The following is a 111,370-nucleotide window of genomic DNA, read 5'->3' as shown; positions in this document are numbered from 1 at the left end:
TGCTCGCGATGCGTCTGGACCTTCACGTCCACCCCGCCGATCCGGGTCTCGTCCTTCGCCCCGGCGTAGTCGTACACGTTGCTGTGCACCGCCCAGAGCCGGTCGACGAGCGCCTGCAACGGCACCGGCAGCTCGGCGTACGCCGTGACCGTGTTCGCCCAGCTGGTCGCACCGCCGTACGCCGGGAGGGTGACCGCTCGGAGCAGGCTGATCGCCGGTACGCGGTCCACGAAGGTCACGTCGGTGTGCCAGCTGTTCGCCTTGCCGTAGTCGGAGTCGATCGGCAGCACGTTCTCGTTGGACTCGAGCGCGTTCGAGGTCGGGTGAGCCAGTGTCGGCGTCCCCAGCAGCTTCGCGAAGGCGAGCTGGCCGGCGTCGTCCAGGTGGTCCTGGCCGCGGAAGAAGATCACCTTATGAGTCAGCAGCGCCTGCCGGATCGCGGCCACGGTCGCGGCGCTCAGCTCGCCGCCGAGCCGGACTCCGCCGACGACGGCGCCGAGCGCGCTGCCCACCTTGTCGACGGTGACGAGCTGCTGGTCTGCTTCCAGGGGTGCGGTCGTGGTCATGGTCTGCTCCTGAGGTCGAGAGGGCGAAGTAATATCTATATTCCTACTCAATTACTCGACTTAGACCGGTGTCCGTCATCCGAGATGCCTGACCAGGACTGGACGGTGGGATACCCGGAGGACCGGGTGGGCTCGAGGACGTAGGGTTGGGGACGTGTCAACCGCCGAGATTCAGCCCACCCCTGCCGCCACGCCAGGCGAGGCCGACGTGCCGGAATTGGTGGTCGGTTTCGATCTGGACATGACGCTGATCGACTCCCGGCCCGGGATCCAGGCCGTCTGGGACCTGCTGGCGGCCGAGACCGGCGTCCCGATCGACACCGACCTGGTGGTGAGCCGTCTCGGGCCGCCGCTGACCTGGGAGATGGCGAACTGGTTCCCCGAGGACCAGGTCGACGCGATGGTCGCGCGGTACCGCGAGCACTACCCGTCGTACGCGATCACCGGAAGCCTCCCGTTGCCGGGTGTGCCCGAGGCGCTGGCCGCAGTACGGGCCCTGCGTGGGCGCACGATGGTGGTCTCGGCGAAGTACACCCCGAGCGTGAAGCTGCACCTGGAGCACCTCGGGCTGGATGTCGACGAGCCCGTCGGCGACCTGCACGGCGCCGAGAAGGGCACCGCGCTGCGCGAGCACCAGGCCACGATCTACGTCGGCGACCACACCGCCGACATCGACGGAGCCCGGGCTGCCGGCGCCGTCGCGGTGAGCGTTGCCACCGGTCCGTTCTCGGCGGATGAGCTGCGCGCGTACGGCGCTGACGTCGTACTCAACGATCTGACCGAGTTTCCCGCCTGGCTGGACGCCTATGTGCTCGAGCAGCGGCTTGAAGCTCTGATGACGAGGCTGGCCAAGTACGAGAGCCTCGTGGTCGCCTTCTCCGGTGGGGCCGACTCGGCGTTCCTGTTGGCAGCAGCGGCTCGCGCGATCGGCCCGGCGAACGTGGTCGCGGCCACCGCCGTCTCGCCGAGTCTGCCGGTCGCGGAGCTCGAGCCGGCGGCCCACTTCGCCGACTCGCTCGGCGTACGGCACGTGACTCCGCACACGCACGAGATGGACCGCGAGGGCTATCAGGCCAACGCCGGCGACCGGTGCTACTTCTGCAAGGCCGAGCTGGTCGAGACGCTGCAGCCGATCGCCGACGAATTCGGCATCGAGGCGATCGCGACGGGGACCAACGCCGACGACGCGATCGCAGGCTTCCGGCCGGGGATCCGGGCGGCCTTCGAACGCGGCGCGATCACGCCGCTGCGCGATGCGCGGCTGACCAAGGCGCAGATCCGGGCGGCCTCGCGCAGCTGGGGTCTGGAGACGTCGGACAAGCCGGCCGCGGCCTGCCTGTCCAGCCGGATCGCCTATGGCATCCGGATCACTCCCAACCTGCTCGTCCGGGTCGATCGGGCCGAGCAGGCGGTCCGCGACCTGCTCACGCCGTACGGCGTGCAGAACGTGCGGGTTCGCGATCTGGGGGAGTCGGCGAGCATCGAGATCGACGCCGACCTGCTCGGCCGGGTGGACCACGCGGCGCTGATCGACGCGGTCCGCGCGGAAGGTTTTGCAGCGGCGGCCGTCGATCCGCGGGGGTTCCGCTCCGGCTCGATGAACGAGCGGTTGGCCAATCCGGAGCGCTATCGCTGACCCGCGACTGCCGTGGGGCATTTACGAGACCGGGTGGTGCGGAATCGTTGCCTCATCAGGTAGTTTCCCGGAGGCGCTGATGCCCGGGTTCACGTACGCTGGGTAACCGGCCCGGGCAGCCCGTCCCGGTCACCTTTCCGTCCTGTTCCGACGATTGACATCGAAGAGGTTCCCGTGCCTGTTGGCAAGGTCAAGTGGTATGACTCCGAGAAGGGGTTCGGCTTCCTCAGCAAGGAGGAAGGCGGGGATGTCTACGTCCGTGCCGAGGCGCTGCCGGCCGGAGTGACCAACCTCAAGCCGGGGCAGAAGGTCGAGTTCGGCGTCGTCGAGGGCCGCAAGGGTGAGCAGGCGCTGCAGGTGCGGTTGATCGACCCGCCGCCGTCGGTGGCGAAGGCGATGCGGCCGAAGCCGGAGGAGATGCAGTTGATGATCGAGGACCTGATCAAGCTCCTCGACAACATCGGCGAGGGCTACCGCCGCGGCCGCCACCCCGACGCCAAGGCCGCCCGCGGCGTCGCCACCGTCCTCCGCGGAGTAGCCGACAAACTCGACATCTGACCCGCCACCCGCCGACTCCGCACTCGTCCGGCGGCGCGCCGAACGCGCGTCGCCCCCCACGCCGTTCGGCGACGCTCTCTTGCGCGCGGCAGGGCGACGTGCTGCGGTTGCGCTGCTAGGTGTGGCTGGTGCGGTCGATCAGGGCTTGGATGCCGTCGAGTACTGCGGTCAGGCCGAACTTGAAGTCGTCGGGGTCGTCGCCGGAGTCGGCTCGTTCGATACCGGCGGCGACCGTGGCGGCGATCATCGGGAACCGGTCCGGCGTGGCCAGCATCATCAGCCGCCGTCCGTACAACTGGTCGTTCTCCTCTCTCGTCCGATCCGGCCGGGCGAACATCTCGGCGGTCAACTGGGCCGCCCCGCGCACATAGATGTTGACCAGCACCATCGACGACAGCTTTTCCCCCGCGCTGAGCGGCGTACCGTCGAGGACCCGCAAGCCCGTCTCCATCCACTCCAGCTGCTTGGGTGACAGCGGCGGCTCGAACAGCGGCACCTGCAGAATCCACGGATGCCGGTGGATCGCCTCCCGGACCAGCATCGCCCACCGGGTGATCCCGGCCCGCCAGTCCAGCTCCGGCGCGATCGGCTCCGGTACGCCGAACGCCTCGTCGATCATCACCGTGTACAGCTCGTCCTTGGAGTCGACGTACCGGTAGAGCGACATCGTGGTGAAGCCGACCTCGGCCGCCACCTTCGCCATCGAGACCGCCCCGAGCCCGGCGGCGTCGGCCAGCCTGACGCCGGCCGCGCCGATGTCGCTGATATGCAGCGTGGGCTTCGGCCCCGGCCGCGCGGGCCCTTCGATTCCCCACATCAGTTGCAGGGCTCGCGGCAGTTCCTCCGCGGTCTTGTCCATCGCGCGCTCCTCGAATCGGCATCGGCCCGAACTTCTGTCGATCTTATCTGTTTACAGCATAGACAGATGCTTGCTATGGTCTGCGTACGGCGCACACAGTGTGCGTCATACACAGATAGTGGAGGGGTCCTCATGAGCACACCGGAGCGAGCCGGACGCAAGGAATGGATCGCACTCGGCGTCCTCGCCCTGCCGTTGCTGCTGGTCTCGATGGACGTATCGGTCCTGTACTTCGCGGTCCCCTTCATCTCCGCGGACCTGGGCGTCTCGGCGACCCAGCAGCTGTGGATCTTCGACATCTACGGGTTCGTGCTGGCCGGCCTGCTGATCACGATGGGCTCGCTCGGCGACCGGATCGGCCGCCGCAAACTGCTGATCTTCGGCGCGATCGCGTTCGGCCTCGCCTCGGTCGCGGCGGCGTACTCGCAGAACCCGGAGCAGCTGATCGCGGCGCGCGCAGTACTGGGCATCGGGGGCGCGACGTTGATGCCGTCGACGCTGGCGCTGATCCGCAACATGTTCCACGACGCCGGTCAGCGGAGTAAGGCGATCGCCTTCTGGAGCGCGATCATGATGGGCGGGATCTCGCTCGGTCCGGTGCTCGGTGGCTTCCTGCTCGAGCACTTCTGGTGGGGCTCGGTCTTCCTGATCAACACCCCCGCGATGCTGCTGCTGCTCGTGCTGGCCCCCGTCTTGCTGCCGGAGTTCAAAGCGCCGGCCCGTGGACGGTTCGACCTGTTCAGCTCGGTGCTCTCGCTGGCGTTCGTGCTACCGGTGATCTGGGGGATCAAGGAACTTGCCGCGAACGGCATCGAGACCCTGCCGATCGTCAGCATCGTGGCCGGCCTCATCGTCGGCGTCGGCTTCATCCAGCGGCAACGTACTGCGGACCACCCGATGATCGAGCTCGCCATGTTCCGCAACCGGGCCTTCAGCGGAGCGCTCGCCGCGAACACCATCGGGACGCTGGCGCTGGTCGGCAACGCGGTCTTCATGACGCAGTACCTGCAGTTGGTGCTCGGGATGAGCCCGCTCAAGGCTGCTTTGTGGTCGCTGGTGCCGTCGGTCGCGGTCGGTGCGGCTGCCCCGGTCGGCAACGTGCTGGCGCAGAAGATCGACCGGGCCTATGTGCTGGGGATCGGGTTCGTCGTGGCGGCTGCCGGGTTCGTCGTACTGACCCAGATGCACGTCGACTCGTCGCTCGTGGTCCTGCTGGTCGGCGCCGGGCTGCTGGCGGCCGGACTGGTGATGGTGATGTCACTGGTCACCGAGGCGATCGTCGGCGCCGTCGCACCGGAGCGGGCCGGCTCGGCCTCCGCGCTGATGGAGACCTGCAGTGAATTCGGCGGCGCACTCGGCATCGCCGTACTGGGCAGCATCGGTACTGCGGCCTACCGCGGCGACCTCGACAAGCACCTCCCGTCGAGCCTCCCCGCCGGCATCGCCGAGGGTGCCCGCGAAGGTCTCCCCGCCGCGACCGGCATCGCAGCCCACCTGCCCACCCAGCTCGGCACCATCGTCCTCGACGTAGCCCGGCACTCCTTCAGCCACTCGATGAACGTCGTCGCGGTCGTCGGCGCGGTCCTGCTGGCCACCACAGCGGTCACGGTCACTCTGCTGCTGCGCGGCACCGCCCAGCCGGCCTCGCCCGCCGCACCTGCCGAGACGAACGTCGAAGACGGTGCGGCCGCAGTAGCCGAGAGCAACAACCGGGTGGTTCTCGCCTGAACCGGAGCGCCACCGAGCTGGTCCGTTCCCGGGTTACCGTCACGGTGACCCGGGAACGTTCATGTCTGCCGACAACCGATCCGATACCCGGTCATGCTCATCGACGGCGACCACAAGCATGGTGGCGGTGGACTGACCACTCCCCACGGCAAGACCCTGATCGCGACTGGCAAGATCGTCAAGGTGCCCGGCGGCGACTTCACCGGCTGGGACATCGACTACAAGTGGTGACCCCGCCCTGATCGCCCGTCGCACCTGATCAACCGCGGGTGGGCAGGATCGGGTGATCAGCGGGGTGGGCGGTGGCCTGGGCCGGTGTCGGGGCCTGAGCGACGGCGGCGGAAGGGCCCTGCCTTGCGTTCGAGGGTTGGCTCGGCCGCCCACGGCTGCTCCTCGACGACCGTCTCGTCATCGTCCGGCTGCCCACTCCACCACCGCCCCACCACCGGTCGCGCGTTGTTTGTGGACTTGTCTGCGCCGCCCGTCGTTTGACCTCCAGTGTTGCGATCGCTTTGCCCGCCGGCTTCACCGCTGGTACCACTCGCGCGCTGGACATCGTCGGCTGTTGTGCTGCCGGTTTGGAGGGCTTGGTTGGGGTCGAAGTGGAGTTCGACGGTGGGTTCGGGGTAGCGCGTGTCGGGGCGGGGGGTTCGGGTACGGCGTTCGGCGATGGACTCGGGGGCAGTGGTGAGGATGGTGCGGGTGGTTGCTGTCGATTGCGTGGACTCGGCAGGTGCGGTGTTGGCGCCGGGAGCGCCGCCGCGGGTGTGGGGGACCGGGCGGGTGTCGTGGTGGGGTGCTGGGTCTCTCGGGCCGGGGTGAGTGCCGGGGCGGTTGGGCGGTACCGAGGTCGGCTTCTGGCGGATGACGAGGAAGACGACGATCGCGAGAACCGCCGCCAGGAAGCCGAAACCGAGGCGGGGGATGAGCGGGAGCACGATGCCGCAGCCGCCGCCGAGCACCCAGGCGAGTTGCAGGACGGTCTCGGATCGCGCGAAGACCGACGTACGGACGGATTCGGGGACGTCGCGCTGGATCATCGCGTCCAGCGACAGCTTGCCCAGCGAACTGCAGACGCCGGCGACCAGGCCGAGCGCGATCAGCAGTGGCAGGCCGTAGAACACCGCCACGCAGATCGCGACGATCGCATCGGCGAACAGCACGACCAGCACCACTGCCTCGGGTTTACGGGCCTTGAGCAACGATCCGACCAGGGTGCCGAGGCTGTTGCCGATCCCCGCCGCCGCGATCACCGCACCGGCGGCGACGGCGCCGTTGATCCCGCTGATCGGCCGGTCGCGGAGCAGGAACGCCAAGTACATGGTCAGGAAGCCGGAGACGAAGCGCAGCCCGAGATTGCAGCGGATTCCGCGCGCGACAGCGGAAGTGATCGCTCGACGGCGGGCGTCGCGGCCCTCCGTACCGGTCATTTCCTCGCCGGCGGGTGAGTCCACCCGGGCGGGCAAGCGGATGGCGAGCACGAGACCGACCGTGTACACCAAGGCTGCCCAGCGCAGTGACCACTGCGGGCCGATCGCGGCGAAAGCACCCGCGATGCCTGCGCCGATCGTGGCGCCGGCCAGACCCGCGAGTGAGATGCGTGAGTTGGCCGTCACGAGCGTGACGTCCTTGGGCAGGAGTCGCGGTACTGCGGAAGCTCGGGTCACGCCGTACGCCTTGGAGGCGACCAGGCAGCCGAGTGCTGCGGGGTAGAGCCAGGCCGAGCTGCCCGAGATCGATGCGGCGAGACTCCAGACGAGGAATCCGCGCAGGCCGAGCGTCGCCCCGATTGCCCAGCGGCGGCCATGGCGGAACCGGTCCAGCACGGGGCCGATCAACGGCGCCATCAACGCGAACGGCGCCATCGTCAGCAGCAGGAAGAGCGCGACCCGGTCTCGCGCCTGCGAACTCGGTACTGCGAAGAACACGGTGCCGGCCAAGGAGACAGCGAAGGCGGTGTCGCCGGCGGCGTTGATCGCGCCGAGCTCGATCAACCGGGACAAACCCGACTCGCTCGCCCCCTGCGCGCCCGTCAACCCACGAATCCGCCGCCCGGTCGCTTTCCCTACCCGCCCGGTGAACCCGGCCGTCTTCTTGGAAGCCGCCGCAAATCCGACCGCCCCCACCTTCGAGGCATGCCCGAACTTCTTCCCAGCAGCCCCGATCTTCTTCCCCGCCCCGTCAAACCTCTCCCCAGCCCCCTTCTTCCCCCCACCCGAACCGCCCGGTCCCGGCCGCCCACCAGCAGAATCGCCTGACGCTCGGTCGCCCGCGGGCCCCCGCCCACCGTCCCCGCCCGACGCGCGCGCTCCGCCCTCACCCGCTGCTCGCCCGGCAGCGCCGCCACCGGGGCTAGCGGATGGGCGGCGGGCGTGTTCGGGGCGCCGGCCGGCCGCGGGGTCTGGGCTTTCCATACACCCATCCTGCCTTGTGGCGGGGACACAGCGCAGGTGCGGCGCGGAACTGTGTGGACAACGGTGGAACGGGGCTGTGGATCACCGTTCGGGTCAGTCCCGTGGGCGTGCGAGAATAACCGATTGTGACTCCCGTCAAGACTCCGGAACCGGTCCGCGCCAAGCCCGACGCCATCTCCGTCGCGGCTGTCGAACCTGCCCGTGAGGCGGCGATCGTCGAGGCGGGCGCCGCCCAGGTCGGCGAGTACCTCGGTCATCTCGTCGAAGGTGAGCGGCTCGTCACCCACTACTTCGCCTCCACCCACCCGGGCTACCGGGGCTGGCGCTGGGCGGTCACGGTGACCCGCGCATCCCGCGCGAAGACGGTCACCGTCAACGAGGTCGTGATGCTGCCGGGTGACGAGGCGATCGTCGCGCCGGAGTGGGTGCCGTGGTCGGAGCGCGTCCAGCCGGGCGACCTGCGCCCGGGCGACCTGTTCCCGACGCTGCCCGACGACCCGCGACTCGAGCCCGGCTTCACCGACACCGGTGCACCTGACGAAGTACTGGCCGTCGTCGAGGAGCTCGGCCTTGGCCGTGAGCGGGTCCTGTCGCAGGAAGGTCGCGAAGACGCTGCCGAGCGCTGGTACGCCGGGGACTTCGGTCCGAGCTCCCCGATCGCGCAAGCCGTGCCGTACAAGTGCTACTCCTGCGGGTACTGGATCCGGTTGCACGACAGCCTCGGCCAGGCATTCGGTGCCTGCGCCAACGAGATGGCGCCCGGTGAAGGCCGGATCGTGTCCTACGACTACGGCTGCGGGGCGCACTCCGACGTCGTCATCGAAGCACCGGACCACCCGTCGACGGAGCACGCCTTCGACACCACTGGCTACGACGACCTGGCGCTGGAGACCATCGCCGAGGCAGACGTAGTACAGGACGACGAGGCAGACGTCGTACAGGAAGCGACCGAAGAGGCCGACGCCGTTCAGGTCGAGGTCGAGGCCGCCGCCGAGCCGCCGTCGGACGACGAGGTCCAGGCGGACGACGAGGTCCAGGCGATCACTGCCGAGGACGAGTACGACGAGATCCCGATGCCGACCGCCGCGGAAATCGAAGCGGAAGCAACCGCGAACTACTGAGCAGGGCAGCGAGCCCGAAGCTCAGTCTTCCTGTTCCGGACGGTGGCCGGCCTGGATGGCGGCCCACCGGCGCCGGCAGTAGGCCAGACCGATCCAGCCGAGCCCGAAGCCGGCCACGGTGACCCACAGCCACCACTCGTCGCCGTCCTTCTTCAGCTCGGACCGGAAGATCAGCACGACGACGAACGCGACCGCCCAGGCGACGATGCCGACGATCACGGTCGGGATGCCGGACAGATCCAGTGGCTTCACGTCGGCGTGCATCAACTCGCCGCGGGCCAGCTGGCTGGTCGGGTCGGTCCGCTTCTTCGAGACCGATGCCTCGTTCTCCTCTGCCACGCCTCCACCTTAGCTCCAAAGCTTTTACCGAAGGTGCTCGCAACCGGCCGGGAGGAACTGGCACCATTCGGGGCATGAGTTCGCCAGAGGCTGCCACAGCCCGCTCCGGGTCAGCCAAATCTCCAGGACACCGGCTCGACTCCTTCTTCAAGATCAGTGAGCGTGGTTCGACGCTCGGCCGCGAACTTCGCGGCGGACTGGTCACGTTCTTCACGATGGCCTACATCGTCGTGCTGAACCCGTTGATCATCGGCACCGTCAAGGACGGCACCGGTCAGTACGTCGGTGGCGGCACCGACCCGGTCGCCGCGATCGCCAAGGTCGCGGTCGCCACCGCGCTGGTGGCGGGTGTCGTCACCATCCTGATGGGCGTGGTCGCGAACTTCCCGCTCGCGCTGGCGACCGGGCTGGGGCTGAACGCGTTCATCGCCTTCAGTGTCGCGACCAAGATGACCTGGGCCGACGCGATGGGCCTGGTGGTGATCGAGGGCATCATCATCTTGGTCCTGGTGCTGACCGGGTTCCGCCGAGCGGTCTTCGAGGCGGTGCCGTTGCAACTGAAGATCGCGATCAGTGTCGGCATCGGCCTGTTCATCGCGTTCATCGGTGTGATCGACGCAGGCTTCGTACGGCGCCCCGCGGCGGCCGGTGGTCCGCCGGTGGAGTTGGGTGTCGGCGGCAACCTTCGGGGCTGGCCGGTGCTGGTGTTCGTGGTCGGCCTGATCCTCGTCATCACCCTGTACGCGCGCAAGGTCAAGGGTGCGATCCTGATCGGCATCCTCGCGGCGACCGTGCTGGCGATCGTGGTGGAGGCGATCTTCGATGTCGGCGGCCGGACCAACGACAACCCCGGCGGCTGGGGCCTGAGCGTGCCGAAGTTGCCGGACAACTGGTTCACCAAACCGAACCTGGACACGATCGGCGAGTTCAACCTGTTCGGCTCGTTCGACAAGGTCGGCGTGGTCTCGGCGGTGCTGCTGATCTTCACGCTGATGCTCGCGGACTTCTTCGACACGATGGGCACGATGACCGCGATCGGCGCCGAGGCCGGGCTGCTCGACGAGGACGGTACGCCGCCGAACGCGCAGCGCATCCTGATCGTGGACAGCATCGCGGCGGCCGCCGGTGGAGCGGCATCTGTGTCCAGCAACACGTCGTACATCGAATCCGCCTCCGGGGTCGGTGAAGGAGCGCGGACCGGACTGGCCAGTGTCGTGACCGGGGTGTGCTTCCTGATCTCGATGGTGGTCGCGCCGCTGGTCACGCTGGTGCCGTACGAGGCGGCCACGCCGGCCCTGGTGCTGGTCGGCTTCCTGATGATGACGCAGGTGAAGGGGATCGACTTCGACGATCTCGAGGTGGCCATCCCGGCCTTCCTGACCATCATCCTGATGCCGTTCACGTACTCGATCTCGGCCGGTATCGGCGCCGGTTTCGTCTCCTACGTGCTGCTCAAGGTCGTCCGCGGCAAGGCACGCCAGATCCACCCGCTGATGTGGGTCGTCTCCGGCCTGTTCGTCATCTACTTCGCCATCGGCCCCCTGGGCGACTGGCTCACCTGACATCGGCCGGGCCCCGGGAGTCAGCGCTTCCCGGGGCCTGCCCATTTCCCACCGGCCGGCGGTTGCTAGAATGACTGCCGTCGGGTTCTCCGATCAGCCCACCTCCGCTCCGCTTCCGCAGCGTCGAGTGCCGGGCCTCTTCAAATCCCTGTAGTTTCAGCTGATAGGCAGCCCAGGATCTCGCTTATGGACATCAACGGAATCCCTGCCCAGTCGGCGCGAACAGCACGCTTCACCCTCGGACTGCCGACCTCCTTCTCCCTCTCACCGGACGGTCGCCGGGTCCTCTTCCTCCGCTCCCGCGGCCCCGAGGACCGGACCAGTTGCCTTTGGCTGCTCGACGACGACGGCGAGCACCTCCTGATCGCGCCCGACGAACTCGGTGCCGACGGCCCCATTCCGCCGGCGGAGCTGATCCGCCGTGAACGGACCCGGCAAAGCGGCTCCGGCATCGTCAGCTACAGCAGCGACAACGCGATGCGCACGGTCGTCTTCGCACTCAACGGTGAGCTCTGGACGCTGAACCTCGAAGACACCAAGCCGAAGCGAGTCCAGACCGCAGGACCCGTCGTGGATCCGCGACTCGACCCGTCCGGCCGCCGCGTCGCCTACGTGACAGAGCGTTCACTCCGCGTAGTAGAGCTTGCCGATGGCAACGATCAGCTGCTGGCCGTCGACGAGAGTCCGGAGGTCGGCTGGGGACTCGCGGAGCACGTCGCGTCGGAGTCGATGGGCCGCAGCCGTGGCCACTGGTGGTCGCCCGACGGTACTTCGTTGCTTGCGGCAAGAGTTGACCAGACGCCGGTGCACCGCTGGTGGATCGCCGACCCCGCCAACCCGTCCCGCCCACCCCGCGAGATCGCCTATCCAGCAGCCGGTACGCCGAACGCTTTCGTCTCGCTGCACGCCTTCGACCTGGCCGGCCGGTCGGTGGAGATCGAGTGGGACCGCGCGGCGTACGAGTATCTGGTCTCGGCCGACTGGGATGCGCACGGGCCGCTGCTCAGCGTGCAGTCCCGCGATCAACGGGTCCTTCACGTCCTGGCCGCCGATCCCGAGACAGGCCGGACGCAACTCCTGCACGAGCAGCGAGATCCCGCCTGGGTGGAGATCATCGGCGGTACGCCGGCGCGCACGGCCGCGGGCAAGCTCGTCCACACCGCCGATGAAGGCGAGACGCGACGACTGACGATCGACGGACAGCCGGTGACACCAGAAGGCCTGCAGGTACGCACTGTTCTGCAGGTCTCGGGCGAAGCGGTCCTGTTCGAAGCGAGCGACGAGCCGACCGAGTGCCATCTGTGGCTGTACGACGACACGGGCCTGCGGCGACTGAGCAACGGCCCCGGTTTCCACTCGGGTAGCCGGGCCGACGGCGCGCTGCTGCTCACCTCGAACACCGAGGCCGGACGATCCTTCGTCGTACGCCGAGAAGGCCGGCCCGATCAGGCGATCACCTCACTCGCCGCGCAACCAGCACTCACGCCGCGGATCACCTGGCTGAAGGCGGGCGAGCGAGAGATCCGTACGGCGCTGCTCCTGCCGTCCTGGTACCAGCCAGGGGAGCGTCCCCTCCCGGTCCTGATGGCGCCGTACGCCGGGCCCGCGATGGCGATCGTGTTGCGGGTCAGCGGTTGGTGGTTCGTCAGCGCGCAGTGGTACGCCGAGGCCGGGTTCGCGGTGGTGATCGCCGACGGTCGCGGTACGCCGGGGCGCGGTCCGGCCTGGGAGAAGACGGTCCACCACGACACGTTGACGGCACCGATCGAGGACCAGGTCACGGCGCTGCACGCGGCTGCCGAGCACTGCCCGGACCTCGACCTGACCAGGGTCGGCATCATGGGCTGGAGCTACGGAGGAACCCTCGCGGCAGCCGCCGTACTGCGGAGGCCGGATGTCTTTCACGCCGCGATCTCCGGAGCGGGTCCGAGCGATCAGCGGCTCTACGACACCCACTGGCGCGAGCGGTTCCTCGGGCATCCGGACGCGCACCCGGAGGACTACGACCGATCGTCGCCGATCACGGATGCGGCGAAGCTGTCCCGGCCGCTGCTGCTCGTGCACGGTCTCGCTGACGACAACGTGGTGCCTGCTCACACCCTGCGATTCTCGGCGGCTCTGCTGGCGGCGGGCCGCCCGCACCAGGTGCTGCCGCTGTCAGGTGCTGGTCACCGGCCGACCGACGAGGCGACGGTGGCAGGTCTCATGCACCACCAGTTGCAGTTCTTCAAGGATGCGCTGAAGTAGCTTCGTGGAGCTGGGCACGCAGCTCCAGGTACCGCGTGCGGTCGGTGAACAGGTCGCGGAGTTCGGCGGTGACGTTGTCGAGGAACTCGGTGCGGTAGGTGGCGTCGGTCATCAGCGAGATCGAGTAGTAGAGACCGGTGAAGATCGCGATGCCGGACGCGACCTTCACCAGGGTCGCGCTGAGCAGCAGCGGGTGGTTCGACAGGACGAGCTCGTGTGACCAGTTGCCCGGGCTGATACCCCACAGCTCGTACACGTGCCGGCTGATCGCGAGCAGGCCGAAGGCAACGAAGAAGAGGCCGACGCCGCTGCTGACCACCAGGACCTGCATCCACTGGCGGATCATCAAACTGATGGAGAGGTTCAGCCGCTGCAACCGGCGCAGCGGCGGGCCGGCGGCGGCGTCGTGCTCGATCCGGTCCAGCTCCTGAGGCAACCGCAGGACCAGGAAGAGGTTGCTGATCAGGGCGAAGGCGACGCCCATGAAGACGATGAAGGCCGTCGGCATGCCGGCGAACACCTGCCACATGTCGGCAGTCATGAACAGCACCAGCGAGAACACCAGCAGCAGCGGCAAGGCCCGGACCAGGCTCGCCACCGAACTCGCCAGCTCCGAGCCGAGCCGCTGCAGCCCCCACACCGTCGTACCGATCAGGCCGTAGCCGACGACGGCATACACCAGGCCGATCAGTAACAGGTTGCTGACCGCGACGCCGAGGAACTGGGTGAACTGGAACTCCGACAGCACCGGGAGGAGGGCCGGCAGGAGGACGAAGGTGGCCAGTTCCGGCGTACCGAAGCGGGATGGCAGGGACCACAGGGGGCGGCCGCGGAGGCGGTTGAGGACGGCGAAACCGCCGATGAGTACTGCGAGGCCGCCCAGGACGGCGAGCAGGTTGACCCAGAACGGCCACTTCAGCGAGGTCGCTCCGAGCATCTCCGCCAGGAAGACGAAGCCGAGTACCGGGGTCGCCCGGGTGAAGATGTCGTGCGTCGGCGAGAAGTCCTCGATGAACAACGGCAGCCCCGCCCGCCGGAACCGCTGCTCGTACCGAGCCAACTCAGCTGATGTCCCCATGACCGCAGACCCTAATGCGCCGCCCGGTTACCGCCGAGTCCGCATCCTGGTAACTTATTTTTGTTAGCAAAGGTAATGAGCTAAGCTAACGGTATGCCCGAAGTCGTAGCTCAGCAGGTGAAGAGTGACGTCGGCCTGGCGAGCGCGCTCAGGTCGTCCACGCTGCGGCTGTCGCGGCAGATCCGGCGGCAGCGGGTGGAGGGCGTGGACCTGACCGCCAACCAGCTCGGTGTGCTCGGTGCGCTGGGCAAACACGACGCGATGACGATCGGTGAGCTGGCCGCGCACGAGCAGGTCAAACCCCCGTCGATGACGCGGATCGTGTCGAACATGGAGGAGGCCGGCCTGGTGGCCCGCCGCCCGCACGACACCGACAAACGCCAGATCGTGGTCGAGCTGACCGAGTCCGCGCACGCCCTGCTGCACGCCAACCGGCGGCGGCGCGACGAGTGGCTGCAGACCAAACTGAAGAAACTGACCCCTGAGGAGCGCGACATCCTGCGCAAGGCAGCAGCTGTCCTAGAGCGGCTGGCGGCCACATGAGCCCGACCTTCCGCGCTTTCCACGTTCGCAACTTCCGGCTCTACGCCTCCGGCGCCATCGTCTCCAACATCGGTACCTGGATGCAGCGCGTCGCCCAGGACTGGCTGGTCCTGGAGCTGACCCACTCCGGCACGGCCCTGGGGATCGTCACCGGTCTCCAGTTCCTCCCTGCCCTGCTGATCTCGCCGTACGCCGGTCTGATCGCCGACCGCTTCCCCAAGCGCAAGGTGCTGACCCTCACCCAGGTGGCGATGGGCACGATCGCGCTGATCCTGGGCACGATGACGGTGACCGGCCTGGTCCAGACCTGGCACGTCTACGCGCTCGCCTTCCTGTTCGGGATCGGGACGGCGTTCGACGCGCCGACCCGGCAGGCGTTCGTCGTCGAGATGGTCGGCAAGGACGAGCTGTCCAACGCCGTCGGACTGAACTCGGCGTCCTTCAACGCGGCTCGCCTGATCGGCCCCGGCCTGGCCGGCCTGCTGATCCACTGGATCGGCACCGGCCCGGTGATCATCATCAACGGGCTCAGCTATGCGGCGGTCATCCTGTCGCTGCACCTGATGCGCTCCAACGAGCTGCACACCCCGAAGGTGGCGGCTCGCGAGAAGGGCATGATCCGGGACGGGATGCGCTACCTGTGGCGCCGCCCCGACCTGATGATGGTGCTGGTGGCGGTCTTCTTCGCCGGCACCTTCGGGCTGAACTTCCAGATGACGTCCGCGCTGATGGCTACGAGCGCCTTCCACAAGGGCGCGGGGGAGTACGGCATTCTCGGTTCGATCCTGGCGATCGGCTCGCTGGCCGGCGCCTTGCTGGCGGCCCGCCGGGTCCGGACCCGAGCACGCCTGGTGATCGGGGCAGCGCTCGCCTTCGGCGGCATGGTGATCATCAGCGGCCTGATGCCGACGTACCTGTCCTTCGCGGTGGTCCTGCCGCTGGTCGGGTTCACCGCGCTGACCATGCTGACCGCCGCCAACGCGACCATGCAGCTCGGGATCGAGCCGACCATGCGCGGCCGGGTGATGGCGCTCTACATGACGGTCCTGATGGGCGGTACGCCGATCGGCTCACCGTTCATCGGCTGGGTAGGCCAGGAGTTCGGCGCCCGCTGGTCCCTGATCGTCGGCGGCGGCCTGACCATCCTCGGTACGACGGCGTCGGTGCTCTACTTCTCCCGCCGCCGCGGCCTGGCGATCCGCCCGCACCTGCTGCCACGCCCCCGGCTGGAGATCCTCACCCCGACCACCGACCTCCTCGGCGAGAAGGCCACCCTGACCGACCCAGCGCGCAGCAAGCCCCGCGTCGCCTAGCCGCGGACCGCGGCCAGCAGTTTCGCGCCGAACAACAGCCCGGGCACTTGCTGCAAGGCGCCCAACTGGAGCGTCTCGGGATCCTTGTCGACCTCTGGGCGCTCCGCCGGCGTCGCGGCCGTGCTGATCCGCAACCGGCCCAGCTTCTTGTCCCTCAAGGGGAGCCATTCGACGCCGATGATGTCGGCCAGTGGCACGCGGTGTGGATCACCGGCGGCCTTCTTCTCCTTGGTGGCCGTCCAGCTCCAGTCGAACGTCAGCTCTGCGTCCTCGATCCGGGCCGTTCCATCGAAACCCTTCAGCTCGTTCGTCGCTTCGGGCGGCTCGATCAGGAAGCGCTCGGCCGGCCCGGTGCCGACCTGGTGCAGTGCGATCGACGTGCGGATCTCCTGCGCGTAATAGTCGGCCAGGAGCCACTGCTTGGCACCGAAAAATAACCGGTACGGGTCGAACAACCGGTCCAGCTCCTCGCCGGCCACCGCCATCAGCGGGTCGGCGCCGGCGCGCAGTACGAGCCGGATCATCGGCGGCTGGGTGGTGCCCGGCATGACCAGTTCGACGCCTGCCAGCGCCTCGACGGGGACGGTTCGGGTGCCCAGCCGTTTGAGCAGCTGATGAGTGACGGTGCTCGTCTGCTTCATCCAAGCGCCGTCATACCGGAGCTGGACCGTGCCGAGGCCGTCCCACACCAGCGTGCCGTTGCTGCCTTTCAGCTCGTCGCCGCTCAGGGCCTGCGTCATGGGTCACATGATGATGCCCGCTGGGTTCAGGTTGCCTGACACGCGCACAATGGGGTGTGACTCATTACGACTTGGTGGTCGTCGGTACCGGCTCGGGCAACACGATCGTGACGAAGCAGTTCGCCGATCGGAAGGTGGCGATCGTCGAGCGCGGCGTCTTCGGCGGCACCTGTCTGAACGTGGGCTGTATCCCGACCAAGATGTTCGTGCACACCGCCGATCTGGCCGCGGTACCGTCGCACAGCTCGCGGCTCGGGGTGGACGAGACGCTGACCGGCGTTCGCTGGCCGGACATCCGGGACCGGATCTTCGGCCGGATCGACCCGATCTCGGCCGGCGGCGCGGAGTACCGCGAGCATCACCCGAACAACGTCAACGTCACGCTGTACCACGGCACCGGCCGGTTCACCGCCAAGCGGGAGCTCACGGTGACGGCCAACGGGAGTCGCGAGACCGAGGTGCTGACGGCCGACCGCTTCGTGCTCGCCGCCGGCAGCCGGCCGATCGTGCCGTTCGTCCCGGGGCTGGAGGAGACCGGGTTCCACACCTCCGAGACGATCATGCGACTCGATGAACTTCCGCGCCGGCTCGGCATCATCGGCAGTGGTTTCGTCGCCGCCGAGTCGGCCCACATCTTCTCGTCGCTCGGCGTCGACGTCACGCTGATCGCGCGATCGGATCGGCTGCTGCGGCACGAGGACGGCGAGATCGCCCAGCGCTACACGGAGATCGCGCAGGAGCTGTACACGGTGAAGTTGCTGCACGAGACCGTCCACGTCTGGCGCCGGCACGACGGCATCGTGGTGAAGACATTGCATCCGGACGGCGCGGAGGAGTTCGTCTTCGACGGGCTGCTGGTCGCCGTCGGCCGTACGCCGAACTCGGACGTCCTCAACGTCGAGGCCACCGGGGTCAAGGTGGAGTCCGACGGGCGAGTGGTTGTCGACGAGTTCCAGGAGACGGCCGTCGAGGGGATCTACGCACTCGGCGACCTCTGTTCGCCGTACCAGCTCAAGCATGTCGCCAATCACGAGGCGCGTGTCGTCCAGCACAATCTGTTGCACCCCGACGACCGGATCGAGTCCGATCACCGGTTCGTGCCGCATGCCGTCTTCGGGTCGCCGCAGGTCGCATCGGTGGGGCTCACCGAGGAGCAGGCGATCGAGCAGGGCGTCCGGTACGTCGTGGGGCGCGAGGCGTACGCCGATATCGCGTACGGCTGGGCGATGGAGGACACCACCGGCTTCGCGAAGATCCTCGCCGATCCCGACACCGGCCAAATCCTCGGTTGTCATGTGATCGGTCCACAGGCGGCGACCGTGATCCAGCCGGTCATCCAGGCGATGAGCTTCGGCCTCGACGCCCACACGATGGCCCGCGGCCAGTACTGGATCCACCCCGCCATGCCCGAGCTGATCGAGAACGCCCTCCTCGCCCTCAAACTCAACTAGAACGCCCGGGTTCGACGAGAACGCTCGAGCTCGGCTAAACGTCCGGGCTCGGCTAGAACGCCGCGATCACCTCGGCGAGGGTGTCGATCGGGGTCAGGTCGTCGTCGAGGTCGGGCAGGCTGATCATCACCTCGGCCGCGCCGGCCTCGGCCAGGTGCCGGAAGCGATCGATGTGGTCGGCAACCGTTCCGGCGTTCACCGTGGCCGCATAGCGAGCCGGGTCCTGGTTGCGTGGTCTCAACCGCTCGACCAGTTCGCTGACGTGCTGATTGCCCTTGCCTACAAGGGCTGTCGAAAGATGGGTCAGCGTCGGCGGCTCGCGGTCGACCGAGTGCTTCTTCAGGTATTCGGCCCGCCGGCGCACCTGGCCCGCGTCGCCGAATACGTTTACCGCGTCGGCGTACCGGGCGGCCAGTCTCAGCGTGCGTTCGCCGCTGCCGCCGACGAGGATCGGCAGGTGCTCCTGCAACGGACGCGGATAGCAGGTGGTGTCCGGTACGTCGAGAACCTTGCCCTGGAACGGTTTGTTGCCCGGCCCCCACATCGCCGGCAGCAACTGCAACGCGTCCTCGAGCAACGCATAGCGCTCACCGACGGGCGGAAACGCCCAGCCGTACGCCTTGTGCTCGGCCTCGAACCACGCGAGGCCCACTCCGCAGACCGCCCGCCCGCCGCTCAGCACATCGAGCGTCGCCGCGATCTTCCCCAGATGGGCGACGTTGCGATAGGTGATGCCGGTGACCAGCGTCCCGAGTCGAACCCGCTCGGTGCATGCGGCCAGATAGGCGAGCGTCGTCCAGCTCTCCAGGAAGTCCTCCCACGCCCGCCCGACCTGCGGAATCTGCCGGAAATGATCCATCACATAGATGCCGTCGAACCCAGCAGCTTCCGCTCTGGTCGCGATCTCCCGGATCCACTCGCGAGTCGTCTTGCGCCCGGCCTTGTGCGTATAGCTGCTCAGCTGCAACCCGAACTTCAGCTTCGCCGGCGCCTCCTCCTGCCGCCGGGCAGCCTCGGTCGCCTCGACAAACGCAGCCGGTACTACGCGGATCGCGGCCGGCCGGAGGATCTCGTCGTACCCCTCTTCGGGCAGCTCCTTCTTCACCGCTGACCAGCTCTTCAACTGCGAGCTGAGTACGTCGGCCGGGATCCGCTTGGCCCGCTCCCGATTCCGTCGGCGGCACTCCTCAGCAGGAGTTTCGAACGCCACAACCACGCAAGGCATCCCGTGTTCGCGAGCCAGAGCGAGCCAGTTCCGGCGGCGCTCCCGATCGAGCCCGAGCGTGTCGATGACCGTGGTGAGCCCGCGCCCGACCCGCTGCCGGACGACTTCCTCCAGCAGTGCGAACGCATCGGTACTCGCGGCCAGATCGTCCTCACCCGCGCCAACGAGCGCCCGCAACCGGTCGCTCGACACGATCAGGTCGGCCGCGAACCGCTCCGCCGCCCAGGTGGACTTTCCCGCCGCACCCGGCCCGACCAGCACCACCACACACGGCGACGGCAACTTCCGCTCGTCCGCCTCGATCGACGCCATGCCCCAGTGTGACCTGTCATACCCCGCGTCATCCGCGAATGCCCGGTGTCACCCGTAATCCAGGCGCCGCAGGAGCAGCCGGACCTCTACGCTCGGTGAATGCGATTGTTTGTGGCGGTAGTGCCTTCGGTGGAGGTTGTGGAACATCTGAGTGAATTCGTGGAGCCGCGGCGGGCGTTCCCGGATGACGACATCCGGTGGGCGGCGGACGAGAACTGGCACATCACCCTGGCGTTCCTGGGCGACGTACCGGAGTACAAGACGGACGAGTTGGCGGAGCGACTGGAGTCGGCGGCGAAGCGGCAGAAGCCGTTCGACCTGCAACTCAAGGGAAGCGGGGCATTCCCGAGTGTGGCGGACGCGCGGGTGCTGTGGACCGGCGTACGGGACGAATCGGACGCGTTGCCGCACCTGGCGATGACGACGCGGGCGGCGGCGAACAAGGCCGGCGTGACCGTGGACGGACGGAAGTTCACCCCGCATCTGACGCTGGCCCGGTTGCGGCAGCCGATGGACGTGGCGCGCTGGGTCCGGATCTTCGACGGCTACGAAGGACCGGTGTGGACAGCGGACCGTATCGAGTTGATTTCATCGCGTCTCGGTGAGGGTCCGAGCCATGGTGCGGCGTACGACACAGTGGGCGAATGGGAGTTCTTAGGCTAGCCTTCGGAAGGTTAGCCGTACCTAATGCCCTGGAGTTCCGTCATGCTCGCCAACTTCCTGATCGGCCTGAGAGAAGGCCTCGAGGCCTCGGTGGTGGTCAGTATCCTGGCCACCTTCCTGGTCAAATCCGGGCATCGCGATCGGCTCAAGCTGCTCTGGGCCGGCGTCGGCGCGGCGATCGGGGTGGCGGCGCTCGGCTGGGCCCTGCTGCAGTTCATCACCGCGCTGACGGCCAAGTCGTTCACCACCCAGGAGACGATCGGCGGCTTGATGTCGATCGTCGCCGTGGGCTTCGTCACCTGGATGATCTTCTGGATGCGCAAGGCGTCCCGCACGATCGCCAAGGAGTTGCGCGAGCGGATGGGCGCGGCGCTCGAAGTGGGTTCGCGCGCCGTCGTCGTACTGGCGTTCCTCGCCGTCTTCCGCGAGGGCATCGAGACCGCGTTCATCGTCTACGCCTCGGCGGCCACGGCCAGTACGGCGACGCCGTTCATCGGCGTGCTGCTCGGGCTCGCGGTCGCGGTCGGCCTCGGCTTCGGCATCTACAAGGGTGCGGTCAAGATCAACCTCGGCACCTTCTTCAGCTACACCGGCGCCATCTTGATCCTGGTCGCGGCCGGCATCTTCGCCTACGGCTTCCACGACCTGCAGGAGGCCGGCATCCTGCCCGGCCTGCAGAACCTGGCCTTCGACATCTCGCACGTGATCCCCCCGGACAGCTGGTACGGCGTCGTCCTCAAGGGCATCTTCAACTTCAGCCCGGCCCCCACCGTGATCGAAGCGATCGCCTGGCTGGCCTATCTCGTCCCGGTGCTGGTGCTCTACCTGCGGCCGGTCAGGAGCAGTACGCCGCCGCCTGTCCGCGCGAAGGCAGCCGAAGCGGCCTGAACTGCCCTGTTCCACCCCTCACTTCGTCCAGGAGATCCCGAAATGTTCACCATCACGGCCCGCCGGGCCACCGCAGCCTGCGCAGTACTGCTGCTCGGTGCATCGACCGGCTGCGCCAAGGAGACCCCGGCGGCCCAGTCCGGTGACAGCACCGGCCCGGTAGCGGTCAAGGCGACCGACTCCGAGTGCTCGCTGAGCCGCAAAGACGTCAAGTCGGGCACCAACACGTTCTCGGTCGCCAACGGCGGCAGCAAGGTCACCGAGTTCTACGTGTACGCCGACGGCGACCGGGTGATGGGTGAGGTGGAGAACATCGGTCCGGGCCTCAAGCGCGACCTGATCGTCGAGTTGCCGACCGGCAAGTACCAGGCCGTCTGCAAGCCGGGCATGGTCGGCGACGGCATCCGCGGCGACCTGACCGTCACCGGTGCCGCCGCGGCCCAGGTGGACGAGGACACGGCCCTGAAGCAGGCCGTCGACAGCTACTCGCGGTACGTGAACTCGCAGGCGATCGCGCTGGAGCAGAAGACCACCGACTTCGTCGCCGCGGTCAAGGCCGGCGACGTCGCGAAGTCGAAGGCGCTGTTCCCGGTCTCGCGGACCTACTGGGAGCGGATCGAGCCGGTCGCGGAGTCGTTCGGCGATCTGGACCCGAAGATCGACGCGCGCGTCAACGACGTCGAGCCGGGCACCGAGTGGACCGGGTACCACCGGATCGAGCAGGCGTTGTGGGAGAAGAACACGACCGCCGGGATGGCGAAGTACGCCGACCAGCTGCTGACCGACGTGAAGACGGTGGTCGCCAAGGCCAAGGTCGTGAAGCTGACCCCGCTGCAGCTCGCCAACGGCGCGAAGGAACTGCTGGACGAGGTCGCCACCGGGAAGGTCACCGGTGAGGAGGACCGCTACTCGCACACCGACCTGTGGGACTTCCAGGCCAACGTCGAAGGCTCGCAGGCCGCGATCCAGGCGCTCCGCCCCGCGCTGCAGAAGCGGGACGCCGCCCTCGTCACGACCCTGGACACGAACTTCAAGGCCGTGTTCGCGGCGCTCGACAAGTACCGCACGGCCGACGGCTTCAAGCCCTACACGGCGAGCGAGGCCGAGAAGAAGCAGCTCGGCACCGTCGTCGACGCGCTGGCCGAGCCGGTCAGCAAGGTCGCCGGAGTGATTGCGAAGAAATGACTTCCGAATCCAGCAAGGGAATCTCGCGCCGCGGCCTGTTCGGCGCCGCCGGCGCGGCGGTGGCGACCGGTGTCGCCGGGTACGTCGTGCATTCGGCCGTGTCGGGCGAGGAATCGCAGGCCGCGGACAACACGGGTCCGGTCGAGTTCCACGGAACGCACCAGGCCGGCATCGTCACCCCGGCCCAGGACCGGTTGCACTTCGCGACCTTCGACGTCACCGCGACCAAGCGGGAAGCGGTCATCGCGCTTCTGAAGGAGTGGACGGCCGCGGCCGCGCTGATGACGGCCGGCCGCGACATCGGCCAGTACGGCGCGGTCAACGGCCCGGGTGAGGCGCCGCCCGAGGACACCGGCGAGGCGGTCGGTCTGCCGCCGGCGCGGCTGACCATCACCATCGGGTTCGGCCCCAGTTTCTTTGTCAATGCCCAGGGCAACGACCGGTTCGGGATCAAGGCGAAGCGGCCGGCCGCGCTGGTGGACCTGCCGCACTTCATCGGGGACGACCTCGATCCGGCCCGGAGCGGCGGCGACATCGCCGTACAGGCTTGTTCGGACGATCCGCAGGTCGCCGTCCACGCGATCCGCAACCTGGCCCGGATCGGGTTCGGCACGGTGGCCGTCAGGTACTCGCAGCTCGGCTTCGGCCGGACCTCGTCGACCAGCCGGGCGCAGAGCACGCCTCGCAACCTGTTCGGCTTCAAGGACGGTACGGCGAACCTCAAGCTCGAGGACACCGACAAGCTCGAGCAGCAGCTGTGGGTGCAGCCCGAGGACGGCCCGGACTGGATGGTCGGCGGTTCGTACCTGGTGTCGCGGCGGATCCGGATGACGATCGAGATCTGGGACCGGACCTCGCTCGGCGAGCAGGAGCAGATCATCGGCCGCGGCAAGGGCACCGGCGCTCCGCTCGGCAAGGCGGACGAGTTCGACGCGGTGGACTTCAACGCCAAGGCGTCCGACGGTTCGCTCAAGGTGCCGGCCAACTCGCACGTCCGGCTGGCGCATCCGCAGTTCAACAAGGGTGCCGAGTTGCTCCGCCGCGGTTACAACTTCGTGGACGGCTCCGACGGCCTCGGCCGGCTCGACGCGGGGCTGTTCTTCCTGGCCTACCAGCGGGATCCGCGCAAGCAGTTCGTCCCGATCCAGCAGCAGCTGGCCCGGGCGGACAAGCTGAACGAGTACATCCGGCACGTCGGTTCCGGCATCTTCGCCTGCCCGGGCGGGGTCACTCCCGGCTCCTACTGGGGCGAGAAACTCTTCACCTGACGTCCCCAGAGCCCCTGAACGGCGTAGATTGCCGCGAGTGGGGGATGACCGAGATGCCGGCACGAGGCAGCCGACTGCCGACGCCAAAACCAGCCAGAACGCCGCCACCGGCACCGCGAGCACCGGCACGGCGGGCGCCGGCGGCGGCGCTCCGCGGCGGACCCGCCCGCCCGTGCCGCCCAGGCCGACGCGGTCGGGGTTGTATCTGAGTGTGTTCGCGGGTGTTGTGGTTGCTGTAGTTCTGGTCTTCGTCATCCTGCGGTTCGAGGCCGGCCGTGACGATGCCTCCGGTTTCGCCGGGTCCCCGCAGCGGACCACGGCTCGCCCCACCGCCGGTACTACGCCAGGCCGCGGTGGGCCGGTGCCGTGCCAGTCCAGCAGCGGTGGGCTTTACTGCTTTCCGCGCGCGACCGTGACGAGCGTGGCCGACGCCCTCAAGGTTCAGGGCGCCACCTGTGGAAAGGACGGCAGCGACATCGCTTGCCGGACCGGCTCGGGCGCGGACGGCTCGCAGGTATCCGTCCAAGCGGCAGCCGCGGATCTCGACCAATTGGCCACCCTCAGCATGACCACGTTCAGCCGCGCGCCGGGAAACAACGACGCGGGTCGCGTGCGGGTCGTCGGTCAGTTGGTGCGCGCGGCGCCCACCTTGCTGGCGAATCTGCTGCCGGGCGAGACCAAGACCCAAGGGGCGATCCGGACCTGGCTGTCCGGGCACCTGAACAAGTGCCCGGACGGCCCGATCACGATCGGCGGCTACAAGGTCTGGTGCGATCCGCCGACCAGAGTCACAGCCTCGACTTCCGGTCAGCTCGTCAGCACGTGGACCGTCGGCCTCACGGTCGACAGCGCCACAGCCTTCCCGCCCCGCTGATCAGTACTACTTCACGCACCCGCGGTGACGCCGGCGAACTACTTCACGCCAGCCGCGATGACGCCGGCGAACTACTTCACGGCACCCGCCGTCACGCCGGCGACGAAGTGGCGCTGGGCGAGCAGGAAGCCGATGACCACCGGGACGCTGACGACCAGCGCGGCGGCCATGATCTGGTTCCAGTAGATGTTCGTCTGGGTGGAGTACTGGCGCAGGCCGACCGACAGCGTCCGGTTGGACTCGGTCGTCATCACCGACGCGAACAGCACTTCTCCCCAGGCCGTCATGAAGGAGTAGATCGCGACCGCGATCACACCGGGTCGCGCGGCCGGCAGCACGACCCGCGTGAGTGCACCCATCGGTCCGCAGCCGTCGACCAGCGCGGCCTCGTCCAGCTCGCGCGGGATGCTGTCGAAGTACCCGGCGAGCATCCAGATCGAGAACGGCAGGCTGAAGGTCAGGTAGGTGATGATCAGGCCGAGCCTGGTCCCGACCAGCTGCACGCCGAGCGAGTTGTTGATGTTCACGAAGATCAGGAACAACGGCAGCAGGAACAGTACGCCGGGGAACATCTGGGTCGACAGCACCGTGGTGGTGAACACACTGCGGCCGCGGAAGCGGAACCGCGACACCGCGAACGCCGCCAGGATCGCGATCGCCACCGAGGCGACGGTGGCGGCGACCGACACGATCGTGCTGTTCACGAAGTACCGGCCCAGCGGAACTGTCTTCCACATGTCCACGAACGGGTCGAGGGTGAGGTTCGACGGCCACCAGGTGAAGGCGCCCTGCACGTCGCCCAGCGGCTTCAGCGACGACGTCGCCATCACGTACAGCGGCAGCAGCACGAACAGCCCGAGGACTGTCAGTACGACGCCCCGGTAGATCTTGAATCCCCTGGTCTCACGCACGGCGGGACCTCCGTCCGGTGACGGCGAGATAGGCGCCGGTCACGATCATCAGGAAGATCAGCAGCAGCACGGACATCGCCGCACCCGAGCCGAAGTTCCAGGTCAGGAACGAGGCGTTGTAGATGTGGAAGGTGATCAGGTCGCCGGCCGGCGGCTGCGCCGTACCGAACAGCACGTACGGCGTGTTGAAGTCGCTGAACGTCCACAGGAAGAGGACCAGCACGAGCACCAGGTTGACCGGTCGCAGCGACGGCAGCGTGATGTTCCGCCACTGCCGGACCGTTCCCGCGCCGTCCACCGAGGCCGCCTCGTAGATGTCCTGCGGGATGCTCTGCAGACCGGCCATCAGAGTCAGGAACGCGAACGGCCACAGCCGCCACAGCGCCACCGTGATCAGCGACGTCAGCGCGTTGCCGCCGAGCAGCCAGAACGGACGGTCGGACAGGATCCCGAGGTTGTCGACCAGCACGTGGTTCACGGCGCCGGTGTCGCGCTGAAGCATGAAGTTCCAGGTCAGGATGCCGGCGTACGCGGGAAGCGCGTACGGCACCAGGAAGAGCGTCCGTACCGCGCTGCGCCCCTTGAACGGCGGCTGGAGCGCGACCGCCGCGGCCATCCCGAGACACCAAGCCAGCACCACCGTGACGGCGGAGAACACGACGGTGACGCCGAACGACTTCAGCAGACCTTCGCCGACGGAGTTGTGGACGTCGACCGCGATCCGGTAGTTGTTCAGGCCCGCCCATGGCGCCGCCGACCAGTTGGCGATGAAGAACTTCGTCAGCTTCACGAAGCTCATCCAGATGCCGACCAGCATGGGGATGATGTGGATCAGCAGTTCGAGCAGTACCGCGGGGGCGAGCAGCAGATAGGGCAGCTTCCGGCTCAGCCCGGGGCGATGGTCGGGCCCGCGCTTCCTGGCCGCCCGGACGCCGGGGGCAGCCTCGGCGGGGGCCTGTTCTGTGGCGACGGACATCCGGTCGCCTCCGTTCTGTGAATGGTCGGCGGCTGGTCACCTCAGTGGCCCGGGCGGCCGGCGAACCGCGCCACCCGGGCCACAGCGGCAACTCAGCTACCGGCGGCCACCTGGTCCTGGGCCGTCTTCAGCGCCGCCTTCACCTCGTCGGCGGTCACCGTCCCGCCCGTGGCGATCTTGGCGAACATGCTGTTCATCGCCTTGCCGACGGTGCTCTCGAACTGGTCCTCGGCCGGCACCAGCGGCAGCGGCTTCGACTTGTTGTTGTAGACATCGGAGAAGGTCGCGGCCTCGGCGGCGTCGGTGGTGAAGACCGGCTTCGCGTCCTTGAGCACCGGCAGCGACGAGAACGGCTTGCCCAGCGTGGTCTGGGTGTCGGCGTCCGTCATGAACTTGACGAACTTCAGCGCCGCGTCCTTGTGCTTGGTGTTCTTGAAGATCGACAGGTTGATCCCGGCCACGTGGCTGCCGACCGGTGCGGCCGCGCCCGCCGGTGCGGGGAACGGCACGACGCCGTACTCGCCGGCCTTCATGCCGTTGGCGACGATCGAGGAGTCGGCGTTGTTCTGGTTGATGACCATCGCGACCTTCTTGTTCGCGAAGTCGTTCACCGACTTGGTGCCGTTGTCGTACTGCGCGTTCGACGGGTTCGCGACCTTGTCCTTCTGCATCAGGTCGAGGTACCGCAGGACGCCCTGCACGTTGCCGTCACCGGTGAAGGTCGGCTTGCCGTCCTTGTCGAACCAGTCCGCGCCGTTCTGAGCGGCGTTGATGAACGCGAAGTGCACGTTCTCGGTGTAGCTACCGGCCGCGAGCGCCATCCCCCACTGCTTCTTGGCGGGGTTGGTCAGCTTCTGCGCGTCGGTGACCATCTCCTCCCAGGTCTTCGGCGGCTGCAGACCAGCGGCGGCGAACATCGCCTTGTTGTAGTACAGGCCGTACGCCAGGCCGTAGAGCGGCACCGACGTCGGCGGCTCGCCTTCCTTGCCGCCGGTCGCCAGGGCCGTCGGCACGAACTTGTCCTTGCCTCCGATCGCCTTCATCGCGTCGTCGTCGAACGGCAGGAAGGCACCGGTCGCCTGCAGCGAGGCGGCCCAGGTGTTGCCGATGTTGAGCACATCGGGACCCTGGCCGGAGGTGGTCGCGGTCTGGATCCTGGTCTGCAGGTCGTTCCAGCCGATCACCTCGAGGTTGACCTTGATCCCGGTCTCCTGGGTGAACTTCTGCAGGACCGGGGTCAGCACCTGCTTGTCGTTGTCCAGGCTGGTGCCCTGGTTGCTGGCCCAGTAGGTCAGCGTCTGGTCGCCACCACTGCCGCCATTCGAGCTGTCGCCGGAGTCACTGCCACCGCAAGCGGCCAGGCTGATTCCCAAGGCGGATACCGCAGCTGCGGCTACTAGCGAACGCAGTCTCACGTCGGACTCCCTTGTCCCATCGAGCCTCCGACAGACACCGGAGGCGGGTCGGGCCCATAGTGGCCTAACCGGTTAAGTATGGGAACCCGAACCGGTTCAGTTTGGTCGAGTTCGTTAATGTTCCGTGACCTTGGTACCCCGTGGGGTACGCGTTATCCGCTGTTCCCTCAAGTCGCGCGCACAATCGCGCAACCTCCGGCGGGCCCGTACTGCGACCGCCAGAATAGCGGATCGTGACGAGGCCGTCGCGGCCCGCGATCAGGGTCGGACGGTGAATCAGGCTTGCGCGGATCTCAGGCTCGCGCGGACCTCAGCTTGCGCGGACCTCAGGCGCGCGGACCTCAGCTTGCGCGGACCTCAGGCTCACGCGGACCTCAGGCTCGCGCGGGGCCGCTGGAGTCGCGCACCCGCAGTACGCCGGGCGGTGTCTCCCAGTGCAGGCCGGACTCACCGGCGGCGATCCGGAACAGCAGATCGGCCGCCATCCGGCCGCGCTCCATCGTCTGCTGGTCGACCGCGGTGATGCCCGGCCGCGCCAGCTCGCACAGCGGGGAGTCGTCCCAGGCGAGGATCGACAGTTCGCCGGGGACCGCCGTACCGAGGTCCGTCGCCACCCGGAGTGCTGCCACGGCCATCAGGTCGTTGCCCAGGATGATTGCGGTCGGCGGGTTCTTCTTGGCCAGCAGCGAGCGGGTCAGCTCGGCGCCTTCCTCGTACCGGTAGCTGCCCGTCAGGTGCGTCACCCGGATCCCGCGCTGATGTGCCTTCTCCTGCAGCAACTGGACGCGCAGTTGCTCGTGCACGAAGGTGAAGGGTCCGCTGATGTGCGCGATGTCCACATGGCCGAGCTCTGCCAGGTGGTCCAGCAGCAACGTCACCGTCTCCTCGGGCGAGCTGATCAGCCGGCCGACACCGTCATCGGGCGCGTTCGAGCTGACCACCACGCAGGGGACGCCCAGTTCCTTGAGCAGCGGCACGCGGGGATCGTCGTCGTGCTCGTCGAACAGGATGAACCCGTCGACCCTGCCCTGCCGGCTCCAGCGCCGTAGTACGGCCAGATCCTCGCCGTGCTCACCGGTGAGGCGCAGGAGCAGCGAGGAGTCGACCTCGTTCAGGTACTGCTCGATGCCGACCAGGGTGCGCATGTAGAACGCCTCGGTCGAGATCAGTGCCGGGTCGCGGGCGATCACGATGCCGATCGTGCGGGTGCGGCTCGCGGACAGCGCAACGGCGGCCGAGTTCGGGTGGAAACCGAGCTCCTCGGCAAGGCTCAGCACGCGTTGCCGGGTCTCCTCGCTGACGCCGGACCGGCCGTTCAGCGCATAGGAGACCGACGCCTTCGAGATGTCCAGCCGGCGGGCGAGATCGCTGATGGTGACGCGCTGGCTCCTGCGGCCACCGCTGCTCGCCGGGCCGTCGAGGGCGGACTGCTCGCCGTCGGTGGATCCGGTTGCCGTCATCTCTTGCCTCCACCCCGCATGCCCCGGACATTAGCAGCGCTGTCCGCTCTCCGGCCGCCGCCTTCGGCTTGTCACGACTCTTGGATAGCGTTATCCAATGATCGCCGAACCTCCGGAACGCCTCGATTTCCTGCCCTGGGAGTACGCCGGCGCCGCCTCCGAGGAGGAGCGCGCCCGGCAGGCCGAGCGGCAGCGGGCGCTGTCCGGTTCGGTGGAGCTGGCCGCGGATGCCTTCGTCGCCGGCTCGGCGGCGGTGTTCTGCGATCGGCTGCGGATGGGGGAGCGGTCCTACATCGGAGCGCACGCCTACGTCACCGGCGAGATCGAACTCGGCGCGGACACCACGATCAACCCGTTCGCGGTCGTGCGTGGGCGGATCACCTTCGGCGACGGCGTACGGGTCGGTGCGAACGCGTCGCTGATCGCCTTCAACCACGGCACCGCCCCCGACCGCCCGATCTTCCGCCAGCCCCACACCGCTGTCGGCATCACCGTCGGCGACGACGTCTGGATCGGCTCGAACGCCATCGTCCTCGACGGCGTCACCATCGGCTCCCACGCCGTCATCGGCGCCGGCGCAGTAGTCACCAAAAACATCGCCCCCTGGGCCGTAGCAGTAGGCAACCCCGCCCGCGTCGTCCGAGACCGCCGTACCGCGGCACCGGTTCCTCCTTCTACTGATCTCGCCGAACGGTTGGCTCGGTTCGCGGAGCGGGCGCGTGAGCAGGTGGGTGACGTGCTGGAACGGTGTTACGACGGCGAGCGCTTCGTCGATCGTCCCGGCTTCGACCACCCGGGCGCGATCCGCCCTTGGTGCGACGCGATCGAGATCTCGGACCTCCTACTCCGCCGTACCCCGGACGGTCACACCCGCGACGACCTGGTACGCCGCCTCCGTGCGCGCCAGGACCCGCACACCGGCCTGGTCGCGCCCGGCGATCTCGCCGATGCGGGCCTCGAGCAACCAATCGACACCGCCGAACTCTCCATCCTGCAAGGCCCAGCCAGCTACCACGTCCTCTGCGCCGGCTACGCCCTGCAATTGCTGAATAGTTGCTTCGAGCACCCAATAAAAGCAGTTGGTCAACTGGACAATCTCGAAGTCCGACTGGCCGAGTTGCCCTGGGCAAGAAACGCCTGGGGCGCCGGCGCAGCCATCGACGCACTCGGTACGGCGATCGCCCGAAACGTCAACGATCACAGCGATTTCGGCTCCGGTCCGTTGTCGACGCTGATCGGCTGGCTGACCACCCACGCCGACCCGCGGACCGGCCTCTGGGGCCACCCGGACCCCGACAACGGCTGGCTCCAGGTCGTCAACGGCTTCTACCGCCTGACCCGCGGCACCTACGCGCAGTTCGGCCTCCCGCTGCCCTACCCCGAAGCCGCCATCCGGACCGTTCTCACCCACAGCAAGGACCGCCGCCGCTTCACCGCCGACGGCTTCAACGCGTGCAACATCCTCGACGTCATCCACCCGCTCTGGCTCGCCGGTCAGCAGACCGACTTCGGCCGAACCGACGCCGCCGGCTGGGCCGAGAGCACGCTGTCGACCGCCCTCGACCAATGGGTCGACGGCGCCGGATTCGCCTTCGCGCCGGACGGCACCGACGACAACGCCGTACCGGGACTGCAAGGAACGGAGATGTGGCTGGCCATCATCTGGCTCCTGTCCGACTACCTCGGCTGTTCCGACTCCCTCGGCTACCGCCCCCGAGGCGTCCACCGCCCCGAACCCCTCCTCACCCTCCCTCCGATCTGAACCACGAGCCGTCGGCCAACCTGACCTGTGAGCCCGTCGCCCCTGAACCACGAGCCCGTCGGCCAACCTGGACCACTCCGCGGATCTGGGGTCCACTAGCCTGGGCCGGTGGACCCCCGGACCCGACGGCTCGTCACCTCTGTCGTACTGCTGGCTCTCATCGCCATCGTGGTGATCGCGGCCCTCACCCGGTGACCGCCCGGCTCCGCGCCAGCTAACGTTCTGCGCCATGACCACCACGGGCGCGCGCTCGCCGTACCTGATGCGGGCGGGACTGGTCCGCAATGTACGGACCGCGGAGCATCTGACCACGTTCGTCGTCTCCGGTGTCTCGACCGTGCTGATCACCCGGTTGATCCTGGGCCTCAGTGGCTATCCGCAGATCGGCGGCAAGGGCCTGCACATCGCCCACGTACTGCCTGGTGGCTTGCTGATGCTGCTGGCGATCTTCCTGCTGCTCGCGTACGTCGGTCCGGTGGTGCGGCCCGCTGCCGCGCTCGTCGGTGGCGTCGGCTTCGGCCTGTTCATCGACGAGGTGGGCAAGTTCATCACCTCGGACAACAACTACTTCTACCAACCGACCGCGGCGATTGTGTACGTCGTGTTCGTACTGATCGTGCTGGCTTCGAGGTTCGTCACCAACCGACGGCCGATCGACCCGAAGGAGCAGTTGGCCAACGTCGTCGACCATGCCGTCGAAGGAGTCTCCGGCGGACTGTCCAAGCTCCGGAGCGCGCAGGCGACGGAACAGCTCAACCGGGTGGATCCTCAGCTCCAGGGCTGGGCCGAGACGCGCGCGCTGCTGCTCGCCTGCCCTCCCGACGAGGTGGAGCTCGCCGCTCCGGTCGACGCTGCCTGGCGTGCCGTCCAGCGGGGCTTCGAACGGCTCGCGACTCATCCTTACGCGCCGCCGGTGGCGATCGCAGTACTGGTGATACAGGCGCTCGGTGCGCCGGCTATTGCGGCCGGGATCCGGTTCGACGACGGACGGCTGCTGACGGATCTCCCCGTGCTCGGAGTGGCGGCAGGGAGCTTGCTGTCGGCCACATTCACCCTCCGGGGCGGGTTGCGGTTCCGGCGTGGGGACCGGGTGCGCGCAGTACGGCTGTTCGAGCTGGCCGTGCTGGTGTCGCTGTTGGTGACTCAGGTGTTCCAGTTCGCCGGGACGCAGTTCGCAGCGGTCGGCGGGATGACGCTGGACCTCGTACTGCTGGGCCTGCTCGGTGCCGAACGCAACCGGCTGCGCCAGGGGCCCGCTGTTTCGGCTAGTCCGAGGATGTGGGGGCTGCCACCGGATCCGGACGCTCCGCCGTTCCCTGTGGACCCCGGCGATCCCGCTTAGTCGCGCGGCCGCCCCAGTTCTCGGTGCGGCCGATCAAGACCGGTGCTGTGGTCGCCACGAAGTACAGGCAGCCTGCGGCGAGCAGTGCGGGCACCAGGCCGATGCCTGCGATCGCCGCGCCGGCAACGACGCCACCGAGCGGTACGCCGGTCCAGGCGATGGCGTTGGTCAGCGAACCGACGCGGCCGAGCATGTGCCGCGGGGTTCGTTCCAGGAAGAGCGCGCCCAGCACCGGGTTGATGAAGCCGGCACCGACGCCACCGATGGCGTAGACAAGCATCACGGACCACACGGGCGCGTCGAAGGCCAGCAGTACGAACCGGGGTGCACCACAGATCAGGAACGCGAGCGTGAACACCACCTTGCGGGGAATCTTGTCGCCGATCGCCGACGCGAGCAGGGCGAACAACGTGGCGGTGATGCCGAACGACAACAGGATGACGCTGGTGTGCCCGGGACCGAAGCCGTGGTCCTTGATCCAGACCGGTAGCAGTACAGCGCCGATTGCCGCGTCCAACAGGTTGGTGACCGCGATCATGAGGACCAGCGGCATCATCAACTTGTCTCTGCGGAGAAACTGCCAGCCTTCCTTCAGTTGGGCGAAGTAGCTGCCCTCGGCGACAGCTGTCGGCGTACTGGTCTCGACGGTCGGTCGGGGCACCCAGGTCCTGATCAGCGCTGCACAGACAGCGAAGGAGATGGCGTCCACCCAGAGTGCGTTGACGGTGCCGACGAGAGTGATGAGCCCACCCGCTACGCCGTACGCGATGAACCCGGCCAGGCGCTCTGTTGTGCTTTCGAGTCCGGTCACGCGCTCCAGCGGCACCTTGGCGGCGGCTGCGATGTCGGGGACGAGCGTGCCCTTCGCTGCGTCGCCTGGTCCGCGCAGTGCTCCAGCGACGGCCACGATGGCGAGCAGTGCGGGAAACGAGAGCAGGTGCAGGGTGTGCAGGAGTGGGATCAGCGCGACTACACCTGCGCTGGCGACATCGGCGGTGACGCTGATCCGGCGTCCGCCGATGCGGTCGATCAGTGGGCCGCCGAACGCCTTGCAGAGCACCAGTGGAGTCATCTCGACGAAGGCGACCAGTCCGGTCTTCATCGGCGACCCGGTGCTGACCAGGACGAACCACGGGATCGCAATCGCGCTCACCCGGGTGCCGCACAGCGACACCACGTTCGCGACCAGGAAGGCGATCAGAGGCGCCCTGTACGGCGTACTGGTGGTCGCGTTGGGCTGGTCGGCTCTCTGTGGCGTCGTGAGCGTGCTCATCGGGTTTCCCGGGGGTAGGCCTGGATCTGGACGGTGACCTGCTTGGCGCCCTCGGGGATCGGTGTGGTCAGGTCCTCGGTGCGGTACTTCTTCAGCACGGCCAGCACCTCTTGCATCATCTGGTGCGTCTCGGCGGCGGAGAGACGGAAGAGGTAGTCCGAGATCAGTGCGGCCTCCCGCCACTCCGGGGCCATGGTCTGCAGGCTGTCGATGGCCTGGAACATGTTCTCCGCGTAGATCTGGCCGACGCCGTGCAGGAAGCCGAGAGTCAGCTCCGGCTCCTCGTCGAGCAGCTTGCCGGTGTCGAACGCCGTCCCCTGGTGTGCGGACTTCCACCACCGGTCCCGGGCGTTACCGCGGCTGTCGTCCTCGACGACCAGCCCGGCCTCGGCCAACTGGCGCAGGTGATAACTGGTCGCGCCGGTGTTCACCCCTAGCCGCTCGGCGAGCGTGGTTGCCGTGGCCGGCCCGTGCACCCGCAGCAACCCGAGCATTCGGTTCCGCATCGGATGCGCCAACGCGCGCAGCAACTGCGCGTCCAACTCAACTGTCTTGGACGGGGTGGCGGGGTCGGCTTCTTCACTCATGACGATGAGTCTAGAACTGCAAAAACGGTTTGCAAAGAGATTTTGCAAACTGATTTTGCGATCTGTGCCTCTGGGTGTTCTGGGTGAGGCCGGTTGTCCACAGGCGCGGAAGTTGTCGGTGAGCGGGCGGGGGTTCGCGGCATCTTCTTCGGTGAGCGGGAATGCGTCGGCCGGTCGGGCCGGGGCGGTCGCTGGAGAGAAGGAGCAGACATGGTGCGGGTGATGCTGGAGGACACGGACTACTGCGATGTTCCGGCGGACCTGATGACGTTCGACGAGGGCGTGGTGGTGTTCTGGCGCGACGGCGAGGAGGTCGGCCGGCACCGCCAGCTGCGGATCCGGTCGCTGGAGATCCTGGGCTCGCGATCGATGGGCCGCCGGATCGAGGAGGCCCGGAAGACCTTCCCGAACGCTTACCGGAGCTGGAGTCAGGAAGAGGAGGAGCGCCTCGCGGAGCTGTACCGCGACGGCGTCGGCCTCGACGTGCTGGTCAAGGAACTCGGCCGCCAACCAGGCGGAATCGAAGCCCGCCTACGCAGCCTCGGCCTCCTGGCCGACGACGAAAGACTCAAATGACCACCCCACCACCCAAACCCGCTGATCGACGGCAATCCGAGGACGGTGACCTGCCCACCGGTGAGCGGCGACCCCGCCGACCACGCTGGACCAACCGGAGCATCCCGCCGGAGGACCCTGCGAGTCCCCTGATCCTGAGCTGGTGGGGCCGGTTGTGGGGAGGTGCGGGTGGGTTGACGTCCAGGTGGGGGAGCAAGTTGCGGGGTGTTGCGGCGCGGGCTCTTGACGGCGAGGGGCGAGACCGTTTTGTGATCGGCTGGAGCGGTCAGCGACAATGGCGCGATGCAGGCAGAGTCGGGTCCGGGTGGGCCCATCGACGAGCCGGACGACGAGTCCGGGCCACAGGACGTGATCCGTGGCGCGCTGCTGGCACCGCAGACGCTGGTCCGCGCGATCGGATCCGGCCGGCGCCGGGGAGCGGACGCCCCGCAGTACCAGCGGGTCGAGGTGCGGTACGTCGACCTCAAGGGAGTCCGCCACCTGCAGATCACCGAGTTCGACGAGCGCCAGGCACACACCCGGAACGCACTGGCCGGACCGCCGGCAGCCGAGTCGGTGGACAGCCTCCTCGCCGCGCCGTACGGGAACTGGCATGTCGAGACGACCGACGAGACCCTTCGGCTGCGCTACACCAAGAAGGGCAAGTCGCTGCTGCATCGGCAGGGCGAGAGCCACGAGCAGAAGACCGAGCACGACCGGGTCAAGCGGCGTGCCCTCGATCCGGCCGCACCCTTCCTGATCGAGCTAGGTATCAGCGACCACCTCGGCCGGGTCAAGCCGTCGCGCCAGTCGAAGTACAAGCAGATCGACGAGTTCTGCAAGCTGCTGGCGCCCGCGGTGGACGAGGCGCTGGCTGCCGGGCGGATTCCGGCCGGCCGGCCGCTCCACGTGGTCGACCTCGGCTGCGGAAACGCGTACCTCACACTCGCGGCGTACCACCTGCTGACCGCCGCGGGCCACGACGTACGGATGACCGGGATCGACCGCACCCCCGCGGCCCGCGCGCGGAACACCAAGCGGGTCGAGGCGCTGGGCTGGCAGGATCACCTGCGGTTCGTCGACGCGACCATTGCCGATGCCGAGCTGGACACGCCGCCGGACGTGGTCCTGGCGTTACACGCATGCGACACCGCCACCGACGACGCGCTGGCCCGGGCGGTCGGCTGGCAGGCGCCGCTGGTGCTCGCGGCACCTTGCTGCCACCACGACATCCAGAAGCAGCTCAAGAACGTCGAACCACCGGCGCCTTACGGACTTCTCACCAGGTATGGCATCGTTCGTGAGCGGTTCGCTGACGTGCTGACGGATACGCTGCGAGCAGCCGTGTTGCGACAGGTCGGTTACCGGGTAGAGGTGGTGCAGTTCGTGGACAGTGAACACACGCCGCGCAATCTGTTGCTGCGGGCTGCCCGGACGGGCGCGCCGGCAGGGCCCGAGGTCCGGGCGGAGTACGAAGCGCTGGCCGGGGAGTGGCAGGTCAAGCCACGGCTGGCGGAGCTGGTCCTGGATCTCAACCGCGAGGCGGTGTTCTGAGCTTGCTGCGAAACGCCCTGACCGTGACCGCCGTGACCCTGCTGAGCCTGGCAGGGGCCGCGGTACCCGCCGGTTCGGCCACGGCACTCCAGCAAACCACCCCACCCCACGCAACTCTGCAACAGGCGACTCTGCAGCAGGCAACCGCGCAGCAGGTGGCTGCCGCGGGGCAGGTGGCGGCTGCCGGGCAGGTGGCGGCTGCCGGGCAGGTGCCGCGGGCGGATCCGCCGCCGGCGCCGAAGAAGCTGTTCACGATCCGCGACGAGCGGATCGACGAGTCCTCGGGGCTGGCGAAAAGCCAGCGGTACGTGGGGATCTGGTGGACGGTGAACGACTCCGGCGACACCGCGCGGGTGTTCGGCATCAACGCGGCCGGCAAGGTCAAGGCCGAGCTCAGCTTCAAGGCTCCGGTGAAGGACGTCGAGGCGATCGCGGTCGACCGCGAGGGCACGATCTACATCGCGGACATCGGTGACAACAAGTCCACCCGGGACATGATCGAGGTCTACACGATCCCGGAGCCGGACAAGCTCGAGGACGCCACGAACGTGAAGTTCCACCGGTACGACTTCAAGTACCCCGACGGCGCCCACGACGCGGAGACGCTGCTGATCCACCCGGACAGCCGGCAGATGTTCTTCGTGACCAAGGTCGCGAAAGGTCTGGGCGGTTTCTATGCCGCTCCGGAGACGGCGTCGCGCGAAGGTACGAACGAGCTGACCAAGATGGCCGACGCGCCGGCCGGGGTCACGGACGGCACCTTCATGCCCGAGGGCAACACCGTCGTCCTGCGAAGCTACGTCGACATCGCCCGGGTCAACTGGGGCGAGGTGCCCAAGGTCGTCGGTCGCGCGGCCACCCCGCTCGCTCAGGGCGAGTCGGTCGCGGTCGGTCCGGACGCGGACGACAACTCGGTTCTGGTCGGCAGCGAAGGCAAAGGCTCGGCCGTCTACGAGATGTCGATGCCCGCGGTCAAGGGCGCCGCTGCCAACCCGACCGCCACTCCCACGGCGAAGAACTCGGCGGCCGACAGCGGTACCACGAAGAAGAGCCACAACCTCCGCTGGATCATCATCGGCGCCGCCTTCTTCGCCTTCATCATCACCATCATCACCTTCCCTCCGGGCCGCCGCGAGCGCCTCGACCGGATGGCCGAAAACGCCCGCCTCACCGGCCAGGCCCCACCCGACCAACACCCCCGCCGCCGAACCCCCGCCGCTTGACCTACCAGCCCGGCCGACGCCTGAGTCCGAGCCCGGCTGATGCCTGGTCTACCAGCCCAGCCGAGGCCTCACTCCGAGCCCGGCTGATGCCTGGTGTACCAGCCCAGCCGAGGCCTCACTCCGAGCCCGGCTGACGCCTGGCCTACCAGCCCGGCTGGACGCCTGACCTACCAGGCTGGCTTTCCGGCTTGGCGGCAGAAACAAGCAGCCGTCCGCCTGGAGGGGCGGACGGCTGCTCGAGGGGTGCGGAGGGTCAGCGGAGCTTTTCTACCGTGTAGTCGATGGCTTGGGTGAGCTTTTCGACGTCGTCGGGGTCGACGGCAGGGAACATCGCGACGCGGAGCTGGTTGCGGCCGAGCTTGCGGTAGGGCTCGGTGTCCACGATGCCGTTCGCGCGCAGTACCTTCGCGACCGCGGCGGCGTCGATGGAGTCGTCCAGGTCGATCGTGCCGATGACGAGCGAGCGGGCGTCGGCGTCCGTGACGTACGGCGTGGCGTAGTCCGACTTCTCCGCCCAGGTGTACAGCCGGTTGCTGGAGTCGGTGGTGCGCGCGACGCTCCACTCCAGACCGCCGTTGCCGTTGATCCAGTCGGTCTGCTCAGCCATCAGGAACAGGGTGGCGAGCGACGGCGTGTTGTACGTCTGGTTCTTGCTGGAGTTGTCGATCGCGGTCGCCAGGTCCAGGAACGCCGGGATCCACCGGCCGGACGCGGTGATCTCCTCGACCCGCGCCAGCGCGGCCGGCGAGAGGATCGCGATCCACAGACCACCATCGGCGGCGAAGCACTTCTGCGGTGCGAAGTAGTAGACGTCGACCTCGTTCAGGTCGACCGGCAGGCCGCCCGCGCCCGAGGTCGCGTCGATGGCGACCAGCGCGCCCTCGTCGGCGCCTTCGACGCGCTTGACCGGCGCCATCACGCCGGTGGAGGTCTCGTTGTGCGGCCACGCGTACAGATCCACGCCTGCCTCGGCGATCGCGACCGGCCGGGTGCCCGGGTCGGACTTGATCACACTCGGCTCGCCCAGGTGCGGCGCGAGCTGCGCGGCCTTGGCGAACTTGGAGGAGAACTCGCCGAAGCTCAGGTGCTGGCTCTTCTCCCGGATCAGCGCGAACGTCGCGATGTCCCAGAAAGCGGTCGAACCACCGTTGCCGAGCACGACCTGGTAGCCGTCCGGCAGGTTGAACAGGTCCGCGACGCCCTGCTGGACCCGGCCGACCAGGTTCTTCACCGGCGCCTGCCGGTGCGAGGTACCGAGCAGCTTGGCGCCCTCGGTCGCCAGCGCCGCCACAGCTTCCGGGCGCACCTTGGAGGGACCGGCGCCGAAGCGGCCGTCAGCGGGCTTGAGCTCTGCGGGGATGATGATGTCGCTGGTCACCAGCGGTTCCCTTCGTCGTCTGGCTGAATGCTTGCCGACGACGCTGTCAGCGAACTCCAGTGTTCCACACCCCCGACACACCCCCGTAACAGGCCCGTACTCCGAACGGCTCGATCTGCGGGGCGTTGGCTACTCGTGTTTGCGGGTGAGGTGTTGTTCGCCGGTGAGGACGGCGACCTGGCCGGCGTCGGTGGTGACCCATTCGCCGCAGGCGCCGCCGCCCTCGGCTACCTCAAGAGTGAGCGGCGTGCCGTCCATCCGCAGCGCCGGGTGGTAGTACTCGGCGACCTGCTCCGCGTCGCCCTGGATGTAGTGACCGATCAGTGCTCGCCGGAACCGATCGCTGGTGACGTTCGGCGCGCTCCCGTGCACCAGTGCGCCGTGGAAGAACAGCACATCGCCGGGCTCCATCTCTACCGGTACTGCGGCCGCCGCGTCCGGCAGCGGCACGGTGACGTCGGTGAAGCTCACCTTGGTGTCCGCCTTCTCCGTGCACAGGATCGGCCACCGGTGACTACCCGGCACCACCTCCAGGCACCCGTTCGCCTGGTCGACCCGATCGAGCGCCATCCACGCCGCCACGCACGTACCGGGCTCGGCCTTCAGGTAGAAATTGTCCTGGTGCAGCGCCTGCCCCCGCGACCCCGGCGGCTTGAAGTAGATCATCGTCTGTACTGCGTACGGCGACCTGCCGAGCAAGGCGGTCAGCACGTCGTCGAGGCGGTCGTCGATCAGCCACTGCAGGGAGAGCTCGTCCCAGCGATGCATCTGGGCCATCCGCGGGTACCGGCGGAGCGGATCGCGGCTGTTCGCCTCGACACCGACGACGTCGCCGGCGTACGACCCGCGCTTCCGCAACTCCATGTAGTGGTCGCGGAGCCTCTCGACCTCGTCCACGCTGAACAACCCGCGCACCAGCGTGTACCCCGAACGGTCGAACTCGTCCTTGAACGAATCGCTCATCCCTATCTCCCGTGCTCGATCCACCGTGACCATCCGGCGGCGCATACTGAGAACCGGACAAGGCAATTCTCTGAGAGCAAGCACTGATCGGCCACGGATGTTCGACGCAAGGACTTGAAGTTTTGACGCACCAGCCAGCGATCGCCAAGGGACTGGACCTGCAGCTACTCTCGCCACCCACGTTCTGGCGATGCGAGCCGAGCTGGTCCTGGGTGTCGCGTCCGCTGCCGGACCACCTGCTGTGGTGCGTGCTCGACGGCATCGGCCGGCTCGAACTCGACAACCGATCGACAGCGTTGGGCCCAGGCACCTGCGCCGTCTTCAAACCAGGAGATGCCCCGACGGCGAACCACGACCCGCGCAGGCGGCTGCTGGTGTTCGGCATGCACTTCACGCCGCGCCGGAGACCAGGCGCCACCGCTATACAGACACGGCGCGCGGCGGACGTAGTACCGGAGGCGCGGTGGGCGGAGGTGCGGGATCGGGTGCTGCTGGGTGCGTTGGCGCGGAGCTCGGATTCGGCGTACCGGCGGGGTGATCGGTTGGGAGAGCGGCAGGCGGAGCTCTGTCTGGAGCAGTTCCTCTGCCTGATCTGGGAAGCCGCGCACGGTACGCCGGCGAGCAGTGTCGACACTGCGATCGAGGAGGTCGCCCAGATGATCCGGCAGGATCCCGGGCGCGACTGGAGTGTCAGTGAGATGGCAGCGCGTGCGTCGCTGTCGCGGGCTCAGTTCACTCGCAGATTCGTCGCCCAGAACGGTATGGCGCCCGCGCAGTACCTGATCAACGCAAGGATCGACAGAGCTCACCAGTTGCTGACGGAGACGAGCATGACGATCACCCAGATCGCCGCTGCCCTTGGCTACGCAGACGCCCCCTACTTCAGCCGCCAGTACAAACAACGCACCGGCCGACCGCCCAGCGCCGCGAGACCACGCAGTACGGAACCCCGGGCCGCGGGCAACTAACCCGACGCCGCCCGACGCCGGCTCTCCAGTACTTCGTCCAGCTGCTCGCGAATCCGGTCGCGCGCCTCGGATCGCAGTACGCCGGCCATCAGCAGGTCCTCGACCTTCGGCGTCGGTCAGGCCCAGGAAGGGTTCCAGCCCTCGATCTCGGTGGCCGGGCGGGTGTCCGGGCCGGAGTAGATCGCCGACGGGCGGATCAGCCGCCCGGTGCGCTTCTGTTCCAGCACGTGCGCGCTCCAACCCGCCGTACGGGCGCAGGTGAACATGGAGGTGAACATCGGCGGCGGCACCTCGGCGAAGTCGAGCACGATCGCGGCCCAGAACTCGACGTTGGTCTCCAGCACCCGGTCGGGACGGCGTTCGCGCAGCTCGGCGAGGGCAGCCTTCTCCAGCGCCTCGGCGACCTCGTAGCGCGGCGCATCGAGCTCCTGCGCCGTACGGCGCAGTACACGGGCGCGCGGGTCCTCGGCACGGTACACGCGGTGACCGAAGCCCATCAGCCGCTCACCGGCGTCCAGCAGGCCCTTCACGTACGCACGCGCGTCACCGCTCTTCTCGACGCCCTCGATCATCGTCAGCACCCGGGCGGGCGCACCGCCGTGCAGTGGGCCGGACATGGCGCCGACAGCACCCGACAGCGCAGCGGCGACGTCGGCACCTGTGGACGCGATCACCCGCGCCGTGAAGGTGGAGGCGTTCATGCCGTGCTCGGCAGCGGACGTCCAGTACGCGTCGACAGCCTTGACGTGCTTGGGGTCCGGCTCGCCGCGCCAGCGGATCATGAACCGCTCGGTGATGGTGGTGGCCTTGTCCACCTCGCGCTGCGGGACCATCGGCTGCCCGATGCCGCGCGCGGCTTGGGCGACGTACGAGAGGGCCATCACTGCCGCACGGGAGAGGTCGTCGCGCGCCTGCGTGTCGTCGATGTCGTAGAGCGGCCGCAGTCCCCAGGCGGGAGCGAGCATCGCCAGTGCCGACTGGACGTCGACCCGGATGTCACCGGTGTGCACGGGCAGCGGGAACGGCTCAGCGGGCGGCAGCCCCGGGGTGAACGCGCCGTCGACCAGCAGGCCCCACACGTTCTCGAACGGCACCCGGCCGACCAGATCCTCGATGTCGACCCCGCGGTAGCGCAGCGCGGAGCCCTCCTTGTCCGGCTCGGCGATCTGGGTGTCGAAGGCGACGACTCCCTCGAGACCGTGCTGAACCTCGGTTTTCGGATCTGACATCAGCCGCTGACTCCCTTGTCGATTGAGGCGCCCAGGAAGCATAAACTTGTTGGTAGGGCCTAGGAAGCACAGGAGGGCCGCCTCGCCGCGCGGAGCGATCCCTGACCGGTTCGACCGTTACGCTCGCCGGCATGACTACCAAGCCGAACCCGGTGCTCGGGCTGCTGATCGGTGCAGTGCTGGCCTGGGGTGGCGCCACCGCGATCAACTACGCGGGCATCAAGCTGAACGTTCTGCGAGCCGCACGGTTCGACAACAGCCTGTCGGACGGTCTTCCCTGGATACTGCTCATCCTGGCGGTCTCAGCGGTGGTCGGTCTGGTGCTGTCGATCCGCACGATCAGCGGCGGTGCTCTGGTCGGTGCCGGTGGCTTGCTGACCGCGGTGGGCGTCGCGGTGTTCACCTTGCCGCTCCGCCAGGCCTTCGATCTGTCCAAGCTGTTCGTGATCCCTGGTACGAATCCAACGGGATACGTCCTGTGGGACGGCTCAGTGATCTTCGTGGGCGCGATCCTGCTGGTGCTGGGCGTACGCCGCTGGGCTACCGACGCCCGCAGTACGCCGCAGGCTCTACCGGGCTCTCCGGGCTACTACCAGCCCGGCCAGCAACTTCCGCCGCAGTACCCAGGCCAGCAGGGCGCACGTCAGCAGGACTACCCGCCACGCGGTGGTTCGCAGCCGCGCTGATCTAGGCTCGGAGCCGTGGACCTTGCAGAGATGCGGCAGACGTACGGCCTGGGGGAGTTGCTGGAGAGTCAGGTCGACGCCGACCCGATCGTGCAGTTCGGCCGGTGGCTCGCACAGGCGACCGAGGCGGGACTGACGGAACCGAACGCGATGGTGATCGCCACGGCCGACGCGAGCGGCCGCCCGTCGGCGCGGACCGTCCTGCTGAAAGGTCTGGACGAGCGCGGCTTCGTCTTCTACACCAACCAGCAGTCCCGCAAGGCCGATGACCTGGCCGCCAACCCGTACTGCGCTCTGCTGTTCCCCTGGCACGCCATGGAACGCCAGGTCCGGGTAGAGGGCGTCGCCGAGAAGCTCCCCTCCGAGGAAGTCGACGCGTACTTCGCCACCCGGCCGCGCGGATCGCAGCTAGGTGCCTGGGCATCCCAGCAGAGCCAACCGGTAGCGAGCCGCGAAGAGCTCGACGCGCAGTACGCCTCGTACGAACGGCAGTGGCCGGACGGCACCGAGATCTCCACGCCCTACTTCTGGGGTGGCTACCGGATCCGCCCCGAGGCCTTCGAGTTCTGGCAGGGCCGCACCGGCCGCCTGCACGATCGCCTGGCCTACCGCCGTACGAACTCTTCCTGGGAACTGGTCCGCCTCCAGCCCTGACCGACCGCGGGGTACGGCGTACCGGGGCATGAAAAAAGACCCGTGAGCGCTTCCGGAGACACGACCGGGTGGCCGAGCTCGGGGTCAGGCGGACTTTCCTGACTGCCCACGGGTCCGGTGGCTGGCGTTGAACTGGCCGACCACTTGCCCACTGATTAGTGGTTGGCGGTCAGCCCGCCGCCACCTCACGAGTCCGATTGCAATTCATGCGTTGGACCACCTCCCTTCGCGTGTACCTGAAACCTACGTCGCGACCGCGAGGTGTTCAAGGGAGTTTTCGCCGACGGCTGAACGGGTTGTCGTGGTCCCATGAAGACATGGTCTTCGAGCTCGGTCTGCCCGTCATCGTGTTGCTGGTAGGAACCGTCTGGTTCGTGTGGTCGTCGTACAGCCGGGCCGTCGTCGCCGAGCAGGCCGTGACCGAACTCAACGCCGAGACCAAGGCGTTGCTGCGGGAGGTCCGGAGGCTCGAGAAGGCGGTCGCGGCTGCCGAGCAGGGCCTGCGTACGCTCAGCTCGCATCCGTCGGTACCGCGGGACGTCGCGGTCACCGCCGACCTGACGCTCGCCGACATCCGGCGACTCACCGAGGGCAAGGAGCTCGACCACTGATGGCAAAGCTGGGGAACGCGACCGCGGTCGCCAAGGGCGGCAACGTGAAGATGAAGGTGGTCGGCGGTCTGATCCTCGCGGTGATCGCGCTGATCATCCTGCTCAGCATCTTCAACTTCGCCAGTACGGACGCCAACCGGATCGGGTTGCACTACGGCGGCGGCGTGATCGAGGACAAGAAGTTCAAGTCGATCATCCCGCCGGGTTCGACGAACAAGCTGATCGGGCCCGGCGACAAGCTGTACACCTACCCGATCGACCAGCGGTCGTACATCATCGGCGGAGCCGGTGCGGACACCGACAACGCCGACGAGGTCACCGTGGTCAGCAAGGACAACGTCCGGCTCGGCATCCGGGTGCAGGTCTACTTCACGCTGAACCGCGACCCCAAGGTGATCCAGCAGTTCCACGAACGGATCGGGCTGAAGACCGAGGCGTACACCCAGGAAGGCTGGGACGCGATGCTGCAGTCCTACTTCCGCCCGCAGATCGACCGGGCGCTGGCCGCTGTCGGCACCGACTACCTGTGGAACGAGCTGTACAACAACGAAGCCCGCAAGACGAAGTTCCAGACCGCAGCCGCGACCAAGTTCACCGAGCTGCTTCCGGCTGCCGTCGGCGGCGACTACTTCTGTGGTCCGTCCTACAACGGCACCAACGCCTGCGGCGAGCTGTCGTTCACGATCCAGAAGCCGACGCCGCTGGACAAGGGCATCATCGACGGACTCGAGGCCAAGCAGCGTGCCGAGCTCGCCAAGCAGGCGCAGGAGCAGAAGAACCAGCAGATCAACGTCGAACTGCAGTCGGTCAAGCAGCAGGTCGCGCTGCTCGGGTCACAGGGCTACCTGCTGAAATCCGCGATCGAGTCGGGCAAGATCCAGTTCATGGTGATCCCGCAGAACGGCAACGTGAGCATCCCGGTGCCGACCCCGGCCGCGACCACACCCCGCTGAGCCGATGTCAGCGCTGCCGTCCCATCTCGAGCTGGTGCAGGGCGTCGTCCTGCCCAGGCCGGTCGGCGCCGACCCGGTCCTCGATTTCCTGAACACCCGCTCCGAGTGGGCCGGCCGAGGGCCCGCCCGGAGCGAATGGCTCACGTCGTACCAGGCGCTGGTGATCTGGAGCGGGTACGTCGGCCTGCTTTCCGACGCCGGCGTCTTCCGGCTGATCGAGCAGGCAGCCGTCAAACCCACCGACGCCGCCCGCCGGCTGGCCGCCGCCATCGAGTTTCGCGCCGACCTGTACGACGTACTCACCGACTCGTCAGCCGCCGGCTCCTTCGACGCGGTCTCCCGCGTGATCGACAAAGCGAGCGCCCGCCGGCGGCTCCTCGCCGTACCGGCCGACGGGGAAGGCTTCCGAGCGGCCTGGGACCTGCCGGAAGACCTCGGGCTGCCGCTGGACCAGTTGGCGCTCTTGGCGGCCGACCTGCTGACGGGTCCGTCCCGCGATCACGTCCGAGCCTGCCCCGGCGACGCCTGCGGCTGGCTCTTCCTGGACCCCCGAGGCCGCCGCCGCTGGTGCTCCATGTCCACCTGCGGCAACCGAGCCAAAGTCCGAGCCCACGCGGCCCGCACCCGCTAGTACACCCACGCACTTTCCAACGTCGCCGCTCCTAGCTGCTCATCGTCCACCTGCTATCGCTCTGATATGCAACCAGAGGTTGCGTATAACCTCCTAGGACTCTAGAGTCATGCGCAACCGATGGTTGCATTTGCAGCTGAAGATCGTGCTCTGGAGGACTGGATATGACTGGCTTGCTGGACGGTAAGAACGCTGTTGTCTACGGCGGGGGAGGGGCGATCGGCGCCGCCACCGCGCGGGTGTTCGCTCGGGAAGGCGCGCGGGTCTTTCTCGCCGGGCGGACGCAGGCGAAGCTCGACGCCGTGGCGCAAGACATCGCCGCCGCGGGCGGAACAGTGGAGACCGCGCAGGTCGACGTACTCGATCAACAAGCGGTGGAGAAGCACGCCGATGAAATCGCGGCCGCAGTCGGCGGTATCGACATCGCGCTCAACGCGGTCAGCGTCATACACGATCAGGGCACCTTGCTCGCGGACCTGTCGCTCGAGGAGTTCATGCGGCCGATCGACGGGTTTCTTCAGGGCTTGTTCATCACGAGCAAAGCGGTGGCGCGGCACATGGGTGGCGAGCGGCCGGGTGTCATCCTGACGTTGTCCGAGCCAGGTTCGAAGCTCGCAGTCGGCGGCATCTTGGGTCACGGTGTGAGCGCGGCCGGCAAGGAAGCCTTCACGCGCCTGCTGGCGGCCGAGCTGGCGCCCAGCAACGTCCGAGTGATCGGCATTCGTCCGCATGCTGTGGTCGACGGACCGGCGGCGGGTTCCTACACCAAGGACCTCTTCAGGCCACTCGCGGAAGGTGCCGGACAGTCGGTCCAGGAACTGCTCGAGGACGGCGGCATGGCGCAAAGCACCCTCCTCAAGCGCTTGCCGACCCTGTCCGAAGTAGCCGAAGCCGCCGCCTTCCTGGCCTCGGACCGAGCCGCCTCCATCACCGGAACCATCACCAACCTCACCGCCGGCACCCTGACCGACTGACCCGCGAGTCCGCTGAGTTCTAGTTGAACACTGACGGGTCTACCAGGAGCCAGGTTTGGTGGGCTCGGGCGAGGATTCGGCCGTCGGCGTCGTAGAGGGTGGTGGCGGTGTGGGTTTTGCGGCCGTCTTCGCTCAGGAGGCGGCCCATCACGACGCAGGGTTCGCCGGTGGGCGGCCGGGCGTCGATGCAGGCGGTCATCTGGCCGAGGACCGACGGACGGCCGTCGAGGTCGATCGTCCAGCCGCCGGGGCAGTCGAGGGCGGCCCACAGGTAGACGGGATCGACCAGGCCGTCGTCGCCGGCCAGGTCGTCGGCGGGATGCCAGGTGCAGGCGGTTCGGCCGTCGCCGAGCGGGCCGGGGCGGAGTCGCAGGCCCTCGGTGTTCTCGGGCCCGCAGACGAAGCAGCCCGGGAACGGGTGGTTGGAAAGACCCCGGTACGACGCTTCCGCCGCTCGTGCCTCGTCGGGGCCGACCGGGTCGATCGCCGCGTCGGCCAGGCTTGCCGCGTCGACTGTGAGGCCTTCCGCGACCACGGAGTCGCCGTTGGTCAGCCGGGCCGTGTTCGCGTCGACAGTGAGATCGAGGTCGAGGCGCAGTGGAGGTGGCACCATCAGGCGCACTCGCGGGACCGTTCCGTCGGCGGCAACCGCGGCGAGCGCCGTACCGACTGCTCCGGCGACGAAGCCGCCGTTGCCGGATTGGGCCGGGCCACGGAACCGCGGCGCGATCCGCACCACCTCACGCGTCGTCATGCCGAGAAACCCTAGCCGCGCTGCTCTTCCGGACCCTGCCGGGGGCGAAGAGAACCATCCATCGAGAGCCCTCGCGGCCGGTTCGGAGGGCTTGGCCGGTCAGATGTGGCATCGATTCCGGCCGGGAGCACGGGGAAACCCTCGTTTTCTGAGGATCTTTGCAGATTTACTGCCCTGACCACTCTCATTCAAACGTCCGTTTGAACTATGCTGACTGCAGGCTACGGCGCGTAAGCAGGTGGGGTGCCTGAGCGAGCAGTGGCCGGGGGGAAGGAGAACTCTGTGGAAACACCCGTGGAATCGACCCGGGAAAGACTGCTCAACGTCGCCGAGCAGAGGTTCGGCGAGGGTGGCTACGAAGGAACCTCGCTGCGCGCGATCACCGTCGCCGCGGCCGCCAATATCGCCGCGGTGAACTATCACTTCGGCTCGAAGGAAGCGCTGCTCAGAGCCGCCGTGGCGCGCGCGATGGCGCCGGTGAACACCGAGCGCCGGCGCCGGCTGGACCAACTCGAGGCGAAGGGCCGGCCGACCGCCGAGCAGCTGATCCGCGCCTTCGTCGAGCCGGGGCTGGAGCTCGTACTACGCCGCGGCGAGCGCGGGCCGATGGTCGCCCGGTTCATCGGCCGGATCGCGTTCGACCCGAGTCAGCGGATCCGCGAGTTGTACGCCGCCGAGTCGGACCCGGTCGAGGCCAGGTACCTCGCGGCGTTGCAGGCGGCGTTGCCGAGGGCCGCGCCGGAGTCGGTGGCGTTCGGGTACGTGAACATGCTCGGCTTGCTCGCGCTGCACCAGTCGCAGGCGCTCACCCGCCCACCGGGTGATCCGGTCGATCCCGCCGACGACCCCGGCAAGCTGGCGGAGAACCTGATCGCCTTCCTGGTCGCCGCCTTCGACCGCGGCCTGCGCGCCTGACCCAGGGCCGATCGTCGAGGCGGTCATCAGCGCCTCGGGAACCGGCCGCGCCGGCCGCAAACCGTGCACGAAGACGCTCGAACGGCCCCGATTCGGCCAGTGACAGCGTTCATGGTGTCCAGAAAATGCTCACGGATGTTCGAACCGCTGGGTAACGCTGCATAATGGCACTCCGTGGACCCCTGTGAAGTCGTGGTTGCCGTCGATCTCGGTGGAACCCGGATGAAGTGCGGCCTGGTCGCCGCCGACGGTGCCGTGCTGCACCGCGAGACCAGGCCGACGCCCCGGGTTGTGGTTGACGCGCGAGGCGGGGGTCGCGCCGTGCTCGAAGCCCTGCTCGAAACCGTCGTCGAACTCGGCCAGAAGGCGGCCGCCGACGGCCATCGGGTGCGGGCGGTCGGCGTCGTGGTCCCCGGCATCATCAACGCCGAGAGCGGCATCGTCAGCGCGGAGAACCTGGCCTGGGCCGGTACGCCGGTGCTCGCGGAACTCAAGGCCGCCATCGGCGACCAGCACGTCGTCCTCGCGCACGACGTTCGCGCGGGCGGCTACGCCGAGCTCCGCCAGGGCGCCCTGATCGGCACCACGAACTCGCTCTTCCTCCCCCTCGGCACCGGGATCGCCGCGGCCATGGTCGTCGACGGCTCACTGGTCAGCGGCGACGGGTACGCCGGGGAGCTCGGCCACACCCGGTTCGTCAACGGTGAAGCCGCCGAGCTCTGCGCCTGCGGCCAATGGGGTTGCCTCGAGACGGTCGCTTCCGCCGCCGCGCTGGCCAGACGGTACGGCGTACGCAGCGGCCGTGTCGTCGATGGCGCCCGTGAGGTCCTCGAGCTGCTCGCGCAGGGCGACCCCGATGCCGAGGCCGTGTGGAAGGAAGCGCTGGCCGCGCTGGTCGACGCTCTGGTCATGTACACGACGCTGGTCGCGCCGACCCGGATCGCGATCGGTGGTGGCCTGGTCGGAGCGGGGGAAACCCTACTGGCACCGCTGCGCGAAGGAGTCGCCGCGCGGCTCACCTTCCAGCGCAAGCCGGAGATCGTCGCCGCCGTTCTCGGCGAAGAGGCCGGCTGCCTGGGCGCCGCCCTGATGGCGTGGGACAGCATCACCGACGAGAGCGGAGAGCAGACGGTATGACGACGTATCGCGTGGCGCGCCTGGTCACGCCCGACGACGTACTCGAGAACGCCTGGATCCAGGTGGTCGACAGGGACATCCTCGCATTCGGGCGCCGCTCGGACGGAATGCCGGCCGACGGGCTACGCCCCGAGGACCTCGGCGACGTGACCGTCGTGCCCGGCTTCGTCGATATCCACACTCACGGCGGCGGCGGTTCGACGTACTCGACGACTGATCCCGAGGAAGCGCGCAAGGTCGCGGCCTTCCATGCAAAGCACGGCACCACCACGACGATGGCGAGCCTGGTGACCGCACCGCTCGACGAGATCGTCGAGCAGACCGCCTGCCTGGCCGACCTGGTCACCGACGGCGTCATCGCCGGCGTACACCTCGAAGGCCCGTTCCTCTCCAAGGCGCGGTGCGGTGCTCATGAGCCGACGCTCCTGCGCGATCCGGTCGAGGGCGACGTCGCGAAGGTGCTCAGCGATGCCGTGAAGATGGTGACGATCGCGCCGGAGCTGCCGGGCGGTCTGGATGCGATCCGCCAGGTCGTCGACGCCGGTGTGGTCGCGGCGCTCGGGCACACCGACGCGACGTACGAGCAGATGATCGCCGGGGCGGATGCCGGTGCGACGGTGGCAACCCATCTCTTCAACGGGATGCGGCCGTTCCACCACCGCGACCCGGGTCCGGTCGGCGCCGCGCTGAACGATCCGCGGTTGCTGCTCGAGGTCATCAACGACGGCATGCACCTGGATCCGCAGGTGGTCCGGGTCGCGCTGGCCGCGGCCGGGGTGAACCGGATCGCGCTGATCACCGACGCGATGGTGGCGACCGGGATGCCGAACGGTCGGTACATGCTCGGCAGTCTCGAGGTCGACGTGAAGGACGGGCTGGCAACGCTTGCCCACGGCACCCATTCGATTGCCGGCAGCACCTTGACGATGGACATCGCGTTCGCCAACGCGGTCAAGGCCGGCACGTCCTTGGTCGACGCATCGCGGATGGCCTCGACCACGCCGGCCCAGACCTTCGGCTGGTACGACGTGGGCGGGATCGAGACCGGTAAGCGAGCCGATCTGGTCGTCCTGGACGAGGAGTACGCCGTCCGCAAGGTGATGCGGGCCGGCGCGTGGCTGGACTGATCGGGACCGTCACCCTCAACCTCGCGCTCGACGTCACGTACGGCGTCGGCGAACTCGTGGTCGGCGGCAGTCACCGGGTGACCGACATCAGGCAGCGCGCCGGCGGCAAGGGCGTCAACGTGGCAAGGGTTGCGGCGACACTCGGCCATCAGGTGCTCGCCCTCGGCTTCGTCGGCGGTGTCACCGGTGAGCTCGTCGCGGAAGAGCTGTTCGATGCGGGCCTGACCGCACTGCTCACGCCGATCAGAGGCGAAACCCGGCGAACTGTTGCCATCGTCAACGGTACGGACGGCGACGCGACGATCTTCAACGAAGCGGGCCCGGCGGTCTCGGAAGACGAGTGGCGCGCCTTCCACGAGCGGATGCCGTGGGCGAGGCTCGGCGTACTGGCTTGTTCGGGGAGTCTGCCGCCAGGGCTTCCAGACGATGCGTATGCCGAAATCGCGGTCCGGGCACGGCATCACGACGTGCTCACCGTGATCGACGCCGGCGGGGAAGCGCTCGTCGCCGCCGCGAAGGCGGGCGCCGTCGTCCGTGCCAACGCCGCCGAGCTCCGCGAAGCCTTGGGTGACGGCATTTCGGTCGAAGAGGGCGCAAGGCAACTAGTTGGTACCGGCGCGACAGCCGCTGTCATCACCGACGGTTCGCGCGGAATGGTTGCCGCTAGCAAGAGTGGTGCCTGGCGCGCGTTGCCGGTCGAACGCGTGGCGGGCAACCCGACCGGCGCCGGAGATGCCTGTACTGCGGTGGTCGCGGCCGCCGTCGCCGAATCACCCGAGCCCGATTGGGCCGTAGTACTCAAGTCAGCCGTGGCTGCTTCGGCCGCGGCCGTACTGACGCCGGTTGCCGGGGACATCGACCTGGCGGCGTACCAGCGGTGGCAACCGCAGGTCGCTGTCCAGAGTCTTTAGACAAGAGGAGTTCGAGATGCCGTTGGTTTCCGGAGCCGAGGTCGTACTGGGTGCCGCCAAGGCGGGCAAGGGAGTCGGCGCGTTCAACGTGATCCAGCTGGAGCACACGACCGCGTTGATCGCCGGGGCCGAGCAGGTCGGTGCGCCGGTCATCCTGCAGATCAGTGAGAACGCGGTGAAGTACCACGGCGCGCTCAAGCCGATCGGCGTCGCCACGCTGGCCGCGGCTTCCGCGTCGACGGTGCCGGTCGTGGTCCACCTCGATCACGCGATGGATCGCGACCTGGTCACCGAGGCGGTATCGCTCGGGTTCACCTCGGTGATGTTCGACGCCTCCAAACTCGAGTACGCCGACAACGTCGCCGCGACCACCGAGGTGACCAAGTTCTGCCACGACCACGGGGTCTTCGTCGAGGCGGAGATCGGTGAGGTCGGTGGCAAGGACGGCGTCCACGCACCGGGCGCGCGGACCCGGCCGGACGAGGCGCTCGCGTTCGCGGATGCGACCGGCGTCGACGCGCTCGCGGTCGCGGTCGGCTCGTCGCACGCGATGACGGAGCGGACGGCCGAGCTCGACTTCGCGCTGATCGCCGAGTTGCGGGCCGCCGTACCGGTTCCGCTGGTGCTGCACGGCTCGTCGGGGGTCGCGGATGCGGACCTGACCCGCGCGGTCGAGGCGGGCATGACGAAGGTCAACATCGCCACCCACCTCAACAACGTCTTCACCGCCTCCGTCCGCGAGACCCTCGCCGCCAACCCGGCGCTCGTCGACACCCGCAAGTACCTCGGCCCGGCCCGCACGGCGGTGGCTGCCGAAGTCGCCCGTCTTCTGACGATCCTGAAGGCGGTCTGAAGGACTCCCCGGCCTAGAGGGACGCGCTGCCGCGGGTCCAGCCGCGGCGCAGTTCCTCGTGGGCGAGCTGGACGCGAGCCCGAGCTGCCGGGTCGGGCACCTCGAAGTCGTCGAGCAGCCGGCGCAGCGCGAGCTCGAGCGCGGCGACCACCGCCTGCTCCTCGGTCACCGGTGACTCGCAGATGCCCGCGACACCCTCGGCGAGCGCGGCCAGCGCCACGATCTCCTGCGGGCTGAGCTGCAGCCGGACCTCGGTTCGTGCTTCCACCTGGGCCTCCTCGGCATTGGTAGAGTCATCGTGCAGTGCAACATGCATGTTTCACAAGGGGGCTGGCATGAGGAGTTCGGCGCGATGACGGTCACTGTCGACGAGACCTTGCGGGAAGCGACGGTCGCGGTGCTGGCCAAGCACGGCTGGGACGGTGTGACGCTCGAACGGGTGGCCGAGCAGGTCGGCCGGTCCAGGGTCACCCTCTGGCGGCAGGGCCTGACCGTGGAGGCCTTGCTCAACTCGTTGCTCGACGCCCTGGCCAGCGACTACCGGGACGCGATGTGGCCGGTGCTGACCGCGACCGGGACCGGGCGGCAGGGCCTGGTCAACACCTTGAACGCCTTGTTCGAAGTCCAGGATCGTCATCTGCCGTTGATGATGTCGTCGGATCTCATCTTCCACCGCGAGCAGGAACGCAACGGCTCGGTGATCTACCTGGAGCCGTTCGAACGGTTCCTGCGCGAAGGCGCGGAGGACGGCTCGCTGCATCCGCGCGGCCGGATCGACGACGTCGCCGAGATCGTGATGGTGAGTGCCGCGATGACGTACGTGCACATGCGCGGCCGCCACCACTGGTCCAGGTCCCGCGCTCGCAGGCTGACCCTCGACCTGATCCTCCGCGGTCTGGTCGAGCCCTGATGCAACATGCCTGTTGCAATTTCTGCAACAACGGCGTTACATAGGAACGACTGACGCCGCCGTTGAGGGGAACCGCCATGACACTTCCGTACGCCGAACCACTCACCCCGCTGGCCCCTGGCCCGCGGGTGATCCCCGAGCCGCCGCGGGCGGGCGAGCCCGGCGGGAATCCGTGCGGGCCCTGTGCCTGGGTCGCCGACCCGGCCGCCGCCGGTCACGAGCCGCCGCTGTGGCAGAACGAGGACTGGGTGCTGTCCCGGGCCACCGGGATCACCATTCCGGGCATCGTCTGGCTGACCACCCGTGAGCACCACGATTCGTTCGCCGACCTCCCGGATCGGCTGGCGGCGAGTTACGGCGGGGTGGTCGCGCGGGTCGAGCGAGCCATCATGGCGCTCGGCGACATCGCCCGGGTGCACATCTACCGCTGGGGCGACGGCCTGTCGCACTTCCACGTCTGGTTCTACCCCCGCCCGCTCGGCATGCTGGAAGCCCGCCGGGAGATGCTTCCCCTCTGGGCGGACCTGATGCCGGAGTTGCCGAAGGACGAGGCCGCGGAGGCCGAGCAGAAGATTGCCGCGGCCATGAGGGCGGGTGACCCTCAGCCGTGACGGCAGCGAAGCAGCAGCCGGGTCTGGTCCGGGGTCTGGGCGTGCCCGATGCGGTGGTGATCGGGCTGGGATCGATGGTGGGCGCCGGGGTGTTCGCGGTCTGGGGGCCGGCCGCGCGAGCCGCCGGTGAAGGCCTGCTGGCCGGCCTCGTCATCGCCGCGATCGTTGCCTACTGCAACGCCGCGTCCTCGGCCCAGTTGGCCGTCGTCTATCCGGTGTCCGGAGGCGCCTACGTCTACGGGCGTGAGCGGCTCTCGCCGGCTCTGGGCTTCATGGCCGGCTCCTGCTTCGTGATCGGCAAGACCGCCTCCTGCGCCGCGATGGCGCTCACCTTCGCGACGTACGTCGTACCGGAGGCGGGCTGGCTTCGCCGAGGGGTCGCCTTGCTGGCGGTGGTTCTGCTGGCCGCCGTCAACTATCGCGGGGTGACCCGCACGGCAAGGTTGACCCGTGTTCTGGTCGTCTGCTCGCTGGCCGTTCTTGCGTTGGTCCTGGTGCTCCTGCAGACCTCGGACTCAACGCACCGGCTTCCATCGGTGTGGCCGGGCGGGACGAGTGTCTACGGAGTCCTGCAGGCGGCCGGCCTGCTGTTCTTCGCGTTCGCCGGTTATGCCAGGATCGCGACGATGGGGGAGGAGGTCCGCGACCCGGCGCGGACGATCCCCCGGGCCGTGTCCATCGCCCTATTGGTTGCTGTAGGCATCTATTTGCTGATCGGGCTCGCCTTGCTGAGCTCGGTCGGCGCGCCCGGCCTGGCCGCCTCCTCCGCGCCACTTGCCACCGCGGTCAGTACTGCGGACGCCGCGTGGGCGATCCCTGTCGTCCGGATCGGTGCCGCCGTCGCCAGCCTCGGCGCGCTGTTGGCCCTGATCGCGGGCATCGGCCGCACCACCTTGGCGATGGCCCGCAACGGCGACCTCCCCGGCTGGCTGGCCGCCGTACACCCGCGGTTCCGGGTTCCGCATCACGCCGAGATCGCCCTCGCCGTCGTGGTCGGCGTCCTGGTGCTGACCACCGATCTGCGCGGCGTGATCGGCTTCTCGTCCTTCGGAGTCCTGCTGTACTACGCGATCGCCAACGCGGCCGCGTTCACCCAGCCCCGGGACCAGCGGCGCTGGCCCCGGTTCGTCAGTGTCGTCGGACTGGTGGGTTGTGTCGTGCTGGCGTTCACGTTGCCGGCTGCCTCAGCCATCACCGCGGCCGCAGTACTGGCTGTCGCGCTGCTGAGCCGGTGGTTGTTGGTCAGGTCAGGTCGCGCCGGATCCGCCAGAAGCTGAAGCCGGCCAGCAGGAACGCGAGCGCGACGAAGACGCCGGTCTCCCGCCACTGCAGATCCCAGAACCGATTGGCCGGCACGTAGGAGATCTGTTGCCGGTAGCCCTCGCTGGCCAACCGCTGGAAGCAGGCGTCCAGGCTCTGTCGTGGCTCTTTCGAATCCTCGGCTCCTGGCGGCGGGGGTGCGCAGGCACCGAACCAGGCCGGCAGCGATTTCTGGACCTTCCCGGCGGCATTCACCGTCTGGTCGGACAGCTTCCAGTCGCCGGGCCGGCCGAGCTCGACCTCGAGCCCTTTCACCAGTGGGCTGGTCGGCGACCCCTGGATCTGGAGCCCGCGCATGTTCTCGGTGGTCACCACCGCCGATGCCTTCGCCGGGGTGATGAGATGCGGCCGCAGCACCATGGGGGTGAAGATCTGCACCGCGATCACCACTGCCAGGGTGATCGCGACACCGACCAGACTGCGGCGGACGAGCAGACCGATCGCGACGCCGAGGGCGAAGGCGAAGGCCGTGTAGCCGATCGGGACGATGCCCCGGGCAGCGAACACCGAAGGCCACAGCCGGGGCACGAACGAGCCGGACTGGCCGGCAGCGACCGCGTCGTCGACAGGGTCGGACCAGCGCGACACCGCAAGGCTGAGCAAGCCGGTGGCGACCACGGCGGCCGCGCCGGTGAGACCGAGCTTGGTGAGCAGCCACTTCCGCCGGCTGATGCTCTGGGTCCACACCAGCCGGTGCGTCCCGGCTTCGAGCTCGCGCGCGATCAACGGCGCTCCCCAGAACGCACCGATCACCGGCGGAGCGGCGTACAGGGCGACCAGGCCGACGATGTACAACCGCTTGTTCCACTGCTGGAACTCGAGCTGGTCGAGGAAGCTGCTCTTGTTCACCTGGTAGCTGTGCAGCAGACCGGGACCGGTCAGCAGCAACACGAATCCGATGAGCAGTACGGCGGTGAGGACCACCACGGCCTGCAGGCGGAACTGACGCCAGGTCAGCCAGATCATCTTTGGACCTCCAGGACCGGACGGTGGTTGTTCTGCTCGGGCGCGGATGTGCGGCCCATGTAGGCGAGGACCAGGTCCTCGAGGGAGAGCCGGCTGACGGTCCAGGCCGGATCGAGGATCGGCTGCTCGGTGCGGATCACCAACGTGGATTGACGATCCGTGTGACTGGCCGAGATCACGTGCTGGGCCGAGGGCAACGACTTCTCGTCGCGACGCGGGCCACTGATCCGGTAGTGCGTCGCCAGCAGCGTTTCGATCTCGCCGCTGACCTGGACCCGGGAGTCGACCAGGACGATCAGGAAGTCACAGGACCGCTCGACGTCCGAGACCAGGTGGGACGACAGCACCACACTGAGTTCCTGCTCGGCGACCGCCTCCATCAGGTCCTGGAGGAACTCCCGCCGGGCCAGTGGATCAAGGGCGGCTACCGGTTCGTCGAGGACGAGCAGTTCGGGCCGCTTCGAGATACCGAGGGTGAGCGCGAGCTGTGCCCGCTGACCGCCGGACAGCCGCCCGGCCCGCTGCTTGAGGTCGAGGCCGAGTCGCTCGATCCGCTTGGTGGCAATGGATTCGTCCCAGCCCGGATTGAGTCGCGCGCCGAGCCGTAGGTGGTCGGCCACGCTCATCCGGTTGTACGTCGGGGTGTCCTGGGCGACGAAGCCGACCTTCGCCCGCTGCGACGTGCCGGCGGCCTCTCCGAGGACGGTGATGGATCCACTCGTCGGAGTCAGCATGCCGACAGCGAGATGCAGCAGCGTGCTCTTACCGGCGCCGTTCGGGCCGACCAGCCCGACGACCCGGCCGGCGGGCACGTCCAGTGTGCAGTCCGACAGCGCCCAGCGCCGCCCGTACTTCTTGCCCAGTCCCTGGGCTTGCAGAACCGTGTTCACGCTATGTCCTCCTGGGCGGCGGTCCGAAAGGTGGCCAAGAAGAGAGCCTCGATGCTCTCGTCGTCGAGTCCGGCGCGGCGGGCCTTGGTGAGCCAGCGCTGCAGGTCCTGCCGGAGCGGACCGTGCGCGGCGAGCGAGGTGTCGGCGAGCGTCTGGGTGACGAACGTCCCGACGCCCTGCTTGGCCGACACCAGGCCCTCGTGCTCCAGTTCGCGATAGGCCTTCAAGACGGTGTTGGGGTTGATCGCGAGCTGGGCGACCACCTCTTTGACCGTCGGCAGCCGGTCGCCGATGCGCAACATCCCCAGCCGCAGCGCGTTGCGGACCTGCTGGACGATCTGCTGATAGGGCGAGACGCCCGACCGCTCGTCGAGATGGAACTCGATCATCCCGTTCTCCCATTCATCTAGTTAACTAGCACAATACGCTCGTCCGGTACTCGGCCGTCAAGAGTGATCTCCGGCTGAGGGAGAATTCCGGGGTGACTGACGCAGCAGCAGAGGTGATCGTCCGGCAGGCCGTCGAGGCAGACAGCGCGGCGCTGATCGAGTTGGAGCGGACCGCGTTCGACTCGCGGTCGGGGTTCCCGTCGTTCCGGACCGCGGTACGGGAGTCGTTCTTCACCGAGCGCTGTCAGCCGGAGCATGTGCTGGTGGCTGTGGACGGCGACGAGCTCATCGGCTTCGCCCGGCTGACCGACAAGTACACGTTCGTGGAAGGAGCCGGCGTACTGGTGGTCGGCGGTTTGGCGGTGGCGCCCAGCGCGCGCCGGCGCGGCGTCGGGTCAGCGCTGCTGACCGCGATCGAGGCCGAGGGACGGCGGCGGGGAGCCCGCAAGATCAGCCTCAACGTGTTCGGCGTCAACGCCGAGGCGCAGCGGCTCTACGCCAGGCACGGTTATGTCGTCGAGGCCCGGCAGACCGCGGAGTTCACCATCGACGGCGAGCTCATGAACGACCTGGGGTTGGCGCTGTTCCTTTGATCGCGGCGTAGCGGCGCAGGGATTCCTGCCTGGCCTCGGCATGGTCGACGATCGGCCGCGGGTACTCCGGTACGTCGCACTTCCACGGCTCGTGGACGGCCTTGCCGGCCAGGTCTGCGAGCTCCGGGATCCACCGCCGGACATAGCAGCCGGACGGGTCGAACTTCAGGCCTTGCGTGGTCGGGTTGAAGATCCGGAAGTACGGCGAAGCGTCGGCGCCGCAGCCGGCCACCCACTGCCAGTTCAGCGAGTTCGAGGCGAGATCGCCGTCCCGCAACTGCCGCATGAACCAGCGCGCGCCGTACTTCCAGTGCACGTGCAGGTCCTTCACCAGGAACGACGCGACCACCATCCGTACCCGGTTGTGCATGAACCCGGTCTCGGCCAACTGCCGCATCCCGGCATCGACGATCGGGTACCCCGTCAACCCGTTGCACCAGGCCTCGAAGGCGTCACCAGGTTCGTCGTACTCCATCTGCTCGAACTCCGAACGCAACGGTTTCCAGGCCGCATCCGGGTAGCGAGCGAGGAGGTCGGCACAGAACTCGCGCCAGGCGAGCTCACGCCGGTACGAGTCCGCGCCCGTACTGCGTCTGCGGGCCAGGTCGGCGAGCATCGTCCGCGGGTGGATCTCGCCGTATTTCAACGGCACCGACATCCGCGAGGTCGAATCCAGATCCGGCCGGTCCCGAACAGCGTCGTACTCCGCAACGTCGTCGAGGTACTCCTGCCACCGCTCCCGTACTGCGGTCTCACCGGCGCCCTCGACATCCGGCCCGTCCAGCGACTCACCTTGTTTCGCGATCCACTTCACCTTGGCGGGCGCTTCGACGGGCCGGCGCCAGCCGTGCTCCAGCCAGCTCCGGAAGTACGGCGTGAAGACCTGGTACGACGCGCCCTGCTGGGTGAGCACCCGGCCGGGCGCGACGGCGTACGGGGATCCGGTCGTGACGAGCGGGCAATCGAGTGCCTTCTCGACCTCGGCGTCCCGGCGGCCGCCGTACGGGCCGAAGTCGGCGGCGATGTGCACGCTCGCCGCACCGAGCTCGGCCGCCAGCTCAGGAACGACCTCGGTCGGGTCGCCACGGCGTACGACGAGGTTGCCGTCCATCGAAGCCGACAGTGACCGCAGGGATGCCAGCAGGTGGTTGCGGCGGGCATCGCCGGCCTTGTCCCACAAGGCGGGATCGAGGACGAACAGGCCGAGGACGGTGCCGTCACCGGCTGCCACCGCGTCCAGCAGCGCCGGATTGTCCGCGAGGCGCAGATCGCGCCGGAACCAGATCACCGCAGGAGCCATCAATCCATCTTGGCCGATGCACAACTTTGAGCCCACTTGAACCCTGGCCGATCCACCAGGTGCCGTTCGCGGTCCGGCAATTGGTAAGGCTTGCCTATCTGAGTGAGAATGGTTGTCGTGAGCGAGCTGATCGATACCACCGAGATGTACCTGCGGACCGTCTACGAGCTGGAAGAAGAAGGCATCCTGCCGCTGCGCGCGCGGATCGCCGAACGGCTGCACCAGTCCGGCCCGACCGTCAGCCAGACGGTCGCGCGGATGGAGCGCGACGGTCTCGTCACGGTCGAGGGCGATCGGCACCTGGAGCTCACCGAGGTCGGCCGGATGCAGGCGACCCGGGTGATGCGCAAGCACCGGCTGGCCGAGCGGCTGCTGGTGGACGTGATCGGGCTGGAGTGGGAGGACGTGCACGCGGAGGCCTGCCGCTGGGAGCACGTGATGAGCGACGCGGTCGAGCTGCGGCTGCTGAAGATCCTGGACAACCCGACCGAGTCGCCGTACGGCAACCCGATCCCGGGCCTGGAGGAGCTGCAGAAGGACAGCGCGGCGACCGAGATCGGCGAGTTCCGGTTCGGCGTCGAGCCGCTCGACAAGGTGCTGGACGCCGCCACCGGCGAGAGCGTCCGGGTGCTGGTCCGGCGGATCGCCGAGCCGGTGCAGACCGACGACGACGCGATGTCCGTACTGCGGCGTGCGGGCGCGCTGCCCGGCCGCGAGGTCGACTCGATGCTCGACGCCGAGGGCGTCCTGGTCGGCAGCCGCGAGGCGGGGGGCATCATCAGCGACGAAACCGCCGGCCACATCTTCGTGTCGGTCGTCTAGTTAAGACCTCTATTAAGTCACCGGTACTGATCGCACTGGATGCTGTACTCAGTGTGGTCAGGCAGTAACGTCTGACGGCGATGCCTGAGAACGAGATCGACTGGCCCGGGTACTTGCGGCAGTTCCACACCGCGACCCCGGGCAGTACCGAAGCCCTGCTGTCCCGTGCCGTGTCGGGCGACCACACGCCGTACCGGTGGCTGGTCCGCGCCGTGTCCGCGGAGTCGCGCCGGATCCTGGACCTGGCCTGTGGCAACGGTCCGGTCGCCCGCGAGCTGTACGGCCGGTGGGTCGTCGGCGTCGACAACAACCCGGTCCAGCTGAGCGGATCGCCGGGACCCAAAGTGCAGGCGGACGCGGTGCATCTGCCGTTCGCCAACGAAGCGTTCGACGTCGTGACGTGTTCGATGGGCCTGATGGTCCTGCAGCCGCTGCCGGAGGTGCTCTCCGAGGCGGCTCGCGTACTACGGCGCGGAGGCGTGCTCGCGGCAACGGTCCCGGCCGTCCGCCCGCTGCGTCGCGGCGACATCCGGACCCTTTCCGGGCTGACTACGCGACTCCGATCCACACCGCAGTTCCCGGCCGGTGGTGAGATCACCGGCCTGCGCGACCTCCTCCGCGGCGCCGGCTTCGACGTACTGGAGAGCCAGCGGGAGCGCTACGCGTACACCGTGCGCTCGATCGATGACGCGCGCCGCTTGGTCGGTGCGCTCTACCTGCCCGGCGGTTCCGACACCCGCCGCGAAACCGCCGCGACCTGGCTCGCCGAGCGCGCCGAATCCAAGGAAGGCGGCCTGGAGGTCGCGATCCCGGTGCGCCGCATCACCGCGATGCGTACCAAGCTGGCCCTTTCCTAGTACGCGGTCCTGGCGGTCACCAGTTGGGCGGCCGGGACGGGTGACGCGTTCGGTGGGTACGGTTCTCGGGTGACTGCTCTGGTCTGGTCGGTTCGCACGGTGGATCACGCCCTCGACGGCGAGACGGTCTACCGCGGACTGCTGGCCGGTGAGCCGGTCGCGTTCTGGCTGGACGGGAGTCTGACCGACCGCGCCGAGCGCCGCGTCTCGGTGCTCGGGATGTCGGCCGGTCCCGATGCCGAGGTCGTCGTACGGGATGTCGCCGACGGTGACGTCTTCGCGGAGTTGCAGGAGTTGCTGGCCGCCAAACGAGCCCGGCTGGCCGCAGTACCGGAGCAGTTGGCGGGTCTCTTCAATGGTGGGTATGTCGGGTACTTCGGGTACGAACTCAAGGCGTTGACCGGGGGAGTGGCGGCTCACGAGGCGGCGACGCCGGACGCGTTGTGGATCTGGGCGAACCGGTTCGTCGTCATCGACCACGACGCCAAGGTCAGTCATCTCGTCGCCGTGCACTCGCCTGGTGATCACCGCGCGGCTGCCTGGACGGAGTCGTCGACCGCGAACTGGTGGATGAGTGGACGTGACCAGCCTGCGATCGCGGCCCTGGATCTCGAAGCCCGTCTGGAGCAGGACCGCGCGACGTACCTGGCCGGGATCGACGCGTGCATGGCCGCGCTCGAGGCCGGCCGGACGTACGAGGTCTGCCTGACGAACCGGGTCCGGCTGCCGGCGGTGGAGGACCCACTCGAGTTCTACCTGTGGCAACGCGACCGCAACCCGGCGCCGTACTCGGCCTTCCTCCGGTACGGCGAACTCGCGGTGGCCAGCTCGTCGCCCGAGCGGTTCCTGACCGTCGATGCGGACGGGTGGGCCGAGTGCCGCCCGATCAAGGGCACCGCGCCGCGATCGGACGACGCGGCGCAGGACGAGCTGGCGGCGAAGGCGCTGGCCGAGGACGAGAAGACCCGCGCCGAGAACCTGATGATCGTCGACCTGATCCGCAACGACCTGGGCCGGGTGAGCGAACCGGGCACGGTCCAGGTGCCGCAGTTGATGGCCGTCGAGAGCTACTCGACGCTGCATCAACTGGTGACGACGGTGCGCGGTCGGCTGCGATCCGGCGTGGACGCGCTGGACGCCGTACGGGCTTGTTTTCCGCCGGGTTCGATGACGGGGGCGCCGAAGATCGCGACGATGGAGCTGCTCGATTCGCTGGAGTCGAGTGCTCGCGGCGTGTACTCGGGTGCGCTCGGCTACCTCACCGTCGACGGCCGCGCGGATCTCAGCGTGGTGATCCGTACGGCGGTCCTCACCCCGGACGCCACGGTCGTCGGGGCCGGCGGCGCGATCGTGCTCGACTCGGATCCGGCGGCGGAGTACGGCGAAATGGTGCTCAAGGCAACGGCAACGATCGGCAGGGTCTCGTGAACGCTTTACTGGTGGCGGATTCGTTCTTGGTTGCCGCAGGCAAGGTTCGTGGTCTGGAGTTGCACCGGGAACGGTTCGCCGGTTCGTGTGCCGCGGCCGGCTTCGATGGCGCGGGTGAGTTCTGGGACGGCTCGCTGTCGCGGATCCCCACGTTCGGCCGCTGGTTCCCCCGCTTCGAGCTGACCTCCGACGGGCCCGCTCTTCAGGTGCGCCCCGCCCCGTCGACCGGTGGGCGGATCCGGGTCGCGGTCCACACCGGCCCGGACCCGCGCACGAGTCCACTCGTCAAAGGCCCCGACCTGGAAGCGCTTGCGTCGTTGAAGAAACAAGCCTTCGCGACGTACTCCGCCGACGAAGTCCTCCTCGTCGACACCGACGGCGTCGCCCTCGAAGCGGCGTACTCGGCTCTCGTCTGGTGGGAAGACGACACCCTCTGCTTCCCACCCGCCGACCGCGCATTCCTTCCCTCGGTCACCGCCCGCCTGCTGCGCCAACTCGCTTCAACACAAGGCGTTCCGACCGCCGAACGCGCCCGCACCGCCGCCGACCTGGAGTCCCACGAGACCTGGCTCCTCAACGCCCTCCACGGCATCCGCCCCATCCACGCCTGGAACCACGGCCCGATCGACCCCCTCCCCGCTTCCGCCGCCACCACCTATCAATCCCACCTGGAAGCTTTGGCCCGCCCGCTCTAGCTCTGGCCCGACCGCTGCGCCCACCTCCGGCAACTCCATGCGTGGACCTCTGGTGAAAAACTGATATCACTATGCTACCGTCGTGATAGACGACTTCTTGAAGGGGAGAGCGATGAGTGCGGATGTTGATGTGATGGTGGAGATGCCGAAGCCGAAGGTGACCGAGCGGTCGGCGCGGGATCTGAACGGTTGGCCGATGCTCGGGCTGGCGCTGGTGTTGATCGCCGCCGGGATTGCGCTGTTCATCGTCGGTGTGAGTAGTGAGCACATCGCGCTCGTGGTCGTCGGGGTGCTGGTGTTCCTGGCCGGCCTCGTGGTTTCAGGCGGACTCACCCCGGTGTCGCCCGGACGTGCCCGGGTACTGCAGATCCTCGGCCGGTACGCCGGAACGATCCGCACCGACGGTCTGCGCTGGGTCAACCCGATCTCGGTCCGCACCGAGATCTCCACCCGGATCCGCAACCACGAGACGGCTGTTGCCAAGGTCAACGATGCCGACGGCAATCCGATCGAGATCGCCGCCGTCGTCGTGTGGCAGGTGGAGGACACGGCGCAGGCGCGGTTCGAGGTGGACGACTTCGTGGAGTTCGTGGCGATCCAGACCGAGACCGCCGTCCGGCACATCGCGAACAGCTACCCGTACGACATCCACACCGTCGAGGGCGGCCTGTCCCTGCGCGACAGCACGGACGAGATCACCGGCACTCTCTCGGCGGAGATCGGCGCCCGGGTGCAGGCGGCCGGCGTCCACGTGATCGAATCGCGCATCACCCACCTCGCCTATGCCCCCGAGATCGCCCAGGCGATGCTGCGGCGCCAGCAGGCCGGTGCCGTCGTCGCCGCTCGTCAGCAGATCGTCGAAGGTGCGGTCGGCATGGTCGAGCTGGCGCTGGACAAGCTGTCGGAGCGAAACGTCGTCGAACTCGACGAGGAGCGCAAGGCGACCATGGTCAGCAACTTGATGGTGGTGCTCTGCGGCGACCGTGACGCCCAACCGGTGGTCAACGCCGGCTCGCTCTACCAGTGAGCTAGCCGGTGGCCACCGAACGCAAGCAACTGCTGCTCCGCCTCGATCCGGTCGTCCACGATGCCTTGGCGCGCTGGGCCGCCGACGACCTCCGCAGTACCAACGCCCAAATCGAGTTCCTGCTCCGCCGGGCTCTTGCCGACGCGGGCCGCCTCCCGGCCGACGTCGGCAAGATGCGTCCCCAGGGCCGCCCTCGCAAGGCCGACAGCTGACCTCGAGCAAAGGGATTGACGCACCTGGCCGCCCAGGTGCTACGGTTCGTTAGTCAAGTAATGAACCTATGAACCACCACTGCCGACTGGAGGGGACCGCGGTGTTCGACGATCGCAGCCCGATCTATCTCCAGATCGCGGAGCAGATCAAGAACGACATCGTCACCGGGGCCCTCGGTGCGGACGAGCAGGTGATGTCGACGAACCAGTACGCGGCGTTCTACCGGATCAATCCCGCCACTGCGGCCAAGGGTTTCGCCCAGCTCGTCGACGAGGGCGTGTTGTACAAGAAGCGCGGGATCGGGATGTTCGTCAGTCCGAAGGCCCGCGAGCTGCTCCGGACCGGGCGGCAGGCGTCGTTCTTCGCCGAGGTGGTCGATCCGATGATTCGCGAGGCCGAGGCGATCGGCGTGCCGCTGAAGGACGTGGTCGAACACATTCACAGCCGGGAGTCCGGAGGGGGTGCACGATGAGCGGTCTGGGAGTGCGGACCGAGCAACTGACGGTCCGGTTCGGCGACGTACCGGCGGTCGACTCGCTCGATCTCCGGCTCGCCCCGGGCAAGATCCACGGTCTGCTGGGCCGCAACGGGTCGGGCAAGAGCACACTGGCCGCGACGCTGGCCGGTTTCCGTGCGCCGACCGGGGGCCGGGTGCTGATCGAGGGCGACGAGATCGGCTCCCGCGAGCCGTACGAGGATGCCGTCGTGACCAGCCGGGTCTGCCTCATTCGCGAATCCGGCGACCTGGTCGACAGTGCACCCGTCCGGCACGTCCTCGGTCTCGCGAGCAGCCTGCGGCCTTATTGGAATGCCGAGCTGGCCGGGGAGCTGCTCGACAAGTTCGAGGTGCCGGTCCGTCAGCGGGTGCAGAAACTGTCCCGCGGCAAGAAGTCCGCGCTCGGCGTCGTCCTCGGGATCGCCAGCCGCGCGCCACTGACGATCTTCGACGAAAGCTACCTCGGCATGGACGTGCCGTCCCGCAACCTTTTCTACGACGCGTTGCTGGCCGACTATGCCGAGTTCCCGCGCACGATCGTGCTGTCCACGCACCTGGTCAGTGAAGTCAGTTCGCTGCTGGAGGAGGTCGTCATCCTCGATCGCGGCCGGCTGGTCACCCAGGCGCCGGTCGATTCGCTGCGAGGCCGCGGTGCCTCGATCGTCGGCCCGGCCACGCTGGTCGACGAGCTGACCGCCGACCTGATCGTGCTCGCCGAGCAGCGGCTGGGTGGGACGAAATCCACCACGGTGCTTGGCGATCTGGACGACACGCTGCTCGCGAAGGCCCGGGCTGCGGGTCTCGAAGTCGGGCCGGTCGGCCTGCAGGAACTGTTCGTCCATCTGACCGGAGCCAAGGAGGGCGCGCGATGAGCGCCACGACAGACGCCCGTACTGCGGCGCTGCCGCGCGCCGTCACGGCAGGCGGCCGCTTGCGCAGTGTGCTTCAGGCGATGGTGATCGGGCTCCGGCCGATGATCCTCGGGTACTGCCTGGTGATGGTCGTGACGTTCGCGCTCGGCGGCCTGATCACTCAGTTCGTCGGCGGCGGGGTCGACCACAGTATGTGGGACTACGGCACCCAGTCCCCGAAGTACTTCTCCGCCGCGATCGGCATCACGCTCACGCCCGCGCTGTTCACGCTGATGATCGCGCACGGTGTGACCCGGCGGATGTTCGCCCTTGCCGGCAGCATCATGCTGGTCGGTGCCGCGGCGGCCATCGCGCTGCTCTGGGTGGTCGTCTACCAGGTGGAACGCGTCATCTACGACGCGGCCGGCCTGACCCAGACGCTCACGAATCAGCACCTGTTCACGACCACATCGCAAGTCGGCCTGATCTTCCTCGAGTACTTCCTGCTGATCGTGTCGCACGAGATCGCCGGCTGGCTGATCGGTATCGGCTTCTACCGGTTCGGCTTCTGGAAGGGGCTCGCCTTGCTGCCGCTGGGCCTGATTCCGGCGGCAGCCGCCGAGTTCCTCCTGGTCGCGCAATGGATCGCCCAGGCACTGGAGAACACCGGCTATCACCGCCCACCATTGGCACTCGCCGTACCAGGTGTGCTCGTCGTGAGCGCCTTCGGTCTGTACTACGGCTACCGCCTGCTCCGCCCGATGGGGCTCAAACCCGCCAAGGGCTGACCTCGCCCGCTCAACCACCACGCCCTACAGTCCCTAGAGAGGCTCCGCCGGCCCGCCGGGACACCTGGGAGCTGGTCAGGCAGATCCGCGCCGACGGTGACCGGATCGTTGTCACCGGCAACGAAGAGCTGTTGGTGAGTGTCGTCGCCGGACTGGCCGGTCGCGGTCTCGCACCGGTGGACCTGCACACCGAGCAGGCCACGCTGGACGATGCATTCCTCACCCTCGCCGGGCGCGACGAGCTTCCTGCCGACGATGGCCAATCGGTATCGGAATCGGCATTCTCGGAATGGCAACCTACCGATGATCCTGGTCGGCTACCGGGAGAAGGATGTACATGCAGGACGCCTGGTCCGGTCACTGGCCCGGCGCCGCTCATCTGATCGCGCTGGTTGCCGTGACCGCGGCTTGCGTCACGCTGGCAGCCAAGCTCTTCCGCTGGGAATGACCCGTACTTCGCGCGTCCGGCGAAGGTTGCTCACGGTCACCCGGTGTCGGTGTCGGCGGGGGTTATGCACAGGGGGTGTGTATAAGTCGGGTCGTTTCTGTGGACGGTCGGGCACACGCTGTGGACGACACGCGCGAGGTCGCGAATTGCCGGAAAGTCTTGATCAGAAGGGCTTGTGCCGTTCCGATGCGAAAGGTAGAAATGTCGACACGCCGTTCTCTCGGGAGCGGTGGGTCGGACGGAAACCGAGGACCCTAGCGGTGGGGATCCCCACCGAGGTAGACCGGTGACGGGGTCTGCCGGACCCGACGGACCCGTCCGGGAAGCTGGAGACGTCACCTTCCTTCAGCTCTGTGTAAGGCCCCTCCGACTCATACTCGGAGGGGCCTTGCTTTTCTCCGGGTCCCCGTCCGAGCGCACAGCCGAGCGGCCGGCGTACGAGACTTCTGTACGCCGGCCGCCGGGTCACCAAGATTCAGCGCAACGTGATCCGCACCGCGGAATGCGATCCGTGGGCTGCCAGCTGCACCTCGGTACCACGTGTCGTCTGCACCAACTTGTACTGCGTGCTCCGCCCGTCCACCGAGACGGAAGCAACCTTCGCTCCGGTCGGCAGAACAGCGCCGATCGTCACGGCGGCGCGGAGGCGGTGCGTCGTCACATCGGTCAGAATCACCTTGTTTGCAAGGCGCGAGCTGACATCGACCGATCCGTGGCCGAGCCGGATGTTGCTACCGGCTACCTTCTGCTGGCCGCCGGGGATCTGCGGGACGATCGACACCTTGCCGTGGCCCAGGTCGGGGTCGACGCCGAGCTGCTGGTGCACAACCGGCCAGAGGATGCCGTACGTGCCCCACGCCTGCATCGTCATCGAACGATCCGTGAACGCGCGGTCGATGTTCGCCGGCGAGTCGGGTGACGGCGCGATCTCCGGCATCCCGCCGGGCGTCTCCCAGACGTCCGGATCGAGCTGGATCCGCGCGTTGCCGGTGGTGTAGACCTGCTGCTGCTTCGGGCCCAGACGGCCGAAGTTGCCCTCGGCAACTGCCATGATCGATGTGTTCAGCGAGAAGATGCTGCGCTCGCTCTTCACCGCGGAGACCACCTGGTCGCAGGAGGGTCCTGGGTTGCCGGCCGGATCGGCCGTCGGTCCGGTACCGGTGTGGAACAGGCCGAATTCACCTGTGTAGCAAGGCTTCTCGCGCTGGTCGAGCGCGATCTTCGCGTGCTCCGGCGAGGCCAGCGGAGCGTTGCCGACCTCGGCCTCCATCGGCGTGACGCCGGTCCAGTGCCGCTGGAAGATCGGGGTGTTGTCGTTCGCAGGGTTTGCCGGGTCGTCGATCGAGTCGGCGTACCCGAAGGCCTGCGCGACCCACCACTGTTGCTCGAACCGCCGCTGCAAGTCGTCCGCCTTCGTGGTCGCCCACCGCTGGGTCGCCCGATCGTGCTTGGAGCCGGCCAGGTCCGCGAGATCACGCAGCCCGCGCGCGAGGTACACCGTGCTGTCCAGCTTCTCCGAACCCATCCCGCTGCGCTCGACATTGGCCAGGCCCTCCGGCCAGCCGTCGTGGTCGGCATCCAGTTCGCGGTACACGTACTTCAGGTTCCGCACGCTGAAGTCGTACATCTGGTCGCGGAACCGGTTGTCGCCGGTCCAGCGCCACAACAGCGCGACGATGCTCGGGAACTTCACTGTCTCGTCGGTGTTTCCCGCGCTGGTGTTGGAGCCGAAGTACACGTCGCCGGTCGGGGTGACCTCGTGCGCGACCTTGCCGCTGCGGTTGTTGAGGATGTCGCTGACGTCCCGCAGCGCGCGCAGGTGAGCCTTCACCGTGTCGAACTGGCCGGCCGCGACAGCGGCGTACGAGGTGTACTCACCGTCCGTTGCGAAGAGCCAAGGGTAGTCCGGGAAGCCGGCGCCGAACCAGCGGGCGACGTCGACCGTTCCGGAGGGAGCTGGGTACGACTTGCCTTCGTTGACGTCGCGGATCTGCAGGTGGTGCGCTTCCTGGACCGAGTCGGCGAGGTTCTGTTTGCTCCACTCGACACTCTGTTGCAGTAGACGGTCACCAGGTAGGTCGACTGACGACATCGCGTCGATGCGGTTGCGGCTGGCAATCTTTGCCTTCAGCAACTTGCTCGGATTGCTGATCGCCTTGCGGTATTCGTGGCGTGCGGCACCCGGTCCGTCGTCCGAACCGGCGACCGCGAACCACACCGTGGTGGTCCTGCCGGGCTCGAGGTCGAGACGGTAGGTGAGCCGTCCGCCGGTGCCCTTGCCGAACGCGGTGTCGTCGCAGTGCTTGGGCGCGTCACCGTCCGCCGGGCAGATCACGGCCGGGTCCTGCGGGCCGCGGTGATTCGCGCCGAGTGCGTGGCTGGTCGGACGCAGGGACGATCCGACCAACGCGGCGTAGTTGTGCGGCGCGGCGTTGGCGACGGGCGGCGTGCCCTGATCGCGGAACCGCAGGGTGCCGTCGGCGTACGAGCCCGTGTCGGGGAGGTTCGTCTGGGCCGCGTTCGGCGTGGTGCCGCCCCATGGGTAGGTCGGCATCAGTTCGGAGTGGGCGTCGACGTCGAGGGTCACCGTCTTCGCTTTGGTTGCCTTCAGCGTCAGTCCGACGATCGTGGCGCGGATACCGTCGGGGACGAAGTCGGTACGCCGGACGGTGACGTCGCCGGGATAGTCGATCCGCTGGTAGCCCTGGCCGCTCGTGTACTTCGCGGCGGCGACATCCTTGCCGAGCCAACTGCCGTCCAGGCCGAACCACAGCCCGTCGAGCAACTTCAGCGGCGGCGTCCAGATCCCGCCCATCTCGCCGCGGGTGTGCCAGCCGGTCGCGGGATACAGGCCGGTCTCATCGCCCATCGCATAGGCCCGATCCCCGACAACCAACGACCGCCGATCCGCAAGCCGCCGAGTCTCCGACAACTCGCTGGGCCCTTGTCCTACGGACGCCGCATGACGGGCGTTGCCCGGTACGCCGACGGTAGGCGACCCCGTCGTACCGGCGGTGCCCGATGTGGGACGCGACCCGGCGCTGGCGGCGGGCGACCCCGAAGTACCGGGTGTGCCAGGTGGGCCTGCGGTGGCGGGGGAGGGGAGGGCGGCGGCGCCGAGGGCGAGCACTGTCGCGAGCAGGCCGGCTGGGCCGGCGATGGATTTGGTTCGTCCGACAGGGCGGGTCATGACGGTTCCTCCTTCTCGCGGTGCGTCGTGCACCGCATCAGCCCGGGGCTGAGCTGCCCCTGATGACTAGTTCCGGTTGCAGCAGCCGCTCGGTCGAGCTGGGCTGCTGAGTGGACTCGTCCGGTACTTCGGAATTGCTCTGCTTCTCGGTGAGGATGGCGATCAGCTCGGCGGCGATCTCGTCCATCGGCTGGCGGATGCTGGTCAGCCCGGGCGACACGACAGACGCGAGCGGCGAATCGTCGAAGCCGGTGACGCCGACGTCGACTCCGGTGGTCAACCCGCGAGCGCCGAGTTCGCGGAGCGCGCCGAGGGCGAGAATGTCGCTGATGGCAACAATCCCGTCGACGCCCTGACCTGAGTCGAGCAGTTCGGCGGTCGCCCGCGCACCTTCTTCGATGGTGTCTTCGGCGCAGCGGACCGCGAGGCTCTTGGTCGGCAGGCCGAGTTCCTGACAGGCGTTACGCCAGCCGCTCAACCGGTCCTCGGCGAGACCCGACGTCTTCGGCCAGCTGAGGAAACCGATCCGCCGCCGACCGGTCTCGTGCAGATGCCGTACGGCGGTCGCGCAGCCGACGGCTCCGTCGACATCGACGAACGGGCCTGGCTGCGTGGTCTCACCCCAGACCCGGCCGAACGACACAAAAGGGATCCGCTGCTCCCGCAACCAGCCGTGCCGTGGATCGTGCGTCTCGGTCTGCGAGAGCACGAAACCGTCCACCAGTCGTCGCGCGTGCAGGTCTTCGTACACCGGCATGCCTTCGACGCCGACCGGGGCGGTGAAGAGCAGGATGTGCCGCGCGGTGGCTTCGGCCGCGCCGCAGAGGGAGTGCAGGAACTGGTCCATCACCAGGTGCGCCTGACCGTGCGGCCAGCTCGGTACGCAGTACCCGATGAGTTCGACCGCGCTGGTGCGGAGACTGCGAGCGTTACGATTGGGCCGGTAGTTGAGCAGCTCGATCGACTTGGTGACCCGCTGGAGGGTGTCGGGCCGAAGCCGGTGCGGAGCGTTCAGGGCGTTCGACACGGTCTGAACCGAGACCTCCGCATGAGCGGCAACCTGCTTCAGCGTAGCCACGACGACCCCCTCCACTCCGGCGAGACGCCCTTTTGAACGTTAAAACTCCCCGCAGTCTCACTCTCAACCCCCTTCCCTGTCAACGGCCCACCCACGCAGACTCCTCGAAGGGCGATCCGGCTCTCCGAGGTGCGGCCGACTCCCCGAAGGGCGATCCGGCTCTCCGAGGTACGGCCGACTCCTCGAAGGGCGATCGGGTCCTCGAAGCGCGGTTGGCTTGCCGAAGTGCGGTCAGGTGAGTTGCGGAGGACCGGCCCGCAGGATTTCGTGGGCTTCCGCGAGAGAACCCGGGGGGATCCAGCGGCCCCACCAGGTGGCGCCGGAGTCCGCGAAGGCGGTGGGGTCGCCCCCGCTGACCTTGACGTCAAAGGTGCGCGTCGGGGCGTTGGCGAGGAGCGCACGGACGTCTTCAGGGGTGATTTGCTGGGGAGCGTCGGGGGTGCCCTTGTATGCCGTGCTGCCGTCCCAGCGGGCGATGCGGCGTCGTACGGAAGGGATCAGCAGATTCCCGCCCACCCAGATCGGGATGCGGGGGCGCTGGATCGGACGGGCTGTCAGTTGGGCGTTGGCGAGCGTGTAGTGCTTGCCGTTGAAGGTCACCGGTTCGCCGGTCCACAGCGCGTCGATGATCTCCAGCGCTTCGTCCAGTTTTTCCGCGAGGATGCGCGGCTCGCCCTCGCCCTTCATGAACGGATCGCCCGGGTCGCCGATCCCGACGCCGAGGATGAGCCGGCCGCCCGAAAGGTGATCGAGGGCGACCGCCTCGGCGGCCAGTTGCCATGGGCGACGACGGGGCACCGGCGTCACCGTCGTACCGAGCCGCACCGTCGAGGTCGCGGTCGCCATCGCGGCGAGACAGATCCACGGATCGTACGTCGGCTGCGACGAATCCCCTTGGTAGACGAGGTAATCCTCCAGAAACACCCCATCCCCAGCCACAGTCCTCAGCCATCCGCGCCAACTCCGCCAGTCCGCGCGGATCCCGCCCCACCCCCACCGCCCCGAACGTCACCGAAAACCTCATCCCCCCAAACTAACCACCCCCACCGACACCTCCGTACTACGAGTCACCGGCTGAGGCGGCGCACAGGTTCCGACCGGCGACCCGTAGTACCGGGGTGGAGGGAGGGCGGGTCAGGCCGTGTGGCCGCCGTCGAGGGTCAGTTCGGTGCCGGTGACGTAGGCGGCGGCGGGGCCGGCGAGGTAGGTGATTGCGGTGGCGACCTCTTCGGCCGTACCGAAGCGGTCGAGGGCGAGGAAGGATCGCTGGGCTTCGGCGAAGGGGCCGTCGGCGGGGTTCATCGAGGTGTCGATCGGGCCGGGCTGGATGACGTTCGAGGTGATGTTGCGGTGGCCGAGTTCGCGCGCCAGGCCTTTGCTCAGGCCGATCAGGGCCGACTTGCTCATCGCGTACAGCGTCATCCCCGGGCTGGTCACGCGAGCAGCCGCGCAACTGCCGATGTGGATCATCCGGCCGCCGGCCGACAGCACCGACGCGGCCGCCTGCGCCGCGACGTACGCCCCGCGCACGTTGACCGCCAGCACGCGATCGACATCCTCGACCGCGAAGTCGGTGATCATCCCGATCGCCCCGACGCCCGCGTTGTTGACGAGGATGTCGAGGCCGCCCAGTCCGTCGGCGGCCTGCGTGACCGCACCCTTGACCGCTTCGGCATCCGCAGCATCGGCCTCGATCGCGAACCCACGCCGCCCGGCCGCCTCGATCCGCTTGACCACCTGGGCCGCGTCCTCCGGCGAACTCCGGTACGTGATCGCGACATCGGCCCCACGCTCCGCCAGAGCAACCGCTGCGGCCGCGCCGATCCCGCGGCTCCCGCCCGTCACCAGAGCCAGCTTGCCCGTCAGTTCAGTCATCGTCATCACTACCACTTTCGTCTTGTACTACGGACTTTCCGCCGTTCCATTCCACGTCCTGACCCCGGCCACCGCTGGCGGAAAAACGACCCCGGATCCTGACGTCGCTTTTCCGCCACCGGGCCGCCGGCTGCCCGGTGCCAGGTCGATGGCGTAAAACCGCTAGAGACTGTCGGTGGCAGCAGGGATGCTGGGGTGGTGCACGAATGTCGCGAGCGGTGTGTGCGGGCCGTCCAGTCCAAGGACGCCCGCTTCGACGGGTGGTTCTTCACGGCGGTGCTGACGACGAAGATCTACTGCCGGCCGAGTTGTCCGGTGGTCCCGCCGAAGGTCGAGAACATGCAGTTCTACCCCAGCGCCGCGGCCGCACAGCAGGCCGGCTTCCGCGCTTGCAAGCGATGCCGGCCGGATGCGAGTCCCGGTTCCCCGGAGTGGAACGATCGCGCCGACCTGGTCGCGCGGGCGATGCGGTTGATCGGTGACGGTGTGGTCGACCGCGACGGCGTACCGGGTTTGGCCGCGCAACTCGGCTACAGCGTTCGCCAGGTGCAGCGACAGCTCCAGGCGGAGTTGGGCGCCGGTCCGCTGGCGCTGGCTCGCGCTCAGCGTGCGCAGACCGCGCGACTGCTGATCGAGACCAGCCCGCTGCAGATGGCCGATGTCGCTTTCGCTGCGGGCTTTTCGAGCGTCCGGACGTTCAACGAGACTGTGCAGGAAGTCTTCGCTCTGTCACCGAGCGAGCTGCGCAGTCGCGCGAAGAAGGGCACGAATCCGAGCACGCCCGGCACGATCTCACTGCGCCTGCCGTTCCGTGCGCCGCTGACGCCGGACAACCTGTTCGGCCATCTCGTGGCGACCGGCGTCCCCGGCGTGGAGGAGTGGCGCGACGGTGCGTACCGGCGCACGCTGCGCTTGCCACACGGGCATGGCGTGGTCGCGCTGAAGCCGATGCCCGACCACATCGCCTGCCAGCTGTGGCTCACCGATCAGCGTGATCTCGCGATCGCGATCAGCCGGTGCCGCCGGATGCTCGACCTGGACGCGGACCCGATCGCTGTCGACGAGCAACTACGCACCGACCCGGTGCTCGCACCCTTGATCGACAAGGCGCCCGGGCGGCGGGTGCCGAGGACGGTGGACGGGCCCGAGTTCGCAGTACGAGCCGTCCTCGGGCAGCAAGTGTCGACTGCTGCCGCGCGGACTCATGCGAGCCGGTTGGTGCAGGCGTACGGCGATCCGATCGAGGATCCAGCCGGCGGATTGACCCACTTGTTCCCGCGGATGGACGCGCTGGCCGGGCTCGATCCGGAGACCCTGGCGTTCCCGAAATCGCGGCGTACGACGCTCACGACTCTGATCGCCACGCTGGCCGCTGGTGAGATCGACCTCGGTGCCGGTAGCGACTGGGATAAGGCGCGCGAGCAGTTGGCGGCGCTGCCCGGCATCGGCCCATGGACCGTCGAGTCGATCGCGATGCGCGCGCTCGGCGACCCGGACGCCTTTGTGGCAAGCGATCTGGGCATCCGTTATGCCGCCCGCGAGCTAGGGTTGCCGGAGGCACCGAAAGCACTGATCGAGCATGCGCGGGTCTGGCGACCTTGGCGCGCGTACGCCGTCCAGTATCTGTGGGCGACCGGAGACCATGCCATCAACAAGATTCCGGAGTGACATGAGCGAGCTGACCACCGACCGTCTGTTGTTGCGCCAGTGGAAGGACAGCGACTACGAACCGTTCGCCGCGCTGAACGCCGATCCCGCCGTGATGGAGCACTTCCCGGCGCCGATGACGCGGGAGGCCAGTGACGGCCTCATCGACCGCGTCCGGGCCGACCTGGACCGGCGCGGCTTCGGGCTGTGGGCGCTGGAAGTCCGGGAGACCGGCGAGTTCATCGGCTTCACCGGACTGTCGGTGCCGAGCTTCGACGCGCACTTCACTCCGGCGGTCGAGGTCGGCTGGCGGTTGTCGAAGGGGGCCTGGGGCAACGGCTATGCGACCGAGGCGGCGCTGGCCTCGCTGGCGTACGGATTCGGTCCGGCCGGCCTCGACGAGATCGTGTCGTTCACCGCGACCACCAACCTGCCGTCGCAACGGGTGATGCAGCGGATCGGGATGACCCACGACGAAGCCGACGATTTCGATCACCCGCGGCTCGAGCCCGGCCATCGACTCGAACGCCACGTCCTCTACCGGATCACCCGGGAGCAATGGGAGAGCCGGTCGTGAGTTATGCGGTGATCGACAGCCCGGTCGGGTTGCTGACGCTGGTCTCGTCGGCGGACGGCGAACTGACCGGCGTCTACATGGAGCAGCATCGCCATCGGCCGGAGCTGGAGACGTTCGGTGCGCGCGACGACGCAGTACTGCCGGCCGTCGCTGAGCAGTTGCGCGAGTACTTCGAGGATGGCCGGACCACCTTCGACGTACCGCTCCGGATGAACGGCACTCCGTTCCAGCAGCGGGTCTGGGCGGCGCTGCAAGAGATCCCGTACGGCGAGATCACGACGTACGGCGAACTGGCCGCGTCCCTCGGTCTGGTGCCGGGTGCATCCCGTGCCGTCGGCCTCGCGAACGGGAAGAACCCGATCAGCATCATCGTCCCGTGCCACCGGGTGGTCGGCTCGAACGGCAGCCTGACCGGGTACGGCGGCGGCCTCGATCGCAAGCAGCACCTGCTCGACCACGAGCGCGCCGACGTACTCTTCTGAATCGCTCGAGATAAGCGCTCATTCGGTGAGCACTTATCCGGCGCATGCTCTTGGTATGAGCACACAAACCGCGCAGGTAGTCACCGATGAATCAGCAACCGAACTGGCGACCGTCGCCGACTGGCGCGAGTGGCTGACCGCCAACGCCGACGCGGAGCGCACGGTCTGGCTCGTCATCCACAACAAGACCAGCGGCCGGGCGAACTTCGAGATGCCCGAACTGGTCGAGCAGGCGCTCTGCTTCGGATGGATCGACGCGAAGGCGATCAAGCGGGATGCGCACAGCCGGTACCAGCAGTTCACCCGGCACAACCCGCGCAGCACCTGGAGCTGCATCAACCGGGACCGGATCGAGAAGCTCACCGCGGCTGGGCTGATGATGCCGCCCGGGCAGGAGCTGGTCGACCACGCCAAGAAGAGTGGCGCCTGGGACTGCCTGGCGGAGGCTCAGGCCGGCATCGTCCCCGCCGACCTGCAGGCCGAACTCGACCGCAACCCGGTCGCCGCAGGCCATTTCGCGGCCTTCCCGTCTTCGTCCCGGATCCGCATCCTCAGCTGGATCGCCGGCGCCAAGCGCCCCGAAACCCGCCACTCCCGCATCACCGAAGCGGTGGCCCTCGCCACCACCAACCGCCGCGCCAACCACCCGAACTAAGTGGTGGTGTTTGCAGGGGCATCGAGACGTTCTGCGGCTGGGGGATCGGCAGGTGGGGTGCGGAAGGACTTGAGTTTGCGGACGGCGGGTTCGGTGTAGCGGGCGGTGATCGGGCCGAGGATGACCAGGATCAGCACGTACGCCGTTGCGAGCGGGCCGAGTCGTGGTTCGACACCGACCGCGAGGCCCGCGATCACGATGGAGAACTCGCCGCGCGCCACCAACGTCCCACCAGCGCGCCAGCGACCCGCCGGTTTCACGCCGGCCTTGCGAGCGGCGTACCAACCGGTGGCGATCTTCGTCAGGGCCGTGAACACGGCGAGCGCCAACGCGATCCCGAGGACCGGCGGGATGTCGGCCGGATCCGTGCTCAAGCCGAAGAACACGAAGAACACCGCCGCGAAGAGATCGCGCAACGGGCTCAGCAGATTGCGCGCACCCTTCGCGACCTCGCCGGACAACGCGATGCCGACCAGGAACGCACCGACCGCAGCCGACACCTGCAGTCGTGCGGCGATCCCCGCCACGAGCAGCGTCAGACCGAGTACGACGAGCAGCAGCATCTCGGGATTGTCCGAGGACACCGCGCGGCTGATCAGCCGTCCGTACCGCAGTGCCACGAACAACACGATGCTCACCGTGCCCAGCGAGATCAGCAGCGTGATGCTTCCACCGGCGAAACCGACACCGGCCAGCAATGCCGTCAGGATCGGCAGGTAGACCGCCATCGACAGGTCTTCGAGGACGAGAATCCCCAGCACCACTGGAGTTTCGCGGTTGCCCAGCCGGCCGAGATCGCCGACCACCTTCGCGATCACGCCCGACGATGAGATCCAGGTGACACCGGCGAGCGCGACGGCTGCCACTGGACCCATTCCGAGCAGCAACGCGATCGCGGCTCCGGGCAGAGCGTTCAGCAAGAAGTCGACGATGCCGGACAGGTACTGCGTCTTCAGCGTGCCGACCAGATCCGCTGCGGTGTACTCGAGTCCGAGCAGCAACAGCAGCAGGATCACGCCGATTTCGGCGCCGGTGGCAACGAACTCCTCACTGGCATCCAACGGCAGCAGGCCGCCGTGCCCGAACGCGAGTCCGGCCAGCAGATACAGCGGAATCGGCGAGAACCCGACCCGCCCGGCGATCCGCCCGAGAATGCCAAGCGCAAGCAGTACCGCGCCGAGCTCGATCAGCAACGAGGTCGTCTCGTGCATCCGCTCAGCTACCCGAGATCAGGTCGGAGACCGCGTCGACGCCTTCGCGGGTGCCGACGACGACGAGGGTGTCGCCGGTCGCGAAGCGGAAGTCCGGCGTCGGCGACGGGATCGCGCCCGTCCGGCGGAGTACCGCCACGATCGAGGCCCCGGTCCGGCTGCGCGCCTGGGTGTCGCCGAGCGTACGACCGGCGTACGGCGATCTGGCGGTGAGCTGGATCTGCTCGGTGACCAGGTCGATCTCGATCGCGGCCGGCAGCGCGTCGGTCGGGCTGGGCAGGAGCAACTGGCTGAGCGCGGCGGCCTCGCCGGGATGCAGCGGCACCGAGTCGCGGCAGTTGTCGTCGTCCTCGGGATCGTGGAAGCCGAGGAACCGCCGGCCGTCGGTGTGCACCACCACCGAGACGTGCTTGCCGCCTTCGGTGGTCAGGTCGTACCGGGTGCCGATCCCGGGCAACGTCGTCCTGGTCGGGTGGGCCTGCTGGTCCATACCGCTCCGATCCGCAATAGCTGGCGTCTGCAACCATTATCCCAGGCGATCCCAACCCTTCACTGTGATTCACCTTGCAATCAGGTGCAGTGCAACGAGTTGCATAGCTAGATTAGCCGGTATGGCGTTGGAGCACGCGATCCTGGTGTCGCTGACCGAGCGGGCCGGGTCGGGGTACGAGCTGGCGCACCGGTTCGACCGGTCGATCGGCTTCTTCTGGCCTGCCACCCACCAGCAGATCTACCGGGTGCTGCGCCGCATGGACGAGGCCGGCTGGGTCACCCACACCGAGGTCGCGCAGGAAGGCCGCCCGGACAAGAAGGTCTACCAGGTCTCCGCGACCGGCCGCGACGAACTGGCCCGCTGGCTGGCCGAACCGGTCGACCCCGCCGTCCTCCGCGACGGCCTCGCGGTGAAGATCCGAGGCGCGTCGCTCGGAGACACAGCCGCCGTACTGCGGGAAGTCGTGCGCCACCGTGGTGAGCACGCCGCCCTCCTGGAGGTCTACCGCGGCATCCAGCGTCGCGACTTCCCCAAACCGGCCAAGCTCAGCGGCCGCGAACTCCATCAGTACCTGGTACTCCGCGGCGGCATCCGGGCCGAAGAATCGTTCCTGGCCTGGTGTGACGAGGTCATCGAGGCACTGCGATCGGAGCAGTCATGAGTGCGTACCCCAACCTGCTGGCCCCCCTCGACCTCGGCCACGTCACCCTCAAGAACCGGGTGATCATGGGCTCGATGCACACCGGCCTCGAGGACCGGGCCAAGGACCTGCCCAAACTCGCCGCGTACTTCGCCGAGCGGGCGCGGGGCGGCGTCGGCCTGATGGTGACCGGTGGCTACGCGCCGAACCGGACCGGGTGGCTCACGCCCTTCGGCTCCAAGCTGACCAGTCGCGGCCAGGCTCGCAAACACCGGATCGTCACCGATGCCGTGCATGCCGAAGGTGGCCTGATCGCGTTGCAGATCCTGCACGCCGGGCGGTATGCGTACCACCCGTTCAGCGTCTCCGCCTCGGCCTTGAAGGCGCCGATCAACCCGTTCAAGCCGCGAGCGCTGTCAGACCGAGGCGTACGCCGCCAGCTCGCCGCGTACGTCGAGTGTGCGGCGCTGGCGCGCGAAGGCGGGTACGACGGGGTCGAGGTGATGGGCTCCGAGGGCTACTTCATCAATCAGTTCCTCGCCGAACGGACCAACAAGCGCGCGGACCGCTGGGGCGGTAGCCCGGAGAACCGGCGCCGGCTGGCGGTCGAGATCGTCCGGGGGATCCGCGAGCGGGTCGGCCCGGACTTCCTGATCATCTACCGGTTGTCGATGGCCGACCTGGTCGAAGGCGGCCAGAGCTGGGAAGAAGTCGTTGCGCTGGGCAAGGAGGTCGAAGCGGCCGGTGCCTCGATCATCAACACCGGCATCGGCTGGCACGAGGCCCGGGTGCCGACGATCGTCACCTCGGTACCGCGAGCGGCGTTCACTTCGGTGACGGCCTCGTTCCGCCCGCACGTGAACATTCCGGTGGTCACCTCGAACCGGATCAACCTGCCGCAGGTCGGCGAAGAGGTGCTGGCGCGCGGTGACGCCGACCTGATCAGCATGGCCAGGCCGTTCCTGGCCGACCCGGAATGGGTGCTCAAGGCAACCACCGACCGGGCCGACGAGATCAACGTGTGCATCGCCTGCAATCAGGCCTGCCTGGACCACGTGTTCGCGAAGAAGACCGCCAGTTGCATGGTGAACCCGCGTGCGGCGCACGAGACCGAACTGGTGCTGCTGCCGACCCGGCGTACAAAGAAGATCGCTGTGGTGGGCGCGGGGCCTGCCGGACTCGCCGCTGCGGTGACCGCGGCCGAGCGGGGGCATCAGGTCGAGTTGTTCGAGGCCGATGACGAGATCGGCGGGCAGTTCGGGATCGCGCAGAAGATCCCCGGCAAGGAGGAGTTCGCGGAGACGATCCGGTACTACCGGCGACGACTCGACCTGACCGGGGTGAAGCTCCACCTCGGCCATCGAGCGACGGCCGAGGATCTCAACGGGTTCGACGAGGTCGTGCTGGCAACCGGGGTCGTCCCGCGCGTGCCGGACATCCCGGGCATCGAGCACGAGAAGGTGCTCTCGTACGTCGACGTCGTACGGCATGGATGCCCCGTTGGTACGTCGGTCGCCGTGGTCGGTGCAGGTGGGATCGGCGTGGATGTGAGCGAGTTCTTGACGACCACCGAGTCGCCGACGCTGGACTTGGCGGCGTGGAAGGCCGAGTGGGGTGTCACGGATCCGACCCTCGCGCCCGGCGCTCTCACCACGCCGCGACCTGAGGCGTCGCCGCGCAAGGTCTACCTGCTGCAGCGCAAGCCCGGGAAGATCGGCGCCGGCCTTGGCAAGACGACCGGCTGGGTGCACCGCGCAGCCCTGAAGAACAAGCAGGTCGAGCAACTCCGTGGCGTCAACTACGAACGCATCGACGACGACGGCCTGCACATCACCTTCGGCCCCAACCACGAGAACCCACGCACTCTCGCCGTCGACACCGTCGTCATCTGCGCCGGCCAAGAACCCGTCCGCGACCTCGCCGCCACCCTCACCACGCCCGTCCACCTCATCGGCGGCGCCGACTTAGCAGTCGAACTAGACGCCAAACGAGCCATCAACCAAGCCACCCGCCTAGCTGCCACCCTCTGACGAACAAGTGACGGAGCGGCTACAGGCGGGTCGCGGTACGGACGAGGTCAGCGACGGCTTTGGTTCTGGTGAGTGGTTGCCAGGCGATGACGGTCGTGACGGCCGGTGCGTCCGGCACCGGCACGACGGCATGATCGACGCGTAGCTGTGCTCCGAGCGACTCCGGCATGACTGCGCAGGCCCGTCCGAGCGTGATCAGCTGGGTCAACTGGGTATGGTCGCGAACCTGCGGACCGACGCCGTCGGAATAACTGCCATCTCGCCGAGGCCAGCGCGGCAGGGGCGGATCCGTCAAGGCGGAGACCTCAGCCATCGACAGCTGGGGCCGGTTGGCGAGGGCGTGTCCCGCCGGCAGCACCACGACTTGCCCTTCGCTGTAGAGGTCCTCGGTGTCGAAGCCGGCCGTCGTGTCGTAGGGCCGGTGGAGCAGAGCAACGTCGGCACGCCCGGTTCGGAGCAGGCCTTCCGTCTCGCCGGGCCCGCACAGCATCACGTCGACCGCGACAGCGCCCGGTTCGGCGGCATAGGCGTCCAGCAGCTTCGACAACAGTTCGCTGGATGCTCCGGCCTTGGCGGCCAGCACCACACCAGGTCGGTCGGCGGCGCGGCGAGTGCGGCGCTCGGCGGCTTCGACCGCGTCGAGCACGGTCCGGGCCTCCAGCAGCAGCACCGACCCGGCATCGGTCAAAGTGATCCCGCGAGCAGTGCGGTGAAAGAGAAGGAGACCGAGCCGCCGTTCCAGTTGCTGAATCGCCCGCGACAGTGGTGGTTGCGCCATCGCGAGCCGTTCTGCCGCCCGCCCGAAATGCAGCTCCTCGGCGACGGCGACGAAATACCGCAACTCCCGCGTCTCCACCAGCGCATCGTATCCGCGCTGACCAGGACCGATACCGGTGCGGTATCGCCGGCCACCCGACCGGTCTTGGACGGCTCACCGGAGCCCGCCCCAAGATCGACGGTATGAGTCAACGGAGGATCGCGCTGGTGACCGGCGCGAACAAAGGAATCGGATACGAGATCGCCGCAGGCCTGGGCGACCTCGGCTGGCAGGTCGGCGTGGGAGCGAGGGATCGGCAACGCCGCGACACCGCGGTCGAGAAGCTGCGCGCGGCCGGCATCGACGCGTTCGGTGTGCCGCTCGACGTGACCGACGACGCGAGTGTGACCGCGGCGGCCGAGCTGATCGCCGATCGCTTCGGAGGGCTCGACGTCCTGGTCAACAACGCTGCGATCACCGGACAGATGCCACAGGTACCCAGCACGGTCGATCCCGCGATCGTGAGAGACGTCGTGGAAACCAACGTGATCGGAGTCATCCGGGTCACCAACGCGATGCTGCCCATGCTGCGTGCCTCGACAGCACCGCGCATCGTCAATCTGTCCAGCAGCGTCGGCTCGCTCACCCTGCAAACCACACCCGGCGTCGACATGGGCCCGGTACCCGCCGCCTACCTGGCGTCGAAGACCTTCCTCAACGCCGTCACCATCCAATACGCCAAAGAACTGCGCGACACCGGCATCCTGATCAACTCCGGCTGCCCGGGTTTCACCGCCACCGACCTCAACGGCTTCCGCGGCGTCCGCACCCCTCAACAGGGCGCGGCCATCGCGATTCACCTCGCGACCCTGCCCGACAACGGACCCACCGGCGGATTCTTCGACGACGCCGGCCCAGTGGCCTGGTGACGGGCCGTCGTACGGGCTACTTGGCAGTTGCGGCTTTGGCGGCCGCCTTCTTCTGCTGTTTGTATTCGCGGACCTTGGACAGGGAGGTGGCGTCTACGACGTCGGCCACCGAGCGGTAGCCGTCGAGGGCGTAGTCGCCGGCGGCTGCTTCCCAGCCGTCGGGGCGGATGCCGAGTTGCTTGGCGAGCAGGGCGACGAAGATCTGGGCCTTCTGCTTGCCGAAGCCGGGGAGTTCCTGGACCCGGTTGAGGAGTTCCTTGCCGGTCGTCGGCTCGGTCCACAGCCGCGTCACGTCGCCGTCGTACTTCGACTCGACCAGCGCGGCGAGCTCCTGCAGCCGGGCCGACATCGACCCGGGGAACCGGTGGATCGCCGGCGGCCGGCTGCACAACTCCTTGAACGCCTCCGGCTCAGCAGCGGCGATAGCGGCCGGATCGAGCGTGCCGAACCGGCTCAGCACCTTCCACCCACCCCGGAACGCATGCTCCATCCCGTACTGCTGATCCAGCATCATGCCCATCAGCACAGCGAACGGATATTCGTCGAGAACCTGGTCGGCGGCCGGCTCGTTGGCGATCTGAAAGCCCATAGCTGCATGTTCGCACGACTCGCGGTCGCTCACTGCCTGACCGTACTGCGGTACGCGCGGCAACCTCGTCGTACCGGCGTGCGGGTTATCCCCTGTGCCTGAGGCGATCCACGCCGCAACGCGGGCGGGTGGGGAGTGGCGGGCCTATGCTCGGCGAGGGCAGGGCGACGACGTGGAGGAGCGCGGATGGACATCCGGGATCTGGATCGGCGGGCCGGCGCATTACTCGGCGAAGTGGTCATGCAGGTGCGGCCGGAGCAACTCTGGTTCCCGACGCCGTGCCCGGACTGGACGGTTCGCGGTCTGCTGCGGCACATCGTCAGCGAGAACGAGGGCTTCGCCGCCGCTGCCACCGACGGGTCGGCGCCCGTGCAGACCTGGACCGGTGGGCGGCTCGGTGACAACCCGGCCGGCGCGTACCGGCGGTCGAACGTGCGGGTCGCCGAGGCGTTCGCCGACGGGGGAGCGCTGGACCGGCCGATGGAGGTCCGCGAGTTCGGCACGTTCCCGCGCCGGGTGGCGCTGACGTTCCGGCAACTCGACTGCGTGGTGCACGCGTGGGACCTGGCCCGGGCGATCGACATCGCGTACGACCCGCCCGCCGACATGGTCGAGATCGCGCTCACGCTGGCCCGCCGCATCCCGGACACCGACTCCACCCGCGGACCCGGAGCCGCCTTCGAACGCAGCGTCAAGGTCCCCGGCGACGCCTCCGACCTGGCCACCCTCCTCGCCCTCCTGGGCCGCAACCCCGACTGGATCTCCCCCCTCGACTGACCCACCCCCTCCGGTACTGCGTGTCGCCGCGTGTCCGGATCTGTGGGGTTCGCGTCCGGTTCGCGGGCCCTGAGGGGCTCTCGCCTCGGTGAGGCTGGAAACTCACCCTCGAGGAGGACCTGTGAACCGCATTGCCGACATCGAGATCCCGGACAGCAAGCTCGCCACCGAGGCGACCGAACTGGTCCGCGATCTCACCGACGACCTGATCTACCACCACTCGCGCCGGGTGTTCCTGTTCGGCTCGTTGCAGGGCCGGGAGCTGAAGTACGACCCCGAACTCCTGTACGTCGGCGCGATGTTCCACGACCTCGGCCTCACCAGCGCCTACCGCGATTCGATGCAGCGCTTCGAACTCGACGGTGCCGACGCAGCCGCCACCTTCCTCCGCGACCGTGGCATCAACGAAGCGGACGCCGAACTCGTCTGGACCGCGATCGCCCTGCACACGACGCCGGAGATCCCGCACCACCTGCGCCCCGAGATCGCGCTCGTCACCGCCGGCGTCGAGGCCGACGTACTCGGCATCGCCCTCGACCGCATCCCGGCGGCAGCGCGTGCCGAGATCGTCGCCGCGCACCCACGACCCGACTTCAAGAACCGCATCCTCGAAGCCTTCACGCACGGCATCGAGCACCGCCCCGCGACCACCTTCGGCAACGTCAAGGCCGACGTCCTGGCCCGCTTCGTCCCCGGCTTCCAGCCGATCAACTTCGTCGACACCATCCTGAACTCCGCCTGGCCGGAGTAGTCACTCCGGCCGCAACGCCGGCTCGACCGCGGCGATCCGGCCGGGACCAGCGGCGCCCGACAGCGCGTCGTACGACGTCAGCGAGATCTCGTCCGGACTGCCCGCGGCCGCCTTGGCCAGTAGCGGGCGGAACGGACGCGAGGTCATCAACCGGGTGGCGGTGTTGCGGAGCATGATGCCGGCGCTCGTCATCGGCATCGCCATCTTGATCCCACCCGGCGGCAGTTCCATCCGCTGGTCGACATACGCCTGCATCCGGGCCTGGTACGCCGGGTACGCGCGCAGGTGGTTGCCCTCGGCAATGGCCAGTTCGCTCGCCAAGCAGTAGGCGCCCACCAGTGACAGCGCAGTACCGTGTCCTGCCAGTGGCGAACCGCAGTAGCCCGCGTCACCGATCAGTACTACGCGACCGCGCGACCACTCCGGTACGACGACCTGGCTGGTCGTGTCGAAGTAGAAGTCGTCCGCGTCGGGCAGTTGCTCGAGGATGTTCGCCGTGTGCCAGCCGAGCCCACCGAACGTCTTCGCCAGCAGCGCCTTCTGCTCCTGCACGTTCCGCCGGTCGTAGCTGATCGTGGCGGAGCGGAAGTTGAGCAGCGCCTTCGCCTGGCGCGGGTCGTGGTCCGGCCGCAGCCCGACCCAGCGACCGCCCGGGGCGGAGTAGATCTTCATCCACCCGTCCAGTGGCTCGGGGGTCTCGACGGTGAAGAAGGCGCCGTACCCACCGAGATGACGGACGTACTCCGACTCCGGCCCGAATGCGATCGAGCGCACCCGCGAGTGCACGCCGTCGGCCCCGACGACCAGGTCGAACCGGCGCTCGCCGCCTTCCCGGAAGGTGACCACGACACCGCGGTCGTCCTCGGTCAGCGCGGTGACCGAGTCGCCGTACAGGTACTCCACGTTGCCTGCGGTCGCGTCGAGCAGGATCTGGGCGAGGTCGCCGCGGAGGATCTCGAGTTCGGCGACCGGGCCGGCGCCGTCGAGCAGGTCGACCGGCATCGCGGCGGACCGACGGCCGGAGGCCCGCACGTACTCCATCCCGCGCTCGTGCATCAGCTTTGCCTCGATCGCCGGCATCAGCCCCATCCGGGTGACGACCTCGCGGGCGATACCGCGGATGTCGACGGTCTGGCCGCCGGGGCGAGGTGTGGCGGCGACCTCGACGACGGTCGGGCGGAACCCGTACCGCTGCAGCCAGTAGGCGAGTGCTGGTCCGGCGATCCCGGCCCCGGAGATCAATACGTTCTTCGACATCCGACTTCCTTTCGTTGGGGTAGTGCACGTACGGTGTATACGAGGACGTTAACCAGCTCCGCCGCTCTACCCCTGGGAATCCGCGACTGCCCTAGTGCACCAATTTCTGGGCCGCTCCCGGTTCAGCGGGCGGGGAGCCGGAGACCGTGACCGGGTGCACCAGGTGCACTAGTGCGAGAGGAAGTCGATGAACGACGCGCCGTACCAGCGGATCGCCGCGGAGCTCCGGGACCTGATCCGAACCGGCAAGCTCAAGCCGGGCGATCGGGTCCCGTCGACCCGCGCCCTGATCCGCGACCACGGCATCGCGATGGCCACCGCGACAAAGGTTCTCGCCCTGCTCCAGCAGGAACGCCTCATCCATCCCCGCCCCGGCGTAGGCAACGTCGTCGGCCCACCCCCACGCCGCCCACCCACCCCCCGCAGCACCCTCCGCGCCACCGGCGTTCCGCGCGCCTCCGGCGCGGCCGGCGATCGGGGCGCCTCCCTCGTCGCCGGTGTTGCGGGCGATCGCGGCGCTCTTCGGGCAGCGCCCTCCGGCACCTCGCGCGCTTCCGGCGCGAATGGCGCTGGTGGACAAGGGCGGGTGGAGGCAGGGGAGGAGTTGTTGAGTCGGGAGCTGGTGGTGCGGGTGGCGATCGGGATCGCCGATGCGGAGGGGATGCCCGCTTTGTCCATGCGCCGGATCGCGACCGAGCTGGGTGTCTCGACCATGGCCCTCTACCGGTACGTCGGCGGCAAGGACGCTCTGATCCTCCAGATGGTCGACACGGCGATCGGCGATTTCCCCTTTCCTGCAAGGCGTCCCAGCAACTGGCGCGATGCCGTCGAGCAAACCGCGCGCCTGCAATGGTCGGCGTACCGGCAGCACCTCTGGCTGCCGAGTGCTCTCACCATTGGCCGCCCGCAGGTCCTCCCGAAGCTGCTGCCACACACCGACGCCGTACTGCGTGCCGTCGCCGGGTTCGGCCTCGACGCGAGCACCGCCATGTACGCCGCGATCACCGTCTTCGGCTACGTGCGCGGCGTCGCCCTCAACCTCGAACCCGAAGTCCAGGCCGAGCAGGACACCGGCATGACCGCCGACGAGTGGGCCGCGCACCAGGCCAACCTGCTCGGCGGCCTGGTGCAGACCGAGGACCTCCCCGGGTTCCGGGCGCTGGCGATCCCGGACGGTTTCGACTTCGACTTCGACCTGGACCAGCTCTTCGAGTTCGGTCTGACACTCGTGCTCGACGGTCTCGCGGTCAGGCTCGGCGTCTGACCACCGCGGGACACTTGTGTTGTGCGGTTCGGCGCAGCTGCACCGCTACGCTGAGTGTTCGACGGAGGAGGTGGCATGGCGCTGGAGCCGGTGTTCGCGCCCGACGTACCGCTGCAGGTGCGCCGGCTGTACGAGCGCAAGCCGGAGCTGTTCGTCCCCGCCGGCCGGCCACGACCGAAGCGGGAGACCTCCTGGTCGACCGCGCCGGGAGCGACCTTCGGATCGCTGCTGGTCTGGCTCGCGATCTGTGTCGGCGGCTGGATTCTCGGGCTCATCGTCTTCGCCATCACGCTGCCGACCGCGGTCGCCGCATGGTCCGCGCTCGCGCTCGCTGTCGTCGCCGTCGTACTGACCGCTGGGGTCGCCGTCAGTTCGGCCGTCGAGGACCGCGGTCACAAGGCCGTCCGGCTGCAGCACGGCAAGTACCTGTTGCCCGAGGACTTCGACGAGGAAGCCGGTCGGGTGCTCGGCCGCGCCCAGCGCGCGGTCCGAACGGTGCTCGGGGCAACGGTCACGCAGCGCGGCCTGCTCGACGAGATGCAGAACGAGCTGGTCCTGCCCGAGCAGCTCTGGGACATCGGCCAGGTCCTGCACGAGCAATCCGTACTCCGCGCCCGCCAGCGCGACATCGCCCGCGGGATGGCAACGGCCGAGCTCGAAGCCGTCCTCGGCCCGCAACGCCGGGCGCTCACCCGCTCGGCCGACGCGATCAAACGCAAGGTCGAACTACTCGAGCGGTACGCCGACCGGGTCCGCTCCGCCGATGCGGCCCTCCGCGCTGAGGCGGCCTTGGAAGACGGTGATCGCTACATCGAACTCCTCGCCCGGACGGAGCCGGCCGGTGACACCAGCGTCGTCCAGGGCTTCGCCGACGAGGCCGCCGCGCTTCGCGACACCCTCTCCCGCAGCATCGAATCCGCCCGAGCCGCCGGGCGCACCCTGGCTCTCCCGGACTAGCCTTCGGCCATGAGTCGGACTGTGATCGTGGCGGGCGGGACTGGTGGGCTCGGGTCCGCGGTGACCGCGGAATTTCTGACGGCCGGCTGGCGGGTCGTCGTACCGGGGCGCAGTGAGGCGACGCTGGCCTCGCTGGGGCAGCACGAGCGGCTGCAGACGCTCGTTGCGGATCTGTCCGATCCAGCGGGTGCGCAGCAGGTGGCTGAGCTTGCCGCTGCTGATCAGGACGCACCGGTCAAGGCGCTGCTCAACCTCGTCGGCGGATTCGCTTCCGGCGCGAGGGTGCACGAGACGCCGATCGAGGACTTCGAAAACCAACTGCGGTTGAACCTCCGCCCGATGTACCTGATCACGCAGGCCGCGCTCCCGTACCTGATCGCGGCCGGCGGGGGAGCGATCGTCTGTACGTCGAGTGGTTCCGCGTTGAAGCCGTTCGCCGGAGCCGCCGGCTACATCACCGCGAAGGCCGGTGTGCTCGCCTTCGTGGACGCGCTCGCCGTCGAGTACGCCAAGGACAACATCCGCGTCAACGCGATCGTCCCGGGCACCATCGACACCCCCGCCAACCGCCAGGCCCGGCCGACCGCCAACACCACCACCTGGACCCCACCCACCCGGATCGCCACCGTTCTCCGCTTCCTGGCCGAGAACGACTCACTCACCGGGGCCCACCTCCCGGTCTGAACTAGCTCTTCCGTTCCTCGATCAGCAAGGCAACTCCGGCGAGGATGCGGTCGAGGCCGAACTTCAGGGCGTGTTCGGAGTTGATCGCCGCCTGGTGTTGCTCGCCGGTCGCGGAGCCGACCCGCCCAGCAACGGGAAAGCGGTCTGCCAGGGCACCCATGTAGTGCGCGAGGGCCGGGCCCGCCGCGAGCCACCACTCCGCGTCGGTCATTCCTGACTCGCGCTGGGTGCGGAGGTGCTCGGCCGCAGTACGCGCGGTGCCCTGCACGTGCGTGAGGAGCAGGTTGAGCGTCGAGTCCATCTCGACATCGCTCAGCCCGAGTCCGTCCAGTGGCCGCAGTTCGGTCTCGTACTTGGCGATGACGTTCGGCCCGACGGCCGAGCGGACGGCCGGCACCTCATGGATCCACGGGTGCCGCATCAGCACCTCCCAGTTGCGCTGGGCAACGAACTCGAGCGCGCCACGCCAGCCGCCCGGTTGGCGCACCGGCTCGTCGGCATCGGCGTACAGGTCGCCGTAGACCGCGTCGTACATCAGCACGGTCAGCTCGCCCTTGCCCGGCACGTGCGTGTAGAGCGACATCGTCCCGGCCTTGAGCTGCTCGGCGACGAGGCGCATCGAGACCGCCTCCAGCCCGTTCGCGTCGGCCAGCTCGATGGCGGTGTCGATGATCGCCCGCAGCGTCAGTCCGGAGCGGCCGGGCTTGGTGTGGGTGCCCCAGAGCAGGGCCAGGCTGCGCGCCGGATCAGCCGCGGCGGTCTTTTTTCCAGGCACGGGAACAAACCTTAGCCGGTCGTCGTTGAGCTGATCGTCTAGGAGTCGTACGGTGTACGGTACACTCTACGGCTCAAGCGTCAGAGGGGATGGTCGTGCAAAGGGTTGAAGTGCCAGAACGCGTGATCTTGGCAAGCGAAGTACGCAAGAACTACGTGGGCGGGACCGAGGGAGCGGGGCTGAACGGGTTCGATCTGGAGGTCCAGGCCGGCACGGTGGTCGGCCTGCTCGGACCGAACGGGGCCGGCAAGACCACCGCCGTACGGATCCTGTCGACGCTGCTCGCGCCGGATTCCGGCGAGGCGACGGTCGCCGGGTACGACGTACGTCGCCAGGGCGGGGAGGTTCGCCGGCGGATCGGCCTCGTCGGCCAGTACGCGGCAGTCGACGAGATCATCACCGGACGGCAGAACCTGGTGCTGTTCGGTCGGTTGAACCACTTGTCCCGCCCGGCCGCGGTACGCCGGGCGGACGAGTTGCTCGAACGGTTCGCGCTGACCGCAGCGGCGGACCAGGCGGCCGCGAAGTACTCCGGCGGTATGCGGCGGCGACTCGATCTGGCCGCGAGCCTCATCGTCGCACCGCCGGTGTTGTTCGTCGACGAGCCGACGACGGGGCTGGATCCGGCCGCGCGGATCGAGGTCTGGTCGGCGGTCCGGGACCTGGTCGACGGCGGGACGACGGTGTTGCTGACCACGCAGTACCTGGAGGAGGCGGATCGCTTGGCGGACCGGATCTCGATGCTCAAGGCAGGCAAAGTCGTTGCCGAGGGCACCCCGGACGAGTTGAAGGCGGCCTTGGGTGCCGACTGGCTCGACGTGGTGCTGCTCGACCCCGCTGACGTCCCACGGGTGCGGGCGTTGGTGGAACCGCTGGCCGCCGGGGAGCTCCGGGTCGACGATCTGCGGGTGAGCATCCCGGTGCGGGATCGCACCCGCACGTTGGTGGACGTCGCCACATCGTTGCGAGAGGCAATGATCGAACCGGAGGACATCACCTTGCGGCGGCCGACGCTCGACGAGGTCTTCCTGCACCTGACGGCCGAGGAGGTGGCGGCATGACGAACCGTTTCGGCTGGGCCCTGGCCGACGGCTGGACGATCGCGCGGCGAGACCTGACGCACTGGCGGATGCAGCCCGGCCCGGTGATCTTCAAGTGGTTCTTCCCGGTGCTGATGCTGCTGATGTTCGGCGCCCTGCTCGGCGGCGCGATGGAACGCCCCGAAGGCCAGTCGTACTACGAGTTGCTGGTGCCCGGCATCTTCGCGCTGGCCATGCTGTTCGGACTCGAGTCGACGATGCTCGCGATCACCGAAGACGCGGCGAAGGGCGTCACCGACCGATTCCGTTCACTGCCGATCAGTTCGACCGCAGTGGTGCTCGGTCGGTGTATCGCCGACCTGCTCGACTCGGTCGTGACGCTCACGGTGCTGGTGGTCACCGGGCTGGTACTGGGTTGGCGTTGGCACGGCACATTCGCGGCGGCGCTGGCTGCTTTCGGATTGTTGCTGTTGCTCCGGTTCGCGTTGCTGTGGGTCGGCACCTTCATCGGGCTGGTGGTGAAGAACGCGCAGAGCGTCGCGATGGTCCAGGTGCTGGTGTGGCCGATCGGCTTTCTGTCCAGCGCCTTCGTGGCGACCTCTACGATGCCGTCCTGGCTGGGTGCGATCGCGCAGTGGAACCCGCTGTCGCTCACCGCTACCGCGGCCCGGTCCTTGTTCGAGAATCCCGATACGGCGCCGGCTTCGTGGATCGGCGACCACGCCATCGGGGCGGCCGTCATCGGGCCGTTGCTGCTGACCGCACTGTTCTTGCCCTTGGCGGCGACGCGCTTCCGGAAGCTGTCTCGCTGAGGGGGCGGGAGGCCGTGCTGAGGGGCGCGGACTCCCGCCCGTAGTACGGGCTTGTGTGATGGCGGGGCCACGGTCAGCGAATTTGACCAACAATCGAACTGATGTGCGATCCTTGCCTCATGGGGAGCAACAGGAGATATCCGCGGGAGCCGCCGCCGGACAGTCGGCGGCGGCACTGCTGGGTGCTTGCCACAGCACACGAGCGGGGTCCGTGGCCCGGGCTGATCCTGGAGTGGCGGCGGAACAACTCCGACGACTGGATGGCGCGGGTGGTGTACGTGCCGAATCCGAAGGAAGCCAAGTCGGTCGAGGCATGGTTCGCCGCCGGCCTGCTCCGCCCCCTCGAGCCCTCCGCACTCGCCCCGCGTCAGCAGCCCCGCATCCCTCCGGGCCAGGTCGACTTCCGCTGACTCCCCGTACTGCGGGTTTCCGACGACTGGGGTGCCGATTGGTTTCCGGGCGAGTCCGGGGCAGGTGGGCTTCCGGCAACTGCGGGGGCAGGGGGCCTTCGGTGACTCGGCGTCGGCGTACGCCAGCGGTGGGTGAAGTAAACCGATCGGGGCTCGGCGGCGTCTGAAGAAGTGTGTGTCTTGGGTACTTGACGCACACTGGTATCGGGCGCTGACAGGGGAGCTATGGGGAGTCGATCACGCGCGACCCGGGCGAAAGGTCGCCCCGGGCGGCCTGGTCGCGCCCGCTCGCGGACCGTCCCCGGTTCACTCGGCCTGACGCTGCTCAGCGCGCTGCTCCCAGGCGTGGGCCTGATCATCGGCGGCCGGCGCCGACTCGGCGCGTTCGTCCTCACGCTCAGCCTGGGACTGCTCGGTCTCGGCGTGTACGTCGGCCTGACGCGCCGCGACGAGGTGCTCGCGGCAGCCGTGGTGCCGAGCCGGTTGCTGATCACCAGCGTCGGCATCGGTCTGCTCGCGCTGCTCTGGATCATCGTGATCGTCGGCTCGCACCGGTTGTTGCGTCCGGCAACAGGTGGTCCCGGCGGGCGGGCGGTCGGAGCGGTCCTGGTCGGGCTGCTCTGTTTTGCGATCGCGGCTCCGGCGGCGGTCGGCGTACAGAATGTCCTTGCTCAGCGGTCGCTGGTTCAGAACGTGTTCCAGTCCCAGGCGGACAGCAAGAGCGCGACCCGGCCGAGCACGGTCAACGTGAAGGACCCGTGGGAGGGCAAACCCCGGCTGAACCTGCTGCTGCTCGGCGGCGACGACGGCAAGGGCCGGATCGGCGTACGGACCGACACCGTGATCGTGGCGAGCATCGACACCAAGACCGGCGACACGGCGCTCATCTCGATGCCGCGGCAGCTCACCTTCATGCCGTTCCCGGAGGACTCGCCGCTGCACAAGTTCTACCCGGACGGCTTCGGCAAGGAAGGGCTCAGCCTCGAAGGCCGGTTGGAGTGGATGCTGACCGCGATGTACCAGAACATCCCGGACGCACACCCCGGCATCCTCGGCCCGTCCGACAACCAGGGCGCCGACGTCGTGAAGCAGTCGGTCGGCGAGGCCACCGGGCTCAAGATCGACTACTACCTGCAGGTGAACCTGCAAGGCTTCGACGAGATCGTCGACGCTCTCGGCGGCATCACCGTGAACGTCAACGAGCGCGTCGCGATGGGCGGCATCAGCAGCGCTCACATCCCACCCGGCCAGTGGATCGAACCGGGCCCGAACAAACACCTCGACGGCTTCCACGCCCTCTGGTTCGCCCGCGGCCGCTACGGCGCCGACGACGACCAGCGCCAGATCCGCCAACGCTGCGCCATCAAGGGCATCGTCGACGCGGCGGACCCCAAGACCTTGGTCACGAAATACCAGGCCATCGCCAAAGCCGGCAAACACCTCCTCCGGACGGACATCCCCCAGGAACTGCTGCCCGCCCTCGTACAACTGGCCCTGAAGGTCAAGTCAGCGACGGTCTCGAACGTCTACCTGGACGTGTCGAAGCTGAAACTCAAATACCTCCACCCCGACTACAAGGGCCTCCGCGAAACCGTCCAAAAGGCGTTGGAATCCAAGCCCTCCGACACCCCGGTCAAGCCCACCACCTCCACACCCCCCACCAAGCCCAGCAAGTCGGCCACCCCCGGCAAGACAGCCCCCCCGCCCCCCACCCAAAACCTCAACGACGCCTGCGCCTACCACCCCACCGGCGACGACAGCTAAGGCTGCGCACCCACGCCGCCACCTACGGGCCGCTCCTCCGTCGCGTCCTCCGGCGTCTGGCTCCCACCCACCCCGGGCGCGGGCTCCTACGTCGCCCGCTAAAAGCCGGGCGGCTGGCTCAGGTAGCGGGCGCAGATCCGTGGACACATTTTGACCACACGTCTAGGGCTCGGATTCCGAGAGGACTGTGTCGGCAGCTCCAGCAGACTGGCCCTGCCTTCGGGTACCTCCCCGGCATCGGTCTGGCAGCGTGGTCTGCTGTGAGAAATGGCCAGGGGATTGGCGGCTGACGCGCATTGCAGACGCAGGCTGCACTAGGAGCCTGTATGTCCGAAACGTCCGATCACAGCCGGTCGGGCTACGTCGAACTCACCGGCGAGCCCTTGTTCGAAAGCTCTGGGGACACGTTGGGGGTGATCAGGGGTGTTTGACGAGGACGGCGCGGGTGTAGAGGAGAGTGAACCCTCGGCGTTGGGCATTTTGCTGCGACTTGGAGCCTGGCTGGGTGGTGATGACTCCGACGTCGCAGCCGGCGGCTGCGGCGTCGGCCAGCCTGGTCGAAAGAAACGCGGATTGGATTCCGTGGCGGCGGTGTTGGGGTGCGGTGGCTGCGCCGGCGAACTGAGCGATCCCTTCTGCGGTGCGTAGTCCGGCGCCCCCCGCGATCACACCATCGTGGAGCGCGATGTAGCGGGTGACCTCAGCGGCCGCCGCGTCGCGTTCGGCCGCCAGGTAGACATCGCGCGGAAACTCTTCCCGCCATGGCACGCCTTGGGTGTCGGGGTGAGCAGCCGCATCGGCCACCACCTCGAGCCACGCGTCGAACTCTTCGTCGCCGCTCTGCCGGATCTCCACCCCGGCCGGCATGAGCGGCTCGTCGGAATCCTCGATGGCGAGGCCGAGGACGTTCTCGAACGCTTCCAGCCGATAGCCCCGCTCGGTGAGGACGATGCCGATCTCGGGGTCGACAAGATGTGCGAGCTCGATCTGGACCGGTGCACCGCGTTGCGCGAACGCCTGCTCTATCTCGGCCAGTTCGGTCCCACTCGGCACGCCGCCGAAGCCCATTCCCACAACCTTGTTGTACGGCGAGTTGTCGTCTGCGAAACTCGCGACGCCGCCACCCTCGAGCTGGATCACGAATCCCTTCTTGTCAGGGACACGTCGATGGGCCGCGCGACTGGCCATCGCGATGAGTTGCGTTTCGACCCGCTCGATGCGCTCAGCTAGTGCGACATCACAGAACAACGAAGATCTCTCGGTAAGCATGTTCTTCGGATTCAGCTTCCAGGCGGTTGCGAGGGGTGTGCCAGTGCTGGGCCGTTCGGCTCCCCCTGGTGCAAGCGGATTGATATGCCAACACCTTGCCAGCTCGGCAGCACACGACGCCTGCCTCGCCCAGAACGGTGAGGGTCCTGTAATCACGGTCAACGGGCGAGTGCGAGCCGCAGGTCGGTGCGGCCGACCGTCGGCTTGCCGTATTGCGTTGTCGGCGTCGGGTCAGCAGTTGCTTGGGCGGTCGGAGGTTGGCCAGAGGTAGGGGAGGTCGGCGGGGTCGTTGAAGAGGGGGCCGTAGTAGTCGGGGTCTTTGCGTAGTAGGGCTGAGCGGTGGGTGCGGTGGAAGGTGTTGTTGCCTAGCCATGGTGGTAGGTCGCCGGCTGTTGCCAGGGCTGGTTGGGTTCGGACGGTGGTGAGGTTGCAGTGGTTGGCCAGGTCGGTTCGGAGGGTTTGTTCGCAGGTGTCGGGGCGGCCGGTGGCGGTCCAGGCCGCGCAGATTTCGAGGCCGTAGCGGACCAGGGCCTCCTCGTAGCCGGCCCACATTTTCACTGCTGGGTGATGCCGCCATCCGTAGTTCGGCACGACCAAGCCGCGCAGGATCTGGATTGCCTCGACGCGCTGCTTACCTAGGCGCCGGGGATCCAGTACGCGCGCAGTCGCGGCGAAGTCGGGATAGGGGAGAAAGGACTGCATGAAGGTTGTTTCCGTCACCTCTGCAGCGAGATGTCAGAGGTCGACGGTTTCGTTGGTGGCGGGGAATTTGTCTGGGTCACGGGTGACGGCTGCGCGGGCGGCGCCGAGGAGACGGACTACCTTGCTGCTTGGGCCTTCCCAGTACTCCGCGGTGTCGGCGTGGAGTTTGATGAGAGTCAGTCCTGGGGTTTCCAGGCCGTCGGGGAACCAGGCTTTGAGGGGTGCGGACCACAGGTCTTCGGCCTTGGCTCGGTCGTGCACGAGTTCGGCGGTGCCTGAGATGGAGGTCCATTCGCTGCTTTTGTCGTTGGTGAAGCTCACGTTGACCTGCGGATTGATCACGATTTCCTGGGCTTTGGCGGAGTCGTCGTACGCGAAGAACCAGAGGTCTCCGTCGAATTCGGCTTCCTGGAGGGCCATCGGGCGGGCTACGTGCTTTCCCTCGGCGGTCATCGTGGTCAGCATGCAGATCTTGGCGCGCTGCACCAGTTGCGCGATGTGGCTGACCGGGTTGTCGGTGTCGGACATCGTTCGGGCTCCTTGCGGCGATCGGGATCGGCGGACACCTCGCAGTACCCGGACCGCGGCCGGCGCATCGCGAACTTATGCAACGCAGGGGAAGGGCGCGGCGAAGAGGAGAAGCGTTTCGCCGCGTGTCGATCTGGGGGTGACCCGTTCGACGTGAGAGTAAGTGGGCGACGACTTTCGATGAAGGAGTGCAGTGATGCGTTACATGATCATCAACAAGGCGGACGAGAACTCCGAGGCCGGCCGGATGGTGAGCCAGGAGGTTGCCGAGGGGGTCGGCAAGGTGGTGGAGGACCTGTCGAAGTCCGGCGTGCTGTTGTTTGCCGAGGGGGTGCACCGGAGTTCGCTCGGCGCGCGGGTGAAGGTGTCGGGGGGTAAGCGGACGGTGACGGACGGCCCGTTCGCGGAGACCAAGGAGCTGATCGGCGGCGTGATCGTTGTCGACGTGCGGAACAAGGACGAGGCGATCGAGTGGGCTGCCCGGCTGGCGGCCGCGCTGGACGGCGAGGTCGAGGTCCGGCGCGTTGTCGAGGAAGCCGACTTCGGCCCGGACTCGGACCTTTTCCAGCAGTAGGAACGCCAAGAGCTACGCGGGGAGAGGCAGCGACTCGGGGAGCCGGGTCGCTTGCCTTGACCCGAGGGGTGCTGTTCTATCGGTCGGGTGACGGTTACGGACACTCACGGGGCCATCGACGCGGTCTGGCGGATCGAGTCGGCGCGGATCATCGCCGGCGTCGCGCGGATCGTGCGCGATGTCGGGCTGGCCGAGGAGCTGGCTCAGGACGCGCTGGTGGCCGCGCTGGAGCAGTGGCCGGAGTCCGGCGTACCGAACAATCCGGGCGCCTGGTTGATGGCGATCGCCAAGCGGCGGGCGATCGACCTGATCCGGCGCAAGGAGACGTACCAGCGCAAGCTCGTCGAGATGGGGCACCAGCTCGAGATCGACGGGGAGAGCGTCGAGGACGACGTCGAGGCGATTCTCGAGGACACCATCGAGGACGATCTGCTCAGGCTGCTGTTCACCGCCTGCCACCCGGTGCTGACCACCGACGCCCGGGTCTCGCTGACGCTGCGGCTGCTCGGCGGGCTGAAGACCGACGAGATCGCGCGGGCGTTCCTCGCGCCGGAGTCGACGATCGCGCAGCGGATCGTGCGCGCCAAGCGCAACCTGGCCAAGGCGGAGGCGCAGTTCGAAGTACCGACCGGTGCGGAGCTGGTCAACCGGCTGTCCTCGGTGCTCGAGGTCATCTACCTGATCTACAACGAGGGGTACTCCGCGACCGCGGGCGACGACTGGATGCGCCCGGCGCTCTGCAACGAGGCGATGCGGCTCGGCCGATTGCTCGCCGAGCTGATGCCGAACGAATCCGAGGTCCACGGCCTCGTCGCGCTGATGGAATTGCAGGCGTCCCGGGCCAACGCCCGTGTCGCCCCGAACGGGGAGCCGGTGCTGCTGCTCGATCAGGATCGCCGTCGCTGGGACCGGCTGCTGATCCGGCGTGGTCTGGAGAGCATCGACCGCGCGTTCTCGTCCGAGGAACCGCCCGGTCCCTATCTGTTGCAGGCGGCCATCGCGGCCTGCCATGCCCGCGCGGCCGAGGCCGAGGACACCGACTGGGCGCGGATCGCCGGCCTGTACGCCGTACTCGCCGAGGTCACCCCGTCGCCGGTGGTCGAGCTCAACCGGGCGGTGGCGATCTCGATGGCGTTCGGGCCGGAGCGGGGACTGGTCGCGGTCGACGCGTTGGTCGACGAGCCGACGTTGAAGGACTACCACCTGCTGCCGAGCGTGCGCGGTGATCTGCTGTTCAAGCTGGGCCGGCTGGACGAGGCCCGGGTCGAGTTCGAGCGGGCGGCCGGGCTGACCCGCAACGAGCGAGAAAGAGCCTTCCTCCTGAGCCGAGCCGCTGCCTGCTGAAATTGCTTCGGCGGCTCTGTCGAAAGACCGCGGGAGAGTTCGACGCAGTGATGAGGCCAGGTGAGCGGCACCGGGCTCGAGTGGTTCAGAGGAGCTCATGATGGAGAAGGTCATTTCCGCGGACGGCACCGCGATCGCGTACGACAAGCTGGGCGCGGGCCCGGCCGTCGTCCTGGTCTGCGGCGGCTCGGTCGACCGGATGTCGAACGCCCCGCTCGCCTCGTTGCTGGCGGAGAAGTACACCGTCTACAACTACGACCGGCGCGGCCGCGGCGACAGCGGTGACGGCGAGGTCTACGAGATCGAGCGCGAGTTCGAGGACCTGGACGCGATCTTCGCGGTCGCGGGTGGCTCGGCCCACCTGTACGGAACCTCGTCCGGGGCCGCACTCGCCGCGCTGGCGACCGCCGCCGGCCGACCGGTGAACCGGCTGGCGCTGTGGGAGCCGCCGTACATCGTGGAAGGCACTCGCGAGCGGCCGCCGGCGAACACCGCCGACATCTACCGCGAGTTCGTGGCCGCGGGCCGGCGCGACAAGGCGGCGGAGTACTTCATGGCCGAGGTGGTCGGGCTGCCGGCCGAATTCGTCGCGATGGCGAAGGAGTCGCCGTGGTGGCCGGCGCAGGAGGCGATCGCCCATACCCTCGCGTACGACGCGACGATCATGGGCGACTACTCCGTGCCGGTCGAGGCGATCGCGGCCATCGCCGTACCGACCCAGGTGCTCACCGGCGGCGCCTCGGACGAGTGGATGAAGACCGGCAACGAGGTCGTGGTCGAGGCGCTCAGCGACGGCAGCCACCGGATCCTTCCGGGGCAACAGCACAACGTCGACGCCGGCGTCCTGGCGCCCGCTCTCAAGGACTTCTTCGCATGACAAGCACGGTGAAGTCCGCGGACGGTACGCCGATCGCGTACGACCGGATCGGCGAAGGACCCACCGTCGTGCTGGTCGACGGCGCGTTGTGCAGCCGAGCGCAGGGCCCCATGCCCGACGTGGCGAAGGAGCTCGCATCGCAGTACGCGGTCTACACCTACGACCGGCGGGGTCGCGGCGACAGCGGTGATGCCGAGGTCTACGACGTCGCGCGGGAGGTCGAGGACCTGGCCGCAGTGATCGAGGCGGCCGGCGGTACGGCGTACGTCTACGGCTCATCGTCTGGCGCGGCGCTCGCACTCCGGGCTGCTGCCGAGGGGTTGCCGATCAGCAAGCTGGTCGCGTTCGAGGCGCCGTTCGTGGTCGACGACAGCCGTACGCCGGTACCGCGGACGTGGGCGGCCGACATGCGCGCGCTGTCCGACGCGGGGCGTCCCGGCGACACGATCAAGTACTTCATGACCAAGGGCATCGGGCTGCCCGCGATCGTCGTCACGATGATGAAACTGATGCCCACGTGGAAGAAGCTGAAGGCGGTCGCACACACCTTGCCGTACGACGCGCAGGTGGTCGGCGCGAACGCGTTCGGTCAACCGCTGGACGCTTCTCAATGGGCCGGTGTGGCGATGCCGGTCCTGGTCGTCGGCGGCGGGAAGAGCCCGGAATGGATGCGTACTGCGGTGAAGGCGACGGCCGATGCGGTACCGGGAGCGGCTCACCGGGAGATCCCCGGACAGACGCACATCATCAAAGCGACGGCGATCGCGCCGGTGCTGCGCGAATTCTTCGGAGGAGGTGCGCGATGAGGTTCAAAACCGTGCTGGCCGGTACGACGAAGACCGGGATCGAGGTGCCGCCCGAGGTGATCGCGGAACTCGGGAGCGGCAAGAAGCCGGCCGTGAAGGTGACCGTGAACGGGTACAGCTACCGCAGTACGGTCGCGGTGATGGGCGGCAAGTTCATGATCGGGGTGAGCGCCGAGCGGCGTGCAGCGGCCGGGATCGAAGGCGGCGACGAGATCGAGGTCGAGCTCGAGCTGGACATGCAGCCGCGCGAGGTCGCCGTACCTGCTGATTTCGCCGCGGCGCTGGATGCCGAGCCGAAGGCGCGGGCGTTCTTCGACGGGTTGTCCTACAGCCAGCGGAGCTGGTTCGTGCTTGGGATCGAGGAGGCCAAGAAGCCGGAGACCCGGCAGAACCGGATCGTCAAAGCGGTCGAACGGCTGGCCGCCGGCCGCGGGCAACGTTGAAGCAACCAGGGCGCAGGCGGCCGTATTCAACCAGGGCGCAGGCGGCCGCAGTACAGGGCAGTGCACGACGACCGCTTTGCGTCCGAAGAAGCGGTGGGGATCACCAGTTCTCCGGACGCAAGAGGTCGTCAGGGGGTCAGGCGACGGTGATGAGGCCGCCTGCGTTGCTGCGGGCGGCGTCGAAGCGCGCCTGCGCGTCCGCCCAGTTCACGACGTTCCACCAGGCCTTGACGTAGTCCGGCTTCACGTTCTTGTACTGCAGGTAGAAGGCGTGCTCCCACATGTCCAGCATCACGATCGGGATCTGCCCGGCAGGCAGGTTGCCCTGCTGGTCGTACAGCTGGTGGATCAGCAGCTGGCCCTGCAGCGCGTCCCAGCCCAGGATGGCCCAGCCGGACCCCTGGATCGTGGTGGCCGCGGCGGTGAAGTGCGCCTGGAAGGCGTCGAACGAGCCGAACGACTCGTCCAGTGCCGCCGCCAGCTCGCCGTCCGGCTTGTCGCCACCGTCCGGGGACAGGTTCTTCCAGAAGATCGAGTGGTTGACGTGGCCGCCCAGGTTGAAGGCGAGCGTCTTCTCCAGCCCGACGATCGAGCCGAAGTCGCCCCCTTCGCGAGCCGCCGCCAGCTTCTCGAGCGTGTCGTTGAGACCCTTCACGTAGGTCGCGTGGTGCTTGGAGTGGTGCAGCTCCATGATCTCGCCGGCGATGTGCGGCGCGAGCGCGCCGTAGTCGTAGCCGAGGTCGGGAAGCGTGTACGACGTGGTCAACTCTGCTCCTTCGTCAGGGCCCGTTGGGCCGATATCTGCCGGTGTCCTGGGTCAGCGGCACCAGCTTGAAACTTCAACCACGGTTGAGGTCAAGTCACCACGCGGCAACAGCCCACGCAGGATGCCCTGACCAGTGCCCGGCGCCGCCTACTTCACACGGCGACTCCGGTCACCTCCCAGCTTCACATACTTCGAGTACGAGCTTCCCCTGGGTCCGGCCCCGGCTCCAGCAAATCGCCTAGGTAACTCTGAGTCGCCACAGTGACGTGATCTCTCGCGCCCGGGCCTCCTGCAGTGGCCCGCCCCCGCCTGTACTACGTGGGTGGGTGGGACGGACGTCGGTGCGCCCAGTGAGGACGAGGCCCGCTCGGGTGAAGAGCGCGAGCAGATCGGCGCGGGTCCGGAGCCCCAGGTGCTCGGCCAGATCCGACAGAATCAGCCACGCCTCGCCGTCCGGGGTCAGATGGTCGGTCAACCCGCTGAGGAAGCCGCGCAGCATCCGGCTGTCCTCGTCGTACACGGCATGATCGAGCAGTGAGACCGGCCGCGCCGGGATCCAGGGCGGGTTGCAGACGATCAGCTCGGCCCGTCCGGCCGGAAACAGCCCGGTACGCCGTACGTCCACCCGTTGATCGAGGCCGAGGCGCCGCAGATTGTCCGCGGCGCAGGCGACGGCCCGGGGATTCGTGTCGGTGGCGATCACGCGGCCGACACCGCGGCGAGCCAGGATCGCGGCGAGTACTCCGGTCCCCGTCCCGATGTCGAAGGCGAGCTCGACCGGGTTCGAGCGACGGTCCGAGCTCGAGGGCGAGCTCGCCGGCAGTTCGGCGGCGGCCACCAGGTCGACGTACTCCGAACGGGTCGGCGCGAAGACGCCGTAGTACGGATGGATGCGGGCCCCGAGGGCGTCGAGGTGAATGCCTCGGCGGCGCCATTCGTGGGCGCTGACGACGCCCAGTAGTTCACGGAGCGGGACCGTGCTCGGTCCGGTGGCGGGGCCGTACGCCTCCAGGCAGGCAAGGCGGACATCCGGGGCGCGCCGGAGCTTTACGTCGTACTGCTCGTCCAACGCGATCAGTATCGAGTTGAGGATGCCGGCGCGCCGGGCCTGGTGGCTGCGGTATTGGTGAAAGGTCTTTGCTGGTGGTGTCTTCAGGCGCCGATCGATTGCCTTGAGCAACTGTTTGGCCTGCTGGTAGTCGCCCTGCCAGAGCAGCTGCTGGCCCTGGCGGATCAGTCGCAGGGCGCGGTCGGCAGATAGGGCGTCGGTGACGACGAGAGGGTAGTTCATGAGTCCGTTCCTGCTGGAAGTGATCAGGAGGCGCGACCGCTCGAAGGGCAGCGCGAACTCACCCGGTGGCCTGAGTGGCGCCGGGGAGCAGGAACGGGTTACCTAGAGAACTACGGCGGCGTGTCTGGGAGACGTCACCGGACAAGCCTAAGAGGTGACCGGGGCGCGCGGCGCGAGCACTCCGCCGGGCCGAATAGACTGAGCGGTCTCGGAGAGTCGCCGAGGCTGCCGATCCCTGATCCCGAACCTGAGGTTGTTGTGGTGCTCACCATGCAGGACGCGCTGCTCGCGCTGACGAAGTACTGGACCGACCGGGGCTGCATGGTGGTGCAGCCGTTCAACACGGAGGTCGGCGCCGGCACGCTGAACCCGGCGACGATCCTGCGGGTGCTCGGTCCCGAGCCGTGGCGGGTCGCGTACGTCGAGCCGAGTGTGCGCCCCGACGACGCCCGGTACGGCGAGAACCCGAACCGGCTGCAGACGCACACCCAGTTCCAGGTCGTGCTCAAGCCGGACCCGGGCAACCCGCAGGAGCTGTTCCTGGCCAGCCTCGAGGTGCTCGGCATCGACATCGAGGCGCACGACATCCGCTTCGTCGAGGACAACTGGGCGAATCCGGCGACCGGTTCGTGGGGACTCGGCTGGGAGGTCTGGCTGGACGGCCTGGAGATCACCCAGTTCACCTATTTCCAGCAGGCCGGCGGGATGACGCTGGAGCCGGTGTCGGTGGAGATCACCTACGGCATCGAGCGGATCATGATGGCGCTGCAGGGCGTCTCGCACTTCAAGGACATCGCCTACGCACCGGGCATCTCGTACGGCGAGGCGTTCGGCCAGGCGGAGTACGAGATGAGTCGCTACTACCTCGACGACGCCGACGTGGAGAGCCAGAAGCGCCTGTTCGAGGAGTATGCGAACGAGGCCCGCCGAATGCTCGACGCCCGCCTCCCGGTCCCGGCGCACATCCTCGTGCTGCGGTGCTCGCACACCTTCAACGTGCTCGACTCCCGTGGCGCGGTCAGTACTACGGAGCGCGCGAAGGCGTTCGGCCGGATGCGTGGCCTGGCCCGCGAAGTCGCCCAGCTCTGGGCGGAACGCCGGACCGAACTCGAGCACCCGCTCGGGATCGCCGAGTTGCCGGCCGCCGTACCGGTGCCGACCGAGTTCCCGGCGATGACCGGCACCCGGCAGTTGCTGTTCGAGATCGGCACCGAGGAGATGCCTCCGTCGGAGGTGACCAAGACGGCCGAGGCGGTCAAGGCCGCGCTGACCGAGAAGCTGGCCGCGACCCGGCTGGGTCATGGCGAGGTCACCACCTACGCCACCCCGCGCCGCGTGATCGCCTTCGTCGCCGCGGTCCAGGCCGGCGAGCCGGACGCCGAGCGGGTCAACCGCGGTCCGAAGAAGGCCGCCGCGTTCGATGCCGAGGGCAACGTCACGAAGGCGGCCGCCGGCTTCGCCCGCGGCCAGGGCGTCGACGTGAGCGAGCTGCACGACCTGGAGGTCGACGGCGTCGAGTACGTCGCGGTGACCAAGCCCGACCCGGGTCGCGGTGCCGCCGAAGTGCTCAGCGGTGTCCTCGCCGAGATCGTCACCGGCCTGCGCTCCGACAAGAACATGCGCTGGAACGACGCCAAGTTGTCCTTCACCCGGCCGATCCGCTGGCTGGTGGCGGTGCTCGGTGACCAGGTCATCCAGGTCTCGGTGTCGACGCTAGCCGCCGGGCGGACCACCCGCGTACTGCGGACCGCGGCCCAGCCGACGGTCGAGATCGCGGCCGCCGAGGGGTACCTCGACCTGCTCCGGATCCACGGGATCGAGGCCGACCCGGCCAAGCGGCGCGAGCGGATCATTGCCGACAGCAACCGGTTGGCCGCGACCGTCGGTGGCACGGTCGACGTCGAGGCGGAGTCGGCGCTGATCGACCAGGTCGTCAACCTGGTCGAGGAGCCGACCGCGATCCTGGGCAACTTCTCGGCCGACTACCTGGACCTGCCGGGCGAGATCCTCACCACCGTGATGCGCAAGCACCAGCGCTACCTGCCGGTGCGCGACGCGGACGGCAAGCTGCTCCCGCATTTCGTTGCCGTCGCCAACGGCTCGGTCGACGAGAAGACCGTCCAGGCCGGGAACGAAGGCGTCCTGCGGGCCCGCTACGAGGACGCCGCGTTCTTCTGGCGCGCCGATCTGCAGTCCACGCCCGAGGCGATGAAGGAAGGCCTGGACAAGCTCGCGTTCGAGGAGCGGCTGGGCTCGATGGCGCAGCGGGCCGGCCGGATCGCGCGGATCGCCGAATCCTTGGGCCGGATGGTCGGTCTCGAAGGCGAGGACCTGACGACGCTGCAGCGCGCGGCCGAGCTGGCCAAGTTCGACCTCGGCTCGCAGATGGTCGTCGAGCTGACCAGTCTGGCCGGAACGATGGCTCGCGAGTACGCACGTCGGGCCGGCGAGACCGAGGCTGTCGCGCAGGCCCTGTTCGACATGGAGTTGCCGCGCTCCGCGGGCGACCCGGTGCCGTCGACGACGCCGGGTGCGCTGCTCGCGCTGGCGGACCGCTTCGACCTGCTGGCCGGGTTGTTCGCGATCGGTGCGAAGCCGACCGGTAGCTCCGACCCGTTCGCGTTGCGCAGGGCGGCGGCCGGTGTCGTCGCGATCCTGCGCGAGCACCCGGAGCTGCGTGCGATCACCCTGCCGGTCGGCCTCGCCGCGGCCGCCGAGCAAATCGGTGCCCAGGGCATCGAAGTACCGGCTGAATCCCTGGCCGACGTGGCCGACTTCACCGTACGGCGGTATGAGCAGCAGGTGCTCGATCGTGGCGACGACCATCACCAGGTCGCTGCGGTGCTGCCGCTGGCCGAAGCGCCGGCGGCGGCCGACGAGACGCTCGCCGAGCTCAAGCGTCAGGTGGCGTCACCGGGGTTCGCCCAGCTGGTCGCAGTACTGCAGCGTGTCCGGCGGATCGTTCCGGCCGAGACCAACGCGGTCTACGACGCCTCGAAGCTGACCGAACCGGCTGAGCTCGTCCTCCATGAGACGGTCCAGAAGGTCGGTGCGGCGCCGGTCGCGCTGGGCGAGTTCGTCGCGGCGACCGAGGTCCTGGTCGAGCCGATCACCAACTTCTTCGAGGAGATCCTGGTGATGGCCGAGGACCGGGAGGTCCGCGCCGCCCGCCTCGGCCTCCTGGCCACCATCCGCGACCTCGCCGCCCCGGTCCTCGACTGGCAAGCCCTCGGCACCAGCCTCAACTGACCGCACGGGCGGGTCCACTCCTCCCGGAGGGGTTACCCCACTGCTACACCAGTGGGGTAACCCCCGGAGGAGGAGTGAACCCGCCTCGGCGGCGATGAGGTGAGGGTGGCGGGGGAGTTACAGAGGCAGGGTGAGTAGGGGGGCTAGGCGGTCGGCGATCAGGCGGTAGCCGTCGGGGCCGGGGTGGACGTCGTCGGCGTACAGGGTCTGGGCCTCCTCGGTGCTGAGGACGGTGCGTCCGTCGATCAGTTGGAGATCCGGGTCCTGGCGGGTGCGGGCGCCGAGTTCGACGCAGGCTCGGATGTCGTCGAGGGTGAGGCCGAGGCCGTTCGGCTTGCCCTCCAGGTTCGGTGCGGGCAGCGGGGTGATCACCACGATCGGGGTGTGCGGGTGTCCTTCGCGCACGGTCGACAGGAACGCCTCGACCTGGCCGGGAAGCGTCCGCCCGCTGTACGTCTCACCGCCGTAGATGTTGATACCGAGACACAACGAGATCAGCCGCGCCGGGGTGTCCCGGATCGTCCGCGCCGCGATCGGGTCGAGGTGGCACTCGCCCGCGAAGCCGAGCATGACCAAATCCCATTGATGCTGGCGAGCGACCAGTGCCGGCCACGTCTCGGACGGCCCGTAGGCACCGGTGCACTGGCTGATCGAACTCCCATAGGTGATCCAACGCGGCCCAGCCGGCGGCTGTGGCACCGCCTCACCCTCGAAGGCGACTTCCCGTACTTCGGCCGCCCCCGCCTGGGGCAGCCAGATCTCCAGCTCGACCGGTCCCGGCGGCAGCTCGACCCGGATCCGCTGCTCACCGGCCTGTACTTCGCACCGCTGATGCAGCACTCCGCCGATGAGGAAGTCGACCGGCGCGACGATCCCGTCCAGACCCCCTGCGCCCCGGATCTCCAGCGTCACCGACGTCGCCGAGGTCTGCCAACGCGCGCGCACTCCCGCAGGAGTCGCAGCGCGGGCCCAGAGCCGGTGTCCCGGCCGCTCGGGATTGCCCGTCCAGTCGGTCAGCTCGAACGGCTGCTCGCGCGGATCGAGCCGCCAGAAGGTTGTCCAGCCGTCGGCGTCGACCTCACGAAACCGGTAGCCGGTCCACAGTGGCTCAGTTCCCATCCGCCGCCTCCGAAACAGATGCTGTTGATGGGACAAGCTATACCTATGACCGTGGACGAGCTCATCACGCCGGAAGCCGTGGCGGATCGATCGGAAGCGGTGGCACCGCGGCTGCGCGAGCACCTGCCGGTCACCCCGTTCGTCGGATTCGGGGCGTTCAGCGAAGAGCTCGGCGCCGAAGTCCTGGTCAAGTGCGAGCACCAGCAGCGGACCGGCTCGTTCAAGGCCCGCGGCGCGATGGCCAAGGTTCTGTCGCTGTCCGGCGAGCAGCGCGAGGCCGGCGTGGTGACCGCCTCGACCGGCAACCACGGGCTCGGGGTGAGCAACGCGCTGGCGACGCTCGGCGGCCGCGGCATCGTCTACGTCCCGGAGAACGCGTCCGCCAGCAAGGTGGCCGCGATCAAGCGGTTCGGGATCGGGGTTCGCGGCGTCGGAACCGACTCCGGTGCCAACGAGACGATGGCTCGCGCCGAGGCTCAGGAGAAGGGCTGGACCTACATCTCGCCGTACAACGACCCGGACATCATCGCCGGGCAAGGGACGGCGGCGGTCGAGATGCTCGAGCAACTTGACGGCCGGCGGCTGGATGCCGTCTTCGTCGCGGTCGGTGGTGGCGGCCTGGTCAGCGGAGTCGCCGCGGTGCTGAAGCGGCATCTGCCGGACGTCAAGGTGTACGGCGCTTCGCCGGTCGTGGACGCCGCGATGGCCGCCTCGGTGCAGGCCGGCCGGATCATCGAGGTGGACGGCAAGCCGACCCTTTCGGACGGTACGGCGGGCAGTGTCGAGCCCGGCAGCATCACCTTCGAGCTGTGCCGGTCCCTGGTGGACGAGTGGGTGCTCGTCGAAGAAGAAGAGATCAGGGACGCGCTGCGGCTGGTGATCGACACCGAACACCAGTTGATCGAAGGCTCGGCCGCGATGGCGTTCGCGGCGGCGCGCGCCCGGCGTACGGAAATCGCGGGGCAACGAGTGGCCGTGGTGTCCTGCGGGGGCAACATCTCGGCGAAAACCTTGGTGGCCGCGCTGAGCTGACGAAGTACTGTGTGGCCGTGCGCGAACTGGTTGTACTGGGCACCGGCAGTCAGGTGGCGTCCCGGGAACGCAGCCAGAACGGCTACTTCCTGCGCTGGGATTCCGAGGGTTTTCTCTTCGACCCGGGCGAAGGGACGCAACGGCAGATGCTGTACGCCGGGGTGCCGGCCGGCGCGATCACGCGGCTTTGCGTCACGCATTTCCACGGCGACCACTGCCTCGGCGTACCGGGCGTCGTGCAACGGCTCTCGCTCGACGGCGTGGAGCATCCGGTGCATGCGCACTATCCGGCCTCCGGGCAGGAGTACTTCACCAGACTCCGGTACGCCGCGTCCTTCTTCGAGCGGGCGGAGTTGCGGGAGGAGCCGATCGACGAGGAAGGCCTGCTGTCGGTCGGTTCGTTCGGGCAGCTGTGGGTCCGGCGGCTGGAGCACCCGATCGAGTCGTTCGGTTACCAGTTGATCGAACCAGACGGCCGGCGGATGCTGCCGGACGAACTGGCCCGGTACGGCGTCGCCGGGCCCGCGGTCGGCCGGCTCCAGCGGGCGGGCTCGATCGAGGTCGACGGGCGCACGGTGACCGTGGAGCAGGTGAGCGAACCGCGCCCTGGGCAACGATTCGCCTTCGTGATGGACACCCGGTTGTGCGAGGGGGTCTTCCGCCTCGCCGACGGTGCCGACCTGCTCGTGATCGAGTCGACCTACCTGTCGTCCGAACGTGAACTGGCGACCAGCTTCGGCCACCTCACCGCTCGGCAGGCGGCGCGGGTGGCGCAGGAGTGCGGGGTTCGCAAACTCGTTCTGACCCACTTCTCCCAGCGCTACACCGAACCGGAACGCTTCTACGAGGAAGCGTCCGCCGAATTCAGCGGCGAGATAGTCGTAGCCGCCGACCTGACCCGAATCCCCTTCCCTTCCCGCCTCTGACCGCATCACCTGGAGTAGGTGGGGTTTTGCTGACTGGTCATAGAACTGTGATCTCAGTGATGGAAAGTAGTCGTAGGATTTCGGTGTGTCACTGACGTTTCCGGCATCGTTTGCCGATGGCAATGAATTTCCGGCCTCGCTCGACGAGTCGACCCGGGTCGCCCTCGAGGTGGCCGCGGTGCAGCACGCGTTCGAGGACGGGATGCTGACCGACGCCTGGCAACTGGCCTGGTCGATGGAACCGCGGCTGGTCGGGACCGGCCGCTGGCAAGAGGTGCTGGTGACCCAGAAGGTCGCACTGACGGCCGCGATCAGGCTCGGCGACCGGCTCCTGGAAGGGCAGGCGCGCCTCGCGCTCGGCCGCGCCTGCCTGGAGCTCGGCGACCACCGCCGCGCCGGCCACCACCTCGCCGAGGGCACCAGCATCCTGCGCACCCTCGGCGTCCCGCTCGACTGATCAGCGCAGCGCCCGGAAGAACTCCCGGACGTCCGCGGTCAGCAGTTCGGGTTCCTCCAGCGCGGCGAAGTGGCCGCCCCGGTCGACATCGGTCCAGCGGGTGATGGTGTTCTCCCGCTCGGCGTACCGGCGGATGCCGACATCGTGGGCGAAGACGAGCACGGCGGTCGGGACGCCCGAGTTCTCCTTGGTCGCGCCCCACGGCTGCTGCTGCGCATACCCGACGTACGCCGCCGAGCCCGCCGTACCGGTCAGCCAGTAGATCATCACGTTCGTCAGCAGCCGGTCCCGGTCGATGATTGCATCCGGCAACGTTGTCCGCGGATGCGTCCACTCGCGGAACTTGTCCATGATCCAGGCGAGTTGCCCGACCGGCGAGTCGACCAGTCCGTAGGCGAGCGTCTGCGGCCGGGTCGACTGGATCGCGATGTAGCCGAACTCCTCGCGCATGAACGCGTCGATCCGGCCCAGCCGGTCCCGCTCGAGGTCGGTCAGCGTCGCGCGTTCCTCGGCCTGCAGGTTCATCGGCGGCAACCCGGGCGTGCCGTTCACGTGGACCCCGACGACCCGCTCGCGATCGGCCCGGGCGACCTCCGGCGAGACGGCCGCACCGATGTCACCACCCTGTACGCCGTACCGCGGGTACCCGAGCCGGTTCATCAGCTCCACCCAGGTCCGGCCGACCCGGTCCGTCGACCAGCCGCCCTCGTGCACCGGGCCGGAGAAGCCGAACCCCGGCAGTGACGGAATCACCAGATGGAACGCGTCCGCCGCGTCGCCGCCGTAGGCGACCGGATCGGTCAGTGGGCCGATCACGTCGAGGAACTCGGCGATGGATCCGGGCCAGCCGTGGGTGAGCAGCAGGGGCAGCGCGTCCGCCTCGGCCGACCGCACGTGCAGGAAGTGGATCTGCTGACCATCGATCACGGTCGTGTACTGCGGATAGTCGTTCAACTGCTTCTCGATCGCGCGCCAGTCGTACTCGTCGCGCCAGTAGTCCACCAGGCTGCTCAACCAGGAAACCGGTACGCCGGTGTCCCAGTCGTCACCAGGCAACGGGGCAGGCAACCGCGTCTGCGTCAGCCGCGCCTTGAGGTCGTCCAGCGTGCTCTGCGGAATGTCGATGCTGAAGGGCTTGAGCTCGTTCGTCGTCATGTCCTCGACTCTGTCACCCGGTTAGGACACCTTCTGTCCTAGCTTTCTGCCAGACTCGTCTTCATGCTGGAAACCTCCGCCAGGCTGCTCAAACTCCTCTCCCTGCTGCAGTCCCCGCGCGACTGGAGCGGCGCGGACTTGGCCGGCGAGCTCGGAGTCGGTGTGCGGACGGTTCGCCGCGACGTCGACAAGCTGCGCAACCTCGGCTATCCGGTCGATGCGGTTCCGGGTGTAGCCGGGTATCGCCTTGGCGCGGGTGCTTCCCTGCCGCCGCTGCTGCTGGACGACGAGGAGGCGGTGGCCGTCGCGATCGGGCTGCGCTCTGCCGCAACTGGGAGCGTGGCCGGGATCGAGGAGTCGTCGGTGCGGGCGTTGACCAAGCTGGAGCAGGTGTTGCCGTCCCGCCTGCGCCACCGGGTCCACCTGCTGCAGTCAGTGGCAGTCACTCCGAACTCGGGTGCCGCCGTGGACCCCGCAGTATTGATGGCCGTCGCAGCGGTCTGCCGCGACCATGAGCGACTCCGCTTCGACTACCGAAGTCACGACGGCACCGCGACAGTCCGTACGACGGAGCCGCACCGCCTGGTGCACACCGGGCGACGTTGGTATCTCGTCGCCTGGGACGTGGAGCGGGAGGGCTGGCGAACCTTCCGGCTGGACCGGATGGAACCCCGGATCCCCACCGGCCCACGGTTCCAGCCGCGCGAAGCACCCGACCTCGAGCAGACCACGCGGGGCGTCGCGGGTGGCGGGTATCGCTACCAAGCCCGATTCCTGCTTCAGGCTCCGGCCGAGCAGATCGCCGACCGGATCCCGAGCACAGTCGGCGTCGTCGAAATGGTCGATTCCTCCACCTGTGTCCTCTCGGCCGGCTCGAACTCCCTGGACGAACTGCTCCTGTACGTCGGTCTGCTAGGCGTCGACTTCGTGGTCCAGTCGCCGCCCGAGCTGATCGCCCACGTCCAGACCCTCACCACGCGGCTCGCCGGAGCCATCCCCTAGCCGTAGGCGGTCCCGAAGTCTGCCCGACATCGTCGGTCCTTGGATAAGGTGCGGTTTCATGAACCGGGCCAGGACCAATTCCGCGGCCGGTGAGCTGCTGGTCGAGCTGCGCCGGGACTCGTCCGTGCCGCTGCATCAGCAGCTGGAGGGTGGTATCCGGGACCGGATCCGGCAGGGGCTGCTCCGGGCGGACGCGGTGCTGCCGGCGAC

110 protein-coding genes and 1 pseudogene (2 of these 111 cut by a window edge) are annotated in these 111,370 nt (G+C 68.2%); 72 read left to right on the top strand and 39 right to left on the bottom strand.

The window, feature by feature from the left end:
* Positions 1–566, bottom strand: partial view of a TauD/TfdA dioxygenase family protein gene (locus DIZ26_RS17985; protein WP_112242755.1) — the 5' portion only. Its footprint begins 370 nt before the window's first position; 566 of the gene's 936 nt are visible here — the first part of the coding sequence; its start codon is at positions 564–566; its stop codon lies off the left edge, out of view.
* Positions 567–720: 154 nt separating this feature from the next.
* Between DIZ26_RS17985 and larE the strand changes: the two genes are divergently transcribed.
* Entirely contained in the window at positions 721–2,202 is a 1,482-nt protein-coding gene (gene larE, locus DIZ26_RS17980) for an ATP-dependent sacrificial sulfur transferase LarE (RefSeq protein WP_112242753.1), read from the top strand.
* A gap of 174 nt (positions 2,203–2,376) precedes the next feature.
* Positions 2,377–2,760, top strand: a complete 384-nt coding sequence (locus DIZ26_RS17975; protein ID WP_112242751.1) for a cold-shock protein — start codon at positions 2,377–2,379, stop codon at positions 2,758–2,760.
* A gap of 115 nt (positions 2,761–2,875) precedes the next feature.
* Here the strand turns inward: DIZ26_RS17975 and DIZ26_RS17970 are convergent, their stop codons facing one another.
* A complete protein-coding gene (locus tag DIZ26_RS17970) occupies positions 2,876–3,619 on the bottom strand; it encodes a TetR/AcrR family transcriptional regulator (protein ID WP_112242749.1) in 744 nt (247 codons plus the stop codon).
* A gap of 132 nt (positions 3,620–3,751) precedes the next feature.
* Here DIZ26_RS17970 and DIZ26_RS17965 point away from each other — a divergent pair, with 132 nt between their 5' ends.
* On the top strand, positions 3,752–5,347 hold the full coding sequence (locus tag DIZ26_RS17965; RefSeq protein WP_112242748.1) for an MFS transporter: 1,596 nt from the start codon (positions 3,752–3,754) through the stop codon (positions 5,345–5,347).
* A 93-nt stretch (positions 5,348–5,440) separates the two neighbouring features.
* Positions 5,441–5,578, top strand: a complete 138-nt coding sequence (locus DIZ26_RS37490) for a hypothetical protein (protein WP_157979750.1) — start codon at positions 5,441–5,443, stop codon at positions 5,576–5,578.
* A 56-nt stretch (positions 5,579–5,634) separates the two neighbouring features.
* On the opposite strand, the gene DIZ26_RS17960 is transcribed toward DIZ26_RS37490, so the two are convergent.
* Complete coding sequence (locus DIZ26_RS17960; RefSeq protein WP_232828424.1) at positions 5,635–7,350, bottom strand: MFS transporter; 1,716 nt, start codon at positions 7,348–7,350, stop codon at positions 5,635–5,637.
* A 533-nt stretch (positions 7,351–7,883) separates the two neighbouring features.
* Here DIZ26_RS17960 and DIZ26_RS17955 point away from each other — a divergent pair.
* A pseudogene (locus DIZ26_RS17955) lies at positions 7,884–8,651 on the top strand (DUF3027 domain-containing protein); the annotation flags it as partial.
* Positions 8,652–8,903: 252 nt separating this feature from the next.
* Here the strand turns inward: DIZ26_RS17955 and DIZ26_RS17950 are convergent.
* Positions 8,904–9,221: a DUF2530 domain-containing protein gene (locus DIZ26_RS17950; RefSeq protein ID WP_112242744.1), complete on the bottom strand. Its 318-nt coding sequence runs from the start codon at positions 9,219–9,221 to the stop codon at positions 8,904–8,906.
* A gap of 74 nt (positions 9,222–9,295) precedes the next feature.
* Here DIZ26_RS17950 and DIZ26_RS17945 point away from each other — a divergent pair, with 74 nt between their 5' ends.
* Complete coding sequence (locus tag DIZ26_RS17945) at positions 9,296–10,783, top strand: NCS2 family permease (protein WP_112242743.1); 1,488 nt, start codon at positions 9,296–9,298, stop codon at positions 10,781–10,783.
* A gap of 186 nt (positions 10,784–10,969) precedes the next feature.
* Positions 10,970–13,030, top strand: coding sequence for a prolyl oligopeptidase family serine peptidase (locus DIZ26_RS17940; RefSeq protein WP_112242741.1), 2,061 nt, complete (start codon positions 10,970–10,972; stop codon positions 13,028–13,030).
* Here DIZ26_RS17940 and DIZ26_RS17935 read toward each other — a convergent pair.
* Positions 13,011–14,108, bottom strand: a complete 1,098-nt coding sequence (locus tag DIZ26_RS17935) for a hypothetical protein (RefSeq protein WP_112242739.1) — start codon at positions 14,106–14,108, stop codon at positions 13,011–13,013. The two genes, DIZ26_RS17940 and DIZ26_RS17935, sit on opposite strands and share 20 nt — an antisense overlap.
* A gap of 93 nt (positions 14,109–14,201) precedes the next feature.
* On the opposite strand from DIZ26_RS17935, the gene DIZ26_RS17930 reads away from it, so the two are divergent.
* Positions 14,202–14,651, top strand: coding sequence for a MarR family winged helix-turn-helix transcriptional regulator (locus DIZ26_RS17930; protein ID WP_112242737.1), 450 nt, complete (start codon positions 14,202–14,204; stop codon positions 14,649–14,651).
* Positions 14,648–15,964, top strand: a complete 1,317-nt coding sequence (locus DIZ26_RS17925; protein WP_112242735.1) for an MFS transporter — start codon at positions 14,648–14,650, stop codon at positions 15,962–15,964. Before DIZ26_RS17930 ends, DIZ26_RS17925 begins: the two co-directional genes overlap by 4 nt.
* Here the strand turns inward: DIZ26_RS17925 and DIZ26_RS17920 are convergent.
* Positions 15,961–16,704: a DUF4429 domain-containing protein gene (locus DIZ26_RS17920; RefSeq protein ID WP_112242734.1), complete on the bottom strand. Its 744-nt coding sequence runs from the start codon at positions 16,702–16,704 to the stop codon at positions 15,961–15,963. The two genes, DIZ26_RS17925 and DIZ26_RS17920, sit on opposite strands and share 4 nt — an antisense overlap.
* Positions 16,705–16,760: 56 nt before the next feature.
* Between DIZ26_RS17920 and DIZ26_RS17915 the strand changes: the two genes are divergently transcribed.
* Entirely contained in the window at positions 16,761–18,155 is a 1,395-nt protein-coding gene (locus DIZ26_RS17915) for a mycothione reductase (protein ID WP_112242732.1), read from the top strand.
* Positions 18,156–18,207: 52 nt separating this feature from the next.
* Here the strand turns inward: DIZ26_RS17915 and DIZ26_RS17910 are convergent, their stop codons facing one another.
* Complete coding sequence (locus tag DIZ26_RS17910; RefSeq protein ID WP_232828423.1) at positions 18,208–19,692, bottom strand: LLM class flavin-dependent oxidoreductase; 1,485 nt, start codon at positions 19,690–19,692, stop codon at positions 18,208–18,210.
* A 99-nt stretch (positions 19,693–19,791) separates the two neighbouring features.
* On the opposite strand from DIZ26_RS17910, the gene thpR reads away from it, so the two are divergent.
* From thpR to DIZ26_RS17885, 5 genes are read left to right on the top strand one after another with little or no spacing between them, the layout of a single operon-like run.
* Positions 19,792–20,355 carry an RNA 2',3'-cyclic phosphodiesterase gene (gene thpR / locus DIZ26_RS17905; protein WP_112242731.1) on the top strand — a complete coding sequence of 188 codons (564 nt, stop codon included), beginning with the start codon at positions 19,792–19,794 and terminating at the stop codon, positions 20,353–20,355.
* A 42-nt stretch (positions 20,356–20,397) separates the two neighbouring features.
* On the top strand, positions 20,398–21,243 hold the full coding sequence (efeU, locus tag DIZ26_RS17900; protein WP_112242729.1) for an iron uptake transporter permease EfeU: 846 nt from the start codon (positions 20,398–20,400) through the stop codon (positions 21,241–21,243).
* 42 nt (positions 21,244–21,285) lie between these two features.
* Complete coding sequence (gene efeO / locus DIZ26_RS17895; protein WP_112242727.1) at positions 21,286–22,428, top strand: iron uptake system protein EfeO; 1,143 nt, start codon at positions 21,286–21,288, stop codon at positions 22,426–22,428.
* Entirely contained in the window at positions 22,425–23,696 is a 1,272-nt protein-coding gene (gene efeB / locus DIZ26_RS17890) for an iron uptake transporter deferrochelatase/peroxidase subunit (RefSeq protein ID WP_112242725.1), read from the top strand. The genes efeO and efeB overlap by 4 nt, the downstream gene beginning before the upstream one ends.
* Before the next feature lie 37 nt (positions 23,697–23,733).
* Positions 23,734–24,570 (top strand): hypothetical protein, encoded by an 837-nt coding sequence (locus DIZ26_RS17885; protein WP_112242723.1) that lies wholly within the window; start codon positions 23,734–23,736, stop codon positions 24,568–24,570.
* 71 nt (positions 24,571–24,641) lie between these two features.
* On the opposite strand, the gene DIZ26_RS17880 is transcribed toward DIZ26_RS17885, so the two are convergent.
* The 4 genes from DIZ26_RS17880 to DIZ26_RS17865 form a co-directional block, all read right to left on the bottom strand.
* Positions 24,642–25,481 carry a carbohydrate ABC transporter permease gene (locus tag DIZ26_RS17880; protein WP_112242721.1) on the bottom strand — a complete coding sequence of 280 codons (840 nt, stop codon included), beginning with the start codon at positions 25,479–25,481 and terminating at the stop codon, positions 24,642–24,644.
* The gene (locus DIZ26_RS17875; RefSeq protein ID WP_112242719.1) at positions 25,474–26,457 is read right to left on the bottom strand and encodes a carbohydrate ABC transporter permease; all 984 of its coding nucleotides are present in this window, start codon (positions 26,455–26,457) and stop codon (positions 25,474–25,476) included. Before DIZ26_RS17875 ends, DIZ26_RS17880 begins: the two co-directional genes overlap by 8 nt.
* 92 nt (positions 26,458–26,549) lie before the next feature.
* A complete protein-coding gene (locus DIZ26_RS17870) occupies positions 26,550–27,872 on the bottom strand; it encodes an ABC transporter substrate-binding protein (RefSeq protein WP_112242717.1) in 1,323 nt (440 codons plus the stop codon).
* A 374-nt stretch (positions 27,873–28,246) separates the two neighbouring features.
* Complete coding sequence (locus DIZ26_RS17865) at positions 28,247–29,332, bottom strand: LacI family DNA-binding transcriptional regulator (RefSeq protein ID WP_112242715.1); 1,086 nt, start codon at positions 29,330–29,332, stop codon at positions 28,247–28,249.
* A gap of 97 nt (positions 29,333–29,429) precedes the next feature.
* Between DIZ26_RS17865 and DIZ26_RS17860 the strand changes: the two genes are divergently transcribed.
* Entirely contained in the window at positions 29,430–31,094 is a 1,665-nt protein-coding gene (locus tag DIZ26_RS17860) for an acyltransferase (protein WP_112242713.1), read from the top strand.
* Between the two features lie 229 nt (positions 31,095–31,323).
* A complete protein-coding gene (locus DIZ26_RS17855) occupies positions 31,324–32,436 on the top strand; it encodes a hypothetical protein (protein WP_232828422.1) in 1,113 nt (370 codons plus the stop codon).
* Here DIZ26_RS17855 and DIZ26_RS17850 read toward each other — a convergent pair.
* Positions 32,360–33,709, bottom strand: a complete 1,350-nt coding sequence (locus DIZ26_RS17850) for an MFS transporter (protein ID WP_112242711.1) — start codon at positions 33,707–33,709, stop codon at positions 32,360–32,362. The genes DIZ26_RS17855 and DIZ26_RS17850 overlap by 77 nt on opposite strands.
* On the bottom strand, positions 33,706–34,296 hold the full coding sequence (locus DIZ26_RS17845; protein ID WP_112242710.1) for a helix-turn-helix domain-containing protein: 591 nt from the start codon (positions 34,294–34,296) through the stop codon (positions 33,706–33,708). The genes DIZ26_RS17850 and DIZ26_RS17845 overlap by 4 nt, the downstream gene beginning before the upstream one ends.
* Before the next feature lie 210 nt (positions 34,297–34,506).
* Between DIZ26_RS17845 and DIZ26_RS17840 the strand changes: the two genes are divergently transcribed.
* From DIZ26_RS17840 to DIZ26_RS17830, 3 genes are all read left to right on the top strand, one after another.
* Positions 34,507–34,872, top strand: a complete 366-nt coding sequence (locus tag DIZ26_RS17840) for a hypothetical protein (RefSeq protein WP_112242708.1) — start codon at positions 34,507–34,509, stop codon at positions 34,870–34,872.
* Between the two features lie 282 nt (positions 34,873–35,154).
* On the top strand, positions 35,155–36,405 hold the full coding sequence (locus DIZ26_RS17835; protein WP_112242706.1) for a class I SAM-dependent methyltransferase: 1,251 nt from the start codon (positions 35,155–35,157) through the stop codon (positions 36,403–36,405).
* 32 nt (positions 36,406–36,437) lie between these two features.
* Entirely contained in the window at positions 36,438–37,628 is a 1,191-nt protein-coding gene (locus tag DIZ26_RS17830) for a hypothetical protein (RefSeq protein ID WP_198676148.1), read from the top strand.
* Positions 37,629–37,881: 253 nt separating this feature from the next.
* Here DIZ26_RS17830 and serC read toward each other — a convergent pair whose 3' ends face one another.
* Complete coding sequence (serC, locus tag DIZ26_RS17825; protein WP_112242704.1) at positions 37,882–39,006, bottom strand: phosphoserine transaminase; 1,125 nt, start codon at positions 39,004–39,006, stop codon at positions 37,882–37,884.
* A gap of 129 nt (positions 39,007–39,135) precedes the next feature.
* On the bottom strand, positions 39,136–39,969 hold the full coding sequence (locus DIZ26_RS17820) for a phytanoyl-CoA dioxygenase family protein (protein WP_112242702.1): 834 nt from the start codon (positions 39,967–39,969) through the stop codon (positions 39,136–39,138).
* A gap of 122 nt (positions 39,970–40,091) precedes the next feature.
* Here DIZ26_RS17820 and DIZ26_RS17815 point away from each other — a divergent pair, with 122 nt between their 5' ends.
* Complete coding sequence (locus DIZ26_RS17815; protein ID WP_112242700.1) at positions 40,092–40,937, top strand: helix-turn-helix domain-containing protein; 846 nt, start codon at positions 40,092–40,094, stop codon at positions 40,935–40,937.
* A 116-nt stretch (positions 40,938–41,053) separates the two neighbouring features.
* On the opposite strand, the gene DIZ26_RS17810 is transcribed toward DIZ26_RS17815, so the two are convergent.
* Positions 41,054–42,166, bottom strand: a complete 1,113-nt coding sequence (locus tag DIZ26_RS17810; RefSeq protein WP_112242698.1) for a citrate synthase 2 — start codon at positions 42,164–42,166, stop codon at positions 41,054–41,056.
* Between the two features lie 131 nt (positions 42,167–42,297).
* On the opposite strand from DIZ26_RS17810, the gene DIZ26_RS17805 reads away from it, so the two are divergent.
* From DIZ26_RS17805 to DIZ26_RS17780, 6 genes are all read left to right on the top strand, one after another.
* On the top strand, positions 42,298–42,852 hold the full coding sequence (locus DIZ26_RS17805; protein ID WP_112242696.1) for a hypothetical protein: 555 nt from the start codon (positions 42,298–42,300) through the stop codon (positions 42,850–42,852).
* A gap of 30 nt (positions 42,853–42,882) precedes the next feature.
* A complete protein-coding gene (pdxH, locus tag DIZ26_RS17800) occupies positions 42,883–43,506 on the top strand; it encodes a pyridoxamine 5'-phosphate oxidase (RefSeq protein ID WP_112242694.1) in 624 nt (207 codons plus the stop codon).
* A 317-nt stretch (positions 43,507–43,823) separates the two neighbouring features.
* On the top strand, positions 43,824–44,117 hold the full coding sequence (locus DIZ26_RS17795; RefSeq protein WP_112242692.1) for a hypothetical protein: 294 nt from the start codon (positions 43,824–43,826) through the stop codon (positions 44,115–44,117).
* Positions 44,117–45,070 carry an SPFH domain-containing protein gene (locus DIZ26_RS17790; RefSeq protein ID WP_112242690.1) on the top strand — a complete coding sequence of 318 codons (954 nt, stop codon included), beginning with the start codon at positions 44,117–44,119 and terminating at the stop codon, positions 45,068–45,070. The genes DIZ26_RS17795 and DIZ26_RS17790 overlap by 1 nt, the downstream gene beginning before the upstream one ends.
* A gap of 4 nt (positions 45,071–45,074) precedes the next feature.
* Positions 45,075–45,701: a CGNR zinc finger domain-containing protein gene (locus tag DIZ26_RS17785; protein WP_112242688.1), complete on the top strand. Its 627-nt coding sequence runs from the start codon at positions 45,075–45,077 to the stop codon at positions 45,699–45,701.
* Positions 45,702–45,865: 164 nt separating this feature from the next.
* Positions 45,866–46,675, top strand: coding sequence for an SDR family NAD(P)-dependent oxidoreductase (locus DIZ26_RS17780; RefSeq protein WP_112242686.1), 810 nt, complete (start codon positions 45,866–45,868; stop codon positions 46,673–46,675).
* Positions 46,676–46,694: 19 nt separating this feature from the next.
* On the opposite strand, the gene DIZ26_RS17775 is transcribed toward DIZ26_RS17780, so the two are convergent.
* Positions 46,695–47,429, bottom strand: a complete 735-nt coding sequence (locus DIZ26_RS17775) for a hypothetical protein (protein ID WP_112242684.1) — start codon at positions 47,427–47,429, stop codon at positions 46,695–46,697.
* A 282-nt stretch (positions 47,430–47,711) separates the two neighbouring features.
* On the opposite strand from DIZ26_RS17775, the gene DIZ26_RS17770 reads away from it, so the two are divergent.
* The 5 genes from DIZ26_RS17770 to DIZ26_RS17750 all read left to right on the top strand — a co-directional run bounded on the left by DIZ26_RS17770 (position 47,712) and on the right by DIZ26_RS17750 (position 52,372).
* Entirely contained in the window at positions 47,712–48,344 is a 633-nt protein-coding gene (locus tag DIZ26_RS17770; RefSeq protein WP_112242682.1) for a TetR family transcriptional regulator, read from the top strand.
* A 174-nt stretch (positions 48,345–48,518) separates the two neighbouring features.
* On the top strand, positions 48,519–49,481 hold the full coding sequence (locus DIZ26_RS17765; protein ID WP_232828421.1) for an ROK family protein: 963 nt from the start codon (positions 48,519–48,521) through the stop codon (positions 49,479–49,481).
* A complete protein-coding gene (gene nagA, locus DIZ26_RS17760; protein ID WP_112242678.1) occupies positions 49,478–50,608 on the top strand; it encodes an N-acetylglucosamine-6-phosphate deacetylase in 1,131 nt (376 codons plus the stop codon). Before DIZ26_RS17765 ends, nagA begins: the two co-directional genes overlap by 4 nt.
* Entirely contained in the window at positions 50,596–51,519 is a 924-nt protein-coding gene (locus tag DIZ26_RS17755) for a 1-phosphofructokinase family hexose kinase (protein WP_112242676.1), read from the top strand. The genes nagA and DIZ26_RS17755 overlap by 13 nt, the downstream gene beginning before the upstream one ends.
* Positions 51,520–51,535: 16 nt before the next feature.
* Positions 51,536–52,372: a class II fructose-bisphosphate aldolase gene (locus tag DIZ26_RS17750; protein ID WP_112242674.1), complete on the top strand. Its 837-nt coding sequence runs from the start codon at positions 51,536–51,538 to the stop codon at positions 52,370–52,372.
* Between the two features lie 13 nt (positions 52,373–52,385).
* Here DIZ26_RS17750 and DIZ26_RS17745 read toward each other — a convergent pair whose 3' ends face one another.
* A complete protein-coding gene (locus DIZ26_RS17745; protein WP_112242672.1) occupies positions 52,386–52,640 on the bottom strand; it encodes a hypothetical protein in 255 nt (84 codons plus the stop codon).
* Positions 52,641–52,724: 84 nt separating this feature from the next.
* Here DIZ26_RS17745 and DIZ26_RS17740 point away from each other — a divergent pair, with 84 nt between their 5' ends.
* From DIZ26_RS17740 to DIZ26_RS17730, 3 genes are all read left to right on the top strand, one after another.
* Positions 52,725–53,282, top strand: coding sequence for a TetR/AcrR family transcriptional regulator (locus DIZ26_RS17740; protein ID WP_112242670.1), 558 nt, complete (start codon positions 52,725–52,727; stop codon positions 53,280–53,282).
* Positions 53,283–53,359: 77 nt separating this feature from the next.
* Positions 53,360–53,893, top strand: a complete 534-nt coding sequence (locus DIZ26_RS17735) for a hypothetical protein (protein ID WP_112242668.1) — start codon at positions 53,360–53,362, stop codon at positions 53,891–53,893.
* Complete coding sequence (locus tag DIZ26_RS17730) at positions 53,890–55,170, top strand: APC family permease (RefSeq protein WP_232828420.1); 1,281 nt, start codon at positions 53,890–53,892, stop codon at positions 55,168–55,170. The genes DIZ26_RS17735 and DIZ26_RS17730 overlap by 4 nt, the downstream gene beginning before the upstream one ends.
* On the opposite strand, the gene DIZ26_RS17725 is transcribed toward DIZ26_RS17730, so the two are convergent.
* From DIZ26_RS17725 to DIZ26_RS17715, 3 genes are read right to left on the bottom strand one after another with little or no spacing between them, the layout of a single operon-like run.
* The gene (locus tag DIZ26_RS17725; protein WP_112242666.1) at positions 55,136–56,179 is read right to left on the bottom strand and encodes an ABC transporter permease subunit; all 1,044 of its coding nucleotides are present in this window, start codon (positions 56,177–56,179) and stop codon (positions 55,136–55,138) included. The genes DIZ26_RS17730 and DIZ26_RS17725 overlap by 35 nt on opposite strands.
* Positions 56,176–57,069: an ABC transporter ATP-binding protein gene (locus DIZ26_RS17720; protein WP_112242664.1), complete on the bottom strand. Its 894-nt coding sequence runs from the start codon at positions 57,067–57,069 to the stop codon at positions 56,176–56,178. The genes DIZ26_RS17725 and DIZ26_RS17720 overlap by 4 nt, the downstream gene beginning before the upstream one ends.
* Complete coding sequence (locus DIZ26_RS17715; protein WP_112242662.1) at positions 57,066–57,458, bottom strand: GntR family transcriptional regulator; 393 nt, start codon at positions 57,456–57,458, stop codon at positions 57,066–57,068. The genes DIZ26_RS17720 and DIZ26_RS17715 overlap by 4 nt, the downstream gene beginning before the upstream one ends.
* A gap of 92 nt (positions 57,459–57,550) precedes the next feature.
* On the opposite strand from DIZ26_RS17715, the gene DIZ26_RS17710 reads away from it, so the two are divergent.
* Positions 57,551–58,051: a GNAT family N-acetyltransferase gene (locus DIZ26_RS17710; RefSeq protein WP_112242660.1), complete on the top strand. Its 501-nt coding sequence runs from the start codon at positions 57,551–57,553 to the stop codon at positions 58,049–58,051.
* Here the strand turns inward: DIZ26_RS17710 and DIZ26_RS17705 are convergent.
* On the bottom strand, positions 58,017–59,351 hold the full coding sequence (locus DIZ26_RS17705) for a cryptochrome/photolyase family protein (protein WP_112242659.1): 1,335 nt from the start codon (positions 59,349–59,351) through the stop codon (positions 58,017–58,019). The genes DIZ26_RS17710 and DIZ26_RS17705 overlap by 35 nt on opposite strands.
* Positions 59,352–59,459: 108 nt before the next feature.
* Here DIZ26_RS17705 and DIZ26_RS17700 point away from each other — a divergent pair, with 108 nt between their 5' ends.
* The 9 genes from DIZ26_RS17700 (at position 59,460) to DIZ26_RS17660 (ending at position 66,528) form a co-directional block, all read left to right on the top strand.
* Positions 59,460–60,173, top strand: a complete 714-nt coding sequence (locus tag DIZ26_RS17700; protein ID WP_112242657.1) for a metal-dependent transcriptional regulator — start codon at positions 59,460–59,462, stop codon at positions 60,171–60,173.
* 80 nt (positions 60,174–60,253) lie between these two features.
* Positions 60,254–61,030, top strand: a complete 777-nt coding sequence (locus DIZ26_RS17695) for a class I SAM-dependent methyltransferase (protein WP_112242655.1) — start codon at positions 60,254–60,256, stop codon at positions 61,028–61,030.
* A gap of 69 nt (positions 61,031–61,099) precedes the next feature.
* The gene (pabB, locus tag DIZ26_RS17690; RefSeq protein ID WP_112242653.1) at positions 61,100–62,458 is read left to right on the top strand and encodes an aminodeoxychorismate synthase component I; all 1,359 of its coding nucleotides are present in this window, start codon (positions 61,100–61,102) and stop codon (positions 62,456–62,458) included.
* Between the two features lie 11 nt (positions 62,459–62,469).
* Entirely contained in the window at positions 62,470–63,153 is a 684-nt protein-coding gene (locus tag DIZ26_RS17685; RefSeq protein WP_232828418.1) for an aminotransferase class IV, read from the top strand.
* A 112-nt stretch (positions 63,154–63,265) separates the two neighbouring features.
* Complete coding sequence (locus DIZ26_RS17680; RefSeq protein WP_112242649.1) at positions 63,266–64,180, top strand: SPFH domain-containing protein; 915 nt, start codon at positions 63,266–63,268, stop codon at positions 64,178–64,180.
* An 8-nt stretch (positions 64,181–64,188) separates the two neighbouring features.
* Positions 64,189–64,392, top strand: coding sequence for a hypothetical protein (locus DIZ26_RS17675; RefSeq protein WP_112242647.1), 204 nt, complete (start codon positions 64,189–64,191; stop codon positions 64,390–64,392).
* A 101-nt stretch (positions 64,393–64,493) separates the two neighbouring features.
* On the top strand, positions 64,494–64,865 hold the full coding sequence (locus DIZ26_RS17670) for a GntR family transcriptional regulator (RefSeq protein WP_112243389.1): 372 nt from the start codon (positions 64,494–64,496) through the stop codon (positions 64,863–64,865).
* Complete coding sequence (locus DIZ26_RS17665; RefSeq protein ID WP_112242645.1) at positions 64,862–65,761, top strand: ATP-binding cassette domain-containing protein; 900 nt, start codon at positions 64,862–64,864, stop codon at positions 65,759–65,761. Before DIZ26_RS17670 ends, DIZ26_RS17665 begins: the two co-directional genes overlap by 4 nt.
* Entirely contained in the window at positions 65,758–66,528 is a 771-nt protein-coding gene (locus tag DIZ26_RS17660) for a hypothetical protein (RefSeq protein ID WP_112242643.1), read from the top strand. The genes DIZ26_RS17665 and DIZ26_RS17660 overlap by 4 nt, the downstream gene beginning before the upstream one ends.
* Positions 66,529–67,451: 923 nt before the next feature.
* Here the strand turns inward: DIZ26_RS17660 and DIZ26_RS17650 are convergent.
* The 4 genes from DIZ26_RS17650 to DIZ26_RS17635 all read right to left on the bottom strand — a co-directional run bounded on the left by DIZ26_RS17650 (position 67,452) and on the right by DIZ26_RS17635 (position 73,125).
* Positions 67,452–70,166: a glucosidase family protein gene (locus tag DIZ26_RS17650; protein WP_232828417.1), complete on the bottom strand. Its 2,715-nt coding sequence runs from the start codon at positions 70,164–70,166 to the stop codon at positions 67,452–67,454.
* A 37-nt stretch (positions 70,167–70,203) separates the two neighbouring features.
* Positions 70,204–71,244: a LacI family DNA-binding transcriptional regulator gene (locus DIZ26_RS17645; RefSeq protein WP_112243387.1), complete on the bottom strand. Its 1,041-nt coding sequence runs from the start codon at positions 71,242–71,244 to the stop codon at positions 70,204–70,206.
* Between the two features lie 231 nt (positions 71,245–71,475).
* Positions 71,476–72,168 carry an LLM class flavin-dependent oxidoreductase gene (locus DIZ26_RS17640; protein ID WP_232828416.1) on the bottom strand — a complete coding sequence of 231 codons (693 nt, stop codon included), beginning with the start codon at positions 72,166–72,168 and terminating at the stop codon, positions 71,476–71,478.
* Between the two features lie 210 nt (positions 72,169–72,378).
* Entirely contained in the window at positions 72,379–73,125 is a 747-nt protein-coding gene (locus DIZ26_RS17635) for an SDR family oxidoreductase (RefSeq protein ID WP_232828415.1), read from the bottom strand.
* 189 nt (positions 73,126–73,314) lie between these two features.
* Between DIZ26_RS17635 and DIZ26_RS17630 the strand changes: the two genes are divergently transcribed.
* The 4 genes from DIZ26_RS17630 to DIZ26_RS17615 are packed head-to-tail and all read left to right on the top strand — an operon-like array spanning position 73,315 to position 76,480.
* The gene (locus DIZ26_RS17630) at positions 73,315–74,787 is read left to right on the top strand and encodes an AlkA N-terminal domain-containing protein (RefSeq protein ID WP_269815392.1); all 1,473 of its coding nucleotides are present in this window, start codon (positions 73,315–73,317) and stop codon (positions 74,785–74,787) included.
* Position 74,788: 1 nt separating this feature from the next.
* Entirely contained in the window at positions 74,789–75,343 is a 555-nt protein-coding gene (locus tag DIZ26_RS17625) for a GNAT family N-acetyltransferase (protein ID WP_112242639.1), read from the top strand.
* Positions 75,340–75,825: a methylated-DNA--[protein]-cysteine S-methyltransferase gene (locus tag DIZ26_RS17620; protein ID WP_269815391.1), complete on the top strand. Its 486-nt coding sequence runs from the start codon at positions 75,340–75,342 to the stop codon at positions 75,823–75,825. Before DIZ26_RS17625 ends, DIZ26_RS17620 begins: the two co-directional genes overlap by 4 nt.
* 55 nt (positions 75,826–75,880) lie before the next feature.
* Positions 75,881–76,480 carry a YdeI/OmpD-associated family protein gene (locus tag DIZ26_RS17615; RefSeq protein ID WP_112242635.1) on the top strand — a complete coding sequence of 200 codons (600 nt, stop codon included), beginning with the start codon at positions 75,881–75,883 and terminating at the stop codon, positions 76,478–76,480.
* On the opposite strand, the gene DIZ26_RS17610 is transcribed toward DIZ26_RS17615, so the two are convergent.
* Positions 76,477–77,691, bottom strand: coding sequence for a cation:proton antiporter (locus tag DIZ26_RS17610; protein WP_112242633.1), 1,215 nt, complete (start codon positions 77,689–77,691; stop codon positions 76,477–76,479). The genes DIZ26_RS17615 and DIZ26_RS17610 overlap by 4 nt on opposite strands.
* 4 nt (positions 77,692–77,695) lie before the next feature.
* A complete protein-coding gene (locus DIZ26_RS17605; RefSeq protein ID WP_112242631.1) occupies positions 77,696–78,181 on the bottom strand; it encodes a cation:proton antiporter regulatory subunit in 486 nt (161 codons plus the stop codon).
* Positions 78,182–78,302: 121 nt separating this feature from the next.
* Here DIZ26_RS17605 and DIZ26_RS17600 point away from each other — a divergent pair, with 121 nt between their 5' ends.
* Positions 78,303–78,845: a PadR family transcriptional regulator gene (locus DIZ26_RS17600; RefSeq protein ID WP_112242629.1), complete on the top strand. Its 543-nt coding sequence runs from the start codon at positions 78,303–78,305 to the stop codon at positions 78,843–78,845.
* A complete protein-coding gene (locus tag DIZ26_RS17595) occupies positions 78,842–80,854 on the top strand; it encodes an NADPH-dependent 2,4-dienoyl-CoA reductase (protein ID WP_112242627.1) in 2,013 nt (670 codons plus the stop codon). Before DIZ26_RS17600 ends, DIZ26_RS17595 begins: the two co-directional genes overlap by 4 nt.
* Positions 80,855–80,873: 19 nt before the next feature.
* Here the strand turns inward: DIZ26_RS17595 and DIZ26_RS17590 are convergent, their stop codons facing one another.
* Positions 80,874–81,710 carry a LysR family transcriptional regulator gene (locus DIZ26_RS17590; protein ID WP_112242625.1) on the bottom strand — a complete coding sequence of 279 codons (837 nt, stop codon included), beginning with the start codon at positions 81,708–81,710 and terminating at the stop codon, positions 80,874–80,876.
* A 104-nt stretch (positions 81,711–81,814) separates the two neighbouring features.
* Here DIZ26_RS17590 and DIZ26_RS17585 point away from each other — a divergent pair, with 104 nt between their 5' ends.
* Positions 81,815–82,540, top strand: coding sequence for an SDR family oxidoreductase (locus DIZ26_RS17585; RefSeq protein WP_112242623.1), 726 nt, complete (start codon positions 81,815–81,817; stop codon positions 82,538–82,540).
* 16 nt (positions 82,541–82,556) lie between these two features.
* Here DIZ26_RS17585 and DIZ26_RS17580 read toward each other — a convergent pair whose 3' ends face one another.
* On the bottom strand, positions 82,557–83,129 hold the full coding sequence (locus DIZ26_RS17580) for an HhH-GPD-type base excision DNA repair protein (protein WP_112242621.1): 573 nt from the start codon (positions 83,127–83,129) through the stop codon (positions 82,557–82,559).
* Positions 83,130–83,315: 186 nt separating this feature from the next.
* Here DIZ26_RS17580 and DIZ26_RS17575 point away from each other — a divergent pair, with 186 nt between their 5' ends.
* Both DIZ26_RS17575 and DIZ26_RS17570 read left to right on the top strand, forming a co-directional pair.
* Positions 83,316–83,906 (top strand): TIGR03086 family metal-binding protein, encoded by a 591-nt coding sequence (locus DIZ26_RS17575; RefSeq protein ID WP_112242619.1) that lies wholly within the window; start codon positions 83,316–83,318, stop codon positions 83,904–83,906.
* A gap of 121 nt (positions 83,907–84,027) precedes the next feature.
* Entirely contained in the window at positions 84,028–84,657 is a 630-nt protein-coding gene (locus tag DIZ26_RS17570) for an HD domain-containing protein (RefSeq protein WP_112242617.1), read from the top strand.
* Here DIZ26_RS17570 and DIZ26_RS17565 read toward each other — a convergent pair whose 3' ends face one another.
* A complete protein-coding gene (locus DIZ26_RS17565; protein ID WP_112242615.1) occupies positions 84,658–85,914 on the bottom strand; it encodes an FAD-dependent monooxygenase in 1,257 nt (418 codons plus the stop codon).
* 187 nt (positions 85,915–86,101) lie between these two features.
* Between DIZ26_RS17565 and DIZ26_RS17560 the strand changes: the two genes are divergently transcribed.
* The 3 genes from DIZ26_RS17560 (at position 86,102) to DIZ26_RS17550 (ending at position 88,819) form a co-directional block, all read left to right on the top strand.
* A complete protein-coding gene (locus DIZ26_RS17560) occupies positions 86,102–87,178 on the top strand; it encodes a TetR/AcrR family transcriptional regulator C-terminal domain-containing protein (protein WP_112242613.1) in 1,077 nt (358 codons plus the stop codon).
* Positions 87,179–87,253: 75 nt separating this feature from the next.
* Positions 87,254–88,135, top strand: coding sequence for a hypothetical protein (locus DIZ26_RS17555; protein ID WP_112242611.1), 882 nt, complete (start codon positions 87,254–87,256; stop codon positions 88,133–88,135).
* A gap of 9 nt (positions 88,136–88,144) precedes the next feature.
* Positions 88,145–88,819 (top strand): SDR family NAD(P)-dependent oxidoreductase, encoded by a 675-nt coding sequence (locus DIZ26_RS17550; RefSeq protein WP_112242609.1) that lies wholly within the window; start codon positions 88,145–88,147, stop codon positions 88,817–88,819.
* Position 88,820: 1 nt separating this feature from the next.
* Here the strand turns inward: DIZ26_RS17550 and DIZ26_RS17545 are convergent, their stop codons facing one another.
* On the bottom strand, positions 88,821–89,594 hold the full coding sequence (locus DIZ26_RS17545; RefSeq protein ID WP_112242607.1) for a TetR/AcrR family transcriptional regulator: 774 nt from the start codon (positions 89,592–89,594) through the stop codon (positions 88,821–88,823).
* 89 nt (positions 89,595–89,683) lie between these two features.
* Between DIZ26_RS17545 and DIZ26_RS17540 the strand changes: the two genes are divergently transcribed.
* From DIZ26_RS17540 to DIZ26_RS17525, 4 genes are all read left to right on the top strand, one after another.
* Positions 89,684–90,655 carry an ATP-binding cassette domain-containing protein gene (locus tag DIZ26_RS17540; RefSeq protein WP_112242605.1) on the top strand — a complete coding sequence of 324 codons (972 nt, stop codon included), beginning with the start codon at positions 89,684–89,686 and terminating at the stop codon, positions 90,653–90,655.
* On the top strand, positions 90,652–91,446 hold the full coding sequence (locus DIZ26_RS17535) for an ABC transporter permease (protein ID WP_112242603.1): 795 nt from the start codon (positions 90,652–90,654) through the stop codon (positions 91,444–91,446). Before DIZ26_RS17540 ends, DIZ26_RS17535 begins: the two co-directional genes overlap by 4 nt.
* A 119-nt stretch (positions 91,447–91,565) precedes the next feature.
* On the top strand, positions 91,566–91,856 hold the full coding sequence (locus tag DIZ26_RS17530) for a hypothetical protein (protein ID WP_157979749.1): 291 nt from the start codon (positions 91,566–91,568) through the stop codon (positions 91,854–91,856).
* Between the two features lie 225 nt (positions 91,857–92,081).
* Positions 92,082–93,620 (top strand): LCP family protein, encoded by a 1,539-nt coding sequence (locus DIZ26_RS17525; protein ID WP_112242599.1) that lies wholly within the window; start codon positions 92,082–92,084, stop codon positions 93,618–93,620.
* Positions 93,621–94,037: 417 nt separating this feature from the next.
* Here DIZ26_RS17525 and DIZ26_RS17520 read toward each other — a convergent pair whose 3' ends face one another.
* From DIZ26_RS17520 to DIZ26_RS17510, 3 genes are all read right to left on the bottom strand, one after another.
* The gene (locus DIZ26_RS17520; RefSeq protein ID WP_332872738.1) at positions 94,038–95,045 is read right to left on the bottom strand and encodes a GNAT family N-acetyltransferase; all 1,008 of its coding nucleotides are present in this window, start codon (positions 95,043–95,045) and stop codon (positions 94,038–94,040) included.
* 75 nt (positions 95,046–95,120) lie between these two features.
* On the bottom strand, positions 95,121–95,609 hold the full coding sequence (locus tag DIZ26_RS17515) for an MSMEG_6728 family protein (RefSeq protein WP_232828413.1): 489 nt from the start codon (positions 95,607–95,609) through the stop codon (positions 95,121–95,123).
* Positions 95,610–95,624: 15 nt separating this feature from the next.
* On the bottom strand, positions 95,625–96,119 hold the full coding sequence (locus DIZ26_RS17510) for a pyridoxamine 5'-phosphate oxidase family protein (protein WP_112242593.1): 495 nt from the start codon (positions 96,117–96,119) through the stop codon (positions 95,625–95,627).
* Positions 96,120–96,315: 196 nt separating this feature from the next.
* Here DIZ26_RS17510 and DIZ26_RS17505 point away from each other — a divergent pair, with 196 nt between their 5' ends.
* The 5 genes from DIZ26_RS17505 to DIZ26_RS17485 all read left to right on the top strand — a co-directional run bounded on the left by DIZ26_RS17505 (position 96,316) and on the right by DIZ26_RS17485 (position 100,163).
* Positions 96,316–96,693 (top strand): YciI family protein, encoded by a 378-nt coding sequence (locus DIZ26_RS17505; RefSeq protein ID WP_112242591.1) that lies wholly within the window; start codon positions 96,316–96,318, stop codon positions 96,691–96,693.
* 87 nt (positions 96,694–96,780) lie between these two features.
* Positions 96,781–98,037 (top strand): RNA polymerase sigma factor, encoded by a 1,257-nt coding sequence (locus DIZ26_RS17500; protein WP_112242589.1) that lies wholly within the window; start codon positions 96,781–96,783, stop codon positions 98,035–98,037.
* Positions 98,038–98,137: 100 nt separating this feature from the next.
* Positions 98,138–98,914: an alpha/beta fold hydrolase gene (locus DIZ26_RS17495; RefSeq protein WP_112242587.1), complete on the top strand. Its 777-nt coding sequence runs from the start codon at positions 98,138–98,140 to the stop codon at positions 98,912–98,914.
* The gene (locus DIZ26_RS17490; protein WP_112242585.1) at positions 98,911–99,720 is read left to right on the top strand and encodes an alpha/beta fold hydrolase; all 810 of its coding nucleotides are present in this window, start codon (positions 98,911–98,913) and stop codon (positions 99,718–99,720) included. The genes DIZ26_RS17495 and DIZ26_RS17490 overlap by 4 nt, the downstream gene beginning before the upstream one ends.
* Positions 99,717–100,163, top strand: a complete 447-nt coding sequence (locus tag DIZ26_RS17485; RefSeq protein ID WP_112242583.1) for a YdeI/OmpD-associated family protein — start codon at positions 99,717–99,719, stop codon at positions 100,161–100,163. The genes DIZ26_RS17490 and DIZ26_RS17485 overlap by 4 nt, the downstream gene beginning before the upstream one ends.
* Positions 100,164–100,299: 136 nt before the next feature.
* Here DIZ26_RS17485 and DIZ26_RS17480 read toward each other — a convergent pair whose 3' ends face one another.
* Entirely contained in the window at positions 100,300–100,929 is a 630-nt protein-coding gene (locus DIZ26_RS17480) for a superoxide dismutase (RefSeq protein ID WP_112242581.1), read from the bottom strand.
* A gap of 238 nt (positions 100,930–101,167) precedes the next feature.
* A complete protein-coding gene (locus tag DIZ26_RS17475; protein ID WP_112242580.1) occupies positions 101,168–102,220 on the bottom strand; it encodes a methyltransferase in 1,053 nt (350 codons plus the stop codon).
* Positions 102,221–102,490: 270 nt separating this feature from the next.
* Between DIZ26_RS17475 and DIZ26_RS17470 the strand changes: the two genes are divergently transcribed.
* Positions 102,491–105,469 carry a glycine--tRNA ligase gene (locus DIZ26_RS17470; protein WP_198676163.1) on the top strand — a complete coding sequence of 993 codons (2,979 nt, stop codon included), beginning with the start codon at positions 102,491–102,493 and terminating at the stop codon, positions 105,467–105,469.
* Between the two features lie 117 nt (positions 105,470–105,586).
* Here the strand turns inward: DIZ26_RS17470 and DIZ26_RS17465 are convergent, their stop codons facing one another.
* Positions 105,587–106,588, bottom strand: coding sequence for a GDSL-type esterase/lipase family protein (locus DIZ26_RS17465; RefSeq protein WP_112242578.1), 1,002 nt, complete (start codon positions 106,586–106,588; stop codon positions 105,587–105,589).
* A 45-nt stretch (positions 106,589–106,633) separates the two neighbouring features.
* Here DIZ26_RS17465 and DIZ26_RS17460 point away from each other — a divergent pair, with 45 nt between their 5' ends.
* From DIZ26_RS17460 to DIZ26_RS17450, 3 genes are all read left to right on the top strand, one after another.
* On the top strand, positions 106,634–107,620 hold the full coding sequence (locus DIZ26_RS17460) for a threonine/serine dehydratase (RefSeq protein WP_112242576.1): 987 nt from the start codon (positions 106,634–106,636) through the stop codon (positions 107,618–107,620).
* Between the two features lie 17 nt (positions 107,621–107,637).
* Positions 107,638–108,546: a ribonuclease Z gene (locus DIZ26_RS17455; RefSeq protein WP_198676146.1), complete on the top strand. Its 909-nt coding sequence runs from the start codon at positions 107,638–107,640 to the stop codon at positions 108,544–108,546.
* Positions 108,547–108,631: 85 nt separating this feature from the next.
* Complete coding sequence (locus DIZ26_RS17450) at positions 108,632–109,003, top strand: hypothetical protein (protein WP_112242572.1); 372 nt, start codon at positions 108,632–108,634, stop codon at positions 109,001–109,003.
* Here the strand turns inward: DIZ26_RS17450 and DIZ26_RS17445 are convergent, their stop codons facing one another.
* Positions 109,004–110,158, bottom strand: coding sequence for an epoxide hydrolase family protein (locus DIZ26_RS17445; protein WP_112242570.1), 1,155 nt, complete (start codon positions 110,156–110,158; stop codon positions 109,004–109,006).
* Between the two features lie 63 nt (positions 110,159–110,221).
* On the opposite strand from DIZ26_RS17445, the gene DIZ26_RS17440 reads away from it, so the two are divergent.
* Together DIZ26_RS17440 and pdxR are read left to right on the top strand one after the other, a co-directional pair.
* Positions 110,222–111,160: a helix-turn-helix transcriptional regulator gene (locus tag DIZ26_RS17440; protein WP_112242568.1), complete on the top strand. Its 939-nt coding sequence runs from the start codon at positions 110,222–110,224 to the stop codon at positions 111,158–111,160.
* Positions 111,161–111,218: 58 nt separating this feature from the next.
* On the top strand, positions 111,219–111,370 hold the start of the coding sequence (gene pdxR, locus DIZ26_RS17435) for a MocR-like pyridoxine biosynthesis transcription factor PdxR (RefSeq protein WP_112242566.1). It continues 1,261 nt past the right edge of the window; the window shows 152 of its 1,413 coding nt (coding positions 1–152); the start codon lies at positions 111,219–111,221; its stop codon lies off the right edge, out of view.

Origin of the sequence: Kribbella monticola, assembly GCF_003261635.1 — a bacterium.
GTDB classification, from domain to species: Bacteria; Actinomycetota; Actinomycetes; order Propionibacteriales; family Kribbellaceae; genus Kribbella; species Kribbella monticola.
The sequence above is the reverse complement of the archived record's forward strand: the minus strand, read 5'-3'. Positions and strand labels throughout refer to the sequence as shown.

What these genes read in the sequence shown, in the direction of transcription:
- DIZ26_RS17970 (WP_112242749.1), bottom strand. Translation starts at nt 3,619, where the DNA reads ATGGACAAGACCGCGGAGGAACTGCCGCGAGCCCTGCAACTGATGTGG.
- DIZ26_RS17965 (WP_112242748.1), top strand. Translation starts at nt 3,752, where the DNA reads ATGAGCACACCGGAGCGAGCCGGACGCAAGGAATGGATCGCACTCGGC.
- DIZ26_RS37490 (WP_157979750.1), top strand. Translation starts at nt 5,441, where the DNA reads ATGCTCATCGACGGCGACCACAAGCATGGTGGCGGTGGACTGACCACT.
- DIZ26_RS17945 (WP_112242743.1), top strand. Translation starts at nt 9,296, where the DNA reads ATGAGTTCGCCAGAGGCTGCCACAGCCCGCTCCGGGTCAGCCAAATCT.
- DIZ26_RS17940 (WP_112242741.1), top strand. Translation starts at nt 10,970, where the DNA reads ATGGACATCAACGGAATCCCTGCCCAGTCGGCGCGAACAGCACGCTTC.
- DIZ26_RS17935 (WP_112242739.1), bottom strand. Translation starts at nt 14,108, where the DNA reads ATGGGGACATCAGCTGAGTTGGCTCGGTACGAGCAGCGGTTCCGGCGG.
- DIZ26_RS17930 (WP_112242737.1), top strand. Translation starts at nt 14,202, where the DNA reads ATGCCCGAAGTCGTAGCTCAGCAGGTGAAGAGTGACGTCGGCCTGGCG.
- DIZ26_RS17925 (WP_112242735.1), top strand. Translation starts at nt 14,648, where the DNA reads ATGAGCCCGACCTTCCGCGCTTTCCACGTTCGCAACTTCCGGCTCTAC.
- DIZ26_RS17920 (WP_112242734.1), bottom strand. Translation starts at nt 16,704, where the DNA reads ATGACGCAGGCCCTGAGCGGCGACGAGCTGAAAGGCAGCAACGGCACG.
- DIZ26_RS17910 (WP_232828423.1), bottom strand. Translation starts at nt 19,692, where the DNA reads ATGGCGTCGATCGAGGCGGACGAGCGGAAGTTGCCGTCGCCGTGTGTG.
- thpR (WP_112242731.1), top strand. Translation starts at nt 19,792, where the DNA reads ATGCGATTGTTTGTGGCGGTAGTGCCTTCGGTGGAGGTTGTGGAACAT.
- efeU (WP_112242729.1), top strand. Translation starts at nt 20,398, where the DNA reads ATGCTCGCCAACTTCCTGATCGGCCTGAGAGAAGGCCTCGAGGCCTCG.
- efeO (WP_112242727.1), top strand. Translation starts at nt 21,286, where the DNA reads ATGTTCACCATCACGGCCCGCCGGGCCACCGCAGCCTGCGCAGTACTG.
- efeB (WP_112242725.1), top strand. Translation starts at nt 22,425, where the DNA reads ATGACTTCCGAATCCAGCAAGGGAATCTCGCGCCGCGGCCTGTTCGGC.
- DIZ26_RS17875 (WP_112242719.1), bottom strand. Translation starts at nt 26,457, where the DNA reads ATGTCCGTCGCCACAGAACAGGCCCCCGCCGAGGCTGCCCCCGGCGTC.
- DIZ26_RS17865 (WP_112242715.1), bottom strand. Translation starts at nt 29,332, where the DNA reads ATGACGGCAACCGGATCCACCGACGGCGAGCAGTCCGCCCTCGACGGC.
- DIZ26_RS17860 (WP_112242713.1), top strand. Translation starts at nt 29,430, where the DNA reads ATGATCGCCGAACCTCCGGAACGCCTCGATTTCCTGCCCTGGGAGTAC.
- DIZ26_RS17855 (WP_232828422.1), top strand. Translation starts at nt 31,324, where the DNA reads ATGACCACCACGGGCGCGCGCTCGCCGTACCTGATGCGGGCGGGACTG.
- DIZ26_RS17850 (WP_112242711.1), bottom strand. Translation starts at nt 33,709, where the DNA reads ATGAGCACGCTCACGACGCCACAGAGAGCCGACCAGCCCAACGCGACC.
- DIZ26_RS17845 (WP_112242710.1), bottom strand. Translation starts at nt 34,296, where the DNA reads ATGAGTGAAGAAGCCGACCCCGCCACCCCGTCCAAGACAGTTGAGTTG.
- DIZ26_RS17840 (WP_112242708.1), top strand. Translation starts at nt 34,507, where the DNA reads ATGGTGCGGGTGATGCTGGAGGACACGGACTACTGCGATGTTCCGGCG.
- DIZ26_RS17835 (WP_112242706.1), top strand. Translation starts at nt 35,155, where the DNA reads ATGCAGGCAGAGTCGGGTCCGGGTGGGCCCATCGACGAGCCGGACGAC.
- DIZ26_RS17820 (WP_112242702.1), bottom strand. Translation starts at nt 39,969, where the DNA reads ATGAGCGATTCGTTCAAGGACGAGTTCGACCGTTCGGGGTACACGCTG.
- DIZ26_RS17810 (WP_112242698.1), bottom strand. Translation starts at nt 42,166, where the DNA reads ATGTCAGATCCGAAAACCGAGGTTCAGCACGGTCTCGAGGGAGTCGTC.
- DIZ26_RS17805 (WP_112242696.1), top strand. Translation starts at nt 42,298, where the DNA reads ATGACTACCAAGCCGAACCCGGTGCTCGGGCTGCTGATCGGTGCAGTG.
- pdxH (WP_112242694.1), top strand. Translation starts at nt 42,883, where the DNA reads ATGCGGCAGACGTACGGCCTGGGGGAGTTGCTGGAGAGTCAGGTCGAC.
- DIZ26_RS17795 (WP_112242692.1), top strand. Translation starts at nt 43,824, where the DNA reads ATGGTCTTCGAGCTCGGTCTGCCCGTCATCGTGTTGCTGGTAGGAACC.
- DIZ26_RS17790 (WP_112242690.1), top strand. Translation starts at nt 44,117, where the DNA reads ATGGCAAAGCTGGGGAACGCGACCGCGGTCGCCAAGGGCGGCAACGTG.
- DIZ26_RS17785 (WP_112242688.1), top strand. Translation starts at nt 45,075, where the DNA reads ATGTCAGCGCTGCCGTCCCATCTCGAGCTGGTGCAGGGCGTCGTCCTG.
- DIZ26_RS17780 (WP_112242686.1), top strand. Translation starts at nt 45,866, where the DNA reads ATGACTGGCTTGCTGGACGGTAAGAACGCTGTTGTCTACGGCGGGGGA.
- DIZ26_RS17775 (WP_112242684.1), bottom strand. Translation starts at nt 47,429, where the DNA reads ATGACGACGCGTGAGGTGGTGCGGATCGCGCCGCGGTTCCGTGGCCCG.
- nagA (WP_112242678.1), top strand. Translation starts at nt 49,478, where the DNA reads ATGACGACGTATCGCGTGGCGCGCCTGGTCACGCCCGACGACGTACTC.
- DIZ26_RS17750 (WP_112242674.1), top strand. Translation starts at nt 51,536, where the DNA reads ATGCCGTTGGTTTCCGGAGCCGAGGTCGTACTGGGTGCCGCCAAGGCG.
- DIZ26_RS17740 (WP_112242670.1), top strand. Translation starts at nt 52,725, where the DNA reads ATGACGGTCACTGTCGACGAGACCTTGCGGGAAGCGACGGTCGCGGTG.
- DIZ26_RS17735 (WP_112242668.1), top strand. Translation starts at nt 53,360, where the DNA reads ATGACACTTCCGTACGCCGAACCACTCACCCCGCTGGCCCCTGGCCCG.
- DIZ26_RS17725 (WP_112242666.1), bottom strand. Translation starts at nt 56,179, where the DNA reads ATGATCTGGCTGACCTGGCGTCAGTTCCGCCTGCAGGCCGTGGTGGTC.
- DIZ26_RS17715 (WP_112242662.1), bottom strand. Translation starts at nt 57,458, where the DNA reads ATGATCGAGTTCCATCTCGACGAGCGGTCGGGCGTCTCGCCCTATCAG.
- DIZ26_RS17705 (WP_112242659.1), bottom strand. Translation starts at nt 59,351, where the DNA reads ATGGCTCCTGCGGTGATCTGGTTCCGGCGCGATCTGCGCCTCGCGGAC.
- DIZ26_RS17700 (WP_112242657.1), top strand. Translation starts at nt 59,460, where the DNA reads ATGGTTGTCGTGAGCGAGCTGATCGATACCACCGAGATGTACCTGCGG.
- DIZ26_RS17695 (WP_112242655.1), top strand. Translation starts at nt 60,254, where the DNA reads ATGCCTGAGAACGAGATCGACTGGCCCGGGTACTTGCGGCAGTTCCAC.
- DIZ26_RS17680 (WP_112242649.1), top strand. Translation starts at nt 63,266, where the DNA reads ATGAGTGCGGATGTTGATGTGATGGTGGAGATGCCGAAGCCGAAGGTG.
- DIZ26_RS17665 (WP_112242645.1), top strand. Translation starts at nt 64,862, where the DNA reads ATGAGCGGTCTGGGAGTGCGGACCGAGCAACTGACGGTCCGGTTCGGC.
- DIZ26_RS17660 (WP_112242643.1), top strand. Translation starts at nt 65,758, where the DNA reads ATGAGCGCCACGACAGACGCCCGTACTGCGGCGCTGCCGCGCGCCGTC.
- DIZ26_RS17650 (WP_232828417.1), bottom strand. Translation starts at nt 70,166, where the DNA reads ATGACCCGCCCTGTCGGACGAACCAAATCCATCGCCGGCCCAGCCGGC.
- DIZ26_RS17635 (WP_232828415.1), bottom strand. Translation starts at nt 73,125, where the DNA reads ATGACGATGACTGAACTGACGGGCAAGCTGGCTCTGGTGACGGGCGGG.
- DIZ26_RS17625 (WP_112242639.1), top strand. Translation starts at nt 74,789, where the DNA reads ATGAGCGAGCTGACCACCGACCGTCTGTTGTTGCGCCAGTGGAAGGAC.
- DIZ26_RS17615 (WP_112242635.1), top strand. Translation starts at nt 75,881, where the DNA reads ATGAGCACACAAACCGCGCAGGTAGTCACCGATGAATCAGCAACCGAA.
- DIZ26_RS17610 (WP_112242633.1), bottom strand. Translation starts at nt 77,691, where the DNA reads ATGCACGAGACGACCTCGTTGCTGATCGAGCTCGGCGCGGTACTGCTT.
- DIZ26_RS17605 (WP_112242631.1), bottom strand. Translation starts at nt 78,181, where the DNA reads ATGGACCAGCAGGCCCACCCGACCAGGACGACGTTGCCCGGGATCGGC.
- DIZ26_RS17600 (WP_112242629.1), top strand. Translation starts at nt 78,303, where the DNA reads ATGGCGTTGGAGCACGCGATCCTGGTGTCGCTGACCGAGCGGGCCGGG.
- DIZ26_RS17595 (WP_112242627.1), top strand. Translation starts at nt 78,842, where the DNA reads ATGAGTGCGTACCCCAACCTGCTGGCCCCCCTCGACCTCGGCCACGTC.
- DIZ26_RS17585 (WP_112242623.1), top strand. Translation starts at nt 81,815, where the DNA reads ATGAGTCAACGGAGGATCGCGCTGGTGACCGGCGCGAACAAAGGAATC.
- DIZ26_RS17580 (WP_112242621.1), bottom strand. Translation starts at nt 83,129, where the DNA reads ATGGGCTTTCAGATCGCCAACGAGCCGGCCGCCGACCAGGTTCTCGAC.
- DIZ26_RS17575 (WP_112242619.1), top strand. Translation starts at nt 83,316, where the DNA reads ATGGACATCCGGGATCTGGATCGGCGGGCCGGCGCATTACTCGGCGAA.
- DIZ26_RS17565 (WP_112242615.1), bottom strand. Translation starts at nt 85,914, where the DNA reads ATGTCGAAGAACGTATTGATCTCCGGGGCCGGGATCGCCGGACCAGCA.
- DIZ26_RS17560 (WP_112242613.1), top strand. Translation starts at nt 86,102, where the DNA reads ATGAACGACGCGCCGTACCAGCGGATCGCCGCGGAGCTCCGGGACCTG.
- DIZ26_RS17555 (WP_112242611.1), top strand. Translation starts at nt 87,254, where the DNA reads ATGGCGCTGGAGCCGGTGTTCGCGCCCGACGTACCGCTGCAGGTGCGC.
- DIZ26_RS17550 (WP_112242609.1), top strand. Translation starts at nt 88,145, where the DNA reads ATGAGTCGGACTGTGATCGTGGCGGGCGGGACTGGTGGGCTCGGGTCC.
- DIZ26_RS17540 (WP_112242605.1), top strand. Translation starts at nt 89,684, where the DNA reads ATGGTCGTGCAAAGGGTTGAAGTGCCAGAACGCGTGATCTTGGCAAGC.
- DIZ26_RS17535 (WP_112242603.1), top strand. Translation starts at nt 90,652, where the DNA reads ATGACGAACCGTTTCGGCTGGGCCCTGGCCGACGGCTGGACGATCGCG.
- DIZ26_RS17530 (WP_157979749.1), top strand. Translation starts at nt 91,566, where the DNA reads ATGGGGAGCAACAGGAGATATCCGCGGGAGCCGCCGCCGGACAGTCGG.
- DIZ26_RS17525 (WP_112242599.1), top strand. Translation starts at nt 92,082, where the DNA reads ATGGGGAGTCGATCACGCGCGACCCGGGCGAAAGGTCGCCCCGGGCGG.
- DIZ26_RS17510 (WP_112242593.1), bottom strand. Translation starts at nt 96,119, where the DNA reads ATGTCCGACACCGACAACCCGGTCAGCCACATCGCGCAACTGGTGCAG.
- DIZ26_RS17505 (WP_112242591.1), top strand. Translation starts at nt 96,316, where the DNA reads ATGCGTTACATGATCATCAACAAGGCGGACGAGAACTCCGAGGCCGGC.
- DIZ26_RS17495 (WP_112242587.1), top strand. Translation starts at nt 98,138, where the DNA reads ATGGAGAAGGTCATTTCCGCGGACGGCACCGCGATCGCGTACGACAAG.
- DIZ26_RS17490 (WP_112242585.1), top strand. Translation starts at nt 98,911, where the DNA reads ATGACAAGCACGGTGAAGTCCGCGGACGGTACGCCGATCGCGTACGAC.
- DIZ26_RS17485 (WP_112242583.1), top strand. Translation starts at nt 99,717, where the DNA reads ATGAGGTTCAAAACCGTGCTGGCCGGTACGACGAAGACCGGGATCGAG.
- DIZ26_RS17475 (WP_112242580.1), bottom strand. Translation starts at nt 102,220, where the DNA reads ATGAACTACCCTCTCGTCGTCACCGACGCCCTATCTGCCGACCGCGCC.
- DIZ26_RS17470 (WP_198676163.1), top strand. Translation starts at nt 102,491, where the DNA reads ATGCAGGACGCGCTGCTCGCGCTGACGAAGTACTGGACCGACCGGGGC.
- DIZ26_RS17465 (WP_112242578.1), bottom strand. Translation starts at nt 106,588, where the DNA reads ATGGGAACTGAGCCACTGTGGACCGGCTACCGGTTTCGTGAGGTCGAC.
- DIZ26_RS17460 (WP_112242576.1), top strand. Translation starts at nt 106,634, where the DNA reads ATGACCGTGGACGAGCTCATCACGCCGGAAGCCGTGGCGGATCGATCG.
- DIZ26_RS17445 (WP_112242570.1), bottom strand. Translation starts at nt 110,158, where the DNA reads ATGACGACGAACGAGCTCAAGCCCTTCAGCATCGACATTCCGCAGAGC.
- DIZ26_RS17440 (WP_112242568.1), top strand. Translation starts at nt 110,222, where the DNA reads ATGCTGGAAACCTCCGCCAGGCTGCTCAAACTCCTCTCCCTGCTGCAG.